Below are 115,343 nucleotides of genomic sequence, written 5' to 3' on the forward strand. Positions count from 1 at the left end.
CAGGCTTATCCCAGAGTCAAGGGCAGGTTACTCACGTGTTACTCACCCGTTCGCCACTAATCCACCCAGCAAGCTGGGCATCATCGTTCGACTTGCATGTGTTAAGCACGCCGCCAGCGTTCATCCTGAGCCAGGATCAAACTCTCCGTTGAAAAAAACAAATCAAACAGACACAACCACACCCACCGGAAATAACGGCGAACACGGCTGCACAAAATTCGAAACCAGCTGAAAACCAGACCACCACACACGGGGGTGCGCGACAATCCGGCCATAATTTCAACCAATCAAAAAACAATCGGTATCAACAAACTTGGCACACTATTGAGTTCTCAAACAACAGGTCACTATTCCGAAGCAGTACCACCAGCCTTCGCTGGATCGCTCCGGAGCAACTTTTCAAACTTACCGGCTAGCTTCCTTCGAGTCAAATCGGCATGCTTGACTTGATTTTTCCTTGCGGTATCTTGTCAGCTTGCGATCTCTACTCGTGGAGCAGCGCGGGTACTAACTATACCCCTACTTCCCCGGGATGGCAAAACCGGTGAACGACACACCCTCTACGCCGAGCAAAAACCCCGAAAACAAAGGGAAGAGGGCCTGAAGAGCAAGCCTTCAGACCCTCCTAACCCCGGCTGTTACTCAGCCGGCGCGAACCAGGAAGCTCCGAGCGGCGGAAGCGTTACGGTCAGGACGGCCGGCTGACCATCTGTCCCTGGAGCGGCAGCCTTCAAGGTTCCGGCGTTGACCACTCCCGAGCCGCCGTAGCTTTCTGAGTCGGTATTCAGCACCTCCACCCAGTCCCCCGCTGCCGGAACACCCAGGATGTAGTCCTTGTGGGGACCGCCGGAGAAGTTCACTGCGCACACCAACGGCTTGCCTTGGTGATCCCAGCGGATAAACGTGAGGACGTTGTGATCGGCGTCCCCGCCGTTGATCCATTGGAAACCACCGGCCTCGTTGTCGCGTTCATAGAGGGCCGGCGTGGACGAATACACCTGGTTCAGGTCCTTGATCAGCAACTGGAGTCCCCGGTGAGCAGGGATATCGGCAAGGAACCAGTCCAGTCCGTACTGTTCGGACCATTCCGCTTCCTGGCCGAATTCAGTGCCCATGAAGATGAGCTGCTTGCCCGGATGCGCCCACTGGTAGGCGAAGAAGGCACGCAGGTTGGCCAGTTGCTGCCACCGGTCACCGGGCATCTTCCGCAGCATGGAGCCTTTGCCGTGAACTACTTCGTCGTGGCTGATGGGCAGCAGGAAGTTCTCAGTGAAGGCGTAGACCAGGGAGAACGTAATGGTGCCGTGGTGCCACTTGCGGTTGATGGGATCCTCGGAGATGTACTTCAGGGAGTCATGCATCCAGCCCATGTTCCACTTCAGGCCGAAGCCGAGCCCGCCGTGGTTGGTGGGAGCCGTGACGCCAGGGAAAGCGGTGGATTCCTCGGCAATGATGATGGCACCCGGGTGGGACTTGTACACCGTGGCGTTGACTTCCTGCATGAAGGAAATGGCTTCGAGGTTCTCGCGGCCGCCGAACTTGTTGGGCCTCCACTGCCCTTCTTCACGGGAGTAGTCCAGGTAAATCATCGAGGCCACAGCGTCCACGCGCAGGCCATCGATGTGGAATTCCTCAAGCCAGTACAGTGCATTGGCCACCAGGAAGTTCCGGACCTCGCTGCGGCCGAAGTCGAAGATGAGGGTTCCCCAGTCCGGGTGTTCTCCCAGCGCGGGATCCGAGTGCTCGTACAGCGGCTGGCCATCAAACTGCGCCAGCGCCCAGGAATCCTTGGGGAAGTGTGCGGGTACCCAGTCCAGGAGGACGCCGATTCCGGCCTGGTGCAGCGAGTCCACCAGGAACCGGAACTCATCCGGGTGACCGAACCGCGACGTCGGCGCGAAGTAGGAGGTCACCTGGTAGCCCCATGACCCACCGAAGGGGTGCTCTGCAACCGGCATGAACTCCACGTGCGAGAAGCCAAGCCACTTGACGTACTCCACCAGTTCCTTGGCCAGCTCCTTGTAGCCAAGCCCCAGACGCCACGAGCCCAAGTGGACTTCGTAGACGCTCATGGGCGAGTTGTGCGGATCCCTTTGTGCACGGGCACTCATCCACTCCGCGTCCTTGAACCTGTAGCTGGGATCCACCACGCGTGAAGCCGTCAGCGGCGGTACCTCAGTACCGAAGGCCAGAGGATCAGCCTTCTCTACCCAGTGCCCGGCCTTGGTCAGGATCTCGTATTTGTAGCACGCCCCTGCTACAACGCCCGGAATGAACAGTTCCCAGACGCCGGAGGAACCCAGCGAGCGCATTCCGTGCGAGCGCCCGTCCCATCCATTGAAGTCGCCCTTGACGCGAACAGCCTGCGCGTTCGGCGCCCACACGGCGAACGAGACACCGTCCACGTCGCTCAGTGCGGAGCGGTAATGCTGGACGTGCGCCCCCAGCACATCCCAGAGACGCTCATGGCGACCCTCGCCGATCAGGTGCAGGTCCACTTCACCTACGGTAGGCAGGTAGTGGTAGGGGTCGTCGATGGTGACGGGTTCGGCGTCGTACACCACGTCCAAACGGTAGTCCGGCACGTGGCCGGCCTGCAGCGGTTCCAGGACCGCGGTCCAGACGCCATGCGACTCATGGGTCATGTCGGTGCGGCCGGCTTCGGTCACAACAACCACTGACTTCGCGAGGTGCTTCACAGTACGGATGGTGACGTGGCCATGGTCGTCCAGGTGTGCGCCGAGGACGGAGTGCGGCGCGTGGTAAGCGCCCGCTGCCACGCGTTCCAAGGTCTCGGAGTCCACGTGCAGGGGAACTCGGGGCCGTTCGGTGCGTGCAGAGCCAGTCATGTCATTACCTTCCGCTGTAGCTGCCGCATGCTTGCCGCGGCTTGTGTTGTCGAGGATTCTTCGCGATGCCATCACCGGAATCGCCAGCCAGTCAGGCCGGTTCCGCAGCTCGTAAACCACCTCGTATAAAGCCTTGTCCAGCCACAATGCCACAAAGAGCGGCGAGCGGCGGTCTATGGTTCCCGGGGTGACTTCGCTGTACCCCTCCAGGAACGCCGTCGCGCAATCGTCCACCCAGGTTTCAGGCACGGTGACGTCCGAATTCTCGCGCGTGGCAGCTCCGGCGGCGTAGTCAAAGGAACGGAGCATGCCCGTGACATCACGTAGGGGAAGGTCTGGTGTGTTGCGCTCATCAATGGTGCGGAGCGGCTCGCCCTCAAAGTCCAGGATGGCCCACCGCCCCGGCTGGCCGTCAGCACCCGGCACCCTGAGAATCTGTCCCAGATGGAGGTCGCCATGAACGCGCTGCAGCTGCCCAACGTCCAGGGGGTCCAGGGCCGCCAGCAGGTGGTCGAGGTTGGCGTCGTAAGGTCCGACGGCGGAGGCCGCCTCAGCCCACGACTGGCGCATGCGCCGGGCCACAGTCGCGATGATGTCCGGGCCCTGCGTTTGGCCGTCCAGAACCCCAAATGTTTCCGCGAGCCTGGCGTGCACTGTGGCAGTGGCGGCCCCGAGCCCGCGGGCCTCAGCGGTGAAGTCCTTGCCCGAAGCGGCCGCGTCAACAGCCAGGCGCCAGGCATCCAAGCCGCCCACGAGGAACTCGTGGGCCACCGTCAGTTCGCCGGTGGCGGCCGCGGAACCGTCCGACGCCGGTACGTCCCATGAGCCTGTGATCCAACCGAGCGTCGCGGGAACCTCGGTGGTCCCGGCAGCGGTCAGTGCCGCACCAAGCTCCACTTCGGGGTTCTTGCCCGGTGCCAGCACACGGAAAATCTTGACGATGGCTGCCGAATCACCGTCGTCGATGATGACCGATGTGTTGGACTGCTCGCCGGAAAGCACCTTCACGGAGGTAGGGTCTTCCGGGAGGGCGACGCGGCCACGCGTGAGGTGCCCTTGGGCGCCACCGACGGTACCTTCGCTGCGCATGAGCCCCAGCCAGGCGGTGATGAAGTCCGGATCGTAGGCGGCGTCGTACACCAGCTGCAGGCCCGAATCATCCGTCAGCTCGCCGACCAAAGCGCCGGGAGCCTCCACCAGCGGTTGGCTCCGGTAACTCAATGGAACCTGGACAACGTCAGTCCGGGGACCGCCGTCGGCCGTCCGGTAGGTGACCGCCAGCAACACCACCTCAAACGCGGGATCGCCACCGGAGACCGGGAGGCTGAAACCGCCCACCTGCTCCAACGCAAAGTCGGGGCTCTTGACCGGGAACCAGCGTTTGCCGGGAAGCCAGGTCCGGAGAAGTCCTTCAATGGAGGGGTTCAAGTTTTCCTTGCTCATCTCATCCTTTGGAGGTCACCACTGGAATCGCCTGGGTAAAAGGCGATGAGGGATTGGAAAATGCCGAACGCACCCGCAGCCAGTAGAAGCTGTGGCTGCCCAGCATCACGGTCAGGTGACCGTTGTCCCCGACGGCCGGGAAAGGCTGGCCGCCAAAAATATCGCGCAAGCCACGGCCAGCGAACTCAGGAAGGTCAAGGGTGGCGGCCACGGGATGCTGTGAGAGGTTGAAGACGCAGAGAATGGTTTCGCCGTCCTCCCCTTCCGGGTTCCCGGCCGGCAGTTCGCGGACGTATGCCAGCACCACTTCGTGGTCCGCTTCGATATGCCGGAAGCCGCCCAGGCCAAACACGGGGTGGTTCTTCCGGACACTGAGGATCTGCCGGGTCCACCGCAGCAGCGACCCTGAATGCGCGGCTTCGGCTTCAACGTTGGCCATGCTGTAGTTGTAAACCAGGGATTGGATCACCGGAAGGTACAGCTTGCCTGGATCCGCTCCGGAGAAACCCGCGTTGCGATCCGGGTTCCACTGCATGGGCGTGCGCACGGCATCACGGTCATCAAGCCAGATATTGTCTCCCATGCCGATCTCGTCCCCGTAATACAGGAACGGACTACCCGGCAGGGAAAGCAGCAGTGCGTTGATGAGCTCGATCTCGGAGCGGGAGTTGTCCAGTAAGGGAGCCAACCTGCGCCGTATCCCGATGTTGGCGCGCATGCGCGGGTCCGGGGCATACCAGCCGAGCATGGCAGCACGCTCCTCGGCAGGAACCATCTCAAGGGTGAGCTCATCATGGTTCCGCAGGAAAGTCCCCCACTGGGCACCCTTGGGAATCTCCGGGGTGTCCTTCAAGGTTTGGATGATTGGCGCGGCCTTCTGGTCCCTGAGGGCGTAGTAGAGCCGCGGCATGATCGGGAAGTGGAACGCCATATGGCATTCGGGGGCCTCTTCGGTGCCGAAGTACTCCACCACTTCATGGGGCGGCTGGTTTGCCTCGGCGATGATCACCCTGCCGGGATAGTTCGCGTCCACCATCCGGCGCAGGTCCTGCAGGAAGGTATGGGTTGCCGGCAGGTTCTCGCAGTTAGTGCCGTCTTCTTCGAACAGGTACGGAATGGCGTCAGCCCGGAAACCATCAATCCCCTGATCCAGCCAGAACCGGATGACGTCATAGAGGGCCTCAACGACCTTGGGATTCTCGAAGTTCAGGTCCGGCTGGTGGCTGAAGAAACGGTGCCAGAAGAACTGCCGGCGGATGGGATCGAAGGTCCAGTTGGATTCCTCGGTGTCCACGAAGATGATGCGGGCGTCCTGATACTTCTCATCCGTATCACTCCACACGTAGAAGTCCCCGTAAGGACCGGTGGGGTCCTTGCGGGACTCCTGGAACCAGGGATGCTGGTCCGAGGTGTGGTTCAACGGAAGGTCGATGATCACCCGGACACCGCGTGCGTGGGCCTCGGCAACCAGCCTTTTGAAGTCGCTGATGGTGCCGAATTCGTCCAGCACCGAGGTGTAGTCCGCGATGTCGTAACCGCCATCGCGCAACGGGGAATGGAAGAACGGCGGCAACCAAAGGCAGTCCACGCCCAGCCACTGCAGGTAGTCCAGTTTGTCGATCAACCCATGGAAGTCGCCGGAACCATCCCCGTTGGCATCCGCAAAGGCCCGCACCAGTACCTCATAGAAGACTGCCTTGCGGTACCAGTGCGGATCATGCTGGAGACCGGGGGCGTTCAACTCGAAGGTGTTCTTCGGAGTGAAGTACTGGCTGGGATTCTGCGGAGAAAAACTCACTAAGGCTGCCTCCGGATGCTCAGTATGTGTGCCGGTTCAACGTGGGCATCCAACCGGACGTAGTTGTGCTCGCCCCACTCCCAGCTCTGGCCGCTGATGAGGTCGTCCACCCGGAACCGGCCGTCCTCGTTGAAGTCCGAAGGATCCAGCTCCAAGGCCGCGAGGTCCAGGGACACTGTGCTTTCGCGGGTGCTGTGCGGATCCACGTTGACCACCATGATCAACGTGTCCTTGGTGCCGTCCGGCAAGGTCTTGTGCTTGGAATAGACGATCGTGGCGTCATCCGTGCTGTGGTGCACGGTGAGGTTCTGCAGGTCACCCAACGCCAGGTGGTTCCTGCGGATGGCGTTGAGCCTGGTGATGTACGGCGCCAAGGTCCGGCCAGACTCGGCTGCGCCCTCCCAGTCCCTCGCCTTGTACTCGTACTTCTCGTTGTCGATGTACTCCTCGGCACCCGGCCGGGCAACGTGTTCGTACAACTCAAATCCGGCATAGACGCCCCACAACGGGCTTGCCGTCGCGGCCAACGCGGCGCGGATCCGGAAAGCGGCCGGCCCACCGAACTGCAGGTATTCGGTGAGGATGTCCGGGGTGTTCACAAAGAAATTAGGCCGGAAGAACGCAGGGCTTTCGTGGCTGACTTCCAGGAAGTACTTCTCCAGTTCGGTCTTGGTATTCCGCCACGTGAAGTACGTGTACGACTGCTGGAATCCCGCCCGGCCAAGGGCGTGCATCATGGGCGGCCGGGTGAAGGCTTCCGCGAGGAAAACAACCTCGGGGTTCTTTTTGTTGATCTTGCCGATCAGCCATTCCCAGAACCACACAGGCTTGGTGTGGGGATTGTCCACGCGGAAAATCTTCACACCGTGACTGATCCACAGCTGCACGATCCGAAGAATTTCCTTGGAAAGGCCGGTCGGATCATTGTCAAAGTTCAGGGGATAAATGTCCTGGTACTTCTTCGGAGGGTTTTCCGCATAGGCGATGGAACCGTCCACGCGTGTGGTGAACCACTCGGGGTTCGAGGTCACCCAAGGATGGTCGGGCGCAGCCTGCAACGCGAGGTCCAGGGCAACCTCAAGGCCCAGCTCTCCGGCACGGGCAACAAAAGCATCGAAATCCTCGAACGTTCCCAGTTCCGGGTGGATGGCATCGTGGCCGCCGTCCTTGGAACCGATGGCCCACGGCGAACCCGGGTCCTGCGGCCCCGGCGTCAACGTGTTGTTGCGTCCCTTGCGGTGCTGGAACCCGATCGGATGGATGGGTGGCAAGTAGATGACGTCGAAGCCCATGTCCGCCACGGCGTCGAGCCTCTTGGCTGCGGTCCGGAAATTACCTGAAGTCCACACTCCTGTTGAGTGGTCCAGTACGGCGCCTTCGGAGCGCGGGAAGAATTCGTACCAGGAACCGCGTCCGGCGAGGTCCCGCTCCACCTGCAGTGGGAAGCGCTCGGAGACGGTCACCAACTCACGGATCGGGAAACGTTCGACGGCGGCAAGCACCTCGGGGCTGAAGCCGGCGCCAAGGCGCTCCTCGGCAGTCTTGCTTGTATCTGCCAGCACCACAGAAGCGGCACGCAAGGTGCGCTTGTCCGCACCTGTGCGGGCGGCGTCGTCGGCTGCTCCGGAGAGGAGCGCGGCGCCTTCGGCGAGCATCAATTCGACGTCAATACCAGCGGCCACCTTCACCTCGGCATTGTGGTGCCAGGTGCCGTAACGGTCGTGCCACGCTTCGATGACGAATGACCAGGCGCCCGTGCCGCCCGGCGTGATCAAGCCCTCCCAGCGGTCCAGGCCCTTCCACTGCTCACCCTCTGCAGGGGTAAGGCGGACACGCTGGCGCTCCCTGCCCCTCGGATCAAGCAGCACGGCGGAGACTCCGAGCTGGTCATGGCCTTCCCGGAAGACCGTGGCACCCACCACAAGGTCCTCCCCCGGCAGGGCCTTCGCCGGGAAACGGCCACCTTCAACCACGGGCTGGACGGCCGTGATCGGGAACCGGCCAAAGCGCAGTCCGTCGGTGATGTCCGTTTTCGTCTTGGATTTCAGGGCGGTGATGGTTCGCGCGGTATTCGTCACAAGCACGACGTTAGCGACAAAAATCACAGAATGCTAAGCACACGACCTTTCTCCTCGACGCAAGATGTCTTTTACCTAAAAGAAACCCAAAGCAGTTCCGACTGCCATGTCAGTCAGTTAGTGTGGCGCTCGTGAAGGCTATTCGAAGGTTTACAGTCCGTACCGTCCTCCCCGAGCCCATCCGGCCCTTGGCCCGTTTGGCGACCAATCTGCGCTGGTCCTGGCACCGGCCCACCCGGGAACTTTTTGCGAGCCTCAACCCGGCTCTCTGGGAGGAGTCGCAGCACGACCCCATAGCTCTTCTGGGCTCGATCAGCCGCGAGCAACTGCAGGATCTGGCCAACAACACCGATGTGGTGGAACGTGTGCAGCACGCCGCGGCAGATCTTGACCGGTACCTCAGCGAACCGCGCTGGTACCAGGGCCTCGGCGAAGACGCTCCGGCCTGCATTGCGTACTTCTCACCGGAATTCGGTATCACCGAAGTCCTCCCCCAGTACTCCGGCGGCCTTGGCATCCTGGCCGGCGACCACCTCAAGGCCGCTTCGGACCTTGGCGTCCCGCTGATCGGCGTCGGACTCCTGTACCAAGCCGGCTACTTCAAGCAATCCCTGTCCCGGGACGCCTGGCAGCAGGAAACCTATCCCGTGCTGGACCCCGACGGCCTGCCGCTGACCCTCCTCCGCCACCCGGCCAAAGACGGCGTGCCCGGCAAGCCCGTTCATATCTCCCTGCCGCTGCCCAACGGCCGCGAGCTTCACGCGCACGTGTGGCGTGCCGACGTCGGACGTGTTCCGCTGCTGCTGCTGGACTCCAACGTCCCCTCCAACGACGAAGCCGCGCGCGGCATCACCGACCGCCTGTACGGTGGCGGCGGCGACCACCGCCTCCAGCAGGAACTCCTCCTGGGCATGGGCGGCGTCAAGGCCCTGCGCGTCTACCAGGAACTCACCGGCACTCCAGCGCCTGAGGTCTTCCACACCAATGAGGGCCACGCCGGTTTCCTGGGGATTGAGCGCATCCAGGAAGCCATGTCCAATCCCGAGCACCCCCTCAGCTGGGACGAAGCCCTCGCCGCCGGTCGCGCCTCCACCGTCTTCACGACGCACACGCCCGTACCCGCCGGCATCGACCGCTTCGAGACCGTGCAGATCAAGCACTTCTTCGAATCGGGCCTGGCTCCCGCCGTGCCCACGGACCGGATTCTGGAACTCGGCCGCGAAAACTACGACGGCGGCAACCCTTCCGTTTTCAACATGGCAGTGATGGGCCTGCGCCTGGCGCAACGAGCCAACGGCGTGGCCAAACTGCACGGCGTAGTGTCCCGCGAAATGTTTGCCGGACTCTGGCCGGGATTCGACCACTCCGAAATCCCCATCACCTCCGTCACCAACGGCGTCCACGTACCCACGTGGGTTGACCCGCGCATCTCCTCCCTGGCACGGACCCAGTTCGGTGCAGAAGCCGAAGCACTCGGCCGCTGGGACCTCGCCTATAACGTCAGCGACGAAGACGTGTGGAGCCTCCGCCGGGAACTGCGCGCCCAGCTGATAGACGACGTTCGACGCCGGCTCCGGGCCTCCTGGAAGAAGCGCGGCGCAGCCGATGCCGAACTCGGTTGGACCGACTCCGTGCTGGACCCGGACGTGCTCACCATCGGCTTCGCCCGCCGTGTGCCCACCTACAAGCGGCTCACCCTGATGCTGCGCGACCCCGCCCGATTGAAGGCCTTGCTGCTGGATCCCAAGCACCCCATCCAGCTGGTCATCGCCGGCAAGTCACACCCCGCCGATGACGCAGGCAAGAAGATGATCCAGGACCTGGTCCGCTTCACCGACGACCCCGAAGTCCGGCACAGGATCGTCTTCCTGCCCAACTACGACATCGCGATGGCACGGACACTGTTCCCGGGCTGCGACGTCTGGCTCAACAACCCGCTCCGCCCCCTGGAAGCCTGCGGCACCTCCGGTATGAAGGCAGCCATCAACGGCTCGCTCAACCTGTCCGTCCTGGACGGCTGGTGGGACGAAATGTACGACGGCGAAAACGGCTGGGCCATCCCCACCGCCAACAACAACGCCTCCGCCGAGGAACGCGACGACATCGAAGCCGCAGCCCTCTACGAGCTGCTGGAAACCCAGGTGGCCCCGCGCTTCTACGGAACCACGGTGGCCCAGGGCGCCGGCGCTGCAGGACCCTCCGAGTCCAGCCGCGAGACCGTGCCCACCCACTGGGTCTCCATGATCAAGCACACCCTGGCCAACCTCGGCCCGGCAGTCTCCGCGGAACGCATGCTCCACGACTACGTCAACAACCTCTACTGCCCGGCAGCCGTTTCCGGACGCAGGGCAGTTGCCGAGTCGTTCAAGGAAGCCAAGGAACTCGCCGCCTGGACCACCAAGGTCCGGAACGCCTGGCCGCAGGTGGTGGTGGAGCACGTGGACTCCGTTGGAGTCTCCGAGGAACCCCAAGTGGGCGACAGCCTCCAAGTCAACGCCTACGTAGCGCTCAACAGCCTCACCCCGGACGACGTCTCCGTGGAGGTCGCCTTCGGCCGCGCCGAAGAATCGGACGAGCTTGAGGACATCGTGGTGGCGGAACTGGACTCCCTTGAGGACCTCGGCAACGGCCGTCATCTCTTCAACGGATCCTTGGTCATCAACCGATCCGGTTCGTTCGGCTACACAGTGCGCGTGTTCCCGAAGCACAGCGCGTTGGCGTCGAAGGCTGAACTTGGGTTGATCGCGAACGCCTAGTCCGTACAACGCTGCTGGCCCGCTTTTCCGTTATTGCTCAACGACGGGAAAGCGGGCCAGCGACGTTTAACTCGCGACGTGAAGGGGATTGCTAGCCGCGAATTGCGATTGCGGGGTCTTGACGACTGGCAACCCAGGCAGGGTATATGGCGCTGACGATGCCGGTGCTTGCCCCCAGCAGGAGACCCACCAGCCATAGCTCCGGGGGCAAAACGGGGGGCCAGGCCTGGATCCACGAGACACACAGCGTGGTGGCATTTCCGATGATGCCGCCCAGGGAACCTGCTGTGATTCCAACGATTAGACCCTCAAGAATGAAGGATCGGCAAATGAGCCATCGACTTGAGCCAATCGCTCGTCGAAGGGCTATCTCCGCCGATCTGTTCTGAACGGTCAAGTACATTGCGGAAGCCGCCGTGATGACGGCCAAGATCATCAAGACCAGCGACAGCAGCGCGATCAGTGACCCGAGATCGTTGGAGACCCCCTGCCTGATCGACTGAATATCGGCCGTGACATCCACCTTTGCCTTCCCTGGGTCGCTGGGCGAGTACGCCAGCGGAGCTACTCGCGCGATCGCTGCGGCGAAGCCCTTTTCGGTTCGGACTTGAATTTTTAGCTCGGACCTGGGGACAGCCCGCATGATGCCGGCGTCGACGAAAACGGAGTTAGCGTACTCAGGGAACTGTGGGCCGGGATCGAAGACGCCAACAACCGGGACCAGCCGGTCATCGATCCATATGCTCGACCCGTCCGGAGGCCCGTTGATCCTGCTGTACGGTATGTCGAGCGCAATTGCTGCCTTCGTTGAGATTACGGCGAGGGGACCCGCTCGTGAATCGTCGAGGGCACTGCGGCTGTTCTGGGGAATCAGCTGGATTTCGAAGTCTTCGAAATAACTCTTCGACGAGGAATGGAGTGACAATGGCGTTTCGGGCTCGGGATCGGACGGTCCGATTCGTGTGATGCGTACGTCTGCCGGGACCGCTGAGTACACATAGGATGCGCCGACCACATGAGGGAGGCGTGTCATCCGATCCACTCCGGAACGAAGCCCATCGAAATCGTCACGAACCACAGCAGGTCCGTCTCCGACGGATAAGGACAACCGGTCCTGTGACGCAATCGCCAACCGGTTGTTGATGGCATTCGAAGTTGTCGAACTAATTCCAAGGGCACCCGTCATGCCCCCAATGGCAATCGCAAAGGCGAGGATCAGAAGCATTGTTCGGAGGGTACGGGCGGAGAGTGCGGTAAGCGCATCGCCCCAGTCATCCAGCAGGGAACACGCGATGCGGGACCCCCACTTCTGCTGGCCTGACGCTTTGAAGGGCTCCGGGACTGCGGGGACTTCAAACTGCGGCCTTGGCGGGGACTTGGTTTTTACGTCACCCGTGATTCGACCGTCCCGGATCTCAATCCGGCGGTCGGTCTGGTTCGCCACGTCCACATCATGAGTGACGATTATGACTGTGACACCTTCGGAGTTGAGCTTCCGAAGGTAATCAATGACGCGGCTGCTGTTCTCGGAATCAAGATTGCCTGTAGGTTCGTCGGCGAGGATGATCCGCGGCTGCGTCGCAATGGCTCGTGCTATTGCCAGCCGTTGCCGTTCGCCGCCCGACAGAAATTTTGCTTGGACCCTGCGCTTATGTTCCAGCCCAACGAATTTCAGGGCGTCCAGGGCGGCCAACGCCCGCTGGTCCATAGGAACACCCTGAACCCTCAAGCCGATGGCCGCGTTGCTCATCACGCTGTAGTCACCAATGACGTTTGAGGACTGAAAGACAAACCCCATCAGGTGCAGGCGCACCGCGTCGAGGCTTCGCTCTGCTGCGGTCTCGACTGCCTGCCCACGAATGGCGAGACGCCCCGAGCTTGCTCTATCCAACAAGCCCATGATGTTCAAAAGAGTCGACTTACCTGAGCCTGAAGGGCCCACAATGGACACGAACTCACCCGACCCGATGGTCAAGGAGACGTCGGATAAGGCCGGAGACATGGCACCTGGATATGTGCGCCATACTCTCTCCAGGCTGATGGCCGACGTGTTACCGGTGGCTGTAGGTTCCGCCCTGCGCGCGAGGTGATCCGATCGCGGGATCGTCACGATATCCGGACCTCGTCGCCCTGGCTGAGTTCCCCAGAGACTGCGGCGAATCCGCCCCCTGACCGAAGGACGGTTATGGGGACACGCATTGCCTGGTCCCCTGAGTCTCCATCGCCTCCCCGGCGACTCAGAACGTAGGTTCCTTCGGCATCCTGTCGAATACCGGACAGCGGCACTGCGAGAGCCTGTGCCGTACTGCCCTGACCAGCTACGGTAACGCTTAGGTTGGGAGTCAATAGAGCAAGATCGGCTGTAGCTGTGGGCTCTACCGTCACGGGATTTCCCGCCCGTCGGCCATTCCCCGCATCCGTAAAGGGACCTACCTCAGTTATCCGTCCGGGCACTTGCTTCTCCGCGATCCTGACGGTGACATCCTGCCCAACCCTGAGAGACCCAGCCTGCTCCACGTCTGCGACAAACTCTACGAAGTTCTCTTGGGTCTGGACCGTGGCGAGGGGGCTTTGGTCCGTGACTTTCTGCCCTATGCCCAGCGCTGAGACGATGGTGGCGCGGGCGACAGGGAGGCCGATCAGTTGCCTGAACGGGATCGACACCGCAGGGGATATCGAGTCGCCCGTTTCCGGGGACTCCGGTGTGGCTCCGGGTTCGACTTGTTGAATTTGCCCGGAGGGGATTCTCCCGCTGCTCAAGGTGAATCCTTCGCTGGCAAAGAATGACGATGCAGCCTCCATGGTTGCGCCGTCCAGGTGACCGGATTCGTGGGAAAGGTATCCAATCTGCATCAGCGCGCGTTGCAGAGCCAGGACGTCGTCTCCCTCATCACCTCGGGCGAGATCGCGATACAAGGGAAGCGGGGCTGGCAGGACAAAATAGGGCTTGCCGGAAACTACACCGGCAAGGTCACCCCACTCCAACGTGTCCCCCGCCTTGAGCGTCTGACGAACCACCATCGGTTCTTGTCCCTCTTCATCAATCTGGATCGGCACAGTCGGGCCGGCCTTAATGACGCCGGAGTATGTAAGCCGGTCATCGACAGTACGATTTTCAACCGTTGCATAGACGGGGATTTCGGCCATGGAGTTCTCGGGCCGAATGATCTCAGATTGGTCAAAGACACGTCCGGCCAGCAGACCCACCCCCGCGGACAAGACCGCGGTAATTGCCAACAGGAAGACCAGCCAACGTCGCGAGAGTCGCGTCAACCCGACAGCTGTAGCCGTTCCCTGCCGGGGCCGGTCATCATTCACTGCGTCTCTTTCAGCAACTTCTCAGCAGCATCCACGTACTTCTGGCTCTTCTTCTTGAGCTCAGTAAGAACTGCCTCATTCTGCTTGATGAGTGGCAACTGGTAACTTGCTTGAATATCACCGAGAGTTTGGGTCAGCCGGACCGCCTGATTGCATTCGGCCTCAATCGTCGCGATTCGGATACCCTCCGCGGCGTCGGACGTCGACGGGTTTTGCTGATCTGTCCTCACCTGAAGGTCGAAAGACTGCTGGCTCGACCACTTGGCGTTGGCGGGGTCCAGTCCCGGCGTCAAACCTGCCGCTGAAATGCATGTGTCCCAGTCGTCTTTGGCGTTGTTCCAAGCTTCAGTTTCTGACGCCAGACTGAGGCTCTTCAAAGCGATCTCAGCTGCAGCGCCGCCGTTCATCAGCTCGTCAGGCGGAGTGATTTCATCGATCTTGCTCTTTTCGCTGGCAAGACACTCATACCTGGCCTCCCCCCACGCGCCCGCCTCATCATGTTTCTGGTTCGATTGAGCGTCTTCTCCAATGAGCCGGAAGCCGAACTTTCTCACTCGCTCGACGTTCCACACGCCAAAGTTCCGGTTTTCGGCCTTGGGATAAGCTGTCGTCGGATCATCCATGAAGCCAAATCTCTTCATGCACGTTGTCATGACGACTTCCCTCGCAAGGAGAATACGAGAGCGCTCAAGGGCAGAAATTCCGTACGCGTCAACCGGGAACACGATCATCGAGTTCTGGTAATCCAGATTCACTTTTCCGGATGGGTCCGGCGTCAGTGAATTCACCGCAGCTCCAGAACACGATGAAATAGCCAACGCTGCGCTTGCGGCAAGTGATGTCACGACGAACCTTGTCCAGCGCGACCCTCGTTCAGGAATTATTGTCGACACTTTCCGCGTCCAATCTCATTTCTTGCGCCTCATGTGAATACCAGGCGCCGCGCCAAAAGAAACTCTGACCTGCCGGTACTTGATCGGCAGATCAAAGTATCGTGGCGCTTAGCCTGCTTTTATCGAATAGGAGATTGGGCTTAGCCGCGATGGAAGCTACTGATGTTGTCATTCCATGATCCAAGGAAGGGCACATACCAGCCCAGAGCGCTGTAGTCGTTAGCGCTTCCAAAGCCGGCACCACCGTAATTGACGTCCTGCCACCAGGTTACGTAGTAGCCGAAGTTCTTGACCGAACTGGTCTTGTTGTCGAACGACCCCATCCAGGTCGAGTTGTCGGCTCCGTAGGATCCACCGCCGTAGTTATTGTTTTCGTACATAATGCTGGCGTTCGCTTCCTGGCTTGCGGCAAAGAGTGCTGCGGCAGACAATGCGACGACAGTAGCCGCCCGTGTGAGCTTTTTCATTTCTTGATCCTCATATTCGCTGATGCAATGAGGAGAGCAAATAACTCAGCACGCTCCCCAGTACGCAAGTAACGAGGCACACAAATGCCTCACCGAAAATGTATCGCTCGACACCCTTAATTTCAATATTTTGAAATAATCGGAATAGTCATAGAAATATACAATTTGTCGCGTCACGATTCGGGGCGATGCAACACTTAAGCATCTCGGGGGTAGTCCCGACTCACCTGGAACGAATACTGACTGAGCACTCCGCCAGACCTGTCAATGCAGATACCTGGTCTGGCCTTTGCCATCTGAGGACGAAGTCGGCGCGACTAGTTCTCGAAGACTGCGATGACTGCCAGGTCGCGGCCGGCGTAGCGCTCGGCGTCTTGCAGGATTTCGCACACCACGCCGAAAGAACGGTCTGTGCGGTAGGCAGCAGGCACTTGCCAGATCATGGTGACCGGGCTGCCGTCGTCCTCTGACAGAGCATCGGCGTAATCGTGGAGGGAATCGTTCAGGGCATCAAGGTTCACCCCGTAGTACTCCGGGAAATCGAGGACTTGTCCAAAAACTTCCAGGACTGCCTGCTTGGTGGTTGCCGGCGGGACCAGCACGGTCCGACGGCCGATATCGGACATCTGCTCCTGTAGTTCCTCCAGGGTCCAGGTGTCTGCGGAATAGATTTTCATGGGCTCCTACTTGTCTTCGACGATGAACATGAACGACTCGTAATGGTCCGGTGTGTAGTACTTTGCCGAATCCTTGCCAACGATGATCCGGCGGGCGCCGCGGTCCGACTCGCCAGGAGTTGGCACCGTGTATTCCTTGTAGAAACCGCCGGACTTCCTGGGCAGGAGACCCTCAAAATTGCCGAAGTTCACACCATCGCGATCATACGGATACGGGCCACCCTTAGCGATCAGCGCCAACGTTTGCCGGGCTTCCTTGGGCAGCTGGGCAGCGCTGATCGTGGGCAGGGTTGAAGGGTTCGCAACGGCGGCCGCCGGCGTCGAGACCGAGCCAGGCTCCGGCGTCGTGGTCTGGACGCTGGAGAACCCAGCGCCGGAAGACGCAACGCCGGAAGGAGGCGCGCTGGAGGGGGCTGTCAGCGAGCCGCCGCCCACCATGGCGATCACCAGCACGACGACGGCGATCACCAGCCCCGCGAAAGCCACCAGTTTGCTGCGGCTGCGGTTCATGCGGAAAGCTCCTGTGGGTTAATGCCTATGTGCGGTAAATGTTGACGGTGTTGGCCTGCAGGATATCCCGCTCGCCTGAGGCCACCAATGCGCCCTTTCGGCGTTCATGCAGCACTGACGTGGTGAAGCGGAGTTCAAACATGCGCTTGCCGATGCCCGTTTCGCTCAGGATCTCCGGGAGAACCATTTTCACGTCCTGGTTGCTGCCGTTCACCACAATCAGGCCACGGATCTCACTGTCCTCGTGGCCCATAAGCAGCTGCACTGAGCGCACATTGGGATCGTTCCAGCGGGCCGGGGTCATCCGCTTACCCTTGTCATCAAACCACTGCAGGCTGGCATCGTTCGCACTGCCGGGGAAGCTCTCGGGTTGGTGCCGCAGGAACCAACGGCGCAACCTGACAAGCTCACGCGTGGTCCTGAACATGGCGTTGGCTTCCTGGGTGCGGCTCCAGTCCAACCACGCCGTGGGGTTGTCCTGGCAGTAGGCGTTGTTGTTTCCCTGCTGCGTGCGGCCGAGTTCGTCACCCGCAGTGATCATGGGAACACCGAAGGACAGCAGCAAGGTAGCCATCAGGTTGCGGATGGACAGGGCACGGGCAGCCACAATGGCCTCGTTCTCGCTCCGGCCCTCCACGCCGTGGTTGTAGCTGCGGTTGTCTCCGTGGCCGTCGCGGTTCTGCTCACCGTTGGCCTCGTTGTGCTTCCTGTCGTAGCTGACCAGGTCCTTGAGGGTGAAGCCGTCGTGGGCTGTGATGAAGTTGACCGAGGCCAGCCGGGTGCGTCCCGAAGATGCGAAGAGGTTGGCGGAACCGGCCATAAGTTCAGCCAGCGATGCCACCGAGCCGCCTTGGCCTCCGGACTCGATGGCAGCACGGTCGGACAGCCAGAAACGCCGAACGCCGTCGCGGAAATGGTCATTCCAGTCAGACCAGCCGTGAGGGAACCGACCCGTTTGCCAACCGCCGTAGCCTACGTCCCATGGCTCTGCAATGAGTTTGACCGCGGACAACACAGGGTCCTCGGCAATGGCTTGGAGGAAGGGATGGCCCGGATCAAAGGTATTCCCGGCGTCCCGGCACAGAGTCACGGCCAGATCAAAGCGGAAGCCGTCCACATGGAAGTCATTCACCCAGTAGCGCAGGGAATCCAAGGCAAGGTCCACCACCACAGGATCGCTGAAGTCCAGGGTGTTGCCGCAGCCGGTGGTGTCCAAGTAGCGGCCGTGGGCGTCATGCCGGTAGTACCGCGACTCCCCCAGGCCACGGAAGCTGAGGGCGGGCCCATCGGGTCCAGCCTCCGCTGTGTGGTTGTACACCACATCCAGAATCACTTCGATGCCGGCTGCGTGCAGGAGCTTGATCATGCCCTTGAGCTCATCCTGCACCGCGTGGGGACCGGCGTTGCGCGCAGCCTCCGTGGCGTAATCGGCATGCGGGGCAAAGAACGCGGCCGTGTTGTAGCCCCAGTAGTTGGTCATGCCCAGATCCTGGAGGTGAGATTCGTCCAGGTGGAAATGAATGGGCAGCAACTGGACCGCGGTGATGCCAAGCTCTGTGAGGTGCTGGATCATCACCGGGTGAGCCATGCCCGCGTAGGTCCCCCGGAGGTGTTCCGGGATGTCCGGGTGAAGCATCGTCTGGCCACGGACGTGTGCCTCATAGATAACCGAGGTCCGCATCGGGGTCCGCGGCGCTTGGTCATCGCCCCAGTCAAAGCCGGTGTCCACGTGCACACTCGTCAGGAACTCGCCCCGCTGGTCCACAGCGCGACCGTACGGATCGAGCAACAGCCGTTGTTCGCCGTCGTCGTCCAAATCCAGCGCTGGAACAGGCATGGGAAGACCGCCCTCGGACGGCGCTTCGCGGAAACCGTACCGGGTGCCCGGCGGCATTCCGCCCACCAGCCCGAAGTGCACGCCGTCCTCAACGTTGGGAAGGATCTGGGCGCGCCACGGTTCGCCGGGCGCCTGGAAAGCAACCTCAACCTGTTCCAGGTCCGGTGCGAAGACGGCCACATTCACATCATGGTTCTGCGCTTTTCCGGCATCCGAAAGCCCGGGCTGGGGCGTGCTCAGTCCGAGAGGCCGGGGCCGGGAGGCGTCCACGGCAGCTGCTGTGTCAAAAATAGGCATAACCATTGCTTGCAAGTTTAGTTCCACGCCCAGTATGTGCCGCGCCAACCGCCCATGTGACGACGATCGGTGCAGTGATTTCGTTACTTGGCATACTGGAACAGAGACAACAGGAGGTTCTATGGTGCGCGTGGCACTCGCCCAAGTCATCACCGGCCGGGATCTGGCCGACAACCTGCGGCTCCTGGAGGAGTACGCCCGGAAGGCCAAGGACGGCGGCGCGGAGTTAGTAGTCTTCCCCGAGGCGATGATGCGTGCGTTCGGGAACTCCCTGTTGGACATTGCGGAGCCTTTGGATGGCCCGTGGGCCAGCCGGGTGCGATCCCTCGCCGAGGAACTTCAGCTGGTGATCGTGGCCGGCATATTTACTCCGGGCAGCCCCTCCGATTCCGGATCCCCGCGGGTGCGGAACACGCTTCTGGCCACGGGGCCTGGCGTGGAAACGAGCTACGACAAAATCCACCTCTTCGATGCGTTTGGCTTCGCGGAATCGGACACCGTTGAGGCGGGAACAGAACCAGTAACGTTCGACGCCGGTGGCGTCACCTTTGGTTTGGCCACCTGCTACGACATCCGCTTTCCCGCGCTCTTTACGGCCAACGCCCAACGTGGCGCTGTGGTGAACATCGTTTCTGCCTCCTGGGGATCAGGACCGGGCAAGGCCGAGCAATGGCAGCTCCTGGCCCGGGCACGTGCCGTGGATACCACCACGTTCGTGCTCGCATGCGGCCAAGGCGATCCGGCCACACAGGGGATCGAACCCAAAGGTGCCGCGCCCACGGGCGTGGGGTACTCCGCCGTCGTATCCCCGTTCGGCCAGGTCCTTGAAGCCCTGGAAGGCGAACCGGGCCTGATCTTCGCCGACATCGATCCCGCAGAGGTTGATGACGCCCGCCAAAAACTCCCCGTTCTGGCCAACCGCCGCGACTTCTAAAGCCGACCCTCTCTCACCGATCGGTTGTTTTGGAACAACCCTCTCTCACCGATCGCTTGTTTGGCACCAACCCTCTCTCACCGATCGCTTGTTTGGCACCAACCCTCTCTCACCGATCGCTTGTTTGGCACCAACCCTCTCTCACAGGGTAGGGCCGTCGTCATCTTCCAGGGTGGACCTGGCAGACACTTCCCCGGAAACGCCAAACGCCCTCCCACCCGGAGGGTGAGAGAGCGTCCTGGCCAAACACCCGATCGGTGAGAGAGCGTCCCCGTCAAACACCCGAAAGGTGAGAGAGCGTCCGGGCTACTTGGCGGCGCGCTGCCTTGAGACTTCGTACAGCGAAATACCAACGGCCATCGAAGCGTTCAATGACTCCATGGCCGAGTCGATCGGGATGGAGACGATCTGGTCGCAGTTTTCGCGGACCAAACGGCTGAGGCCCTTGCCTTCGGAGCCCACCACGATGCACACCGGTTCCGTAGCAACGGTGAGATCAGGCAGCGAGACATCGCCGTCGCCGTCCAGGCCGAGCACGTAGATGCCCATGTTCTTGAACTGCTTGAGGGCGTTGTTGAGGTTCGACGCGCGGGCGACAGGTACGCGGACAGCGGCGCCGGCACTGGTCTTCCAAGCGGACGCGGTCACGCCGACCGAGCGACGCTCGGGAACGATCACGCCGTGGCCGCTGAAAGCGGAGACGGAGCGGATGATCGCGCCGAGGTTGCGGGGGTCGGTGATGCCGTCCAGGGCTACAAAGATGGGAGCGTTGGAGATGTGCCCCTTCTTCCACTTGGCGAGGGTTTCCTCGGCGAGGTCGTAGGCGTCCTGGTACTCGTACGGCGGGATCTGGAGGACCAGGCCCTGGTGGACTGCTTCCTCGGTCATCCGGTCCAGTTCAGGCTTGCCGGTTTCCAGCAGCGGGATGCCGCGCTCTGCCGCGAGCTTCAGGGACTCCTTGACGCGATCGTCCATTTCGATGCGGATGGCGACGTGCAGGGCCTTGGCCGGGATGCCGGCTCGCAGTGCCTCAACGACGGAGTTACGGCCGGTGACCAGTTCTTCCGTTGCACGGCCCTTGGGACCGGAGCGGGCTCCGGCGCCACCGGGACGGGTGCCCGATCCGCGCTTGGCGGCCGAGCGTTCCGCCAGCTGCTTGTTCTTGTATGCCTTGTGGTAGGTGCGATCCTCCGCCTTGGGCGTAGGACCCTTGCCTTCCAGGGCCTTGCGGCCATGGCCACCGGTTCCGGTGGAGGGGCCCTTCTTCTGCTTGACCGACCGGCGACCGTTGTTGGCCATGAGATTCCATCCTTGATTTTGTGAGTAAGTCTGGAATCAAGTCTACTGACCCAATGCAATTCGGCCGCAGAGCCGGTTTGTCAGTCGCGTTTGAGGCTCCAGGTGGCGCCGTCCGCACCATCTTCGACCACCACTCCGGCAGCGGCCAGCGTGTCCCGGATGGCGTCGGACGCAGCCCAGTCCTTATTGGCCCGTGCAGTGGCCCGGGCTTCGAGTTGGGCTTCCACCAACACCTCCAGGGCAACATGTTCGCGGCCCTGGACAGCTTCCGGACGCTTGACGGAATCCAGGCCAAGGACCTCGGTCATGGAGAGGACGCTGTAGAGAGCGGCCTTCGCGGCATCCACATCCCCGGACGCCAGCGCGGTGTTGCCGGCACGGACGGTGTCGTGAAGAACGCCGAGTGCCTGTGGAACATTGAGGTCGTCGTCCATGGCCGCGATGAAAGCCGCGGGCATGTTGGCCTGCGGTGAAACGTCTGACGCGCCCGTGCCCACCTTGGAAGATGCTTTGTGGATGAAGCCATCAACGCGCTCGACGGCGGCCGCGGCCTCCTGCAGGGAGGTGGGCCGGTAATCCAGGATGGAGCGGTAATGTGCCTGGCCAAGGTAGTAGCGAACCACACGGGGCGAGGCGAGTTCCAGCATCTCTGCAGGGCTCACAGTGTTGCCGATGGATTTGGACATCTTTTCACCTTCGTAGGTGACCATGCCGTTGTGCATCCAGAAGTTGGCGAACCCGTCGCCAGCAGCCTGGGACTGGGCCATCTCGTTCTCGTGGTGCGGGAAGCGAAGGTCCAGTCCTCCACCGTGGATATCGAACCGCGGGCCAAGGTACTTGGTGACCATGGCCGAGCACTCGAGGTGCCATCCGGGACGTCCGGCACCCCAAGGGGATTCCCATTTGGCGGTGACGGGCTCACCGTCTTTGAAACCCTTCCACAGCGCGAAGTCGCGGGGATCGCGCTTGCCCCGGGGGTCGGCGTCGGGCGCTCCCTGCATGTCATCAATATTTTGCCGCGTCAGCGATCCGTACTTGTTCCAGGAGCGGACGTCGAAATAGACGTCCCCGGAGTCGTCAAGTGCGGGGTAGGCGTGGCCGCGGTCGATGAGGCGCTGGATGAGCGCATGCATTTCCGGGATATGGCCGGTGGCGCGGGGCTCGTAGGTGGGCCGCTGCACGCCGAGGGATTCGTAGGCGTTCTCGAATTCCTGCTCGTACCGGTAAGCGAGTGCCCACCATTCTTCGGCATGGCGCGCGGACGGTTCGGCATCCCAGTCGGGCCCGAACGACTGCGCGGACTTGGCCAGGATTTTGTCGTCGATGTCCGTGACGTTGCGCACCACTGTGACCCTGAGGCCCCGGAACTCGAGCCACCGGGTCAGTTGGTCGAAAACGATGGCAGACCTGACGTGGCCCACATGCGGCATCCCTTGGACGGTGGCCCCGCAGTAGTACACGCTGGCCTTGCCGTCTTCGAGGGGAACGAAGTCGCGGACTTCGGCGGAAGCGGTGTCATAGAAGCGCAGGGTCACCGCTCCAGATTAGCCGATGACGCGGCGTGACCTGCCTACTTGCAGTATTCGCCGATCTTGTTGAACTGGACCTTGAGCTTCTCCTGCTGCTCCTGGGTGGCGGCCCCGAGGGAGGAAGCGGCTGCTTGGTCCATGATGGCGGCCATCTCCTTGATGGGATCACCAATCTCCGGAGCCAGCTTATCCGCGATCTCGTGATAGTGCTGGGCGATCTGTTTGGACTGCTGTTGCTGGTTGCCGTCGGGCTTGAAGGTGTCGTCGTTCAGGAACCCGCAACTGGCGTTGACGTCCATCTTGGGCGTCCCTGCACAGCCACCCAGCAGGAGCGCGGCAGCCAGGGCCGCGGACAGCATCAGTGCGGAACTCACGACGCCGGTGCGCGCCTTACGCATGAGGGGCACCCTTTGCTGGACCCGGATCGGATGCGGCCACCTCGTGTCCGGAGACCGGGTACACCAGGGCCGTGGCCACTGCGGAGATACCCTCGCCACGGCCGGTGAATCCCAAGCCATCGCTGGTGGTGGCCGTAACGCTGACGGGTGCGCCGGCAGCTTCGCTCAGGACCCGCTGGGATTCCTCACGGCGCGGCCCGAACTTGGGACGGTTGGCCACAAACTGGACTGCCACGTTACCGATCTCAAAACCTGCCGCCCGGACAATGCGGGCGGCCTCGCTGAGCAGCGTCACACCCGAGGCGCCGGCATATTCGGGGCGGTCCGTACCAAAGTGTGTGCCCAGATCACCGACGCCGCAGGCGGAGAAAAGCGCATCCGCAGCCGCGTGGGCGACGCAATCGCCGTCGGAATGCCCCGACAGTCCCTGCTGCCCCTCCCACAGCAGCCCACCCAACCACAAGGGTTGTGGGTCGTCGTCCGGAGCGAAAGCGTGGACGTCGATGCCGATACCGGTGCGGGGCAGGATCATGGCGTGCGTCATCAGCCTTCCACCCAACGAATCCCCAGCGGGCCTTCCAACAGGCCCTCGGCGATGATCAAGTCCAGTGGGGTGGTGATCTTGAGCGACTGGCTTGCACCCCGCACGGCGTGGACGGGAACGTTGAGAAGTTCAACCAGCATGGCGTCATCGGTGACGGCGGCCGATTGCTTGTCATCGAAGAGGCCAGCAGCTTCATGGGCCCGGCGCAGGGTGGCCAACTCGAATCCCTGGGGGGTCTGTACGGCGCGGAGATGCTCCCTGGGCGCAGTGCCCGTGACGAGTTCGGGAGCTATGGCGGCGTCGTCCCCGCTTGTCTCCGCCACCGTCTTGATGGTGTCCACCACCGGCAAGGTGGGGATGACTGCCTTCGCGCCGGAGGCCAGGGCATCCGCTACCCGCTGGAAAACACGTTCAGGAGTCAACGCACGGGCGGCATCGTGGACGAGCACGAATTCGGTTCCGTCTTCCAAAGCAGCCAACGCGGCGCGGACCGAATCCGCGCGGGAGGAACCGCCGTCGACCACTGAGATTTCCGGGCCGCCGTCCACGAGTTCGATGGTGAACCCTGCGATCAGTTCGCGGAGCTCCGTGTCCCCCTTGGGCACGGCGATGCAGACCTGCCGCGCAACGTCCGACGCAACCACCCCGCGGAGGGCGCGCATCAGGATGGACTCGCCCCCTAGCGGAACCTGGGCTTTGGGCATGCCGTAGCCGAGTCGCTCACCGGAACCGGCAGCAACCACAATCACGGCCGTGACGGCGCGCTTGGAAGGAGTACTCATGCGCCCAAGATTACTGGGAAAGTACTTGAAGGCGCCCACCATCCCTGATTGCCAGGTATCTGCGGCCGTATTTGGGCAAAAAGAAACCCGGCGGCGCTTTCGCACCACCGGGGCTCAATTCTTAGGAAGCCAAGACCTCGTCAAGAACGCTTGCAGCCTTCTCTTCGTCTGTCTTTTCAGCCAGGGCCAGTTCTGAAATCAGAATCTGCCGCGCCTTGGCCAGCATGCGCTTCTCGCCTGCGGAAAGGCCGCGATCGTGATCACGACGCCAAAGATCGCGAACGACCTCCGCCACCTTGATGACATCGCCTGAAGCAAGCTTCTCCAGGTTCGCCTTGTAACGACGTGACCAGTTGGTAGGCTCTTCAGTGAACTCGGCGCGGAGAACGTCAAATACGTGCTCCAAGCCTTCTTTGCCCACTACGTCCCGGACCCCAACAAGGTCAACGTTCTCTGCTGGAACTTCAATGGTCAGATCACCCTGAGCCACCTTGAGCTTGAGATACATCTTCTCTTCGCCCTTGATGGTGCGCATCTTGATTTCCTCAATTTTTGCTGCACCGTGGTGAGGGTAAACTACTGTCTCGCCGACCTCAAAAACCATGTGGACTTTCCCCTTTCCCGCAGATTAGTCTATCACGGTTAAGGCATACGACTGGCATCGCGAGGGCTCTCCTGCCGCGCCAATAAAGGGAATAAGGCCTTAAACGACTTCCTCCAACCTCTTGACGAAACCGGGGAAAGATGCTTGGAGCAAGCAACTTGAGCGACGGATCCCGGCAGTTGACTGCGCCACAATGCCTTCCCGAATCCTTATTTTGGCGGGTTTGCCGATAGGCTATGGCTGAAAAGTGTTCCAATGACTCTTGAGGAGTAGGTGTCGTGCGCAATACTGCGATGAACCCTGTCCAGCGCGGCAAGCTGGCAATTGCGGCGGCTGCAATCGGCGTCGGTCTTCTGTCCGTCACCGGCTGTGGATTCGTCAACGCCCAGCAGACCACCCACCAGTACTCGGCATCGGACGGGATCAAAGCAGATCTCGGTTCCCTGCAGTTGCGCAACATCCTGATTGTTGCCTCGGGCGAGAACGAGCCCGGCCGCGTTATCGGCGCCGTCTTCAACACCTCCAGCACCGATGCCACCCTCACCATGAGTGGTGCGAACGGCGCCCAGACCGAGATCCCGGTCAAGGCCAACTCGGAGACGTACCTGAATGACACCACCGATGCCGCCATTCTCAGCACCGCAGGCGTTATCCCCGGTGGACTGACGCCCATCACCATCCGCAGCGGCTCCGACTCCGCCACGGTGAACGTACCCGTGGTTGACGGCACGCTCCCCGAGTACGCCAAGTACCTGCCCAGCACGCCGACTCCGACGCCAACCTCCACGTCGACGTCCTCTGCGACGCCCACGGAGTCCGCAGCAGCCGGTCACTAGCCGGCAGCACGCAACAAGCCATACAACAAAGGAAGGGTCCCGCCGACGCGGGACCCTTCCTTTGTTGCAGTTGCTTCAGCAGCCGTAGTTGCTGAGGTGCTTACGGCTCGAACTTGTAGCCCAGCCCGCGCACCGTCACCAGGTAACGCGGAGCAGAAGGATCAGGCTCGATCTTGCTGCGGAGCCGCTTCACGTGGACGTCCAGGGTCTTGGTGTCACCAACATAGTCCGAGCCCCACACGCGGTCGATCAGCTGCCCGCGCGTCAGTACCCGGCCCGAGTTGCGGAGCAGCATTTCCAGGAGTTCAAACTCCTTCAACGGAAGGGACACCTGTTCACCGTTGACACTCACCACGTGGCGCTCGATGTCCATGCGGACGGGACCCGCCTGCACGGTGGAGGTGATGAGTTCCTCCGGCTCGCCCTGGCGACGCAGCACAGCACGGACGCGGGCCACGAGTTCCCGGGATGAGTAGGGCTTGGTGACGTAGTCGTCAGCCCCCAGTTCCAAACCCACCACCTTGTCGATTTCCGAGTCCTTGGCAGTCAGCATGATCACCGGGACGCTGGAGCGCTGGCGAAGCTGGCGGCAGACTTCCGTGCCCGGCGTACCCGGCAACTGGAGGTCAAGGAGGACGAGGTCTGCACCGTTGCGGTCAAACTCCACCAAGGCATCACTGCCGTTGTCCACTACCTCGACATCAAACCCTTCCTTGCCCAGGAGATAGGACAGGGGGTCGCTGAAGGACTCTTCGTCCTCCACTATCAAAATCCGGCTCAAGCGCTGGCTCCTTGCTCTTGGGCGCCGCTGGCACCCGTTTTTTCACTCGCGTGTTGGCTCGTGTGATGCGATTCGACGACGGCAGGTACCGCCGGACGTTCGATGGAAGCAGCCGCCGTGGCAGCGGGAGCCGGCAGGCCGGCGTCGTCGTCCTGGCCTTCCATCTCCGGCAGGCGGATGGTGAACGTGGAACCTTGGCCGGGCTGGGACCAGACGGTCACCTCGCCGCCATGGTTGGAAACAACGTGCTTGACGATGCTCAGCCCAAGGCCGGTGCCGCCGGTGTGCCTGGAACGGGCAGCATCAACGCGGTAGAAGCGTTCAAACACGCGTTCCTGGTCCTCGGGGGTCAGGCCTTCTCCCTGGTCCGTGACGGAGATGGCCACCACGCCCTCCCGTGTCCGGACGCCGACACCTACCCGAGTGTTCTCAGGTGAGTATCGGATGGCGTTGTCTATGAGGTTGCGCAGGGCCGTCACGAGGAGGTCGCGGTCGCCGAACACCAGAGAGTCCGAATGCCCACCCACTACGATCTGGATGTTCTTGCTCTCCGCCGGCAGCTGCGAGCGGTCCACGGCCTCGGAGATGACGGTGTTGATGTCCACGGCGTGGCCCTGCTGGGCCACGTTGGCGCCCTGCAAGCGGGAAAGTTCAATGATGTCCTGGACCAAGGCAGCGAGCCTGCCGGACTCCTTGTGCATGCGCTTGGCGAACCGGCGCACGGCTTCTTCATCATCCGGCGAGGCCTCCAGGGCTTCGGCCAGGAGCGAGATGGCGCCCACGGGAGTCTTGAGCTCGTGGGATACGTTGGCCACGAAGTCGTTGCGGATCTCCTCGGTGCGGGTGATCTCGGTGCGGTCGTCAGCCAACAGCACGATGTATTCCCAGCCGAGCATGGCTGCCCGGACCTGGACAACAATGGTGCCCTTGCCCAGCGGCCCCCGTGGGAGTTCGTACTGTTCCTCCAGGATCACGCCATCGCGGCGGACCTTCGCGGTCATATCCAGGAGCTGCTTGTGCACCACTGTGTGGCCACGCACCAATCCGTAGGCATATGCCGCGGGACTTGCGCGGACCACGCCATCGATTGCGTCCACCACCACAAACGCACGCCCGACGACGGCAAGCACTTCCGCTGCACCTTCAGGAAGCAGGGGCTCGGTGACATCCAGGTCAACAATGCTGCGCTGCCGCTCGCTGATCCTGAATGCGAGCATGCCAAAGACGCCCAACGACAGGCCAACGAGGCCTGCGACGACACCTATGAGCAATGGATCCACGTGTCCAGCTTATGCTGTGGAAACACGGCAAAGTATTGATCCGGCACCAAACGCAGACGGTTCAACTAACGTTCATCTAAAGGTGCCGAACAGTTCACTGGGTCCTGACACAGTTACTGGTTGGACTGTCAATGGTTTTGAAATCCGACCCCCACCATGGGAACGGGATTTCCAAGGAAAGGACGCCTTAGTGCGCAAGGTTTTTCAGGAGGAGCTCACCCAGGTAGGTGACGACCTCATCGAGATCTCCAAGCTGGTCCACGAAGCAATCACGAAGGCCACGACGTCCTTCGAAGGCGCAGACGTGGATCTTGCCCAGGACGTCATCGCGGCAGATGCCCGGATCGACTTCCTGCAGAACAGCCTCGACGAGCGCGCCATCGACATCCTGGCGTTGCAGGGCCCCGTGGCCAGCGACCTCCGCATGATCGTGGGTTCGCTGCGCATGAGTGCCTCGCTGGAACGTATGGGTGACCTGGCCCGCCACGTGGCCCAGCTGGCGCGGCTGCGCTACCCGGCCACAGTTATCCCCGCCTCGCTGACCCAGACCTTCAAGGCCATGGCCCAGCACGACATTGAGATCACGGCCAAGGTGATCGAGCTCCTCGAAACCCGCGATCTTGAGGTTGCCCGCGACATCCTCAAGATCAACATTGCCGTGGACGACCTCCACCTCAGCGTCTTCAAGGCGATCGCCTCCCCGGAATGGAGCGAAACCCCGTCCACCACCGTGGACGTCGCCTTGGCCAGCCGCTACTTCGAGCGCTTCGCTGATCACGGCGTCTCGGTTGCCCGCAAGGTCACCTACCTGGTGACCGGCGAATGGCAGCCCGAGGGCTTCTAGCCTTCCCCGGATTAACGACGACGGCGGCCGGTCACCCATGGTGACCGGCCGCCTGCCTTTAACTGCGCCGCAGCTGGTGCCGCGGGCGAACTGCGTCCAAGGGAGGAACGACCGAGCAGTCGCCCCGGCAGCAGCGGAGGATTTATTTTTTGCCTTGGTTCGCTACCGCGAGGATGGCCTGCTCAGCTGCTGCAGGGTCCAGGTAGGTACCACCCGGATTGATGGGCTGGAAGTCCTCATCCAGTTCGTACACCAGCGGGATGCCCGTGGGGATGTTCAGCCCGGCAATGGCGTCGTCGCTGATGCCGTCCAGGTGCTTCACCAGGGCGCGCAGGGAGTTGCCGTGGGCAGTGACCAGAACGGTCTTGCCAGCCTTGAGGTCTTCCTTGATATCCGATTCCCAGTACGGGAGGAGCCGGACCAGGACGTCCTTGAGGCACTCCGTGCGGGGCAGGGCGTCACCAAGATCCTTGTAGCGGACGTCGTGTGCCTGCGAGAACTCGCTGTCATCGGACAGGGGCGGCGGCGGGGTGTCGTAGCTGCGGCGCCATTCCATGAACTGCTCTTCGCCGAACTCGGCGAGGGTCTGGGCCTTGTCCTTGCCCTGGAGAGCGCCGTAGTGGCGCTCGTTGAGGCGCCAGTCGCGCTTGACGGGGATCCAGCCGCGGTTGGCCTTGTCCAGCGCCATGTTGGCCGTGTTGATGGCACGCTTCAGGAGGGAGGTGTAGAGGACGTCCGGGAGGATGTTGTTCTCAACCAGGAGTTCCCCACCGCGCACTGCTTCTTCGCGGCCTTGGTCGTTCAGGTCAACGTCCACCCAACCGGTGAACAGGTTCTTGGCGTTCCAGTCGCTGTGGCCGTGGCGCAGCAGAATCAGCTTGTAAGTCATGGTTTTCATCCTAGCCGAGCAGTCCGGTGCGCTGCTGGGCGTTACGAAGAGCAACGCGGGTCACCTTCGGCCCTTTGAAGCCCGGTTTATGGGCCGTTGGTGACCCCTCGTTGCAGGATAAAGTGGTGGCCGTGGTGCAAAAAGCGGAACGGGTGGGCTCACCCCGGAGTCGGGGCGGCAAGCCCGTCGGCAACATCACCCGCGGCACCACCAACCCCAACCGCATGCGCCGCCTGGACCGGTGGCTTGCCGGTCCGCAGGCGTGGCGGCTGCGCGCCGCCGTCGACCCCCTGGTTGTGGACCTGGGCTATGGCGCCTCGCCGACCACCGCCGTCGAACTTTTCGAGCGTTTGCGAGCCGTGCGGCCCGATGTCCGGGTCTGTGGAATCGAGATTGAACCGGAGCGGGTGCGGACGGCCAAGGCGTTGGAACGGCCTGGGCTGAGCTTCCATGTGGGCGGATTTGAAGTTCCCGTGCCGGGCAACCCGGTACTGGTCCGGGCCTTCAACGTGCTGCGGCAATATGAGGAAGCGGACGTCGCCGGGATCTGGCGGCTGGTGCAGTCACGTCTGGCCCCAGGTGGACTCTTCATCGACGGAACGTGCGACGAGATCGGCAGACGGGTCACGTGGGTGGCGTTGGACCCCGAACGCCCTTTGAGCCTCAGTTTTTCGGTGCGGTTCGGAAGCTTCGAGCTGCCGTCGGAGGTGGCGGAGCGGTTGCCCAAGGCCCTTATTCACCGGAATGTGCCGGGCGAACCGATCCATGCGTTCCTGCAGGCCATGGACAAAGCCTGGCTGGAAGCTGCGCCGCTGGCATCGTTCGGGAACCGGCAGCGATGGACTGGTATGTGCCGTTCACTGCACGACGCCGGGTGGCCGCTTCAAGATGGTCCCGCCCGGTGGCGTCTGGGTGAAGTCACCGTGGCGTGGGAGGCTGTGGCGCCCCACTAAGGATGGCGCCGGAGGAGTGCTCTCTACCAGGGGCCGTACGGGCCGACGTTCCGGTTTCCGCCGCTGCCGGCTTCACGGACCGCCGGACGGACGTCGGCAAGGTAGACACAGGATGCCGTCACAGCGACAATGCCGAACAAGCCCAGGCCGTTGCCACCTGTGAGAACGGTCAAGGCTCCAATGGCCATGGCCACACCGGTGAGCGCTAGCCAGAAGGTCTTGGTCCTCTTTGAAGCCGCCACGAAAAGCGTCGGCTTGTGGCGCAGGCAGTCCGCAAAGGCCCACAGTTCCAAGGCAAGGGCCACCAAGCCAAGGATGAGGTAGACCCCGCTGGTGACATACGCGATCAAGATTTTTCCGTCCACGCCCTTTAGCCTAGCCGTCCAGCGACTTCAGCGCTTGCTCAAGGTCGGACCAGAGGTCTTCCACGTTCTCGATTCCAACGCTGAGGCGGACCAGGTTGTCCGGGACGCTCAGCGGCTCGGCGGTGTGCCGGCGTCGGCGTTCGATCAAGGACTCCACACCGCCCAATGATGTGGCGGGCAGCCAGAGCTGCAACGCGCGGACCAATTCGTCTGCAGCGTCGGCGCCACTGCGGTGGTCGTCTCCGGAGATCTGGATGCAGAGGATGGACCCGAAGCCCTTCATCTGGTCCATGGCGCGTTGGTGGCCCGGATCGGTAGGGAGACCCGGGAAGCGGATGGTTTCTACACGCGGGTGGACGCTGAGGCGTTCGGCAAGGGTTGCCGCCGAAGCCTGGGAACGTTCGATCCGCAGTGCGAGGGTGCGGAGGCCACGCAGCGCCAGCCAGGCTTCGAACGGTCCGGCGATTCCGCCATGGATGATCCGGTGATGCAGAAGGGTGGCGCGCAGTTCAGGGTTTGACGTCACCAAGGCGCCGAGCACAACGTCGGAATGGCCGGCCAGGTATTTGGTCACCGAGTGGAGAACGACGTCGGACCCCAGGCTGAGGGGCTGCTGCACCAGCGGCGTGGAGAAGGTGTTGTCCGTGACCACGATGGCGCCGGCTGCATGGGCGGCGTCGGTCAGCGCCCGGATATCGGCGATGCCGAGCATGGGGTTGGTGGGGCTTTCGAGCCACAGCAGGTCTGCCTTCTTGCCCTGTTCCGGGCTGATGAGGGACTTGACGGTGTCCGTGTCCGTGATGTCCACGGTTCGCAGTTCCAGGAAGCCCTTCTCTGCCAGTTCCGTCGCCATGACCAGCGAACCCGCGTAGCTGTGCGAGGGCATGACCACCACGCCGCCGGCGGGGACCAGGGAAAGTGCTGAACTGACTGCTGCGAGGCCGGAGGCGTACAGCAGGCCCGGAAGGGTGGCGCCCTCGAGCTTGGCCAAGGCGTCCTCAAACGGATCCCAGGTGGGGTTCGCGTAGCGCCCGTAGCCTCGGTCCCCGTCGCTCAGGGAGCCCGTACCGAAGTATGTGGAGGACAAGACGATGGGTGGATTCACCGGCTCATCGTGGGCGCGCTCAGGGCGGCCGGCAGCAACCACAACGGTTTCCGGCGACAATTCGGCAGCGTGCTGATCGGAAAGGCTCATGGTTTCAGGGTAGTCGGGGGCGTGGCTGTGGATGAAAGGCGTTACGCGCCTTTGATGTCAGGGAAGCTCGGTAGGCTAGACGCGTGAGTATTCAGAGCCCAGGTCTATTTATCGCCTTCGAAGGCGGAGACGGAGCGGGCAAGTCCACCCAGGCCGCCCGGCTCTCTGACGCCCTTGAGTCGCGGGGACTTTCCGTGCTGCGCACCCGCGAACCCGGCGGCACCCCCATTGGCGAGAAGCTCCGCTCCCTGGTGTTGGACCACGGGCACGGCACGATCGATGCCCGCACGGAAGCCCTCATGTTCGCCGCCGCCCGTGCCGCCCATGCCGCCCAGGTCATTCGTCCGGCCCTGGCTGAAGGAACAGTGGTCATCACTGACCGCTACGTCGACTCATCGGTTGCTTATCAAGGTGCCGGACGTGGGCTGGGCGCCGAGGGTGTTTTGAGCCTTAACGAATGGGCCACGGAAGGATTGCGTCCGGACCTGACAGTATTGCTGGACGTCGATCCTTCTGACGGCCGCCAGCGCCGTACGGCCGGAGATGCCGCTGAGGACAGGCTGGAGTCCGAGCCTGACGACTTCCATTCCGCCATCCGTCACGCTTTCCTTGACCTCGCTGCCGCAGCGCCGTCCAGTTACTTGGTGCTGACGGCAAACGCGGACATTGACTCGCTGGCCGCGCAGATTCTGGAGCGCGTGCAATCGCTGTTGGGTGACCGCGTTCCGGGCGTCCGTCCGTGAGTGTCTGGGACGACCTCCAGGGGCAGGCCCCCGTCGTCGCGCAACTGAAGCAGGCTGCGCAGGGCGACACAGGACTCACCCATGCCTGGCTCTTCACCGGCCCACCCGGATCCGGCCGTTCCAATGCAGCCAAAGCCTTCGCGGCAGCCCTGAACTGCGAGCAGGATGACATCACCCTGCGCGGCTGCGGAGAGTGCGCGGCATGCCACACGATCCTCGGCGAGACGCATTCCGACGTGACGTTCGTGCGGACCGAAAAAGTCACCATCACAATCGATGAAGCCCGCGAACTGGTGTCCAAGGCGGGCGACCGTCCCGCCACTGGCCGGTGGCGGATCATTGTGGTGGAAGACGCGGACCGCATGGCCGAGCGCACCACCAATGTGCTGCTCAAAGCCATCGAGGAACCCACGCCGCGCACCATCTGGATGCTGTGTGCCCCTTCGCCTGCGGACGTCCTGGTCACCATTCGTTCGCGCTGCCGTCCGGTGAGCCTGCGGCTTCCCCCGGCGTCCGACGTCGCTGACCTTTTGGTAAGGCGCGACGGCGTCGACCCCCACCTCGCGGAGACGGCAGCCCGTGCGGCGCAGAGCCACATCGGCATTGCCCGGCGACTCGCGCGGGACGCTGACGCACGGCAGCGTCGTTTGGATACCGTCCGCATTCCACTGGGCCTGCGGGGCGTCACGGCAGCGGTGATGATGGCCGAAAAGCTGGTCAGGATCGCCACCGAGGAAGCCAACAGTTCCAACGATGAACGGGATGCGGCGGAAAAGATCGCTCTGCTCGCCAGCCTCGGAGCCCCCGAGTCCGGCACGCTGCCGCCCTCCATGCGCAGCCAGGTAAAGCAGCTGGAGGACGATCAGAAGCGGCGTGCCAAGCGCTCCATCACGGACTCACTGGACCGCACCCTGACGGATCTCCTGTCCTTCTATCGGGACGTCCTGGTGATCCAGCTGGGGAACGCCGTGGAACTTGTCAACGTTGAGCTGACGGGCGACCTCGAAGAATACGCAGGCCGTTCAACCCCGGAAACCACCTTGGCCCGGATGGACGCCATCAACAAAGCCCGTGTCCGTATCACCACCACCAACGTTGCGCCACTGTTGGCGGTAGAGTCCATGGCCACAAGCCTCATCCAGCAATAGGAGAATGCATGAAGTCCGCACCCCGCCGGTCCGACGACACCCCTTCAAGGGACCGGTCTGCCCAGCCTGCTGCGGGCGGTGGTGCTGCCGGCAAAGGCTCTGCACGGCGTGGGACGCGCCCCGGGTTCCTAGCCGTGTGCCTTGCCCTGGCCTCAATGCTGGTCCTGAGCGCATGCACGGTTCCTTTCCTGCCGGCCCCTACGGCCAAGCCGTCCACCAGCACGGTGGATCCGTCCATCGCGGCGTCGGCTCCCAAGGGCCTGGAGAAGTTCTACTCGCAGTCCGTGGAGTGGAGCTCGTGCGAAAACGGCCTCCAGTGCGGCAAAGTCCAAGTGCCCATGAACTACGCCAAGCCCGATTCCGGGGACATCACGCTCTCGGTGATCAAGCTGCCCAGCACCGGAAACAAGAAGGGGTCAGTCCTGGTCAATCCGGGTGGTCCGGGTGGCTCTGGAGTGGACTTCGTCCGGGATGCCGGCAACACGCTGTTCACTGAAAAATTGAAGGCCAACTACGATGTTGTGGGCTTCGATCCGAGGGGCGTGGGCCGCTCCGCACCCGTGACCTGCATGACGGACGCCGAACGTGACGCTGCCCGCGAAAAGGTGTTCCGGAAGAACACTGATGATGGACTCGCGGCAGCCCTGGCGTTTAACAAATCCTTCGCGGACCAGTGCTCCCAGCAGACCGGTGAGGTGCTGGGCCTCATCGATACCGTCAGTGCGGCCAAGGACCTGGACGTCCTGCGCGCCGTGGTGAATGATGCCAAGCTGAACTACCTGGGCTTCTCCTACGGGACCTTCCTGGGCTCCACCTACGCCGCCCTTTTCCCGGACAACGTGGGCCGGCTGGTTCTGGACGGTGCCGTGGACCCTTCCATCAGCAACGAGGAACTGACCGCCGGCCAGGCCCGGGCGTTTGAACGTGCCATCCGCACCTACGTGGCCAGCTGCCAACAGCAGAACCAGTGTCCCCTGAGCGGCTCGGTGGACAACGGCGTGCAGGAAATCCGCGACCTCATCAACGCCGTGGACCAGAACCCCCAGACCGCCAAGGACGGCCGTTTGGTGACCAGCAATGACTTCGTCAACGGCCTGATCCTGCCGCTGTACAACGACCAAAGCTGGCCCGCCCTCACGCAGGCATTGGAGGGCGCATTTTCCGGCGATGTATCGCAAATGATGCGGCTTGCCGATCTGGGCGCCGACCGCGAGCCCAACGGCACGTACAGCTCCAACTCGGCCTTTGCGTTCCAGGCCATTAACTGCCTTGACTACCCGATGGTCACGGACACTGAGGGCATGCGGGCCGAGGAAGTCCGCCTCATCCAGGACTCCCCCACCTTCGGCTCGTTCTTCGCCTACGGCGGGGTCAACTGCAAGGACTGGCCGTACAAGAACACCCGCACCCCGGCCCCGGTGGAATACAACGGATCGGCTCCGATCGTGGTGGTGGGCACCACCGGCGATCCCGCGACACCCCTTGAGTGGTCCCAGTCGCTGCGCAAGCAACTCGAAAACGCCTCCCTCGTCACGTGGGAAGGCGAGGGGCACACAGCCTACGGCCGCTCGAATACCTGCGTCAGCACCGCCGTCGACGACTACTTTGTTGACGGAAAGCTGCCGCAGGACGGCCTGAAGTGCTAAAGATGCCGGGCTTCGCGTTTCTCCACCAGAAGCGGGAGCTGCTTGATGGAATCCACCACCACGGTGGCGCCGGCAGCGCGTAGCGTCGCCTCGGAATGCGATCCAGTCAGCACGCCGGCCACCAGGGAGGCACCGGACCGGACACCTGAGAGCATGTCCGAGCTGGTGTCACCGACCACCGCCACCTCCCGCACGTCGTCCAGGTCCAGTGCGAGCACTGCCGTCAGGATCATGTCCGGGTAGGGCCGGCCACGCCCTGCGTCGGCGGGGCACAGGCTAAGGTCCGCCAGGCCCATCCAGCCCAGCGATTCCAGCACCATGTTCTGCGTATGGCGGCCGAATCCGGTGGCCAGGCAGATCTGCATACCGGACTCACGCATCCACAAGATGGCGTCCTCCGCGCCCGGAATGGCGCGGACGCCGCCGTCGTCGATCATTTCGTCGTACGCCTTCTCGAAAACCTTGTTGGCGCTCGCGGCCACCGCGGCGTCGTCGAAAAGGTGGCTGAAGACGGTCATTTTCGAGAAGCCCATGGTGTCCCGGGCGTAGCCCAGCATGCTCTCGAACCGGCTGCTGCCGGGTTCTATGCCGTGTTCCGCAAGGGCCCGGGACATGGCCCGCTCGGTGCGGCCATCGTCAGTGATGGTGGTGCCCACCATGTCCACCACCGCCAGCCGCAACCGGCTGGAATCGTGGCTGGCGTCCCTGGTCAATGCGTCCCCGGTCATTGAGCGGCTCCTTCGGCTTGTTGCGTGCCGACATGCGCCGCCACGATTGATTCCTTAGCTTCCGGCGGCAGGGAAACGCCCGCCTGAACCCGGTCCGACCGGCGGGTGAACATCCCCGCAACGGCCGCCGCCGCGCTCGTTTTGACCCGGGTGCGGTGCCTCTATTACAGTTATGTCTTGCGTGATCGCCCGGGAAACCGGTGATGAACGCGGTGCTTCCTTAGCTCAGTCGGTAGAGCGTTTCACTCGTAATGAAAAGGTCATCAGTTCGATTCTGATAGGAAGCTCAGAGAAAAAGCCCCGCTGGTTCGTTGAACCAGCGGGGCTTTTGTTTGGGTGATGCCAGGTCAGTCCGAGGCGCTGGGACTCTTCCTCAGCGGCCAGGGTTTCCAGCCGTCGGGGACCGCGCCCAGACGCTGCGCTGCAGCTTCCAGTTCTCCTTCACCTGCCAGCGCTACCTGGCCCCTCCCGCTTTGGCTGCCCGATCCGTCGACGGCGGTCAGCGAGTACTCGGCCCAGCGTTCCCTGCCCACGGGATAGCGTTCGCCGTAGCCTCCTGCAGCAACACTGAGCACCAACATCTCCAGCCGTGTGGCTTCGCTGTCAACTGTCTCGTCGCACGCATCGCAACCGCAGATGGGAAAGGGAAAGTCATGCAGGAGCCCGGCATGGACCACCACGCCGGGGTAGGCGGTCCAGACAAATGTCAGCGGCGCCGCTGACGGATCCCGTGGCGTCACGCGGGCAACCTCCATCACCTCGCCGGCATTCACTGACAGGTCCGCAGCATGGGCGGGATCCACGCTCACATCAACGTCATACGTGCTGTTCATATACTCCACCAGCGCCTTGGCCACCTGATGAAGACCTTCGAAGCGCTCGCGGTGTGTGTCCACGCTGTACGAGTCCTCGGGCGGGCTGTCCGCGCCCCACCTGTCCCCGTAGTTGATGGGCCGCCCATCCTCGCCGTGGTACTCGCGTGACGGCAGATCCGGCCGCACAAAGTGTTGCTGGGCTTCCACGACAGGAACGGGCCGCAGTTCCGGGAACAGTGAATCGTCGGGCCCGTCACTGGACCATTCCGAAAGGCGCGTGACAAGCCCAGCCAGCATGGCGTCGTCTGCCTCCCCCAGCCCTTCGATCAAGCGGTCCACAGTGATTCGCAGGTCCATGTTCCCTGCTTCGCGGGAGCCATCCGGCATGACCGACCAGCATGCGTCCGGCCGAAGTGCGGCGATGACGTTCCCCACGAAGACCGTGGCGGCGTTGCTGAGTTCCGGATCTTCCGCGATCTGCTTGAGATGGGGCTTCAGGAAAGTGAAAAGCCGCTCAACGTTTGATGTCAGGTCCTGGGCAGGAACTCCCGAGGCATCGCAGAACGCAACGAAGGGCGCGTAACCGGCGAGGTGCTTGGCAGTTTTCCCGTCCGTCTGGTCCGTTGCATAGGCCACGGCGGTGCTGGACAGTGGTGCCGGCAATCCGGTCACTGGTCCGTCAAAAAGCGTTTCGATTTCCCCCATGGGGCCATCCTAGGATGCTCATTGCTCCCGCACGACCTCCCGCACACCCCAGGAACGGGCATCGCACAGCCCACCATGCCCGCCAGGGGTGGCAACGAGGTCCCGGTCGCCAGCCGTCACACACCCAACCGGTCCATCAGGACCGCGACGGCGGCAGAAACTCCGCCGGCCAGCGACCCTTCCAGCTCGGGAGCGAAGAGCGGCGAGTGGTTGACGGGCACGGGACCCGGGCCTTGATGGCCGGCCGCGGGCGTGCCGCCGAACATCCAGAACACGGACGGCACACCGATGGCCGTACCCAGGTGCCCGAAATCCTCGCTGCCCATCATGGGCGGGGTGATGTCAACGGCCTCGGACCCCAGCGCAAGCCGGAGGGCCTCCACAACGGGAGGGACGGCGTCGGGATCGTTGAAGCACTGCGGGAAGCGGTACATTTCCTCGATGTCCGGCTTCGGAGCACCGGAGGCGGCAGCTTCTGCCTCGATAATGCGGCGGATGGCGGCCAGAACCTGGCCGCGGACGTCCTCATCAAACGTGCGGATGTTGAGCGTGAACTCGGCGGATGCCGGGATGATGTTTTCCTTGAGACCGGCATGGAACGTCCCAACAGTCACGACGGCGGACTTCCGCGGGTCCAGCTCCCGGGACACGATTCCTTGCAGACGGGTGACCATGTGTGCAGCCATCACGATGGGATCGATGGAATCCTGTGGCTGTGAGCCATGGGACTGCCGGCCATGAACGGTGACTCTGAGCGAATCCGCCATGGCGGCCACCGGCCCGCTGGAAATCGCAACGGTACCCACCGGGCGCGGCATGACGTGCTGCCCGAAGACTATTTCGGGACGCGGCGCCTTGTCCCACAGTCCGTCGTCGAGCATGGCGAGCGCGCCGGCTGCCGTCTCTTCGCCGGGTTGGAAGATCAACACCAGGGTTCCGGCCCAAGCATCCGGGTTCCCTGCAAGCAGTTCCGCGGCCCCCAGCAGACTGGCCACGTGGGTGTCATGGCCGCATCCGTGCATGACGGGAACCACCGTGCCGTCGGGCAGTGTGCCGGTGTCCGTGCTGGCGTATTCCAGTCCGGTGGCCTCCTCAATGGGCAATCCATCCGAATCGGCGCGGAAGGCCACCACGGGCCCGTCGCCGTTCCGGAGGATACCCACCACGCCTGTTCCCCCGCAGCGGAAATGCTCAATGCCCAGGCCGTCCAGTTGCTCCTGGATCAACGTTGCCGTGGCGAACTCCTGCATGGAGAGTTCCGGATGTGCGTGAAGGTGCCGGTACAGGGAGTGGAGCTTGGTGGTCTGGTGGGAATCGAGCTGGAGGGCGGTGGTTGTTGACGTCATGGGTCCTGTCTTCCTGGTGGATACGGAGGCTGCGGCTTCTTCTGTGCTGCTATTCGATGTGGATGGGCTTCGCTTCGGTGATGGTGTTCTTGCCGCGGAAGAACCAGGCAAGCAGGATGGTCCCCAGCACGGCGATGGCAGTGGACACCATGGCGAGCGACGGCACCAACGGCAGCACAACGAAAACGACGACGGCCGAGACCAGCAGGGCGAACACCGTGGTGCGCGGTTGCTTCATGGACACGATGGCCTGCACCAGCACGGCGCCCAGAACCGTAGGCAGCACATAAAGGCGGGTGACCAGCAATACCGAGGGCGGAATGACACTGATCAACCAGCTCCCCAGGAGTCCGACGAAGATCGCCAGCGAGATCAGGTGGACCACTGCGGCGCCACAGATGGCAACGACGGCGGCAAGCTCGGCCCGCTTACTGCCCGGCTTCGCACCGATGTTGGTTTGGGCGATCAATGCCGCGGGCAGAAGTTTGTTGGAGATGTTGCCGATCATGAACGCCTGGTACATCGCGGCTGGTCCCAGGATTGGGTAGTACGTCAATGGTTCGACGATCCAGATGATGCCAAAGGTTGCAGCGACGGCAGCAAAAGCGATCCACAGCTGTGCCGGGCCAATATCCAAACCTGTGGCGAAGACGAGGTACAGCGGACCGGCCACGGAGATCAGCAGGCCGGCGATCATGGTGATCTGCCCCCAGCGGGAGGTGGTGCGGCTGAAGTCCGCCATGGCGTTGCTGTGGGTGGTGGTGGGAGCGGAAGTGATGGAAGACATGAGGGTGTTCCTTTCGTGCTCAAGGACTGTGATGCTCAGAGGATGACGACGGCGGCCGGCCCCCGGTCAGATGCGGATGCCTCAGGCGCGGATGTATCAGGCGCCGATGTATCAGGCGCCGATGGCGGGACCGACGGCCAGGTACGAGGCGCTCAAGCCGAGGACGATGGAAATGCCTAGGCCCCATTCGCGGAGCCAACTCTTGCCAAGCCTCTTTGCGAGCAGCAAACACAGCCCCATGACCGCCGCGGAGACAAGGAAGGACAGGATGTGGATGCCGGACTTGGGGAGTTCGGTAAGCCCGAGGCAGGAGAAGGCGCCGATCAGTGCAGCTGCCGGCACAATCGCCATGGCGGCCGGGTTCACGGAGCGGATCTTGGCATCGCCCTTTCGAAGCAGTGGCGTCAGGATCAGGGTGGCGAGCATCCACATTGCCCCGCCGATGCTCATGGCGAAGAACGCCACGGCGAAGACACTCTGCGTGTAGCTGGCATCGCCCAGCTTGGCGCCCATGGAACCTGCCGCGATACCCGCGGCGGACACGTCGTAGGCGGCCGAACCGATCAGTCCGATCCTGGAGAGGACCGCCGGGGCCCCGAAGAGGCCCAAGAGGGCAATGGCCACGAGCGATACCGCCAAGGACGGACCGATGGCCGAGACCGCGCCTGAGCGGAAGGAAGTCCTGATGTCCTGCGTGCTCATGTCCACGGCAGGAGCAGCGCGTCTGGCGGCTTTCATGAAGATGGCTGATTGGATGATGATGACGCCGAAGACGCCCGCCACGCAGATCCACAGGACGGGATTGTTGGCGATGGCCATGATGTCGGTTGAGCTGTTGGGGGCGAGTGGTTGAAGAGCCAGGGGTTGGTGCATAGGTACCTCCCAGATGTTGGCCCGGCAACTCCGCGTCCGAACCACGCTGTGCGGCATGTGGCGTCCCGGGGCAAATTCTTGTCCAACGACCAGATCGGCCAGTGGGTTACCAATACCCTCTGCTATGAGCCGGATCACACACAATAGCTGACGGAATCAGCCGCAGAGTTGGCCGATTCAGTCAAAGCTTGCCTTGGAGGGCGTTAAGGCTTCCGCGGCTTGATGTGACCCGGCACACTTTCAGGCAGTAGCAACCAGCAAAGGAGCACCATGCCTGACACCATTGGCGAGCTGTCCGCCGTCGAACTTTCCGCAGCGATCCGGGAGAAGAAGATCTCTGCGCGGGAGGCACTGGCCGATCACCTGGAGCGCATTTCCGAGGTAAACCCCGTGATCAACGCCGTGGTGACCCTGGACCCGGAGGGTGCCCAGGCCCTGGCCCACCGCGCCGACCAGCTCACAGCCGCCGGCGACGCACTGCCGCCCCTCCACGGCTTGCCCATGACCCACAAGGACACCAACAACACCGCCGGGATGCGCACCACCCAAGGTTCGCTTGCCCTGCGGGACTTCGTTCCCGACGCCGACGACCTCATCATTGCGCGGTTGAAGGCGGCCGGAGTAGTCAGCACCGGGAAGTCGAACGTTCCCGAGTTTGGCGCGGGATCGCACACCTTCAACGACCTCTTCGGAACCACCACCAACCCCTATGCGCCCACCCTGAGCGCCGGCGGCAGCAGCGGCGGGGTTGCCGCCGTCGTCGCCTCCCGTGTCCAAAGCATCGGCGACGGCAGTGACATGGGCGGTTCGCTCCGTATCCCGGCGTCCTTCTGCAACGTGGTGGGTTTCAGGCCGTCGACGGCGGTGATCCCCATGCCGTCCGACGTCAACGCCTACGCGTGGCTGGGGAGGACTGGTCCCATGGCCCGGACCGTGGAGGACATTGCCCTGTTCATGTCCGTCACTGCGGGCAGCGACCCCCGCGTTCCGCATCCGGCAGGCCTCGATCCGGAGGTTTTCCGGTCCAATCTGGAGACAGACATGCGAGGCGTCCGGATCGGCTGGTCCCGCGACTTTGGCATCGGCGTGCCCGTGGAAGCCGGGATCCTGGACCATCTGGAACGGCAGTTGGCGATCTTTGAGGATATGGGCGCGATCGTGGAGGAAGCCACTCCCGACTTCAGCGAAGCAGACCTGGTATTCGGCAACACCCGCGCCATGGATTTCGCCGCCGGGCTCGGACCGATCCTGAAGCGCGCCGGCGACGTCATCAAGCCGGAAGTTCACTGGAACGTCAACAAGGGGTTTGCCCTCACCGCCCGGGACCTCATTGAAACCGCTGCCGCGCGCAGCCGGCTGGAACGCAGCGTCCAGGAATTCTTCGGCCGCTACCACCTCTTCGCCAGTCCCTGCGCCCAGGTCCTGCCCTTCGATGCAACGCTGCGGTACCCCACGGACATTGCGGGCGTTCCCTCGGAGACGTACTTGGACTGGATGCGGTCTGCCTGCCTGCTGTCCGCCACCGGCCTGCCCGTACTTAGTATGCCGGCAGGGTTCAGCCCAACCGGACTGCCCATTGGCCTCCAACTCGCCGGCAACCATTACACCGACATGCAGCTGCTCCGCTACGGCCGCGCGTTCGAGCAGCAGACCGGATACGCCGCGGTCGCCCCTGTCCTCACGGCGACGCCGGCACCGCTTACGACGGTGAGCGCATGACCCGTCCGCCGCGCTTCCGGGCATCCAGCAGGATGGACACGTCCACGCCGGTGGCCTCTTGAGCCCACTCCGAGTCGGTGATGAAGCGGTAGAGGGACGCCATGTCCTCCACAGTGACATCGGCAACTATCTGGTAGTTCCCCGCTATCGCCGCGGCATAACGGACCGTGGGAAGCTCGGCAAGGCTCCTTCCCACGCGCTCAACGTGGTGCGGCGATGCGCGGATCCAGAGCAGGGCCTCAACTCCCAGGCCAAAGGACGCTGGCTCAACAATTGCCCGCAGATGGACTTGGTTGTTGGTCAGGAGCCATTCGCTGCGCCGCCGGGCGGTAGCTTCTGAAACGCCAACCCGGCGCCCCAGGGCTTCGAAGCTCATCCGCCCATCGGCGCACAGAGCGTCAACCAGCTCGTTGTCCTGGCGGCTCAAATCCTGCCGCGGCACCAGGATGCCTGAGTCCTGCGTCAACGTTGAACGGAGCGCTTCGGCTTTCTCAGCGGTGAGTATCTCCGGCCGCCACCCACGGATGGTCCTGAAGTATCTGAGCACGGGATAGCTGGTGGAATCGCGCAAGCCGATGGTGGATGGCAATTCATCGGAGAGCACATCGCCCATCCGTGACGGTTCGGTGAGTATTTCTGCCACGCAGTCCCCGGTGCCGGTGGTGGTGTAAACAAACGTGGTGTCGGCACGTTGTGCCAGCGCGTGGGAAGCAGCACGAACAGTGCCGGGCAGGCAACGCATCTCCACCAGGACCACTGCCGGCCTCGGCCGGATGCCCACCACAGCTACCGCGCCGGACTCCAGCAGCTGGGAACCCCGGCGGGCAACAGTCCGCTCGGCCTCGCCGAGTACTGCTGCCATCTTGCGCCAAGGACAGCGCGGGTCCAGTTGGAGCGCGGCCACGATCTGCCGCTCCAGCGCGTCAAACACCACCATGCCAACTCCGTCCGTTTGGGTCGATCAATTTCACCACGGACTCAGGTGCGCCGCGGCACGGAGGCAAGTGCCGGCGTCGGGCCTTGGGTTTCAGGCTTTAGGAGCCGGGCCTTAGGCGTCGGGCTTTAGGCGTCGGGCTTTAACGGCAGGTGCCCCGCACCCAAGGTGGGTACGGGGCACCGTGGCCACGCTTTCGGGATCAGGCGAAGTCGGAGACTGCCGGGTCCGGGCCGATGCGGCCTTCAGCGCCGCGGTCCAGGCCGTTGATGGCCTCGATGTCCGTGGCGTCCAGAGTGACGTTCAGGGCAGCAAAGTTCTCCTGAATGCGGGACTCGGTGACGGACTTGGGGATCACGACGTTACCGATGGCGAGGTGCCAGGCAATGACCACCTGGGCCGGCGTAGCACCGTGCTTGGCCGCGATCTCAGCCACGGTGGCGCTCTCCAGGAGCTCGCCGCCCTGGCCCAGCGGGGACCACGCCTGGGTCAGGATGCCCTTGGAGGCGTTGAACTCGCGCAACTCGGCCTGGTTGAAGAACGGGTGCAGTTCAACCTGGTTGATGGCCGGAACAACACCGGTCTCATCGATGATGTGCTGCAGGCCTTCCTTGGTGAAGTTGGAGACGCCGATGGACTTGACCCGGCCGCGCTTCTTGAGCTCGATGAGGGCCTTCCAGGTGTCCACGTACTTTTCCTGCTTGGGCTGCTGCCAGTGGATCAGGTACAGGTCCAGGGTCTCCACGCCAAGGTGGTCCAAGGACTTCTCGAAGGCTTCCAGAGTGGACTCGTAGCCCTGATCGGCATTCCACAGCTTGGTGGTGATGAAGATTTCCTCAGCGGACAGGCCGGAGGAGGCAATGGCTCGGCCTACGCCGGCCTCGTTGCCATAGATCTTGGCAGTATCGATGTGGCGGAACCCGGCTTCGAATGCCTGGCGCACCACCTTTTCGGCTACATCGTCTTCAACTTGCCACACCCCGTAGCCGAGCTGGGGGATGGTGTTGCCGTCGTTGAAAGTAAGTGTTGGTGACGAAGTCATGTCTGCCATCCTGCCAGCACAAACCCAGCAAAAGCGCGGAATGTTACGCAGATCAGCTATGCGCTTAACTTATTGCCCCTGAGGAATAAAGGCGCACGCCTGTAGTTGCGCACGCCTTGCATTGATGACTGCGTCCTAGCCGTTGAGCTGCCGCTCCGCGTCTTCAACCTGTTCGAAAACACCTTCCGCCCGGCGGCGGACAGACAACGCGCCCACTGGGACCGGCCCCACGGCAAGCCGCAACATGGCCGCAGCTTCCGCCGTGGTGGCAAGAGAGTTTCCTGCTTTGGACAACGCCCTGTGCACCCCGGCAAGCGCCCCTGGAACATCCAGGCCATCGCTTGGGGAACGCTTTTGCGCCTCGACGCAGATGGTTCTGACCCGTGGCGACAGCTCGGCGAGTTCGTTGGCGATCTGCACCAGCTCGTTGTAGAGCTGGTCATCGTCAACGCCTTCAAGGACCTGGTGGTACCGGTCCAGCCCCCGGTGGAAACGGTCGTGGGCGCGACGCCACAGACCCTTGCCAAGTTCCAGATCGTCCCTGCGCCCCTGCCGGACGGCACCAAAGAAACCCACGTGCGGACTCAGAGGTACTGGCCCGGGCCGTGGTCGGGATCTTCCGTGCGGCCTTGCTGAGGCGCGCCTGGAGCGCCCGGCGCAGCTGCTCGCTGCGGCTGGCCGTTCTCACCAATGACGATCCCGGGCGCGATGACAGTTCCCGGCGGAAGCTGACGAAGTTGGAGCTGCGCGGCGGCATGTTCCTTGGCGGCCTGCTGGGCGGCGATTGCAGCCTGGATGCCGTGGAACAAGCCCTCCAGCCATCCCACCAACTGCGCCTGCGCAATGCGAAGCTCCGCATCGGAAGGCGCCTTGTCCTCAGGCAGGGGCAGGCTGATCCGTTCCAGCTCTTCAATGAGCTCCGGGGCCAAGCCGTCCTCAAGTTCCTTGATGGAACGCTCATGGATCTCGGCGAGACGTCCGCGGGCGGCGTCATCCAACGGCGCGGCCTTAACTTCTTCCAGCAACTGACGGATCATGGTGCCGATCCGCATCACCTTGGCGGGCTCATCCACCAGCTCATGAAGGTTTGCTGCCTTGGGTTTGGAGTCCTTGCCGGACTTCCCCGGCCCGGAAGACTGGTCTGCAGCCGCCGGCCCCTCGTTCAGCGCAGCGCCGTCCAGCGCGGCGCCGGTCAGCGCGGCGCCGTTCAGCGTTGTGCCATCCAGCGTGGTGCCGTCCACAGTTGTGCCGTCCAGGGCGGCACCGTCCAGCGTGGTGCCCTCCACAGGGGTGTCGTCCGAAGCCTCATCCGTGGGCTGAATGTTGTTCAGATCGCTCATTCGTTCATACTCTCATGTGGTGTGCGCGAACCCCCGTCCGGAACCGGAATTTGGACTTCGTTCGTAGCGAAACTACACGTCAGCAGCATCGTCCCTGGGGGTTGTTGTCCTGCCGGTCCATCCGGTCCCGCCAGAACTCGCGTTCAGTCATGGCAGGACCGGCATGGCCCGTAGAAGTGAAGTGCTCCAGGTACCTCTGGTATGCATCAGCGCCCATCAGCGAGCGCATGTAGGCACCGAACCCGCGAAGCCCCTGCGCTACGGTCTTCATGAGTGATGGCCGGCCTTTTGGGTGCGTTTCTCCGCGGGCAGCGCCTTCCACTCTGCGAGCAGGGCCTTCTCGTCCGCCGTGGGGAACAGTCCGGCCGGCGCGAAGACCTTGGAGGCCACGGCCGGATCCTCGTTGTTCCTTCCGCCACCGGCACGGATCGCCTTCATGGTTGCCACCACAGCCGTGATGATCACGATGATGCTCAGCGTTACGAAGATGACGGAGAGCACGCCCTGGATGGCGGTATTGCGGACTACCGCTTCCATGGCCGCCACCGTCTTGGCCGTCCCGAACTCCGTCTTGCCGTCAGCCAACGCCTGGGAGAACGCCTGGTTGTTGGCGAAGTAGCCCACTGCCGGGACTGGCGAGAAGATCTTGTGGAAGCTGGCGGTGATGGTCACCACTGCTACAAAAGCCAGCGGGAGTGCCACGATCCACAACCACTTGAACACTCCGCGCTTGGCGCAGATGGCCAGGCAAACGGCCAAGGCAATCGCCGCCAGGAGTTGGTTGGCAATGCCGAACAGCGGGAAGAGCGTGTTGATGCCACCCAGGGGATCGGTGACGCCCATCAGCAGCACCGCACCCCAGGCGCCCACCATGATGGCCGTACACAACCATGCTCCCGGCCGCCATGAGGCCTCCTTGAACTTGGGAACGAAGTTGCCGATGGAGTCCTGCAACATGAAACGGGCAACGCGTGTTCCTGCGTCCACGGCGGTGAGGATGAAAAGGGCTTCGAACATGATGGCGAAGTGGTACCAAAACGCCATCATGCCGGGCCCGCCGATGAACTGCTGCATGATGTGCGCCAAGCCAACTGCCAGTGTTGGGGCACCTCCGGAGCGGGAGATGATGCTTTCCTCGCCCACGTCCTTGGCGGTCTGGGCCAACACGTCAGGGGTGATGTTCACGTTGGCCAGGCCAAGGCTGTTCACCCATTGCGCCGCGGACTCCACAGTTCCGCCGGTGAGGGCCAGTGGCGCGTTCATGGCGAAGTAGATGCCGCGATCGATCGAGATGGCCGCCACGAGTGCCATGATGGCCACGAAGGATTCCATCAGCATTCCGCCGTAGCCAATGAAGCGGGTCTGCCTCTCCTTCTCGATCAGTTTGGGCGTGGTCCCCGATGAAATCAGCGCGTGGAATCCGGACAAGGCGCCACAGGCAATAGTCACGAACAGGAAGGGGAACAGCGCACCGGAGAAGACCGGACCGTTCTCCCGGCCGGCGAACTCGCTGAAAGCAGGGACGTTGATCTCCGGACGCACCACGATGATGGCCAGGGCCAGCATCACGATCACGCCGATCTTCATGAACGTGGACAGGTAGTCGCGGGGCGCCAGGAGCAGCCACACGGGCAGGATTGCGGCGATGAAACCGTAGATGATGAGGCCCCAGGCGATAGTGACCTTGTCCAGGTGGAAGAACGCTGCACCCCACTCGGTTCCAGCAACGGCACCGCCACCAATGATGGCCGCCATGAGCAGCACGAAGCCGATGATGGACACTTCCATCACCTTGCCCGGCCGGATGAAGCGCAGATACACGCCCATGAACAAGGCGATGGGAATGGTCATCCCCACAGAGAACACACCCCACGGGCTTTCGCCGAGCGCGTTGACCACCACCAGCGCCAGGATGGCCACGATGATGATCATGATCAGCAGGGTGGCTACCTGGGCCGCCGTGCCGCCAATGACACCGAGTTCCTCGCGCGCCATTTGGCCCAACGAACGCCCGCCGCGGCGCATGGAGAAGAACATGACCAGATAGTCCTGCACCGCACCGGCAAGAACGACGCCGATAATGATCCAGATGGTGCCGGGCAGGTACCCCATCTGGGCCGCGATGACCGGTCCCACCAGCGGACCCGCGCCTGCAATCGCTGCGAAGTGGTGGCCGAACAGCACGTTGCGGTCCGTGCGGACATAGTCCTTGCCGTCCGCTTTGTATTCAGCAGGAGTAGCGCGGCGGTCGTCCGGTTTGAGCAGATAACGCTCAATCACCTTGGAATAGAACCGGTAGCCAATCAGGTACGTGCACACTGCGGCGAAGACGAACCAGATCGCGTTCACGGTTTCACCACGAACCAAGGCGAGCATGAACCATGCCACGGCTCCCAACAGCGAGATTCCCACCCAAAGGCCGATCTTCGCCGGTGTCCACCTGCGTTCTCCGGCTTCGCGAACGGAGTCCTTCACCGCCGCTGCGGGCAGCGTGGAATCAAGCCTTTCCGCTGATTGCTCGGGGTCAAGATCTTGTTGATCAAGATCCAGTTGGTCAAGTTCTTCCTGGTCAAGTTCTTCTTGGTCAGGGGCTCTGCCCATGTCTCCTCCTTGAGAACTGCTGCCCTTGGGGCACTGAACATTCAGGGAGGACGCTACAAGGAGGTCAAAAAACAGTGGCGCGGACCACGCCGGATGCCCGGGTCCGTGCGGTAAGCGGTGGCTCTGGTGCGGTGGGCGCGGTTAGCCCACTCCCCCGTTGCCTTGTCCTTGCACCATGCGCGCTTCGCAAAGATCCAGCCAACGCACTTCCGCCTCGGCTTGGAAAATCAGTGAATCCAGCACCAGAAGCCAGGCTGTGTCGGCAGAACGCTGGTTGGCAGAGACGGCCTTTCGAGCCTGTGTGTGCTCCTGCAGGGCCTTGACTGACACCTCTCGCTGGGACTGGATCACGGCTGAGGTATCCACGCCCGGAAGCGTCACGGCGAGCGCCAGCTTGATGGCAATCTCGTTCCGTGGCGGGTTGCCACGGTCCACCGCCCCCGTGAACCAGGCCACCACTTCCTGGGCCCCGGCGTCTGTGATGCTGTAGATGACGTGCCCACCGCCGTCGTCGCCGTCTTTGCTGACCAGGCCGTCGCGCTCCAGACGGTCCAGCGTGGTGTAGACCTGCCCGATGTTAAGCGGCCACGCGGCACCCGTGCGGTCCTCGAATTCAACGCGCAACTCATAGCCGTACCGCGGCTGGTCCTGAAGCAAGGCCAGCAGGCTGTGCCGTATGGACATATGGCTCCTCGCTGCGGTTGGTCGGACGGATCAGAGGAGCAGCAGGACCTTGCCCACGTGCTCACCGGAATCAAAGTACTGGTGCGCTTCCCGGACCTGGTCCAGCGGGAAGGACTTGGCCACCAACGGCCTGATCCTTCCGTCGGTAATCATGGGCCACACCGACTCGCGCACGGCGGACATGATGATGCCTTTCTCGGAGACCGGGCGCGGCCTCAGGGCGGTGCCGATGACTGCAGCGCGTTTGCTGAGGAGCTGGCCAAGGTTGATCTCAGCCTTGGTGCCGCCCTGCAGGCCGATGATGATCAGCCGGCCGTAGTCGGCAAGGGCGTCAACGTTCTGTTCAAGATACTTGGCACCCACGACGTCGAGGATCACGTCCGCGCCTTTGCCTCCGTTGTGGGCTTTGAGGCTTTCGACGAAGTCCTCGTCGGTGTAGTTGATGGCGATGTCGGCGCCGAGGAAGGCCTTGGCGGTACCGACTTTTTCGTCAGTACCGGCTGTGGTGGCCACTGTGGCGCCGTACGCCTTGGCCAACTGGATGGCCATGGTGCCGATGCCGCCGGTTGCCCCGTGAATGAGCACCGTCTCTCCGGGTTGCAGCTGCGCCGTCATGATGAGGTTTGAGTACACCGTGGCCGCAACTTCGGGCAGGGAAGCAGCTGTGATCAGGTCCACGCCGTCGGGAACCCTCAGTACTTGCTCCGCGGGGACTGCCACCTGCTGGGCGTAGCCACCGCCGGACAACAATGCCACCACTTTGTCTCCCACGGAGAAGGCTTTGGTGACGCCTGGACCAAAGGCCGCAATGCGGCCGGAAACCTCCAGGCCTGGTACTTCCGATGCGCCCGGGGGTGGCGGGTAGAACCCTCTCCGCTGCTGGACGTCCGCACGGTTCAACCCCGCAGCCACGACGTCGATCAGCACCTCGCCTTCGCCGGGCACTGGAGAAGCGACCTCGCGGATTTCGAGGACTTCGGGCCCGCCTGGCTCTGAAATGTAGACGGCTTTCATGACGAACTCCCGGTTTCTTGCTTGTCTTCCAGACCCGGGGCAGGGGCTGGAAGACGTGATGTTTTGGAACAGCCAACTCCCTATGAAACACTACTAGGCGAGGAAGGTTGTCCGAGCGGCCTAAGGAGCTGGTCTTGAAAACCAGTGTGCGGTAACCCCGTACCAAGGGTTCAAATCCCTTACCTTCCGCCAAAGAGATGCCCCGGGTTCCAGGACCCGGGGCATTTTTGTGTCCGCAGACCGCGCCCCTCCGCGGAACTGAGAACTGACACCCGGAAGATCATTGAAAGTGTCAGACCCCCCGCATAGTGTTCTGTCTGTCTCCACACCACTGACATCAGCCGTGGCTTTCACCGCGGAACAACCACAGGAGCCTGACCTATGCCCACGCCTGAAATCACCCTTGGCGCACCGTGCTGGATTGATCTGATGACGTCCGATACTGAGAAGGCCAAGGCTTTCTACACTGCCCTATTCGGGTGGACGTACCAGACCGGGGACGAGGAAAAGTACGGCGGTTACATCACCGCCTCCAAGGATGGCCGGATGGTTGCCGGCATCATGGCGAAGCAGGCTGACATGGGTGCCATGCCGGATATCTGGTCCACCTACCTGCGCACGGACGATATCCAGGCGACCACTGCGGCAGCTGCCGCCAACGGCGGCCAGGTTTACCTGGAGCCCATGGAGGTTCCCGAGCAAGGCAGCATGGCAATGTACGGCGACTCCTCCGGGGCCTCCATCGGCGCCTGGCAGTTTGGTGACATGAAGGGCTTCGAAGTCGCCGCTGAACCCGGTGCACCCGCGTGGCACGAACTTCTTTCCAAGGACTATGAGTCTGCCGTCGGCTTTTATCAGAAGGTCTTCGGCTGGAACACGGACGTCATGAGCGACACTCCGGAATTCCGCTACACCACTCTGGGCGCGGGCGACGACGCCAAAGCCGGCATTATGGATGCCTCCGGTTTCCTGCCCGAGCAAGTGCCATCCATGTGGAGCGTCTACTTCGCGGTAGAGGACACGGACGCAACCGTGGAGCAAGCCACAGCGTTGGGCGCAACTGTCATGCAGCCAGCAGAGGACACACCGTTCGGGCGCCTGGCCACTCTGTCGGATCCCACTGGCGCAGTCTTCAAGGTGATCCAGGACTTGGGCCAGACGGCTTAGACTTTCACGAATCCGGGTCACGTCCGGCCGCCTCCCACCCAGGGGCGGCCGCACGGATCCGCTCGTTGCCGGCGTTGGGGGATCTGCCGGCGGCGACTCCTGTCCGGTCCCTCGTTGTTGATCGCAGGACCGGCTCTTCGTCCGGCTTACTGTGGTCCTTCTGGGAATGAGGACCAGAATGCTCCACCTTTCAAAAAGCTTGAGGGCTGCCGCTGCGCTGTGCTGTGTGTCCATTGCTCTGGCGGGTTGCTCCCTCATCAGCAGTGGCGATGCCAAACGTGACGAATCCGGCAAGCCCACAGAGTCTTCAGTGGCGGACGTCTTCAAGGTGAAAATCGGCGACTGCATTGCGCAACCGAAGGGTGAGCAATTCCGCAACGTGTCCGTCATTCCGTGCGATCAGGGCCACGATCTCGAAGCATTTGCCACCAAGGACCTGGAGGATTCGTCGTACCCCGGCGACTCCGCCCTGGTGACCCGATCCGAGGAATACTGTGTGGCCGAGTTCGCCACGTTCGTGGGCAAAGCCTTCGATGAATCCGTGCTGGAAATGATGTATTTCCATCCCTCCCGGGAAACGTGGTCGGCCGGGGACCGCGAGATCGTTTGCCTTGCGGGAGGGACTTCCGGCGCCTCCATCACCGGAACACTTAAGGGCGCGGCCAGGTAGCCCCGGCCTTGCCGGAACCCTGCGGCCACCACCGGTCCACCTCCCATTCATTCCATCGTGTTCAGCTATGCCCCAGCTACAGGTTTACCCCGGAGTAACTTCCGGAACAGCGTCCATTTCACAAGAGAGTGGGCGTCGTCCACAGGGCCCCACAGGGCTCCCTAATGAAAGTTAGAGCGGATGCACCAACAACACTGGAAATTATTAGCGGGAACAGTCCTGTCAGCTGGGTTGCTCGCAGCCCCGCTGACAGCTGTTCCGGCCATGGCGGCGGACCAGCCCGCCACGCTGGCAGGCACCTCGCCGGTGGTGATCAACGAGGCCTACCTCAGCGGTGGCAGCAGCGGCGCCGCCTTCAAGAACAAGTTCGTGGAGCTGTACAACTCCTCGGACGCGCCGGTCAGCCTGGCCGGATGGTCTTTGCAGTACCGCTCCGGTACGGCTACCGCGGCCCCCACCGGCATCACGCCCCTGAACGGAAGCATCCCCGCCAAGGGCTACTTCCTTGTTCAAGGGGCCACCAACAGCGGAACCTCCACCGCGCCGGCGCTGCCGACACCCGATGTCCAGGCAACCGGCACACTGAACCCCAGCGGCACCACCGGCACCCTCATCCTGGCCAAACAGGGCACGGCGGTTTCGCCGCTCCCTGCAGGCTCAGTAACGGCCAACGCTGCCATCGCCGACCTCCTGGGATACGGCACCTCCAACACGTTTGAGACGGCCGTTGCCACGGCACCGACGGGCAACGCGGACGTGAAAAGCCTCAACCGCACCAACGGCGCAGACACAGACTCCAACGCCGCCGACTTCAGTCTCAGCGCCACCATCACCCCCACACCGTCCGGCGGCGTAACCCCGCCCATCGATCCTGAGCCGGAGCCCGGCGTCAAGGCCATCGCCGAAATCCAGGGAACCGGTACGGCCAGCCCGTTCGTCGGAAGTACCGTGACAACACGCGGCAAGGTCACTGCCGTCTACGCAACCGGCGGCTTCAACGGTTATTACATCCAGACCCCCGGAAGCGGCGGCGATACCGCCGGGGCAGCCAGGACGGCGTCGGACGCTGTGTTCGTCTATTCACCCACCACGTCGGGAACGGTCCAGCCAGGCGACTATGTGGAACTCACCGGTGCTGTCAGCGAGTTCGCCAACCAAACGCAGCTCACTGTCGAGGCTGCCGGGTTCAAGAAGCTCACCGAGGCCGCGCCCGAGGTCAAGTCCACCCCGTTCAGTTTGCCGGCCAACGAGGCCGCCCGTGAAAGCCTCGAAGGCATGCTCGTGTCGCCTCAGGGTGACTTCACGGTCACGGACAACTACTCCCTGAACCAGTACGGTGAGATCGGTCTGGCGGCCGGTACCTCGCCTTTGGTTCAGCCGACGGCGGTAGCCTCCTACGGCTCGCCGGAGTACGCCGCGGTGGTTGCCGACAACGCGCTGCGCGGGATCAAGCTCGACGACGGCGCCTCCACGAACTTCCTCAAGGACGCCACCACCAAAGCCCAGCAGCTGCCCTATCTGACACAGTCGGACCCCGTTCGCGTGGGCTCGCCCGCGACGTTCCGGACCGATGTCATCCTGGGCTACGGCAACAACTCGTGGAAGTTTCAGCCCCTCACGGCGCTGAGCCCCAGCAACGCTGAAACTGTCCAGCCCGCACGCTTCACCGCTTCCCGGCCAGAGGGTCCCGCTGACGTTGGGGGCAGCCTCAAGCTGGCTTCCTTCAACGTGCTGAATTACTTCCCCACCACCGGCGACCAACTGGCCGGGTGCGTCTTCTACACCGACCGCGACGGCAACCCGATTACGGTCAAGGAGGGCTGCAACGCCCGCGGCGCTGCCAACGCAGAGAATTTTGAGCGCCAGCAGAGCAAGATCGTGGCCGCCATCACCAAGTCCGGCGCCGACGTCGTTTCCCTTGAGGAGATCGAGAACTCGGCCCAGTTCGGGAAGAACCGCGACGACGCCTTGTCCAAGCTGGTGGAAGCACTCAACGTCAAGACACCAGGTGTTTGGGACTACGTGCGGACCCCCGCAAACGCTCCCCCGTTGAGCGATGAAGACATGATCCGTACGGCGTTCATCTACAAGAAGGCTGTGGCCGAGCCCGTGGGCGAGTCCATCATCCACAACGACACCGTGGCTTTCGCAAGTGCCCGCAAGCCGCTGGCCCAGGTTTTCAAGCCGGTGGGCGGGAACGATGACAAGAAGTTCATCGCGATCGTGAACCACTTCAAGTCCAAGGGCTCCGCTGCAACACCGGATGACACGGACAAGGGTCAGGGCGCCTCGAACATTGCCCGCACCAAGCAGGCCGAATCGCTGCTGGCCTTCTCCAAGGACCTTCAAGCTTCGAAGGGAACGGACAAGGTCTTCCTGATCGGTGATTTCAACGCCTACTCCAAGGAAGATCCCATCAACGTCCTCACGGGCGCCGGCTACACGGACCTGGAAGTGGGTACCGGCAAGCACTCCTACCTGTTTGGTGGCATGGTGGGTTCCCTGGACCACATCCTGGCCTCACCCGCAGCCCACAAAGTGGTGACCGGAACCGACATCTGGAACATCAACTCCGTGGAGTCCGTGGCGCTGGAATACAGCAGGTATAACAACAATGTGACCAACTACTATGCCGCGGACGAGTTCCGTGCCAGCGACCACGATCCCGTGGTGGTGGGCCTGAACCTGACTGCCGACGAAGCTGCCACAGTTGACCTGCAGTTCCTGGGTATCAACGACTTCCACGGCCGCATCGACTCGAACACGGTCCTCTTCGCCGGAACAGTTGAGAAGCTCCGCGCGGCAGCTGCCCCCGGCGCTACGGCCTTCATTTCCGCCGGTGACAACATCGGCGCTTCCCTCTTCGCTTCCTCCGTAGCGAAGGACCAGCCCACCATCGATGTCCTGAATGCCCTTGACCTGCAGGCCTCCGCCGTAGGCAACCACGAGTTCGACGGCGGCTGGGCGGACCTGCGGGATCGCGTTGTTGCCGGCGGGAGCAACGCGAAGTTCGCCTACCTGGGTGCCAACGTTTACCAGAAGGGCACCACCACTCCTGTCCTGCCGGAGTACAAGGTCCTGGACATGAACGGCATGCGGGTAGCCGTGATCGGTACCGTCACCCAGGAAGTTCCGTCATTGGTAACCCCGGCCGGAATTACCGACCTTGAGTTCGGCGATCCTGTGGAGGCCATCAACCGGGTGGCCGTGAAGATCAAAGCTGAAAACCTGGCCGACCTCATCATCGTGGAAAACCACGACGGCGCCGCTTCCGGCACCCCCGAGGGTGCCACGTTGGAGCAGGAAGTCGCTGCAGGTGGACCGTTCGCCAAGCTCGTCAACCAAACCACTCCTGACGTCGCCGCGATCTTCACCGGGCACACCCATAAGGAGTACGCCTGGGACGCCCCGATCCTCGATGCCAACGGCCAGCCCACCGGCAAGACCCGGCCCATCGTCCAGACCGGCAACTATGGCGAGAACGTGGGCAGCGTGACCCTTACGGTGGACACGGCAAGCAAAACAGTGACTGCCTACAAGGCCGCCGTGGTGGACCGGACCACCGAGACCGCCGAAAGCCTTGTTGCTGCCTACCCGCGGGTGGCGGCAGTGAAGACGATCGTGGACAAGGCCCTCGCCCAGGCTGCAGAGATCGGCAACCAGCCGGTGGGTGCAATGACGGCTGATATCACTACCGCCTTCACCCCGGACCCCGCCGGCGGCGCCCCCAAGCGGGACGACCGCGCGAGCGAGTCCACCCTGGGCAACCTCGTGGCGGACTCTCTGGTTGACACGCTCAAGGCGCCTGAACTGGGAGCGGCGGAGATCGGCGTCGTCAACCCCGGCGGCCTGCGCAACGAGCTCTACTACGCACCGGACGGGACCATCACGTACGCCGAGGCCAACGCGGTCCTGCCGTTCGTGAACAACCTCTGGACCACGTCCCTGACGGGCGCGCAGGTCAAGACGCTCTTGGAGCAGCAGTGGCAGACCAACCCGGACGGCACCGTTCCCAGCCGCCCGTACCAGCAACTGGGGCTATCCAAGAACGTCAACTACACCTACGACGCCGCACGCCCGGCGGGTGACCGGATCACCGGCATCTGGGTCAACGGTGCAGTGATTGATCCAGCCAGGCAGTACAGGATCGGCACCTTCAGCTTCCTTGCTACCGGCGGTGACAACTTCCGGGTCTTCAAAGAAGGCAGCAACACCAAGGACACCGGCCTGGTGGACCGCGACGCGTGGATCAAGTACCTGCAGGCGCACAAGCCCGTGTCCCCGGACTTCGCGCGCCGTTCCGTTGCCGTGGCCAACTCCACGGCGGCTGAGGTCAAGCCCGGAGAGTCCATCACGCTGGCCGTCTCCAAGCTCAACCTGACCTCCATCGGAAGCCCGGCAAACGCATCGCTCAATGCCGTCTTCGTAGACAGCAAGGGCGCGGCTGTTGCACTGGGTTCCGTCCCGGTCACAGCTGGTGCGGCCACGGTGAACCTCAAGGTTCCCGCAGCGGCCTCTGCAGGCACGGGCACCCTGGTGCTGACCGCCGTCGAATCCGGGACGGTGGTGAAGGCCCTGGTGAAGGTGGCTGAAAGCGGCCCGAACCCGCCGCAGTGTACTCCCCCGGTGAAGCCGTCCAAGTGGTACGACATCGTGGGCTGGCTGCGGTACGCCTTCGCATGGTTGGAGTACCAGAAATGCTTGAGGGGCTAATAGCCTCACTGTGACATAACAGGGCAGGGCCCCTCACGATGTTCCTTCGTGAGGGGCCCTGCTTGTGCTGTGGGGAACAGTTACTTGTTCGCGGGTTCCGGCTCCCGGACCCTGTCGGCGTCACGCTGGAGCTCCGCTTGGAAGGCGGCGTACCGCGCCAGGTGCGCCGGACGGCGGCGGAGGATCAGCCAGGCGACTCCAAGGATCACGAACCACACTGGCGTAGCCAGGAGCGCCGTCAACGTGTCCGGTTGGGTGGTCAGCGCCCAGAGCACGAAGGCAAAGAACGCGAACACCACCCACACCATCACCACGCCACCGGGCATCTTGAACGCCGAAGAATCATGCAGGTGCGGGCGACGCTTCCGGAAAGCCAGATAGCTGGCCAGGATGATCGACCACACGAAGACGAAGCACACAGCAGACACCGTGGTCACCATGTCGAAGGCCTTGCCGACGTCCTGGCCGGCATACATGAGGACGACGCCGGACAGCAACAGCACGCAGGACAGGAACAGGGCATTGCGGGGTACTTTGCGTCCGGAGAGGGCGCCGAACACCTTGGGAGCGTCGCCTTCCTGGGCGAGTCCGAACACCATGCGGGACGTGGAGTAAATCCCCGAGTTGGCCGACGACATGGCGGACGTCAGCACCACCAGGTTGACGATGGTTGCTGCCGCCCCCAGGCCGGCCAGCGAGAACATGGCAATGAAGGGGCTGTGTCCGGCAGCGAACTGGGTCCAAGGGGTGACCGACATCAGGATGATGAGGGCACCTACGTAGAAGAGGAGCACGCGGATGGGAATCGAGTTGATGGCCTTGGGCAGGTTCTTCTCCGGATCCTTGGCCTCGGCAGCGGTGGTGCCCACCAGTTCGATGCCCACGAAGGCGAAGACGGCAATCTGGAAGCCGGCAACAAAGCCCATGAACTCGTTGGGGAAGAAACCGCCATGGCTCCACAGGTTGGTGAAGCTGGCCGGTCCGGCCTCGGACTGGAAGCCGCTGAAAATCATGAACAGGCCAACGATGATGAGCGCCGCGATGGCCACGATCTTGATGAGGGCAAACCAGAACTCGGTCTCCCCGAATGCTTTCACCGTGGCCAGGTTCAGGAGCAGAAGGATGCCGATGGTGATCAGGCCCGGCACCCACAGCGGCAGCGAGGGCCACAGTTCCTGCGAGTAGCCGGCGATCGCAATGACGTCCGCGATGCCAGTAATCACCCAGCAGAACCAATACGTCCAGCCGGTGAAGAAGCCGGCCCAAGGACCCAGGAGGTCTGCCGCGAAGTCGCTGAAGGACTTGTAGTTCAGGTTGGACAACAGCAGTTCGCCCATGGCACGCATGACGAAGAACAGCATGAAGCCGATGATCATGTACACGAAAATGACTGAGGGTCCGGCCGCGGAAATGGTCTTGCCGGAACCCATGAAGAGGCCTGTTCCAATTGCTCCGCCGATGGCGATGAGCTGGATGTGGCGGTTGCTGAGCTGACGCTCAAGATGCGGTGAATCGTTACCAGTGGAAGGTGGGCGCTGAATCGTCAAAGGAACTCCATCGTTCAGGCGGCACAGGGTGCCACAAGATTCGGGTTCCTCCCCGCTCTGTAGATGGACCTGAGAGTTTCCGCAGGCATGGACCTGCTTGCACCTTCGGTGAGCCCGGCGTTCCGGGCTGCTTTCCAGAGTTGCCTCGTCGCGGCGGTACATGGGCCTGAGAGATTCCTGGGGAGGATTTGCTCCTACGGCGCCTGAAGGGATGTACCGGCAGGACTCTCCCGCCGCGGATCAAAAGCGCGCACCACCTACGGGGTGATGCAGCTCACACAGTAACGAAGGCGGGGCAGGTCCGCAACCCCGTGGAGCTACCGCGCCAGAATGCTACGGGCAATCTCATCAGCATCGCGGAGGGTCCGCTGTCCGCTGGCGTAGGCTGGCCCGGTGCGGGGTTTCGCTTCCGCAGCAATGGCTGTTCCCCACTGCGAGGCGGACAACTGAAGACCCAGAACGTACATTCTTTCGGTGACCGATCCGTTGGCCGCCAAGGGCCGGTACGGGTGCGGTTCAACATCCAGACCAGTGGTCTGCATCGGCGTGCCCTCGGCACCCATCATGATCTTGGTTCGCACCAGCCCGTCCGCCATGAGCTGCTCCAGCAACGGCGAGAGGTTGATGCCCACGCGGTTGGCGGGAGACATCGCCTCAATCAAAGTCCGGGCTTCAACGGGCGCATCATCCACCCACGGCGAAACGGCCCGGAACACCTTGGCGCCCCGGTCCACACTGAATTTCGGGTCCGGTCCAACAAAACTTACGACGCCGGCACGAGCCAAAGCGGCCAGCTGTTCCGAACGCAGCGCAGGCGCCCCGCTGGCCAGACCTTCGACGAAGGATTCGAACCAGCCGCGCAGCCCTGCCAGCCACGATTCGTCGGTGATACCACCGTCAGCCACCACGGATTTGAGGATTGCCCGGCCGGTATGGAGGGCACCAATGGCCATCTTGACGGGGTCCGCTTCGCCCAAAGCCGATCGCCGCGCATCATCATCCAGGTACGCCGTGATGGCCGCATCCAGCTCACGCCGGGATGCGAAGGACCGGCCGGCCAGCGGCGCGGCAAGGCCACGGAGATTCAGCCGGCGGGAGGCGACGACGTGCTTTTCAACAAGGTCTCCCACATCGCTTTCCCATTTCGCGGTGGTATGCGCATGTGGTTGGAGGGCGTCCTCCAGATCCGCAAGGAACTGCGCCGGGTCCTTGATGGCCGCGGGTTGGGACCGGGCCAGGGTGGAATAGTAGGCCCACAGCGCGTCGCGGTGCAGGAGGGGCCAGAGGTCGTGATCGAAGCCGGGTTGGATTCCGGCCGCCCGGAACCGGTCCACGGCGTCCTCGGTCAAGTAACGCATGGTGATGCTGCTGGGGTAGTAGCCTGCCAGCCCTGCCTTGGCCCGGTAGGGCGTGCCACGGCGGGAGGCAGCGATAATCCTGGGCTCCCGACCCGACGCCCGGTACTCCAGGACACCTGCCCCCGGCGAGCCTGCCTCAACGAACTTTCCGCCGCGACCTTCCGTGAGTTGGCCCATGACGTCGAAGAAATTCAAACCCATGCCCCGGACCAGCACGGGCTCATTGTCCGGCACACCCTGCCAGTTCACGTCCGCCGGTGGCGCCGGAGGGAAATACAGCAAACCCTGCTCATCGGCCGCCCTCTTAAAGGACCGCTGCTCGGGATTCAACCGCGACTCGATGTGGCCCAGCGCCAGGACCACGGAACCGACGGTGAGCGTCGCGCCGCTGGCGAGTTCGACGTCGAACCCCTCCGCAACGGGACGCGCAGCAACGGCGAGCGTCCGGTGGAAGGCGACCTCGACGCCGTCGGGCAGCCGTTCCAGCAACCCTTCCAGGGTTTGGCGCAAGTAGCGCCCGTAGAGCGCACGGCTGGGGAAGTTAACTGACTCGAGCGTCGCCAGCTCCGCCTTTTCGGCGTCGTTGAGTCCCACGCCATCACGACGCCGGGCCTCGCGCCATTGATCGAACGAACCACCCGCCAGCGGCGGTGCGAGCCTGGGGTCCTCGGGGATAAGCGTCGGGTAAAACGACTGAGTGTTCATCAAATAGAGGCGTGACTGCTCCGGCTGCCACACGTGGCCTGAACCCGCCGGGTAAGGGTCCACGACGTCAATACGCAGCGTGCTGCCTTCAACGCGCTCCGCCGCCCAATTCGCGAGCAACCGCTCAAGGACGCTGGTGCCCCGAGGGCCTGCCCCCAGCAGGGCAACACGGTTGGTTTGGGATGTAGCCACGCTCAAGCCTAACTTCTGCGTGACTTGCTTACCGTTGAACACTGTTGCTTGGATGGGGCCATGACCACCACAGAAGCTGATCAGACGCCCCTTCGCCGGAATGACACCGCGACGGCCTCCGGGCCGCGCCACGCAGCGGATGTCGCGCCCGAACCCACGGATGAAAACGTATGGCTCGAAGACATCCACGGCGAGGAACAGCTGGCGTGGGTCCGCGAGCAGAACGCGCGCACCGAGGATTTGCTGCAGGATGCCGAGTACGAGGCCGTCGAGGCCGGCATCCTGGAGGTCCTCGATTCCACTGACCGCATCGCCATGGTCAACAAGCGCGGAGACTACTACTACAACTTCTGGAAGGACCAGGACCACCCCAAAGGGCTCTGGCGCCGGACTTCGTGGGACAGCTATCTCTCCGACGAACCCGTCTGGGACGTGCTGCTGGACATCGATGAACTCGCCGCCGCCGAAGGTGTTGAATGGGTTTTCCACGGCGCAGGATTCCTCCGCCCTTCTGACGGCAACGAATACCGCCTCGCCATGGTTTCGCTCTCCCCCGACGGCGGCGACGCTGACCGCCACCGCGAGTTCGACGTCGAGTCCCGCACCTTTGTGGACGGCGGCTTCGACCTTCCCACCGCAAAGGGCAACGTCAGCTGGCTCGACGCCGACACCCTGCTGGTGTCCAGCACTGCCGAAGGTCTGCCCGCCACCAGCTCCTCCTACGCACGGACGGGCGTGAAGCTTCGCCGCGGCCAATCCCTTGCCGACGCTGAACGGCTCTTCGAAATCCCCGAGGACCACATGCTGGCCATGGTGGCCCACGATTCGACGCCCGGATTCGAGCGTACTTTCGCTGTTGATTACATCGACTTCTACAACCGGAGCACCTGGCTGCTGCGCGAGGATTCGTGGGTGGCCATCGACGTTCCCACGGACGTGAACATCAGCGCCCACCGTGACTGGCTGCTGTTCCGTCCGCAGAAGGACTGGGAAGTTGACGGCGTTGTCCACCCTGCAGGCTCCTTGCTGGCCGCCGGCTTCGACTCTTACCTGGCCGGGACCAGGTCATTGCTGGTGCTGTTTGCCCCCGATGCCCACACCTCCCTGCAGTCCTGGAGCTGGACCAAGGACTACCTGCTGCTGAACCTCCTCCGGGATGTGTCCTCCGAGATCCGGGTGCTGGATCCGTCCGTTCCCGATCCTGACGGCGGATGGGCATCCACTGTGCTGGACGCCTGCCCTCCCTTGCACGACGTCAATGCTTACGCCGTGGACGACGAGGACCTGGGCCCTGCCGGCAACGACTTCTGGCTGGTCGCAACCGGTTTCACCACGCCCACCACCCTGACACGGGGAACGTTGGGCCGCGATCCGGATGAGCAGTCCAGCGGCGTGGCCAGCCAGCACGCAGTGGTGAAGCGATCGCCGTCGTTCTTCAACGAAGCCGGGTACGAGGTCCAACAGCACTTCGCCGTCTCTGCTGACGGCACCAAGGTTCCGTACTTCCAAGTGGCATCCAAGGATCTGGTTCTTGACGGCCAGAACCCCACCCAGCTCTCCGGATACGGGGGCTGCGAGATTTCCCGCACGCCCGCTTACAGCGGGTCGGTAGGACGGGCCTGGCTGGAACGCCGCACTCTGGGCGCCGCGTCCGACGACGGCACAGAGTCACACTCACGTGGTGGCGTCTACGTTGTGGCCAACATCCGCGGCGGCGGCGAATACGGCCCGGCCTGGCACCGCGCCGCCCTGCAGGAAAACCGGCACCGCGCCTACGAGGACTTCGCTGCGGTGGCCAAGGATCTAATCTCCCGTGGAGTGACCAGCCGACGCCGGTTGGGCTGCGTAGGCGGCTCCAACGGCGGCCTCCTGGTGGGCAACATGCTCACCCAGTACCCCGAGCTCTTCGGCGCTGTTTCCTGCGGGGTACCCCTCCTGGACATGCGCCGCTACACCAGGCTTTCCGCAGGGTATTCGTGGATTGCCGAATACGGTGACCCCGATGTTCCTTCCCAGTGGGAGTTCATCAGCACCTTCTCGCCGTACCACCTGCTCCACGACGGCGTGGATTATCCGGAGACCTTCATCTGGACTGCCACGTCCGATGACCGTGTGGGACCCGTTCAGGCACGCAAGATGGCGGCCCGCATGCAGGCCATGGGAATCCGCAACGTCTGGTTCCACGAGGCCCTTGAGGGCGGACATGCCGGAGCATCGGACAACAGGCAGGCCGCCGCACTGCAGGCCAGGAGCAACCACTTCCTGTGGCGTTCACTGGCCGGGAGCAACTGACAGGTTCTGCTGGGCCCCGAATTCTCCCGGGCTCCGATTCGATGGTTCCCTGCGTGGACGCCCGTGCGAACGGCTCATCCCGCAGCGAAGCATCGAAATGGGCGGGAGAATAACTGCGTTTTGCGCTGGGCCGTAGGTTCTGCGTATCCTTGGTGGGCTAGCAATAGCAATTGGAGACGTGCCAGAGCGGCCGAATGGGCTTCACTGCTAATGAAGTGTGGGGCACAACTCCACCGGGGGTTCAAATCCCCCCGTCTCCGCGAATTGGTCCCGGTTTTCGAACCGGGACCTTTTGCGTTTAAGTGCGCTTCACTCCACCGCTGACTTCAGCTCCGGCGTGCCGGTGAAGCATCAGGCTGTCCACAGTGCTGATCAGCATGAGCACAGCCATGGCGATGAACGCCCCCTTGTAGGCCGCCACCTGGTCCGCCCCCAAGAGATGGGTGCTCTCAAACAGGCGCAGGAACAGGGCACCCACCGCGATCCCCGCCGCGGCCGCCAACTGAACAAGTGTTGCCGAGATCGCGTTGGCCGAGGGCAACTGTGCCGGGACGATGTCTGCGTATTGCACGGAGGCATAGGCGGAGAATCCGATGGATCGGAAAGCACCGCTGAACAGCAGCAAGGCAAAGATCAGAGGCTCGGGTGTTTGGGCGTCGAGGAAGGCGCACAACCCGAACGTCACGGCCGACGCGAACGAGGCAAAGACAAGTACGGGCTTGAATCCAAAACGCCTGATCAGGGGCGTGGTGGCCGGCTTGATCCCGATGTTGCCCACAAAGACCGCTGCGACCATCACACCAGCCTTCAGAGGATCCCAGCCAAAGCCATCCTGGAACATCAGGGGCAGCAGGAAGGGGACTGAACTGATGGTCAGCCGGTAAATGAAACCGCCGGTGGACGTCGCCCGGAACGTTCTGGTCCCGAAGACACTGAGGTTGAACAGCGGCACTCTTGCCTTACTCATCCACCAGACAGCGCCGGCCAGGGACAGCACGCCGGCACTCACCACCACAACGGCAAGCACGTTGGAGGCATGGCCACCCAGGGTTTCCAATCCCACCACCAACGCGCCCACACCGAGAGTGGTCAGCAGGAGCCCGAACCAGTCAAGGCGGCGCTTGGAATCGAACTGCGTCCGCGGAACCAGCCTCAGCGCGGCAATGAACGCAGCCAGGCCCAAGGGTACGTTGATGAGGAAGATCCAATGCCAGGACAGGAAGGTGGTGAGGGCTCCGCCCACCATTGGGGCCAGGACCGGCGCCAGCAAGCCAGGCCACACCAGATACGCGGTGGCCCGGAGAAGCTCGGACTTCGGGGTGCCTCGCAACACCACCAGCGTGCCCACGGGAACCATCATGGCGCCGCCCATACCCTGAGCTACCCGGCTGAGCGTCAGCATCGTCAGGTCGGTGCTCACTGCGCACAGCAGGGAAGCGATGGTGAACACTGAAATGGCAAGACAGAAGATCCTGCGAGCGCCGAACCGCTCAGCCAGCCAACTGCTGAGCGGGATGCCCATGGCGACCGTCACCAGATAGGCAGTCATGGTGATGTTGATGTCCGCCGGAGCCACCCGGAAATCGGAAGCGATGCTGGGAATGGCTGTGGTGAGGATGGTCCCGTCCAGGAACTCCATGAAGAATGTTGCGGCCACCAGCAGTGCCAGGCGCGGACGCCAGCTGGATTCGTTGGCCGCATCGACGTCCGTGGTGCTGGGGTTTGTGCTCATGGCTCCGGTCCAAGTTCTGGCTGGTGGCCCGCGGCATGCAGCAGGCGTGTTTGCTCGATCCTATAGACGACGCGTGGGAGCGATCACAACATGACGTGGTTCTGCCCAGTCTCCTACCCTGCGTTGTTGTGCCCGGCGTACCCCGCTTCTACCCTGCTTGGGCCAGCGCGAGGGGCAGAACGGCCCCCACTCCTGCCTGACGCAAGGCCAGCGAAGAGATGGTCATGGTCCACCGGCTGTCAACGAGGTCGTCCACCAGCAGCACCGGCTGGCCGCCGATACCCGCCAGCGCCTGGGCAAGTTCCGGAGCCACTACAAGCCTGTCCCAGACGCCGGCAAGCCTGTAGGCACTGTTTCCCCCGCGGGCACCCGTCGGTCCTCCGTGTTGGGGCTGCAGCTGCCCCAGGTATGGCATGCGTCCAATTCCGGCAATCCCCTGTGCCAACGACTCCACCAGCTGCGGTTTACTCCTCGAGGGAATGCTGACAACTGCTGCCGGACGGCCAACTCCGCTCCACGGAGTTCCACCGTCGGCACCGGACCATTCGCGCAGGACTTGAACACAGGCCTGCAACATTGCCGGGTCTACCGCTTGGTCCGGCGCCCCCGCAGCGAACAGCTCGCGGAGCGCACCGCCCCACCCCAAGTCCGTGAGCCTGGCAAGGACCCGGCCTTCGGAAACACTTTGGTCCGGCTTGATCTTTCCCTTGACCGCTACCCCGAGCCGGTCCATGCCACTGGGCCATTGGAGGCGCGGTTCCACGGCTATTCCCGCGCGCCGGAGAGTCTGGCCCGCTGCGTCGGCGGCCGCGGCAGCCACGTCCACGGGGAACCATCGGCCGGCGCAGTTGTCGCAGCGTCCACAGGCTGCTGCGGTTTCGTCGTCCAGGACCGAGGTGATGTACTCCATGCGGCAGCCGGCAGTGTCCTGGTAGATGACCATGGAGTCCTGCTCATCCACCCGGGCTTCGGCGATGCGGGCGTAGCGCTCGGCGTCGTAGATCCATGGCCGCCCTGTTGATCGCCACCCGCCACCAACCCGCTCTACTGCTCCGTCAACGGCCAAGACCTTAAGAAGAAGCTCCAAGGGGGTGCGCCGGAGGTCTACCCTGGCTTCCAGGGCCACGGTAGACAATGCTGCACCGGCCTCCCCGAGGACGCTCAGAACGGCATCGGCCTTCTCGGCCGAAGGCATGGAAGCGGTGGCGAAGTACTGCCAGATCTCACGGTCCTCGGAGCCGGGAAGCAGCAAAACGTCTGCGTTCGCTGCTCCTCGTCCTGCGCGGCCAACCTGCTGGTAATAGGCCACGGGCGAAGACGGCGCGCCCAGATGGATGACGAATCCCAGGTCCGGCTTGTCGAATCCCATCCCCAAGGCTGAGGTGGCCACGAGGGCCTTCACTTCGTTGTCCTTCAAAAGTTGTTCAGCGCGTTCCCGGTCTGCGGGGTCTGTCCGCCCCGTGTAGGACAGGACGTTGTGACCGGCTTCTGCCAGGAGCCGCGCGGTGTCCTCGGCCGCGGAAACGGTCAGCGTGTAGATAATGCCGCTGCCGGGCATGTCCGCCAAGTGGGTCAGCAGCCATCCCAGGCGGTCGCGTGAATCGGGCAGTGTCAGGACGCCCAAACGCAAGGATTCCCGTCCCAGTGCTCCACGGATGGTGAGCACTCCGGCACCGAGTTGTTCCTCGATGTCATGGACCACACGGGAATTGGCGGTGGCCGTGGTGGCCAGGACGGGTACCGATGCCGGCAGTTGGGCAATGAGGTCAGCGATGCGCCGGTAGTCGGGCCGGAAGTCATGTCCCCAGTCAGAAATGCAGTGGGCCTCGTCAATAACAAGGAGCCCTGTCCGACGGATGAGCTCCGGAAGCTGGTTCTCCCGGAAGGACGGGTTGGTGAGCCGCTCGGGTGACACCAGGAGGACATCAACCTCGTCTGCGGCCAGTTGGGCCAGGACGGTGTCCCATTCGAGGGCATTGGCCGAGTTGATGGCTACTGCCCGTACGCCTGCCCGGGCGGCCGCAGCCACCTGGTCCCGCATGAGCGCGAGCAGCGGAGAAACGATGAGAGTGGGCCCGGCTCCCCGCCGGCGCAACAGCAACGACGCCACGAAGTAGACTGCAGACTTTCCCCAGCCCGTGCGCTGGACCACCAACGCCCTGCGGCCCGCATCCACCAACGCCTCAATGGCCTCATATTGTCCGTCGTGGAACCGGGCTTCGGGGTGCCCCACCAACTCACGCAGGCACGCCAGGGCCTGCTCTTCGGTAGGCGATTGCACGGAAACGGCAAAGTTCGGGGAGTTGTTGGCCATCACCCCAGTATTCCAGCCGCCCCTGACAGCCATAACCCGCAGACCCTGCTATGTGGACAGCGATTATCCACATAACCCATAGCCCGGTTCATGCCCAATTGCGTTGCCACAGTAGGATTGAGCGCGTGACTAGCGAGCAGAACAAGACATTCGACCTCTCGGCATCCTTCAAGGCGTATGACGTCAGGGGCATCGTGGGTGAATCCATCACGGCTGAAATCGTCGAGGCCGTGGGGGCTGCCTTCATCGACGTCCTGGGCCTCGAAGGCGAGACGGTCCTTGTTGGCGGGGACATGCGTCCCTCATCGCCGGAGTTCAGCCAGGCCTTTGCCAACGGTGCAGCTACCCGCGGGGCCAACGTCCAACTGCTGGACCTGATCTCCACCGATGAGCTCTACTACGCCTGCGGCGCCCTGAATGCCGCCGGTGCAACGTTCACCGCAAGCCACAACCCGGCCGAATACAACGGCATCAAGATGGCCAAGGCCGGCGCCCAGCCCATCTCCTCGGAGTCCGGCCTCAAAGAAATCCAGGCCCTCGCCGAGCAGTACCTGAACTCAGGCACCATCCCGGCAGCGGCCACCCGCGGCGAGATCGGCGTCCATGACGTCTTGAAGGACTACTCCGAGTACCTGCGCAAGCTGGTGGATCTGTCCGGCTCCCGTCCGTTGAAGATCGTCGTTGACGCCGGCAATGGCATGGCCGGCCTGACCACCCCCGCGGTCCTCGGCGACAAGCTGCTCCCAGCGCTGCCGTTCAATATCATTCCTCTCTACTTTGAACTGGACGGCTCGTTCCCCAACCACCCGGCCAACCCCTTGGAGCCGGAAAACCTGCGGGACCTGCAGGCTGCTGTCATCAAGCACGGCGCGGACATCGGACTGGCGTTCGACGGCGACGCTGACCGCTGCTTCGTCATTGACGAAAAAGGCCAGCCCGTTTCCCCTTCCGCCATCACGGGAATGGTGGCCCGCCGGGAGATCGCCCGCGCACAGGCCGCAGGTGAAGCAACGCCTGTGATCATCCACAACCTCCTGACCTCCAAGGCAGTGCCGGAGCTCGTAGCGAAGGACGGCGGCCGTGCCGTGCGGACCCGCGTGGGCCATTCCTTCATCAAGGCTGTTATGGCCGAAGAAGGCGCCGTCTTCGGCGGTGAGCACTCCGCCCACTTCTACTTCCGCGATTTCTGGAACGCCGACACCGGAATGCTCGCTGCCATGCACGTCCTTGCCGCCCTTGGCGAGCAGGACGGACCGCTCTCCGAACTGGGCCTCCAGTACGAGCCCTACGTCTCCTCCGGTGAGATTAACTCCGAGATCGAGGACAAAGTTGGCGCCGTCGAGCGGGTGCGCGTGGACTTCGAAAACGAAGACATCGACATCGACCACATGGACGGCAGCACCTTCACCGCCAAGGACGGCAGCTGGTGGTTCAATCTGCGCCCCTCCAACACCGAGCCCTTCCTGCGCCTGAACGCAGAAGCCAAGGACCAGCCCACCATGGAAAAGATCCGCGACCGCGTCCTCGCACTGGTCCGGGCATAGGGCTGGCAGGTATGACGGATCCGACAGCCGCGGAGACAATCCCGGGCGAATCAGTTGAAGACCGTGAGCTCCGCGAAACGTTGGGGACCGGCCTGGGGACAGCGCAGGAGCACATCCAACAGAATGGTGGCTTCTTTCCTTTCGGCATCACCCTGTCCAACGACGGCGAGCTCCGGATAGTGATGGTTACTCCAGGCGAACCAGACGAAGACGGTCAGGTAGATGCGGGGCAGATGCTGGCTGACCTCCACGAACTGATTCGCCAAGGCCGTGACGATTTCCGAGCCATAGCAATCGTCAGCGACGTCACGCTGCCGGAACACGGCTCAGACGGCATTCACGGCGCAGCGGAGCATCGCGATGGCGGTGTCAGGGCTGCAATCATCCCCTACGTTCCAGCAGCCGATGGTTTGACCTTCGCTGCCATGGAACCCGATACCCACGAGCCATCCATCTGGGTGGACTAGACCCCTACTCCGTGAGCTGATCCCATGAAGATAAACGCGTTCGCAGACGTTAGCCTCCGCGCCATCATGGTGTTGGCTGCGGCTCCTGAGGGCACGTTGCTGACCACCCAGGCGGTGGCCGATGCCGTGGGGACACCGTACAACCATGTCAGCAAGGCGATGGTTCGCCTGCGCGCGTTGGGCTACATCGACGTTGAACGTGGGCGGCTGGGCGGTTCGCGGCTCAATGATTCCGGGCGACGCGCCACTGTGGGCGAGGTGCTGCGCCACTTGGACAGCCGGCAGGATCCAGCCGAGTGCCAGTCTCCCACCAAGGATTGCCCGCTCATCACTGAATGCGGGCTGCGCCACGCAATGAACCGCGCCAGGGAAGCCTTCTACCGCGAGCTGGATTCCGTGGTCATCTCCTCCCTCCCCCATGCCCGCCAGATGAACCCAGTGTTCCAATCCATCGGGCTCCGGCCGGAATTCAGGGCATCGGCGCGGCTGGCTTAGCCGGCCTTCCTCCAGTTTGCACAACTCTTCTACAGGGTGTAGAAATTGGGATGTAAATACATGCATTTCAAATGCTTATATTTAGCGAGCAGATCATTGCCGTTGATTTCCCGGCCAAGCAGGTCCGGCACCTACACCCAGGAGAACCATGCTCTCGGAAAAGTCCCGCCCCATTATCGAAGCCACCCTCCCCCTGGTCGGTTCGCGGATCGGCGCCATCACCGCCGATTTCTACAGCCGGCTCTTCGCCGCTCACCCGGAGTTACTCGACGGACTCTTCAGCCGCTCCAACCAGCGTTCAGGTGATCAGCAGCGCGCACTTGCCGGAAGCATCGCCGCTTTCGCCACACACTTGGTGAATAATCCGGACACGCTCCCGGAAAAGGTCCTGTCCCGCATTGCGCACAAGCACGCTTCCCTGGGAATCACGGAGGAGCAGTACGGCGTGGTCCATGAGCATCTCTTTGCCGCCATTACAGCTGACCTCGCTGAAGTCATCACCCCGGAAATCGCCGAAGCGTGGACTGAGGTCTACTGGCTCATGGCCGATGCCCTGATCAAGCTCGAAAAGGACTTGTACGCCTCGCAGGTGAACAGCAAATTGTGGATGCCGTGGCGTGTCACCGCCAAGCAACCAGCAGGCACGGACGCCATGACCTTCACTTTGGAGCCCGCGGACCAAACCCCCGTCACAGACGCAAAGCCCGGTCAGTACGTGAGCGTCAAAGTCCAACTTCCGGACGGCCTCCGCCAGGTTCGCCAGTATTCGCTCTCGAGCACCGCCGGCAACAGCCGCGTGTTCACCACCAAGCTCAACGACGGCGGTGAGGTGTCCACCGCCCTGCACGCCGGCGTCGAACCTGGCGACATTCTGGAGATCTCGAACCCTTACGGCGAGATCACCCTCAGGGAAGGGGATGGTCCCGTCATCCTGGCTTCCGCGGGTATTGGCTGCACGCCCACGGCGTCGATCCTGCGCTCCCTCGCGGAATCCGGCACGCGCCGCAAAGTTCTGGTCCTTCATGCTGACAAGGCCATGGAGAACTGGGCACTGAGCGACCAGATGACAGCCGACGCCGTGAAAATCAACGCCGAGCTGCAGTTGTGGCTGGAAAATCCCCAGCATGGCTCCAAGGAAGGCTTCATGTCACTGCGCGAAGTGGACCTGCCCGCACATGCCTCGCTGTACCTGTGCGGGCCGCTCCCCTTCATGAAGAAGATCCGGGACGAAGCCATCAGCGCCGGGATTCCAGCCACTCGAATCCACTACGAAGTTTTCGGTCCTGACGTTTGGCTCGCCAACTAAGGCAAGGAACGACGGCGGCCCGCCACCTTTTCATCGAAAGGTGACGGGCCGTCGTCGTTCACTTAAGAACGCCGTTGTTCCTAAGGGGTCTAGCCCAGACGGGTCTTGAGACCGTCCAGCTCGGACTGCAGTGCCGCCGGGAGGGACTCGCCGAAGTTGGCGAACCATTCCTCGATGGACGCCAGCTCGGTTGCCCATTCTTCGGGGTCGACGCGAACAGCCGACTCAACCTCAGCCGGAGTCATGTCCAGGCCTTCGAGGTCGATGGACTCACCGGTCGGAACAAAGCCGATCGGAGTTTCCACAGCGTCAGCCTTGCCCTCGAGGCGCTCGATAGCCCACTTGAGGACGCGGGCATTGTCGCCGAAGCCAGGCCAGGCGAATCCGCCCTCAGCCGTGCGACGGAACCAGTTGACCAGGAAGATCTTGGGCAGACGCTCCGGGTTGGCCTTGGCGGACAGGTTCACCCAGTGGTTCAGGTAGTCACCCGCGTCGTAGCCGATGAACGGAAGCATCGCCATGGGATCGCGGCGGACTACGCCAACGGCACCGGCGGCAGCAGCCGTGGTTTCCGAGGACAACGTGGAACCCATGAAGATGCCGTTGGACCAGTCGCGGGCCTCGGTGACCAGCGGGATGGTTGTCTTGCGGCGGCCGCCGAAAAGGATCGCGGACAGTTCCACGCCTTCGGGGCTGAAGTATTCCTCGGCCAGCATGTCGATCTGGTCGATCGGCGTGCAGAATCGGGAGTTCGGGTGCGCGGCCGGGGCGTCGGAGTCCGGAGTCCAGGACTCACCGCGCCAGTCGGTCAGGTGTGCCGGAGTCTCCTCGGTCATGCCTTCCCACCAGACGCCACCGTCATCGGTCAAGGCGACGTTGGTGAAGATGCTGTTGCCCTTGGCGATGGCGCGCATGGCGTTGGGGTTGGTGCCCCAGCCGGTTCCCGGTGCGACGCCGAAGAGTCCTGCCTCGGGGTTGACGGCGCGGAGTTCGCCTTCCTTGCCGAAGCGCATCCACGTGATGTCGTCGCCCAGGGTCTCAACTTTCCAGCCCTTGATGGTGGGGTCCAGCAACGCGAGGTTGGTCTTACCGCAAGCGGACGGGAAGGCAGCGGAGACGTAGTAGGTCTTCTGCTCGGGGGAGGTCAGCTTGAGAATGAGCATGTGCTCGGCAAGCCAGCCCTCGTCGCGTGCCATCACCGAAGCGATGCGCAGCGCGTAGCACTTCTTGCCCAGGAGGGCGTTTCCACCGTAGCCGGAGCCGAAAGACCAGATGGAGCGCTCTTCAGGGAAGTGCACAATCCACTTGTCGGTGTTGCACGGCCATGCGACGTCGGCCTGGCCGGCTTCCAACGGTGCGCCCAATGAGTGGAGGGCGGGCACGAAGAAGGCGTCGGTCTGGGTGATGCGGTCCAGGACGTCCGTGCCGATACGGGCCATGATGCGCATGGAGGCAACAACGTAGGCGGAGTCGGTGATCTCGACGCCAAACTTCGGATCCTCAGCATCCAGGTGACCCATGACGAAGGGAATGACGTACATGGTGCGGCCGCGCATGGAGCCGGCGAAGAGTCCGCGCAGCTTCTGCTTCATCTCGGCCGGAGCCATCCAGTTGTTGGTGAAGCCTGCATCGCGCTCGTTCTCGGAGCAGATGAAGGTCTGCTCTTCCACGCGGGCAACGTCAGCGGGGTCGGAGAACGCCGCGAAGGAATTCGGGAACGTTTCCGGGTTCAGCCGCTGAAGCGTGCCGGCCTCAACGAGTTCGTCGGTGAGTTTCTTGTTTTCTGCTTCGCTGCCATCAACCCAGTGGATGCGGTCCGGCTGAGTCAGCTCGGCAACTTCCTCAACCCAGGCCAGCAGGCGTGCATGCGTAGTAGGTGCCTTCTCAAGCAGCGGCAGTCGCGCCAGATCGCCCATTGCGGTTCCCTTCCTCGGGTTCAGTGGTGTGTCCTAAACGATAGGGGCCGCGGACCAGACCAATCCGCTGTCAGACATCGGACATCCGCGTGGTCTAAAAGCAAAAACCGCTAGAAATCAAGGGGAAGGGTTGCTAAAAGGTCGATTTAAGTGACTAAGGTCACGTAGACCGGTCTAGTTGCGCAGATTACAGCTTTTCGATTTGGAACTTCTCATGAACTTCTGTAAAGTTTATTGAGGTTCGAGGGGGTCAGAGAAACAGACCGCCAAGAATCACGCGAAATGCGCCCATAGCTCAGCTGGATAGAGCGTCTGTCTACGGAACAGAAGGTCAGGGGTTCGAATCCCTTTGGGCGCACAAATGAAGACCCGCACCGGTTCGCCGGTGCGGGTCTTTTTTATGCCGATTTTTATGCCCGGATCCGCCTAGGCAGGTGAGCCGCTCCGGGAACGCGAAGGGCCGTCGTCGTACTTTTCACAAAGTACGACGACGGCCCCTTGCGTTAGGCGCGGAAGCTTAGTCCCCCACGGCCTCGCTGATGCGGCGACGAATGCCATCGAAGTGGCGGTTGAGCAGTTCAGAGGCCGAGACCTTGTCCCCGGCGGCAACTGCGGCGTAGATGCTGCGGTGCATGGCGGCGGTCTTGACCAGATCCTCGTTGCCGGGGCCAATCTCCACGTGAATCTTCCGGTAGACCTTCCAGAACACGCCCATGAGGTTGATCAGGAGCTCGTTGTTGAGGGGTTCGAAAAGGCGGCGGTGGAACTCGGCGTCCGCTGCTACAAAATTTTCGCCGGCGGCAGCCAGTTCTTCCATCTGCTTCACAGCTTCTTCAATGGAGGCGAGTTGCTCTGTGGTCATGACGTCAATGGACGAGCCAATCAGACCGGATTCCAGCGCCTGGCGCACGTCCACCAACTGCAAAGCCTCGAGGCCCTGGTGCCGGAGGGAAAGCCGGCCACGGAACGTGAGTCCGTCCGCAAGGGCGTCGAAATTACTGGGCGCCACAAACATCCCGAAGCCGTGGCGAATTTCGATCACACCGAGGGCTTGGAGCACCTTGAGGGACTCGCGAAGCGTATTGCGCCCGACGCCAAGAGCCACGGAGAGCTCACTTTCGGTGGGCAACGGATCGCCTGCCTCGAGCTCGCGCTCCAGGATCAATTCCATAATGTCCGACTGCAGGGCACGCAGCCGGGCCTGTGCACTGAACCGCGCCTGCGGAACCACACCGGAAGTTGTCATGGCTTTCTCCTTGCCGATGCACCTGCCCACGAGGTTGCGGGACGATGCGGTGTTAATATTGAGGCGAGCTTAGTGCCCACCACAGCTTGAGTGACTCGCAACATACAATATCGGATGTCCCACCTCCTTGATAGGTATGTCAGGGGATTTCGCTGAGATTTCCCCCACGGACCGGCCGCAGCCGGCAAACTGCCAGGCGCGTGGCAGAGACCCAGGCGCCGCTACTCACTTGACGTTCCGTTGTGACCGCCCTTACAGTTTCACTACGAGCATCGGACGTCCTACATCCGATAACCCACGAAACGCGAATGGTGAGGCACCCTATGAGCAAGACGATCCACAGCCTGCCGCTGGTCAACGACGCCAGCCGCCGGAATTTCCTGAAGCTAAGCGGCGCAGTTGGTGCAGCAGCCGCCTTCACGGCAACCCTTTCTGCGTGCGGCGGCGCTGCCAGCACCACCACCGGAACAGCCACCAACACCGCGGCTGTCAACAAGGACCTCATCATCGAGGCAGGCATCTCCTACGCTCTGTCCACCGGCTTCGATCCTCTGAGCTCCTCCGGCGCGACACCGATGGCAGCCAACCTGCACATCTTTGAAGGCCTCATTGAGCTCCACCCCGCCACCCGCCAGCCGTACAACGCCCTCGCAGCGTCGGACCCCAAGAAGGTCAACGACACCACCTACCAGGTGACCATCCGCGACGGTGCCAAGTTCCACAACGGCTCCCCCGTCACCACCGAAGACGTCGCCTTCTCCTTTACCCGCGTGATGGACCCGGCCAACAAGTCCCTGTTCTCGCAGTTCATCCCCTTTATCCAGGACGTCAAGCCGCTGGACGCGAAGACCGTGGAGTTCACCCTCAAGTACGCCTTCCCCGGCTTCGGCCCCCGCATCTCGGTGGTCAAGATCGTCCCCAAGGCACTCGCCACCGATCTGAAGGCCTTCGACGCTTCACCCGTGGGATCCGGTCCGTACAAGCTCATCTCGGCAGTCAAGGACGACAAAATCGTCTTCGAAGCCTTCGCTGACTACAACGGACCCAAGCCGGCACTCGCCAAGGGCATGACCTGGCTGTTGCTCTCCGACGCCGCTGCCCGTGTCACCGCAGTGCAGTCCGGCCGCGTTCAGGCAATTGAAGACGTTCCTTACCTCGACGTCGACGGCTTGAAGTCCAAGGTCAAGGTTGAATCCGTCCAGTCCTTCGGCCTGCTGTTCCTTATGTTCAACTGCGCCAAGGCCCCGTTCGACAACAAACTTGTCCGCCAGGCCCTGCACTACGGCATGGACAAGGAAGCCATCATCAAGAAGGCGCTGTTCGGCAACGCAAAGGCTGCCAGCTCCTACTTCCAGGAAGGCCACCCGGACTACGTCAAGGCCAAGAACGTCTACGGCTTCGATACGTCCAAGGCCGAAGAGCTGCTCAAGCAGGCCGGCGTCACCAACCTGGAGTTCGAACTCCTCACCACGGACACCGCCTGGGTCAAGGACGTTGCGCCACTGATCCTCGAATCCTGGAACAAGATCCCCGGCGTCAAGGTCACCGTGAAGAGCCTGCAGTCCGGTGCGTTGTACAGCGACCGAGTGGGCAAGGGCGACTTCTCCGTGGTGGCAGCCCCGGGCGACCCCTCCGTCTTCGGTAACGACGCCGACCTGCTGCTGAGCTGGTTCTACTCGGGCGCAACCTGGATGGACAAGCGCGCCTTCTGGACCACTCCCGAGCGCACAAAGCTGCAGGAACTCATGAACAAGGGCTCGCAGGCCTCCGGCGATGAAGCCAAGAAGATCGTGGGCGAAATCGTGGACATGGTTTCCGAGGAAGTCCCCCTCTACCCGATCTTCCACCGTCAGCTTCCCAGCGCCTGGGACGAGAAGAAGCTCAACGGCTTCCAGCCCCTGCCCACCACCGGCTTGTCATTCGTCGACGTCGGACGAACTGCCTAAAGCCCCCTTCACGTTGTGGGGCCCGCTCTGCGGCTCAAATCCCCCAAGTAGCCCGCAGAGCAGGCCCCACAACAAGCAGCACCCAACCAACCGGAGAACAAATTGGTCACGATATTGCGTTTGCTTGGCCGCAGACTCGCAGCATTGCCATTGATGATCCTGGGCATTACGTTGCTCGTCTTCCTCGTCCTGCAGGCCGCTCCCGGCGACCAGGCAAGCTCCGCCCTCGGTGACGGCGCCAGCGAAGAAGCCAAGCAGCAGTACCGCCAGGACAACGGCCTCAACGACCCCCTGGTCCTGCAGTACTTCCGATTCCTCGGCAAGCTCCTGCAGTTCGACCTCGGCGTCACCACCCCACCGGCCAAGTCGGTGGCATCCATGATCGGCTCGGCGTTCCCCCTGACGCTCCAGCTCACCTTCCTCGGCGTCCTCATTGCGATCGTCCTCTCCCTGGCGTTCGGCATCCTCGGAGCCCTGTATCGCGATAAGTGGCAGGACCAGTTGGTCCGTGTCTTCTCCATCGCCGCGATCGCCACGCCGTCGTTCTGGCTCGGCATCCTGCTCATCCAGTGGTTCGCCCTCGGTGAGAACCCGATGTTCCCCTCAGGCGGAATTGCGACGCCGGAATCCGGCTTTGGCGGTTGGCTCAACTCGATGGCCCTCCCGGCACTCGCCCTCGGCATCCCCGTCTCAGCGTCCCTGATCCGCGTGGTCCGCACCTCCATGGTGGAAGAACTGGACCGCGACTACGTCCGCACCGCCATCGGCAACGGCGTCCCCTACCGCGAGGTGGTCTCCAAGAACGTTCTCCGCAACGCGCTCGTCACCCCGGTGACCGTGCTGGGACTTCGCGTCGGCTACCTGCTGGGTGGCGCCGTCGTGATTGAAATGATTTTCGCCCTGCCCGGCATGGGCCAGCTGATCCTCAACGGCATCACCAACCTGGACGTCAACCTGGTCCAAGGCGTGGTGCTCACCATCTCGGTCACCTTTGTTCTGGTGAACATCGTGGTGGACCTCCTCTACCTGCTCATCAACCCCCGAATCAGGACGGTATAGCTCATGCGCAGCAAGCTCGCAGAACGGCTAAGTGCCCCGGGCATCCGCTTCAAGGCCCTGCCCTGGGGCTCCCGCATCGCCCTGCTCTTCCTCATCGTTATTGTCCTGGCCGCCATCTTCGCGCCGGTCATCGCACCGCACGATCCTCTGGAGACGTTCATTCCAGCCACGCCGCCCGGCGCCGAGCACTTCTTCGGCACCGACCGCCTGGGCCGTGACATCTTCTCCCGCCTTCTCTTCGGCGCACAGTCGTCGCTGATGATCGGTCTTGGCGCGGTTGCCCTGGCCATCCTTGCCGGCGCGCTGCTCGGTTCCTTCGCGGCCACGTCCAGCAAGTCCGTGAACGAGATCATCATGCGGCTCATGGACATCCTCATGGCGTTCCCCGGCATCGCCCTGGCCGCCGTGCTGTTGGCGGCATTCGGCAACTCGGTCCCCACCATCATCATCGCGATCGCCATCATCTACACCCCGCAGCTGGCCCGCGTGGTCCGCGCCAACGTGCTGGCCCAGTACGGCGAAGACTACGTCCGTGCCGAGCGCGTGATCGGCGCTGGCCGTTTCTACATCCTGGTCAAGCACATCGTCCGCAACACTGCCGCTCCCGTGCTGGTGTTCGCCACCGTCATGGTGGCCGACGCCATCATTCTGGAAGCCTCGCTGTCCTTCCTGGGCGCCGGCGTTCAGGACCCAGCACCGTCCTGGGGCAACGTTATTTCCTACGGCCGCAACCTGGTCCTGTCCGGCGGCTGGTGGGCCACCACCTTTGCCGGTGTGACCATCCTGCTGACAGTACTGTCACTGAACATCCTGGCCGAAGGCCTCACCGACGCCATGGTGAACCCGAAACTGCGCCGCGCGCCTGTGGTGAAGGACGACGACGGCTCCACCGCTGCCGTGGCCGTGGACACCGAGGTCGCAACCTCCGTTGCCCAACCTTCCGTTGTTGAGGCACACGAGCTCGACGGCGTCCGTGCAGCTTCCGCTGACGGCGTCGCTTCAGAGGCGGGAACCTCAGCCGTCCTCACCGACGTGAAGCTGGCCGCCGCCAACCCGCACCTCCTCCTGGACCGCGAACTGGAACTGCTCGCAGCCATCGAAGCCAAGCGAACCGACCGCCTCCCGCAGGTCTCCCCCGGTGCCCGCAATATCCTTGAAGTGAAGAACCTGTCCATCCGATTCCCGGGCCGCTTCGGCGACATCGCGATCGTGGACAACGTCTCCTTCAGCGTCCGCGAGGGCGAAACCATGGGCCTGGTGGGCGAATCCGGTTGTGGCAAGTCCATCACCTCCCTGGCCGTGATGGGGCTGCTGCCCAAGACCGCCCAGGTGACCGGCTCCATCACGTTCGACGGCAAGGAACTCCTTGATCCGAACACCAAGCACAGCAACGTCAAGGCCTATGAGGGCCTCCGCGGAGAACAGATCGCCATGGTTTACCAGGACGCCCTGAGCTCCCTGAACCCGTCCATGAAAATCAAGGACCAGCTGGAGCAGCTCACCAAGCGCGGTGGCCGCAAGACCCCAGCCGAGCTGCTGGAAATGGTGAAACTGGATCCCGTCCGGACACTTGCCAGCTACCCGCACGAGCTCTCCGGCGGCCAGCGCCAGCGCGTCCTGATTGCCATGGCCCTGTCCCGTTCGCCCAAGATCGTCGTTGCCGACGAGCCCACCACCGCCCTGGACGTTACTGTCCAGAAGCAGGTTGTGGACCTGCTCAACGAGCTGCGTGAACAACTCGGCTTCGCCATGGTTTTCGTCAGCCACGACCTCGCCCTGGTGGCCTCCCTGGCCCACCGCATCACGGTGATGTACGCCGGCCAGGTGGTGGAATCCGCACAGGCTTCCGAACTCCTGCAGAACCCCAAGCACGAGTACACCCGCGGCCTCCTCGGCGCGGTGCTCTCCATCGAAGCCGACGCCGTCCGCCTCCACCAGATCCCCGGCACTGTTCCGTCCCCGCGGGACTTCGCCACGGGCGACCGCTTCGCGGCCCGCTCCCTGCGACCCGACGCCGATCCCCACCAGAAACTGGTCCTCACCGCGGTTTCTTCGGTTTCCTCGGCGAACGGTGACGATGCCGACCACTACTGGGCGAGCCACCTGAAGGAGGACGCGAAATGAGTGCATCAACCGGCAAGCCGGTCATCGAGCTCAAGGACGTCAAGGTCTACCACCATGCACGTACCGGTGGCCTGTTCCGTCCGAACATCGTCAAAGCCGTGGACGGCGTGGACTTCACCATCAGCCGCGGCGAAACCGTGGGCATCGTGGGTGAGTCCGGCTGCGGCAAGTCCACGCTCGCTTCGGTGCTCGTGGGACTCCAGCCGCCGACGTCGGGCAAGGTTTTGTTCCACGGAAAGCCGGCCATCAAGCGGAACGCGGCCATGCGCAAGCAGTTTGGCCGCTCCGTCTCCGTGGTCTTCCAGGACCCGGCGACTGCCTTGAACCCGCGCATGACCATCCAGGACATCCTCACTGATCCGCTGCAGATCCATGGGATCGGCAGCGCTGCTTCCCGCGCCGCCAAGGTCAAGGAACTGTTGGCGCTGGTGGGCTTGCCGCAATCGGCAGCCGAGGTGACGCCGTCGCAGGTTTCCGGCGGCCAGCGCCAGCGCGTTGCCATCGCCCGCGCGTTGGCTTTGGACCCGGACATCATCGTGGCGGACGAGCCGACGTCGGCCCTGGACGTTTCGGTCCGCGCGCAGGTCCTGAACCTGCTCTCGGACCTGAAGACCCAGTTGAACCTGGGCATGGTATTCATCTCGCACGACATCCAAACCGTCCGGTACGTCTCTGACCGTATCTGCGTCATGTACTTCGGCAAGATCGTCGAGCAAGGCTCAGCCGCGCAGGTCTTCGACAACCCGAGCAACGACTACACCAAGAAGCTGCTGGGCGCCGCGCCCAGCCTGCTTCACATCTAGTTTTTCCCTTCACAAGCTACAAACAACGGAGAATTCTGTGTCCACTCAGTTCCAGGGCGTCATCCCCCCGGTCATCACCCCCCGCCACGCAGACGGCAGCATCGACACCGCGTCGCTGAAGAACGTCACCAAGCACCTGATCGACGGCGGTGTCTCCGGCCTTTTCGTCCTGGGCTCCTCCGGCGAAGTCCCCTACCTCACCAACGATGAGCGTGAACTGGTGGTCTCCACCATCGCCGACGCCAACGCCGGAGCGGTCCCGCTGATCGTGGGCGCCAACGAGCAGACAACCACCCGCGTCATCGAGGAAGCGCGCAAGGTGGTGGATCTCGGCGCCGACGCGATCGTGGTCACCTCCATGTACTACGCCATCGGCAACGCCGCGGAGACCGAAACGCACTTCCGCAGCATCCACGCCGCCATCGAGAAGCCGATCTTCGCCTACGACGTTCCGGTCCGCACGCACTTCAAACTGCCTACCGATTTGTTGGTCCGCCTCGGCCGCGACGGTGTCATTGCCGGCGTCAAGGACTCCTCCGGCGACGACGTTTCCTTCCGCCAGCTGCTCCTCGCAGCCAAGGACATCCCCAACTTCGACATCTTCACCGGTCACGAAGTTGTGGTGGACGGCGCGCTCCTGGGCGGCGCGCAGGGCGTTGTGCCAGGCCTCGGCAACGTTGATCCGGCCGGCTACCGCCGCCTGTTCGACGCCGCACAGGCCGGCGACTGGGCTCTCGCGGCAAGGGAGCAGGACCGCCTCGCCGACGTCTTCGAGATCGTCTACACCCCCAACGGACGCGTCTCCGGCGGCGCCGCGGGCTTGGGTGCGTTCAAGACCGCGCTGCAGGTGATGGGCGTCATCGAGTCCAACACCATGAGCTCACCGATGTTGTCCCTGAACTCCGAAGAGACGGCGTTGATCCGCGAAATTCTGGAGCGGAACGGGCTGGTCTAGGTTTTATGACAGCTTCCAAGACCCACGTGATCGGCGTTGACCTCGGCGGCACCAAAACCGCCGCCGGGGTTGTTGCCCACTCTGGTGAAGTGCTCATGTCGGAGACCATTCCGACGTTGAACCGGGCCGGTGGCGAAGCGATCCTCGACGCCACCGCTGCGCTGATCACGGGCTTGGTGGAGCGCGCTGCCGACGCCGGAATGTCAGTTTCCTGCGTCGGCATCGGCTCCGCCGGGGTCATTGATGCTGTTGCCGGGACCGTCGTCTCTGCGACCGACGCGATTCGTGGCTGGGCCGGGACTTCGCTTGTTGCTGGGCTGTCTGCCCGTCTTTCGCTCGCTGCCCCGTCCGTACAGACCGTGCGCGCCGTCAATGATGTTCACGCCCACGCCCTCGGCGAGGCCTGGCTGGGCGCGGCCGCCGGATCCTCGAGTTCGCTCATGGTGGCGTTCGGAACCGGCGTGGGCGGGAGCTTCGTGCTGGACGGTTCGCCTGTTCTGGGGCACCGCTTTGTGGGTGGTCACGTGGGGCACTTTGCTTCACCGTTGGCAGCCGTTGATGGGGTCCCGTTGCCGTGCGTCTGCGGTGGATCCGGACACGTCGAGGCGATCGCTTCGGGGCCTGCCCTTTACGAGGCTTTCCTGCGCTTTGGTGGTTCTGCCGTGGAGGCGGTGGATACGCGGGGCGTCTTTGCGCTGGCTTCTGCTGCTGAAGGGCTCGACGCCGGTGCTGGCGCAGGTCCCGCGAACAGTCGCACCGCCGCGTTGCGTGCTATCAATGTCGGCGCGGCCGCCGCCGGGCAAGCCGTGGGCGGACTCATCAACATTCTTGACCCCGAAACCGTGGTGGTTTCCGGTGGTTTGGCCGACGCCGGCGAGCTCTGGTGGAAGCCCATGGAGTTCGCCTTGCGCCAGGAACTGCTGGCGCCCTTGGTTTCCGTACCCGTCGTCCGGGCAACCCTTGGCAATACCGCGGCCATTGTTGGCGCCGCGAAACTCGTCCTGAAGTAGTCCGTGAGTAGTCCGCAAGTAAAGGGAGACATCATGATCCTCACCCCCGAAGGCCTCGAAGCCCTCCGCTCCCAACTGATCGTCTCCTGCCAGGCGTACCCCGGCGAACCCATGCGCGATCCCCGGACCACCGGCCAGGTAGCGGCATCGGCCGTCATCGGGGGCGCCGCGGCGATCCGCGTCCAGGGGTTGGCCGATGTGCAGTTCACACGTACCGCCGTCGAAGTTCCTGTCATTGGCCTCTGGAAAGACGGGCACGACGGCGTCTTCATCACCCCCACGCTGCGGCACGCCCTGGCCGTGGCGAATGCGGGCGCGCATGTTGTGGCGATTGATGGAACACGTCGTTCACGGCCCGATGGGCTTTCCCTTGCCGACACTGTTGCCGGTATCCACTCGGAGTCCCATGCACTGGTCATGGCTGACTGCGGCTCGTTTGGGGATGCCGTTGCTGCTGTGGAAGCGGGGGCAGACCTGATCGGCACCACGTTGTCCGGTTATACCGGCGAACGCCCCAAGACGGATGGCCCGGACTTGGAGCTATTGGAGCAGATCGCCGCGGCCGGCCTGGGCAAACCACTCATCGCGGAGGGCCGCATCCATACCCCTGCCCACGCCCGGCAAGCTCTGGACGCCGGCGCGTTTGCTGTCGTGGTTGGCACCGCGATCACCCATCCGGCCAGCATTACGGGCTGGTTCAAGGGCGCCATGCACGCGTAGGCCCTGCGTTGCGGGGCCTACTCTGCGCCCCAAAACCCCCCGCAAGCCCGCAGAGCAGGCCTCACAAGCGGCCATCCGGCTGGATTTTCGTCTCCACGGGCCTGTCCGTCGCATGGCCATACTGGGACCATCCACCCACAAAGAGCCTGCCGTTGCCCATTCCCAACTGCTCCATCACCAACAGGTTGTGGCACGCGGTCACTCCGGATCCACAGTACGCAATGGTGTTCTGCGCGGTCAGCACTCCGGCGTGCTCGAAGTTCCCGCGAATCTGCAGCTCCGGGAGCAAATGACCTCCGGCGTCCAGATTCCCGCGGCATGGAACGTTCACGGCGCCGGATATGTGTCCGGGACGGGGATCGATAGGGTCTTGGCGGCCGTCAAAGCGATCACGGTTTCTTGCATCCACGGTGAGGAACGCGTCAGACGAAGCTTCGGAAATGTCTGCCAGCAGGTCGGCAGGCCAGGCTTTAGGAGTGAAGCTCCCGGTTCGCCGTAGCGCTATTTCTCTTGCGAGTTTCCCAGGATAGCTGCCGATACCCCCGTCCAGAACCGCTGCCTTGTGGCCTGTGGATCGGAGCATCCAGACCAGTCGGGCCGCGATAACTCCTCCGGCGTCGTCGTAGGCGATCACGGTGTCCGAATCGCTGATTCCTGCTTCACGCATTCCTTGGGCAAACACTTCCGGATCGGGCAACGGGTTCCGCCCCTTCTCAGGTGATGCCGGCCCGGAAAGCCATCTATCCATGTCCACAAAGACTGCGTCCGGGAGATGTCCGGCCTGGTACGCGTCCGCACCCGACGAGCCATCCAAGTACCAGCGTGTATCCACCAGGACAATCCGCCCGAGGTTGCGGGCACACCAACTCCAGTCGACAAAAGGTTTCAGTTCATCTCCCATGCATCGAAGCCTAGAGACTTATTCCATATTTTGAGATATGTATCTCAAAATATGGACAGGGCATGGGGTTGCGGGGCCTACTCTGCGCCCCAAAACCCACGCGAAGCCCGCAAAGTGGGCCTCACAACGCGCAGGCAGCGGTTGTAGGCTTCTCACATGACTGCCGAGAGCTCGCGGGAATTCGACGTAATCGTGATCGGCGCCGGCGCCGTGGGAGAAAACGTGGCGGACCGGGTGGTTCGCGGCGGCCTCACGGCGGTGATTATCGAAAGCGAATTGGTGGGCGGCGAGTGCTCTTATTGGGCTTGCATTCCTTCCAAGGCTCTCCTCCGGCCAGGGGACGTGCTGCACGCGGCTCAAGTGATCCCGGGTGCCTCCGAGGCTGTCACTGGAGTACTGGATGCCGAGGCTGCCCTGAAGCACCGGGATTGGTTCACCAACAACTGGGAAGACAGCAGCCAGGTTGAATGGCTGGACAGCGCGGGCATCGAACTGATCCGCGGACGTGGACGAATCACCGGCCCACGCGAGGTCCAGGTGGATGGCCTCGATGGCAACAGTTATGCACTCAAGGCACACCATGCCGTGGTGGTCGCGACAGGCTCCACCCCCACCATCCCGGGCATAGAGGGCCTGAAAGACGTACCGTTCTGGACAACCCGCGGAGCCACGGCGGCCAAGGAAATCCCCAAGCGGCTTGTGGTCCTGGGCGGCGGGGTGGCCGGCGTCGAAATGGCCCAGGCGTTTGCCCGCCTTGGTTCCGACGTCGCCGTTGTTGCCCGGGGCCGCCTCTTGAGCAGCTATCCCGATGAAGCGGCCAAGCTGGTGCTGGCAGGGCTCCGCGCAGACGGAATCGACGTCCACGTTCACACGGACGTGGAGGCAGTGAAAACGAACGACGACGGCTCGGTAACGGTAACGCTGGACGGCACGACCCTCCAGGCTGACCAACTCCTGGTCGCCTCTGGACGGCACCCCGCCCTGGCCAACCTCGGCCTGGAGAACGTTGGAGTGGAGGCGCAGAACGGCAAGCCCCTGCGGCTCACAACGGACGCCAGCGGCCTGGTGGAAGGCCCGGCCAGCGATGGCACCAGCGGACTGTGGCTGTACGCCGCCGGAGATGCCGCAGGCAAAGTGCTCCTGACGCATCAGGGCAAGTACGAGGCCCGGGCCACCGGCGACGCGATTGTGGCAAGGGCCAACGGCAAGCTGAGTGGCTCCCCAAAACCGTGGAGCCCTTATGCCCACACGGCCAATGACCACGCTGTTCCCAGCGTCGTTTTCACTGATCCCGAAGTCGCGTCGGTGGGCCTGAGCCTGGAACAGGCCCTCCTTCAGGGCAAGAACGTGACGGGCGTCGAACTGCCCATCAACGTCTCCGGCTCCCAGCTCCACTCTCCCGACTACAAGGGCTGGGCGCAGATGGTGGTTGATGAGGACCGGAAGGTGATCCTCGGGGCCACCTTCGTGGGCCCGGGCGTGGCCGAACTTCTCCACTCAGCAACCATCGCCATTGTTGGCGAGGTCCGCTTGGACCGCCTTTGGCATGCAGTTCCGTCGTACCCCACCATCAGCGAGGTGTGGCTGCGCCTGCTGGAAAAGTACGGTCTCTAATACTCCTATTTGAACTGACCAGTCAGTTCAGTTAGACTTTTCGCAGACACCATTTCTGCGAAAGGCTTCATTGTGCTGTCCGTACAGCAACTCCAGATCAACGGCCGCCGGGACGATCTCCTTCCGGCCACGTCACTCCAGGTCCGTCGCGGCGAACTCCTGCTTGTTGCCGGAGAGGGCCAGGACCAGCGGACCGCATTGGCGTTGGCCCTGAGTGGTCGCATGAAGCCCAGCAACGGCGTCCTCAGCTGGGACAACACCACCAAAACCAAGAAGATCCGCCTCGCGAGCGCCCTGGTGGACTCCCCCGGCGTCAATGAGCCTGAGCAACACCTCAGCGTCCGGGACCTCGTCACCGAGGACCTTTCCCTGATCCCGCGCCGCTACCGTGGCGCGCTGCTGAGCAAGCCGTGGTTGAAGGTCAACAGCTTCGAGGACATCGCCGGACTTTGGATCGAACAGCTTCCTGCCGGCCGTCGCCTGGAACTCCTCACCGCGCTTGCCCTGGCAGATCCCGCCACGGACCTCCTGGTGGTCGATTCCCCGGACCGCCACAGCGCAGATCCCGCCGCTTGGTTGCCCCGACTGCAGGCATTGGCGTCCGACGCCGGACGGCCGCTTGCCGTCGTCGCGGTGGTAGGTGCGCTCCCGGACGACTGGACCGGAGCCGCCGCGGTGATCGGCAACTCAGTCGCGCACCCTCCCGAACCTTCGCCCTCCGAACCCGCGCCAGCCGAACTTCGGGCCGCCCAGCCCAAGCCGGCCGCCGCCGTCGAGCCCCAAGCAGCCGCCGTCGAGCCCCAAACGGCCGATGCTGAGCCCAAAGCCAGGCACGCCGCACAGCCGGCCCCCGGAACAGCCGAAGCGCCCATTGAACCCGAAGCATCCGCAGCGGTCAAAGCCGCTGCCCACCCTGAATCCGAAAACCTCCAAAGGACTGCAAAGTGACTGTTCTGCGGCTTGCCCGCTCCGAACTCAAGCGCATGACCGGCGGGCTCCTGCCCAAGCTGACCATCCTCGCCCTCACCATGGTGCCGTTGCTGTACGGCGCCGTGTACCTTTACGCGAACTGGGATCCGTACGGCAACCTGAACCAGATCGATGCTGCCCTGGTGGTGGAGGATACGGGCGCAACGTCGTCGGACGGCACGGAGTTGCAGGCCGGCAAGAAGGTGGCCGACAGCCTGGTTGAGGGCCATGTCTTCAACTGGAAGCAGGTCTCCAGCGCGGAGGATGCAGACGCCGGTGTCCGCACGGGCGAGTACGCTTTCGCGCTCCGCATCCCCAAGGATTTCTCCTCCAACCTGGTCTCCCCCGGAAGTTTCGACGCCGCCAACCAGGCGATGCTGCACGTCACCACCAACGACGCCAACAACTACCTCCTGAGCACCATCGTGGACAAACTCACCACCGCAGTGCACTCCACTGTCGCCAAGGAGGTGGGCGAGGAAACCGCCAACCAACTCCTCACCGGCTTCGGCACCATTCACGCGTCCATCGTGAAGGCGGCTGATGGCGCCTCGGAACTCGCTACAGGCGTCGGGAAACTCAGTGACGGCGCAGCTACCCTCCACGATGGCACCACCCAACTGGTGACCGGCGCTGACCAACTCGTGGCCGGGCAGACCAAACTGCGCGACGGCGCGGTGCAGCTCAACACCGGCGCCAGCCAGTTGAGCTCCGGCCTCACCGAACTGAAGAACAAGACCTCCACCCTGCCTGCTGACTCCCAGAAGCTTGCCGATGGCGCCGCCCAAGTAGCCGCCGGAAACGCCGAGCTGAACGCGAAAGTGCAGGACGTCGTCGGGCAGCTTGAAGCCGCAGACAAGGGCCTCCGGAACCGTGTGGTGGAGTCCAACGCCCGGCTGGTCACTGCAGGTGTGCTGACGCAGGAGCAGGCAGATAAGGTGCTGGCCGACTTCGACGCGGCTGCTTCATCAAGCCCAGTCACCGACGCCAAGGCAAAGATTTCCGGCGACGCCGCCAAGATCCAACAGCTTTCGGACGGTTCCGCCGCCGTGAGCGCCGGGGCCTCGAAGCTTGCCGCCGCTACGCCGACCCTCACGGATGCCATCTCCAAGGCGGCCGCTGGCGCCGGCCAGCTGAACACGGGCGCGTCCACTCTGGCCGCCGGGCAACAGGCTGCCCTGGACGGCGCAGTGAAGCTCGACGACGGTGCCCACCAACTGGACGACGGCGCGGGCCAGCTCGCCTCAGGTGCCGTGACCGCAGCCGACGGTTCCCACACCTTGGCCACGGAACTTGCCAAGGGCGCAGGGGACATCCCCAACCCCAACGATGAGCAGAAGAACAGTGTGTCCAAGGTGATCGCCGATCCTGTGGCCGTGGACAACGTCTCCCAGGCCAAGGCAGGTTCCTACGGTGCCGGCTTGGCGCCCTTCTTCCTCACTCTGGCCCTCTGGATTGGCGTGTTCATGCTGGTCCAGGCCATGCGACCCATCACCCAACGGGCCTTGGCGTCGAACGCCCCCGCCTGGAAAATCGCCGTCGGAGGCTGGCTGCCGTTCTTCGTGGTCTCGGTCCTGCAGGCCACCATCCTCACCTTGGTGGTGAACCTTGGCCTCGGCTTGAACCCCGCACATCCCATCGGCATGTGGCTGTTTATGTTGGCCGCAGTGATGGCATTCAGCGCGATCATCCAAGGCATTGTGGCGCTCATGGGCACGCCCGGCAAGTTCGTGGTGCTGATCCTGCTGGTCCTGCAGCTCGTTTCCTCTGGCGGTACGTTCCCGTGGCAGACCACGCCCATGCCGCTGCATGTGGTGCACGAGGTCCTGCCCATGGGCTACGTGGTGACCGGTATGAGGCACCTGATCTACGGCGGTGAGCTCAGCATGATCTGGCCCACGGTCCTTGGCCTGCTTGGATACACTTTGCTGGGAATGGCGCTGTCCACGCTCGCCGTCCGCAAGCACAAGGTGTGGACCCTCAAGACCCTGAAGCCGGAGATCGCAGTATGAGCACCACCGAGCCCGCCGGTCCGGGCCAAGCAGAGAAGAAGCGCCGACCGGAACGCACCAACGCCACCAAGCAGCGCCTGTTTGAAGCGTCCATGGAACTGATCGGCGAACGTGGTGCTGCGGGCGTGACCGTGGACGAAATCGCGGCCGCCGCAGGCGTGTCCAAAGGGACCGTTTATTACAACTTCGGCAGCAAATCGGACCTGATCGCCCAGTTGCTGCGGCACGGCGTGGACATCATGCTGGGCCGACTCCAGGACATTCAGGGACAGAGCAGCGATCCGCTGGAGTCCATGAAAAACATGGTGGGCCAGGCCATGGAGTTCATGGACGATTACCCGTCCTTCGCCCGCTTGTGGGTCAGCGAAAACTGGCGTACGCCCGGTGAATGGAGTGCCGTGTTCGCCGAACTCCGCGCTGAACTCCTGGCGGTCATCGGATCCGCGGTGAAACGCGTCGCGGACGGGTACAAGGTTGATGAGTCCATTGCCCGCGGCAGCCTTGAGGCGGCCATTTTTGGAGCAATCTTTGTGGTGGGCCTCGATCGGCAGACGTACAACCCGGAGCGGACCCGCGAACAAAGCGTCGCGGCCGTGATGACCATCATGCACGGGTACGTCATCAAGTAGCCCGCGCCCGGCGTTGCGGGGCCCGCTCTACGCGTTCCCCCCGACCCTGGGGCCGCAAAGCAGGCCCCACAACCAAGGGATCGGCGTTGCGAGGCCTGCTCAACGCGTCCCCCCCCGACTTTCGGCGCGCAAAACAGGCCCAACAACCAAGGGATAGGCGTTGCGGGGCCCGCTCAACACGTTCCCCCCGACCCTGGGCACGCAAAACAGGCCCCACAACCAAGGGAAAGGCGTTGCGGGGCCCGCTCAACGCGCTTCCCCGGGCCCAGGGCGCGCAAAACAGGCCCCACAAACGAGGGATAGGCGTTGCGGGGCCCGCTCTACGCGTTCCCCCCGACATTTGGGCACGCAAAACAGGCCCCACAACGGTACGCAACTGCAATGTACGACGGCGTGGCGCGGCCACTTGGTCGGCGATGATTAACCTCATGCGTCACATGGGGAACAGTGGAAAACTTGCGGTGGTGGCCGCCTTCGTATCGTTGGGGCTGTTGGTGCTCGCCGCTGTGGTGCTCGAAGAACTAGTCCTTTACCTGTTTCTGGGTGCTGTTCTGGTCTGCTATTTGGCCTCCTTGGTCCAGGTCTTCAACCGGCGGCGCTACCTCGTAGTGCTTCTGGGCGCAGCGGGAACGAGCCTCTTCATCGGGTGCAGTATCGCGTTCCTGCGGATGTGGGGCATCGCGTTCAACCAGGACGCCAACGCTTTGGGCAGTGCCACCAGCACCCAGGACTCGGACATCTACTTCTACCTGGCCGTGGTGGCAGGTGTCGGCACGCTGGCAGTGATGTTCCTCGGTGCCGTGGTGCCATCGTTTGGTGCAAAGGCACCGGCGCCTGCAAAGAGGCCCGCGTCGGCTGTGAAGCGAACCCCGTCGGCACGCAAACCGGCAACACCGCGCCCGGTTACAGCGGCCAAGCGTCCAGCCACATCACAGCGTGCTTCAAGCACGGCCAAGGCGCCCATAGCAGCGAAGGCCCCCGTCGCGAAGCGTCCCGCGGCACCCCGCACCCCTGGAGCGGCAGCCAAGAGGCCGACGTCGAACGCTTCCTCCCAACGCAAGCCGGCCCCCAGGCGCTAACAACCGCCACGTTGCGAGGCCCGCTCTGCGCCCCAACCCCACACCCACACACGCACAACAGGCCCCACAACGGGTGGGGGTCAGGAGTCGAAACCCAAGCCCACGGCGTCGAGCGCTTTGAGGATGAGGTTCCGCTTCCCCTGGTTGTGGTCCGCCCGGTCCATGGACCAGCGCGTCAGGTTGATACCCAGGGAGGCAAGCGGCTCGGGAGGGAAGGGCAACGGCCGTTTCCGGACCATTTCCACCCGGGTGCGCTCCGTGTCCAGACCGGACAAGAGATCGAGGAGCACATCGGCAGCAAAGGCGGTGGCCCCCACGCCCAGACCTGTGAAACCTGCCGCGTACGCCACCCGTCCCTTCCGCGCCGTTCCGAAGAAGGCACAGAATTGCGTGCTCGAATCAATGGGTCCGGCCCACTTATGGGTGAACTTCAGCCCTTCGAGCTGCGGGAATGTGGTGAAGAAGTGCGAGGCGATCTTCTCCCAAGTCGCCGGCTGGTGCTCGTGCTTTTGGTCCACGCGGCGCCCCCAGAAGTAGAGGGCATCGTAGCCTCCGAACAGGATCCGATGGTCCTTGGTGATCCGGTAATAGTGGAACTGGTTGGCTACGTCCCCAATGCCCTGCCTTTTGCCCCAGCCGATGGAGTCCAACTGCTCTGCGGTGAGGGGCTCGGTCATGAGCGCGTAGTCGTACACCGGCACCGTCATGAGCTGGTTCCGCTTGAGCAGCGACGGAAAAACGTTGGTGCCAAGGACCACGTGTCCGGCCTCCACAGTGCCGCGTTCAGTGACGATGGTGACGCCCTGCTCGTGATCCTTCAGCTCACGAACCCGTGTCCCCTCAAAGATGCGTACGCCCAGCTCTGTGACCACCCGGGCCAGTTCAAGGCCAAGTTTGTACGGGTGGACCATGGCCACGGAATCCTGGTGCCAACGGCCCGCGAGGTAGGTAGGCGAGTTGACTTCGGCACGGACGGCGTCCTGGTCCAGAAAGACACTGCCAGGGCTGTCGTCCTCCTGGAGCCAGGCCACTTGGTGCGGTTCCACTGCAACGTTGAGCTCGCCGGTGCGTTCCCATTCGCAGTCCATGCCGTACTTCTCCACGGCCTCCTGCATGCGGTCCAGGTTCTCCATGCCCAGCCGATCCAACACTTCCAACTCGTCCGGCCAACGGTTCTTGCCGTTCTCATGGCCGTGGGTGAGGCTGGCCTCGCAGAAGCCGCCGTTGCGGCCCGAGGCTGCCCAGGCCACCCGCTCCGCTTCCAGCAGGATGACTGTCCGGCGGGGGTCGCGTTCCTTGGCCCGCAGGGCTGTCCAGAGTCCGGTGTAGCCCCCGCCGACGATCACGAGGTCGGCGGCATCGTCGCCGTCGAGTTGCGGGTAGCGCGTTGCCGAGCCCTTGAGGTCGTCGATCCAGAAGGGCCGGTGGGCGGCACCTTCCAAGGCCTTCTCGACGACGGCAGGTTGCGGGACGTTCCGTTCGAAAACGGTGGTATTCACGGGAAATTCTCCTGTTTCTGAGGTCTTGTCCGGTCAGGCAGTGACCGGCTCGGCGTCCCACAAAGGCCGGGGACGGGAGGCGATGAGGTTCCTGGTGTACTCGTCCCCGGGGTCTTCCAGGATCCGCGCCGTGGGGCCTTGTTCAACGATCCCTCCTTGATGCATCACCAGGATCTGGGAGCACAGGCGCGAGACCACGGCGAGGTCATGGGTGACGAAAAGAATGGTCAGCCCCAACTGCTCCCGCAATTCCTCCACGAGTTCCAGCACCTGAGCCTGCACCGAGACATCAAGGGCACTGGTGGCTTCGTCCAAAACCAGGAGCCGTGGACGGGCGGCCAGCGCCTTGGCCAACGCCACACGTTGACGCTGCCCGCCCGAAAGCGCGCGCGGCCTCGCGTCGAAGCGTTCCGGTCCGATTCCTACCCTGCCCAGGAGTTCGGCCGCGCTCACCTTGGCTTGCTTGCGTCCTTGACGCTGGTGGAGCCGGAACACATCGGCTACGGCGTTGCCCACCGGGATTCGCGGGTCCAGGGACAGGTAGGGGTCCTGAAAAACGATCTGGACGTCTTTGGCCAGGACCTTGCGCTCGGAGGCTTTCAATGCCCGGCGCGGCCGGGGAACTCCTCGCAGGGTGAGCTCGCCTTCGGTGGCCGTTTCCAGCGCCACCACCAGCCGGGCCAGGGTGGATTTACCCGAGCCCGACTCGCCCACCACGCCCAAGGAACCGCCCTCCGGGAGGGTGAAAGCTGCATTGTCCAACGCTGTGATGACGTCGCCGCGAGGCAGTTGGTACGTTTTGGACAGACCGGCAACCTCCAACAGGGGCACACCCGCGGCCGCTGGTGCCTCCAAACCGGCCACATCGATGACGGGGGTGGCCTCCACCAGCTGCCGGGTGTAGTCCTGCTGGGGCGTTAGGAACACGTTCTGTGTACCACCCTGCTCCACCACCCTGCCGCGACGGAGCACATAGACGCGTTCGCACAGGCTTGCAGCGAGATTGAGGTCGTGCGTGATGAACAGCATGCCCATGCCCCGCGACTGCTGTTCTTCGCGGAGAAGCTTCACAATCCCGGCCTGGGTGGTGACATCCAGGGCTGTGGTGGGCTCGTCGCAGAGCAGCAGGTCCGGCGAATTGAGCAACGCAGCGGCAATCATCACCCGCTGGAGCATGCCGCCGGAAAGCTGGTGCGGGTGCTGGTCCATGAGTTCCTTGGCCCGGCGCAGCCCCACTTGCTCGAGTTGCTTCACAGCGCGCTCGGTGGCTTCGGCACGGGACAACCCGTCAAATCTCAACAGCGTCTCCGTGAGGAAGTCCCCCACAGTCCGGACCGGGTTGATGCCGGCGCGGGGGTCCTGGAAGATCATTGACGCGTGGCCGCGCCGCAGCTCCATGAGCCGTTGTTTGCTCGCAGTCAGGGTATCGAGGCCCTGCACCGCCACCGTTCCGGAGAACTCTGAGCCACCAGGGAACAACCCCAGTGCGGCCCGGGTGGTCAGGGACTTGCCTGAGCCGGACTCCCCCACCAAGGCCACCGCTTCGCCGTCGTTCACGTGAAGCGAGACGCTGTCCAGCAGCGGCGGCCTGTCCCGAAAACCGAGCGTAAAATCTTCAATCGTCAGGAGCTGGGTCATGACAGTTTTCCTCCGATGCGGTCAGAAAGTTCCTCGCCGATGACGTTGACGGCCACCACCACCAGGACCACCACCAATGCGGGCCAAAAAGCGGGCAGGATGTAGCCGCCCAGGAGCGCGCCCCGGGATTCCTCGATCATGGCTCCCCAGTCGCTGGTAGGCGGCTGAACCCCGAGTCCGATGAAGGACAGCGCCGCGAGATCAGCCAGCACGTAACCGAAGTTCAGTGTTGATTGCGCACCAACTGTGGGGATGAGGTTGGGCAGCACCCTGCCCAGCACCACCCACGGCGTCCGGAATCCAAGCACCCGGTACGCCTGGACATAGGGCCGGCTGCGCTCGGCAACCACCAAGGACTGCGCCAGCCGGGCCACGTACGGGACGTAGGCGATAGTCATGGCGAGGATGGGCGCCAAGAGGCCTTTGCCAAACAAAGCGATGGCGAGCATGGCCATGAGCAGCGCGGGAAAAGCAAAGAGAAGGTCGAAAACCCGGCCAAGAACCTTGCCAAGCCAGCCTTCGGACCAGCCTGCAACCAGGCCCAGCAGCAGGCCCAACACCGTCGATCCGATCACCACGATGGTGGGTCCCAGGAGCGAAGTCCGCCCGCCGTACATGAGCCGGCTGAGAAGGTCACGGCCCAGCGCGTCGGTCCCCAGCAGGTGTTGCGCGCCTGGACCGGCCAAGACGTTGTTGAGGTCCACATAGTCGGGGTCGTAGGGCGCCAGGATCGGGGCGAACACTGAGAGAAGTACGACGGCGGCGGCTACGGCTAGCGCTGACCACGCCATGGGTGACAGGAGGCTGCCGTAGCGGCGAAGGCCAGCCTGCGGCAGTTGGACGGCTAACGTCATCGGGACTCCGTTCCGGCCGCAATACGCGGATCAATGAGGGGCTGGATAAGGTCAACCACGGTGTTGACCAGGACGAAGGCAGCCACCACCACCATGACGATTGCCTGGACCACGGCGAAGTCCAGCCTGTCGATGGATTGCACCAGGAGCTGCCCGATTCCGGAGAGGCCGAAGGTCCGCTCGATGATGGCGCTGGAGACCAGGAGCCCGGCCACCAGCACGCCGCTCACCGTGAGGATGGGTCCCAGGGCGTTGCGGAGGACGTGACGCGCCACGACGGATCCGCGGGTCAACCCACGGCTGGTGGCCACTTCCACGTGTTCTCGGAGGAGTTGTTCGTTCATGGATGATCGCGTCACCCGCGCCACCATGGCGATGTACGTAATGCCCAAGGCGAGCGCCGGGAGGGTGAGGTGCCAGATCCGGTCCCAGCCGCCGTCGCCGCTTCCAAAGGAAGGGAACCATCCCAGTCCTACGGAGAAGAGTGCTACCAATGCGATGGCTGCCACGAAGGGCGGCACGGCGCCCGCGGCGGTCAGGGTGATGAGGATGAAGCGGTCGCTGAAGCCCTTGTTCAGGCTGGCCAGTATGCCGGCAAACAGGCCCAGGACGGTGATGAACACTGCGGCGAGCGCCACGAGTTGCAGGGTGGTGGGCAGCCTGCCGAGGAGCACGTCGGAGACGTCTTGGCGGTAGGTGAGCGAGCGTCCCCAATCTCCGTGCAGGATGCCGCCGAGCCAGTTCAGGTACTGTTCCCAGGCCGGCTTATCCAGGCCGAATTGCCGGGTGATCTCTTCCAGTGCTTCGGGTTTGGGGCTGCGTCCCCTCAGCAGGAAGCGTGCGGGGTCGCCGGGGACCAGGAACCGGGAGAAGAACACCGCCAGTGATGCGACCAGCAGGGTCACTATCAGGGCGAGCACCTTCTTTGCGATGAACGCGGCTGCCCTGTTGGCAGCTCGTTTGCCCGGACCCCGTGGGGGTGCGGGAGCCTGTGCTTGATCCATAACGACCATGTCAGCGACCTCCTATCTGGGCTGCCCACGGGAAGTACATATAGTTGATGGACGGGTCCGCACCGGTGATGCGTTTGCCCAGCCACATGGACGTGACGGTCTCATAGAGTGGCCCCCACACCACGTCATCGGCGGCCAGCTTGGCGGCCCGGCCAGTCAGCTTGCCCCGGGCGTCGGGGTCCTGCACGGTGTACGCAGTGTTGACCAGATCATCGAATTCCGGGTTGCTCCAGCCGCCGTAGTTGCTGAAATCGCCGGTGCGCAGCACGCTGTACATTTCCAAGGGCTCGGTGCTGGAGAGGTACCAGGACGTCACCATGAGATCCACGTTCTTGCGGGCCTCGGGGTCGGAGAAGAGAGTGGTGTATTTGTCGTTGGACATGGTCTGGATTTCAGGGTCCAGGCCGATCTCCTTGGCCGCGGACGCGATGGCCCGGGCCGTGATGTCGAAAGCTGCGTTCAGCGAGGCAGTGGCGAAGACGAACTTGCTGCCCTCCGCCCCTGCTTCCTTGACGAGCTTCCTGGCTTCTTCCACGTCATAGGGCGTGGAGAGCAACCCGTCGAAAGCCTCGTCCGCAGTTTCCGTGGAGACGTCCTTCCAGACGCTCCGGGTGGTGAGGGCGTCAGTGCCGGAGGCGTAGCCCTGTTCGGCCGCCTTGATTAAGGCTTCACGATTGATGGCCATCATCAGCGCCTTGCGGACCCTGACGTCCTGGAACGTGCCGCCAAGGTTGGTGAACACCATGCTCTGGACGGAGGTGTCCTTGCCGAAGTACAGCGACCCGGCGTCTTTGTTGGCCTTCAGGATGTCCATGGCGTTGGACGGAATCGCGAAGCCGCCGTCTATTTCGCCGGTCTGGAAGGCGTTGATGCGGGACGTGGCGTCCGGGAGCATCTTGAAGGTGACCTGTTGCGACTTGGCCTTGAGGTCCGGATCCCAGTAGTCCTCGAACCGTTTGAGGGTGATGCTTTCCCCGGCCTCCCATTGCTCGAATGTGAAAGGTCCGGTGCAGTTCACGCCGGTGCTTGAGTTGCCGTAATCCTTGCCCGCCGCTTCCAGGGTTTTGGCGGATTCCACCACCCCGGTAGCTCCCACCAGGGACGCGTTGAACACGTAGTCCGGCTTGGTGGTGGTCACCGTGACCTGGTAGTCGCCGGTCTTCTCTATTGACTCGACGTTTTGGTAGGCGGAGGCCCAGAAGGACCCGACTTCCGGGTCCACGTGCCGGCTCAGGGATGCCACGACATCCTCCGCTGTCATCTCGGTGCCATCGTGGAATTTCACGCCCTGCCGGATGGTGTAGATCCAGGTCAGCGGGTCCGGGTTCTCCACTCCGGTTGCCAGTCCGGGAGACGTGGACAGGTCCGCGTTCCAGCGGAACAGCGACTCGCAGACGTTGGACAGGACAGTGTTGTCCGGGTAGTCAAAGGCATAGGCGTAGTCCAGCGAGAACGGCTCCGCGTACATGGCCCAGTTGAAGTTGTCGATCTCCTTGGTGGGTGCCGGCGTTGAGTCGGACAACGTGAACTTGGCTCCCCCGGCGGCGTCAGTCACGCTGGCGGGCCGGACGCCGCAGCCGCCCAGGACCAAGCCGGCCACGACGGCGGCCACCGTTACCGCTGTGATGCGCGACGGCGTCGTCCGCTGTTTGGGCGGTACGGCACCGCGCGCTGCCTGCGGCTTCACTGCATCACCGGGGAGGGCTGGCTCTGACGTGCTGTTGCGCGGTCATAGACGCACTCGCCCCCGATCCACGTTTGCATCACCACCGCCCGGTGCAGTTCTTCCGGCGAAAGCTCGAAGAGGTTGACGTCCAGCACCGCGAGGTCGGCAAGTTTGCCGGGTTCCAAGGTCCCCGTCTCCGCGTCCAGGTGGTTGATCCACGCTGTTCCCTGCGTGTACGCGTTCAGGATCTGTTGGAGGCTGAGCTTCTGTGATCCCGGGCCGAGAGGCGGCAGGTCCTCCCCGGGTGCTGTGCGGTTGACGGCAACGTGGATGGCGGCGATCGGATCGGCCGTGGAGACGGGCCAGTCGCTGCCGGCCACCAAGCGTGCCCCCGCCGCAGCAAGTTCACCAAAGGGATAGTGCCGCGCCTCGGCGCCCGGTTCCAGGAACGGCAGGGTCAGGGTGTCCAGTTGATCCTCGTGGCAGGCCCAGAGGGCCTGCACGTTGGCTGCTGCTCCGAGCTCTGCAAAGCGGGCAGCGTCCTCGCTGCGGACTACTTGGAGATGCGCCAGGTGGTGGCGGTGATCGTTGACTCCGTTGCTGTCCCGGGCAGTTTGGAGGGCGTCCAAGGCGTCGGTCACGGCGCGGTCGCCCAGGGCGTGGAAGTGGAGCTGCATCCCGGAGGCGTCGATGGCGGTGACGAATTCCTTGAGCTCTGCGGGCTCGAAGAACTCGATGCCGCGGTTGTCAGTGTGGTGTCCATGGTGGTCCAAGTAGACGTGGTGCATGGCGGCTGTGAAGTTCTCAGCGACTCCATCAACCATCACCTTGACCGTGTTGGCATTGAGGACCAGGGGGTCGAACGACTCCCGGACGGTGTTCCGTCGTTCCAGGATCGCCTCCAGCTGGGACATGCCCGCCGTCCGGTCCCACCATTGGCATGCGGTGACCCGGACTTTGAGATCCCCCGCGTTGGCGGCATCCATGTAGACCTTGAGGTTGTCGGCATGGCCGCCCTCGGGAATCGGCACCCAGGCGTCCTGCCATGCCGTGATGCCTTGGGAAAGCAGCAATTCCTGTGATGCGAGCAATCCTTGGTAGGCGAGGTTGTACGGCAAAGCAGGCTTGGCGTCGTTGAAGAGATCCATGGCACCTTCATGGACGGTGCCGGCGGGAGTACCGTCCGGCTCCCGCTCAAAGCGTCCACCGGCGGGATCCGGGGTGTCCCTGCTGATGGCCGCCGCTGCGAACGCGGCAGTATTGGCCCAGGCTCCGTGATGGTCGCGGTTCTGGAGATACACGGGCCGGTCCTGCACCACAGCATCCAACAAGCGCCGGGTAGGTGTTCCGCCCGGGAAAAGATCCATGGACCATCCCGCGCCGAGGATCCACGGTTGGTCCGGGTTTTCCGCTGCGTAGCGGCCAACCAGCGCCACGGCATCCTCAGCGGTGCTGGCCTCCGTCAGATCGCATTGCAACATCTCCACGCCGGCGAAGATGGGGTGGATATGGGCGTCCTGGAAACCCGGGACCACCAGTTGACCTTGGAGATCTACCCGGCGGGTGTCCGGCGTTGTAGTGGATTCGACGTCATCGGGGCTTCCGACGGCGACGATCCTCCCGCCTGCCACGGCCACATTTGCCCGGACGGGACCGGCGTCATTGCCGGTGTAGACCCATCCGTTCTCAAACAAAATCTCTGCGTGCACGTTCGAGTCCTTTCGAGGGGAAATTCAACTCTGCGAGACACACTATGAGCCGGATCACACTTAAGTCAACAGTGTTGACATCATCGCTGACAAAGTCTTTGACTTGTCCTCGAGAGGAGGAAACCATGAATCATGTACGGTGATAAAGATCCCGGGATCCCATGGAAGGTGGACAACAGATGGTGCAGCCAGCCCAGTCAACGGACCGGCGCACCCGATTGGACCCAGCCACCATCATTGATGCCGTCCTCCGGATCTCCAGCCAGGAGCCCGGCGAACGGTTGACTGTCCGAAGGCTGGGCCAGGAACTCGACGTCGATGCCACCGCCGTGTATCGCCATTTCCGTAACAGGGACGCCGTTGTACGGGCAGCCTTGGACCAGTTGTTCATGATGTCCGTGGAACGCACCCTGGCCACGGCGCGCGACCACGACTGGCGCGCCCGACTGGAGGCCTACCTCGATGAACTCCTCAGGGTCTTTATGCAACACCCTTCCCTGGGCAGCGAGTCCTTTGCCACGGACACCTACGGCCCCGGCGAGCTGAAGGCAATCGAGTTCGTCCTGCAATGCCTCACCGATGCCGGACTGGCAGAGGACCGCGTGGTGCACTACTACGCAGCCCTGGAAAGCTACACTCTGGCTCTCGGTGCCGGAATTGCGGTGGAGATCCAGCGGCTCCCGGACTCCGAAGGCCACGATCCCTGGCTCAACCCCCGGGTCTTCACGCGCATTTCCGGGCATCCGCTCCTCGAAAAACACCACGCAGCCCTGCAGACCCTCGATTCACTCAAGGCGTTCCATGCCGGCCTGGCAGCCATCCTGGACAGCGCCGAACGCGAAAGCAAGCACTCCTGACCGTCCGCATCTGACGGACTGCAAGCCCAGCGCAACCTGCCCCACCCGCACAACGGCACCTCCGGCGTCGTTCATTCAGCACTGCCCGGGCACCGACGCCCAGCAGGGAAAGCATGGCACCATGCACCAGTTCATCAACGGAAAACTACAGTCCGGGACGTCCGGACAAAACCTCGACGTCATCAATCCAGCCACCTCCGAGGTAGTGGAAACGGTAGGTTTGGCGTCATTGGCGGACCTTGAATTGGCCGTGGAAGCGGCACGAAGCGCCTTCCCGGCCTGGTCCCGCGCCGCGCCCGGCGAGCGCGCAGGCATCCTGCAGAAGTTCGCCCGCATCATGGAGGAACGCGCCGGGCAATTCTCCCGCGTGGAAAGTTCGCAGACAGGCAAACCGCTCCGGTTGACCCGGGAATTCGACGTTCCCGGAACCATCGACAACATCGACTTCTTTGCCGGTGCCGCCCGTCATCTGGAGGGCAAAGCGACCGCCGAGTACTCCCCCCAGCACACCTCATCCATCCGGCGGGAACCGATCGGCGTGGTGGGGTCCATTGCGCCATGGAACTATCCGTTGCAGATGGCAGCATGGAAGATCCTTCCCGCTATCGCCGCTGGCAACACCATTGTCCTCAAGCCCGCCGAGATCACGCCCCTCACGTCGCTGATGTTCGCGCAGGCGCTCACCGATGCGGGACTGCCCGACGGCGTGGTGAACGTGGTGGTGGGCGACGGCGCCACCGTGGGAGCCGCCCTCATGCGGCATCCCGACGTGGACATGGTCTCCTTCACGGGATCCACCGCCATTGGACGCACCGTCCTGGAGGCGGCGGCCGTCAACGCCAAGCGCGTGCATCTTGAGCTGGGCGGCAAGGCACCCTTCGTGGTGTTCGACGACGCCAACCTGGACGCCGCGGTGCACGGCGCCGTGGCGGGTTCGCTCATCAACACAGGCCAGGATTGCACGGCCGCCACGCGGGCCATTGTGCACAGGAGCGTGTATGAGGAATTCGTGGCGAAGCTCGCTGCCCGCTTCGAGGGGATCGTCCTGGGCACCCCCACGGACACTGGCGCCGACCTGGGCCCGCTGGTTTCCTTCAAACAACGGGACCACGTGGCAGGAATGGTGGAGCGCGCCCGCGGATACAGCAAGATTGTGGCTGGGGGCTACGCTCCTGCCGAGGGTGGCCTTGAAAAGGGCGCCTTCTACCGGCCCACGGTGGTAGTCGACGCGGCACCGGACTCGGAGATCGTGCGGGATGAGGTCTTCGGCCCGGTGCTGGTGGTCCTCCCCTTTGACACCGACGATCAAGCCATCCAGCTGGCCAACGACACCGTCTATGGCCTGGCAGCCTCAGCCTGGACCAACAACCTGCAGCGGGCACTGCGTGCCACCCGTGAGATCAGGGCCGGCTGCGTCTGGGTCAACGACCACGTTCCCATCATTTCCGAAATGCCCCACGGCGGCTTCAAGCAGTCAGGCTCCGGCAAGGACATGTCCGCGTACTCCTTTGACGAATACACCCAGGTGAAACACGTGATGTTTGAGCTGGATGGCGTCACCGAAAAGGACTGGCACCGGACCATCTTCTCGCTGCGCTGAACTTCGCGTTGCGGGGCCCGCTCTGCCCACGTTGCGGGGCCCGCTCTGCGTGCCTCCGGGGACTTCAGAGCCGCAGAGCGGGCCCTGCAACGGTCACTTCCGAACGCTTCCGTCCGGCCCCCAGCACCGCCGTGGCCACACCAAGCAGCAGAATCAGCCCGCCCATCACTTCTGTCAGCGTGGGAACCTCGTTCAAGACCAGCCAGGCCGCCGTCATGCCAACCACCGGGACCAGCAACGTAAAAGGCACGACGTCGGAACTCGGGTACAGCGACAGCAGCCGGTTCCAGATGCCGTAGCCAATCAGCGAGGCGAACACAGCCGTGTAAACCGCACTCAGGATGGTGGCTGGCTGAAGGTCGGAGAGCGTAGCCCACACCATGTCCGGGCCGTCCACCGCCAGCGACAATCCCGCCAAGGGAAGCGGCACTACCGCCCCGGACCACACCACCAGGCCAAGACCGGATGCAGCTTTCGAATGCCTGGCCACCACATTGCCAATGGCCCAGGACAATGCTGCGGCCAGGACAATCATGAGCGGCAGCACGGGCGCCACGGCACTGCGTCCCAGTGCCACCACCCCCAGGCCGGCGATGCCCAGCACCACGCCGGCCAACTGACGGTGGCTGGGCCTCTCACCGAGGAACCTTGCGGCCAGCAGGATGGTGAACAGCACCTGGGCTTGCAGCACCAGCGACGCCAGTCCAGCCGGCATCCCCAGCGCCATGCCCAGGTACAGGAGCCCGAACTGGCCGGCACTCATGAAGAGTCCGACGCCCAGAATCGCCCTCCAGCCCACATCCGGTTTGCGGATGAACAGGATGAAGGGAAAAACGACCAACAGGAAACGCATGGCCACGAAGAGCAGCGGAGGCACCTCCCGGCCATTGGTGTGAAGGCCCAGGTCGATCGCGACAAAGTTGATGCCCCAGAGGACGGCGACAAGGACGGCAAGGGCAGAGTGGCGAAGGTTCACAAGTACACTCTGGACTTCTTCACCTTGAAGCACCAGCGTTGATTTCAGCATGGAACCGCGTAGATTTACTTCATGATCGACATTTCAGCTTTGAGGGCACTCGTCGCCGTGGAACAGCACGGATCCGTGGTGGCCGCGTCGGATGTGATGGGGTATAGCCCGTCCGCCGTATCGCAGCAGATCAAGAAGCTTGAGAAGCAGACCGGGGTCGCTGTTCTGGAGCGGAACGGCCGTGGGGTGCTCTTGACGGAACGGGGCCTTGCGCTGGCAGGCTACGGGCGGCGCATCATGGGTGAACTCGAGGAACTGCAGGCAACCTTGCTTGCCGATCCGGCCAAGCCTTCAGGACTGCTGAGGTTGGTTGCTTTCTCCACCGCATGCCGTGGCCTGGTGGGGCCGCTGCTCGGCCGATTGGCGGCGTCACACCCGGCCTTGGACATTACGGTGCTGGCAGAGGATCCCCGCGAAGCCGTGCAGAGAGTGGCCTCCGGCGAGGCCGAGCTCGCTGTGGTGCACAACTGGAACTCCGTGCCGCTGGTGATTCCGGAGAACCTGGTGCATGAGGACCTCTGTATCGACCAAGCCGATGTCCTGGTCAACAGCACGCACGCACTGGCGACACGGGCCGTCGTCGAACGTGAAGATTTACTGGACCAGACCTGGATCAGCACGCCGGCGGGAGCTATCTGCAACGAAGCCCTGCTGCAGATCTTCGCGGGACTGGGCCGCGTACCGGATATCCGCGTGTACGATCCCGACTTTTCCACGCACATCGCCATGGTGGAGCAGGGCGTGGCCGTGGCGCTGGTTCCGCGGCTGGGCAGGCCGCCGCTTACCGCGGGGGTGGTTGCGATCCCCGTCATCAATCCCGCGCAACAGCGCTCCGTGGGAGTGGTCTACCGCAAGACCATGACGGCAAGCCCCAACATCCGGCTGGCCGTGCGCCTGTTGCGGGACATCGCCGCCCACGAGCTTCCCACCCAGGAACTTCCCACCCAGCGAGGTTGATCTACGTCTGGGGTTGATCAACGTCACACAGGGGAACATTCGACGCCCGGCAGGCTGTTAGCTTAGGCTAACCTTACCTAGCTACCTGCGCCGCCCGGAGCGCAGTCGTCGAAACTCTGAAGGGGCCCAACAGTGGAAGCAATCCTCTTTCCCACGGACATGAACCACCACCACACCTATGGCCTGGTGAGTTACATCATGATCGACGACGGCCTGTATCCGAGCGCCCACAACCGGCGCGACCCCTACGCACTTCCGGCCTTCGACATCCGGGGTCAGTGGGTCTACCCCAGCCGGTACAACGAGTACATGGCCCCGCAGCTGCCGGTGTACATGTTCGACGGCGAATACCTGATCGCAACAGGGCATGGCGAGGAAGCCGCGGGCCTGCCCGTCTTCGAAATCCGCTGCATGTGCATGCCGCAGCTAACTCCCGGGCACGGCTCAGCATCAGGCGCCAGCGAGTACTGAACGGCCCCTGCAGCCCAGACCGGTCAGGCGCTGATTATGGCCGGGGCACTTTGAAGTGCGTCAACCGGGCATCCTGCCCGTCAAGCTCGGCCCAGGATTTCTCCGTCTCCATTACCGTCAACGCACTCGTTGGGTAACGGGTGGCGGCGTCCATGTAAGCGTCGTGGTCCGAGTCGCGGGAAGCCAAATGCATGGCAAGATCCTGTACTCCAGGCAGGTGAGAAATGATCATTAGCGTGGTGACGGTGTCCGGAACGTGGTTGATGACCGTCAGCATGCGGTTTGCGGAGGCGGCATACAAGCCATCTTCGAGCTTGGGCGTCGGAGCCTTGTCCCCCAACTCGTCGCAGACCCAGGTGCACGTTTGGCGGGTCCTGAGCGCGGACGAGCACAGGATAAAGTCCGGCACCACGCCGTGCTTGAGCAACCACTTGCCGGCAAGTGGCGCCTCACGGTGACCCCGTTCCTCCAAGGGCCGCTCGTGGTCCGGCACGCCCATGGGCCAATCGGCCTTGGCGTGGCGCATGATCACCAAACGCTTGATGTGATGGTCGCTCATACCCCAACCCTATCCGCCCTGCCCACCATGGCAGGGTCCCGCAGGGAATGCGAAAGCGCCCGCCTCTTGACCGGAGACGGGCGCTTTTCTGCTGCTGTTGCTAGATCGAGTATTCGGGAGCGGCCCAGACGATAACTTCGGGGTGCTCGTAGAAACGGTAACCCTGGCCGCGAACCGTACGCACGGTGTTGGCGAGGCGGCCGAGCTTGGAGCGGAGGCGACGGATGTGGACGTCGATGGTGCGCTCGTTGGGCACCTCTTCGGCGTTGCGCCACAGGCCCTCGAGCAGTTCGTCGCGGCCCACGGTGCGGGTGCCGTTTTCCACGAGGTAGTTGAGGAGTTCGAACTCCTTGAACGTCAGGTTCAGCGACTCGCCGTCCAGGTGAACTTCGCGGCGGGCCAGATCGATCAGGACGCCGGAGGGACGGGATTCCTGCTGCGGCGCGGGGCGGGCAGCCTCGGTGCGCTGACGTGAGGCAACCGTGGGGTCACCGAACGTGGAACGCACGACGTCGAGGGCGGACCCGGGTGCCCCGGCAGGCGCGACGGCGACGGCGGCATAGCTCTCAGCGCCGGTCACGAGGGACTGCGCGTAGGCCCGGATTTCCTGGGCGAGCTTGGCAATGGAGGTTCCGGCCGCAGCGGCGGTTTCTTCGTCAATGCCCATGTAGAGCACGAAGCCGCGGGCTACGTTGTCATTGGCAACGGGACGCAGCCTGTCCGACTGGGCAATCACCGGGGTGGGTGCCGTCATGGGGGCAGGCTCGGCGGTGGGTACTGCGCGCAACTGGCCATAGGAGTTGGGGTTATAGCCCTGCGGAACGTAGCCGGGAGCCTGCTGGCCTGCACCCTGCTGGGCGGGGGCGTAGCCGGGGCGGTTGCCGAATCCGGGGCGCAGCCCTGCGTTCGACGCTGCCTTGTTGGCGTTACGGACGGAGATGTGGACGTATCCAGATGCAACTGACATGGAGTGCTTACCTCAAAAGTGAATAGCCGTCATCGCGGCTTCGAATGCTGGTTGTCCCCGCAATGAGTTTGGGGAGGGGCGCCCAACGCTGGGCTAGGGGGCGAATGCCTGAAACTTCTTGGGGTGGAAAGTTAGGCTTGCATTCGACAACAGCGGTCATCATGGCCAGCGGGTGTGCTGGGCCAGGTTGCTGCGGCTGCAGGTGCTGTTGAGTTCTTGTTCACATTGGAAGTGTGCAACGTAACAATGGCAACACGCAAGTAACAAAGCGCCGAACCGTCCACATTTTGAGACGTAGAGGTCTATTGTGTCGCAAATCACAATTCCACGCACGTACTAAATGAACGCCATTTCATTCGGCGACGGCAAGAAATATTTGCAATTCAGTGAATAATCTTCGGCCGATGGGGCATGATGCGCACCTCACTTCCCGCGAACACCGCCCACGCGGAATCTCACGATCTGAAACAGTTGTTGTCCAATCGCAGGTAGTCTCCCTCGCTAATTTTCTGCCGAAAATCTGCTACAAGCTGTAGAAACAGCCGTTGCTTGTCAGGACGAGGTGCCCAAACCAGAGGTGGAGCCCAACCCGGACGATGAGGAGCCCTGCCCGGACGTGGTGGACGTAGTCAGCCTGATGGACGCCGCGGTGTAGTTATCCCCGTCCTTGATGGCCGTCACCCGAACCAAGGAGCCAGCCGTCACGTCAGCCATTGTGAGGGTGCTGGCGGTGCTGCCCCGTTGTCTGGCACCCTGAGCCACGGTGGTGTCGTCGTCTAAGGCGTAGCTCCGGGTGAAGCCATCCTCGCTCTTCACAGTAAGGGAATTCGACGAGACATCGCTGACCGTCCCCAACTGATCCGCCATGGTCACGTACGCCCCGTTGCGGAGCACCACGTATTCCGAATGGACCGCTGCGTTGAGCCCTCCTGCCATGCCCAGACCATCGGGCGCCTGGTTCCCGCCCATCTGCCCCGGTCCGGCTTGGCCCAGGCCACCCTGGCCCGGTACCGTTTGGCCTTGCTGTCCGCCGAGCCCACCGGCGTCCGTCTGTCCCAGAGGAACATTGGCGGCGTCCGCAGATCCGGCGCTTCCCAACGCGTAGAAGCCGGCCGCCGTTCCGGCAACCACCACCACGGCCACCCCGGCTACCACCAGCGTCCGTTTGACGGGCCAGCGCCCTTGAACACCGGCTTTCGACCGGCCGGGCTGCCGTTGAGTCCACCCTTGAGGGCCCGACGGCGGCGCTCCCCAACCAGCCGACTGCGCGGTGTCAGGAAAATGAGGGGTGTCAGGAGAATGCGCGGTGTCAGGAGACGGCGCGGTCTCAGGAGAATGCGCAGCGCCAGCCATCGTTTCACCAGCGAGAGGTTGGGTCCCTCCATCCTGCGGCTCAGACCAAGCCCACGACGATCCCGCGCCGGCCATGGATTGCTGCGCCGAGGAGTCCGGTGCCCGCTCGGGAACCGGGTTGCCCTGGGGCGTGGAGGGGCGGTTGTGTTCGTTCATGAGTTTCTCCGTTGACGCGTTCTTGTCTGTGTACGCCCCTCAGCGTCGGACCCGTTGCTGTGGGGAGCCTGTGTTGAGGAGAAGTCGCTCCTGTGACCTGTGGATACGCGTGTTTCCCGACTCCCACCTCGCTAGTGTTGACTTCACAGCGTCCTCACAGGACGGGCAAAGCGCTGGCAAACCAGCAGAACGGAGAGTTGTCCCATGGCCTCCTCGCACTCCATGACCAACAACCTTCCCCAGCTCTCCCACCCGGACGGCTCACCTATCCGTGCCCTGGTGGTGGATGACGAACCCAGCCTCGCTGAACTGATGAGCATGGGCCTTCGCATGGCGGGGTGGTCGGTGGCGGTAGCTGGAGACGGCCCGGAGGCAGTGAAACTGGCCAAGGATTTCCGGCCGGATGTTCTGGTCCTCGACGTCATGCTGCCCGGATTCGACGGCGTGGAGGTGCTCAACCGCATCCGCGCGTTCGCTCCTGAGGTTCCCGCATTGTTCCTCACTGCCAAGGACGCTGTGCAGGACAGGATCGTGGGCCTGGCTGCCGGCGGCGATGACTATGTCACCAAGCCTTTCAGCATGGAAGAAGTGCTCCTTCGCCTGCACCGGCTGGTTCAGCGTTCGGGCGTGGCAGCCATGGACACTGCGGAGTTGGTGGTGGGAGACCTGACCCTGAACGTGGACACCCGTGAAGTAACGCGTGCCGGGGAGGATATCCCGCTCACCGCTACCCAGTTCGAGCTCCTGCGCTACCTCATGGAGAACCCCAAACGAGTGGTCAGCAAGGCCCAGATCCTGGACCGCGTGTGGGACTACGACTTTGGCGGCCAAGCCAACATCGTGGAACTCTACATTTCCTACCTCCGCAAGAAGATCGAGGCGAACCACCCGCCCATGATCCACACCATCCGGGGTGCCGGTTACGTCATCAAGCCTGCGGACTAGGCGTTGAGCACACTTTCGGGCGTGGCCAAAACCTCCCAACGCAGTTGGCTCAATCCTTCAACATGGCATTTGCGCACCCGTTTGGTCCTGGTGGCCATGGCCCTGTTGGTAGCGATTTGCGGCGCAGTAGGGGCGGTCAGTTACGCGTCCATGGACATGGTCTTCAACAAACAGCTCGACAGGCAATTGGAGCAGGCGTCCAGCCGCGCGACGGAGTTCGGCAGGCCGCCGTCGAACTTTCCCAGCAACCCTTCCGGACGTCCGGATCCTCTGGAGGCGCGCGGCCAGGCTGCGGGAACGCTGAACGCGAGGATCGACGGGTCAACCGTGAGGAGCTCTGGGCTCATCGACGCCCAAGGAAATCGTGTTTCCCTCTCCGCGGCGGATGAACAGGTCTTGTTGTCCCTCCCCAAGGGCGACCTCCCCGTGGATCGGTCCCTGTCCAACGGCGACTACAGACTGGTGGCAGTGGACCCCGGCTACGGCGACGTGATTGTCACCGGGTTGCCGCTGGCGGACAAACAGAGCGCCGAGGCATCACTGGTGTGGACCATGGTGCTGGTGTCACTGGGTGGCTTGGTGCTGATTGGTCTGGCCGGCACCGTCATTATCCGGCGGACCATGCGGCCTTTGGAGCAGCTCTCCGAAGTGGCCACCAAAGTTTCGCGCCTGCCCCTCGACGCCGGTGAGGTGGCACTCGCGGTGCGGGTACCGCCGTCGGCCGCCCATCCGGGAACGGAAGTTGGCAGTGTGGGCCATGCCTTGAACCAAATGCTGAACAATGTCTCCAGTGCTCTGGAGGCCAGGCAGGAAAGCGAAACCAAGGTCCGGCAGTTCGTGGCGGATGCGTCGCACGAACTCAGGACGCCGTTGACCGCCATCCGCGGCTACACGGAACTGTTGCGGATGACGGAAAACTTCACCGAAGACGGCAGGAAATCCTTGGCGCGGGTCCAAAGCCAATCCGAACGCATGACCACGCTGGTGGAGGACCTTCTGCTGTTGGCAAGGCTCGATGAGGGTCAACCAGTGAAGGTCACGGATGTGGACCTGACCCAGCTGGTGATCGAAACCGTCAGTGACGAGAAAGTCATGGCGCCGGACCACATTTGGCAGCTCCAGCTTCCGGATGAACCCATCACCGTTCGTGGCGATGCAACGCAACTCCACCAGGTGCTGGCCAATCTGCTGTCCAATGCGCGCAAACACACCGACGCCGGCACCACTGTGGTCACCGGAGTCATGCTCTCAGCCGACGGCAGTGCAGTGGTGACCGTGACGGACAACGGACCCGGCATTCCGGAGGATTTCCAGGGCCGGATCTTCTCCCGGTTTGCCAGGGCCGACGCCGCGAGATCAGGGTCTGAGGGGACGTCTGGTTTAGGCCTGTCCATTGTGGAATCCATCGTGGAGGCGCACGGCGGCAACGTGGAGGTAACGTCCCGGCCAGGGCGCACCGAGTTCGCCCTTCGACTCCCCGCAGTCAGTACCGAACGCGTATAAGGAATCCGGCAAGACGACTCACCGGCATCGTGATCTCTGTTACCTAAATGTGACTTCCGCGGAATCCTCCTGTACCGTCGAAAGGGTGGGTCTCCCCTAACGGGCCCACACCCGGGATGCGCCGAGCTCTGCCACTTCCCGGAGTTCCGTTCTCATTCGAGGCAGAGACGGGGGACCCAGAGTCTCCGGGCCAAGGCATTTTTTGCCGGCCCTTGGGGTGAAGCCGCAGCTTGATGCGCGGCCGGATGACCTCATCCGAACCCGACAGCTAACTCCGCAGGCGCTGAGAGGTAACCACACATGTCTGAATTTAACGATCAGACGCGCCCTTCCGCGCGTCACCGCGATGAACACAACGCACCGCTGACCAAGTCGCAGGCCATCCTCAAGAACGCCGCCCGCCAGGGTAAGTCCGGCCACCGCATGTCGGTCGTCGCCGGTGTTGTTGCCGCCGCACTGGGTGTTGCATCGCTGGGAACGGCCGCCAACGCCGCTTTGAACCTCCCCGAAGCCAGCCGGGTCGCTGAGACCCAGGCGGCCGCGCAGGTCAGCAACACCCGCTCCGCTGCCACGGATGCTGCCGCCGAAAAGAGCGCAGCTGACCGGGCTGCAGCCGCGAAGGCTACGGCCGACAAGGCTGCCGCTGAGAAGGCCGCTGCAGACAAAGCCGCAGCTGAGAAGGCTGCCGCTGACCAGGCCGCCGCCGAAAAGGCTGCTGCCGAAAAGGCCGCCGCGGATCAGGCTGCTGCAGAGAAGGCTGCCGCTGACGCTGCTGCCAAGCAAGCCGCCGACGCCGCTGCTGCCGCCGCCGCTGCGGAAGCTGCAGCTGCTGCCGCCGCCCCCAAAGCCGTTGACGATCCCGCCGCTGCCAAGGCTTACGCCGCCAGCATCCTGGGCAACTACGGCTGGAGCGCGGCCGAAATGACCGCGCTGAACACGCTGTGGGAGAAGGAATCCAACTGGAAGACCACTGCCACGAACGCTTCCAGCGGTGCGTACGGCATTGTCCAGTCCCTGCCTGCTTCGAAGATGGCCACGGCCGGTGCTGACTGGCAGACCAACTACCAGACCCAGATCAAGTGGGGCCTGAACTACATCAAGGAACGCTACGGATCCCCGTCGGCCGCCCTGGCCTTCCACTTGGCCAACAACTGGTACTAAGCCAGACTGTTTGATTGCCGCGCCGGATTCCGCCGTTCGCACCAGTGTTTACTGGAGCGGATCGTGGGAACCGGCGCGGCTTTCACGTGTTTCACAGGCGCTCCCCCGGGTTCACAGTGGGGTCACAGCTTCCGCCTAAAGCACTCATATTCGGCGGCGCCATTCTGGAAGCATGACGCTCACAGATCCAACCACCAGCGCTTTGCCACGAAAGACCCATTCGGCGCGCTTGCGAGGCTCGGCGTTGCCCACTCCCCAGCTGGAACACCTGCACGATGGGCCGGCTGTGCACCGGCAGACCCGGCGGCTGCCCATTGACACCAAGGGCGTGGTTCCGGTTCTTGACGTCACTGTTCCCGTTTACAACGACGAAGTCTCTTTGGAACGCAACCTGCGCCGGCTGCACGGTTATCTGACGGACACCTTCCCGCACACTTTCCGGATCACAGTGGCGGACAACGCCAGCACCGACAGCACACTGAGGATCGCAGAACGCCTGGCCCGCGAGTTTCCCGAGCTGGTGGTGGTTCGGTTCCAGGCAAGCGGACGCGGGAACGCCCTCCGCCACGTCTGGGAGTCCTCGCCCTCACCGGTGCTTGCCTACATGGAATCGGACCTGTCCACAGATCTCGCGGCTTTGGCACCGCTCCTGGCACCATTGATTTCCGGCCATTCGGACCTGGCCATCGGCACGCGCCTGGCACGGACTTCGCGCGTAAGCCGCAGTCCTCTGCGCGGTTTCGTGTCACGCAGCTTCAACTTCCTGCTGCGGGCTGTCACGGGAGCACGCTTCTCCGATGCCCAATGCGGCTTTAAGGCCATCCGCGCGGACGTTGCCCAGCGCATCCTGCCCTACACGAAGGATGACGGCTGGTTTTTCGACACCGAACTCCTGGTGATCGCGGAACGCTGTGGTCTGCGCGTCCACGAGGTTCCCGTCGACTGGACCGACAACCCTGACTCAGGCGTCGACGTCGTACGAACCGCGCTTGCCGACCTGCGCGGCATGGCTCGCCTGACCCGCCACCTTGGCCGTGTTCCCATCGCTGAGCTGCGCGGAGAACTCGCGGTGGAAGCTCCTGCCCGGCGAGGCGGACTGGGCCGGCGTCTCTCCCAGGCTCTGGCGTGGACGTTGGCCTACGCCGTGGTCTTCCTGCTGGCCCGCACCGTGGTGGATCCTCTCCTGGCGAACCTCGTTGCCCTGGGGTTCACCACCTGGGCGGTAGGACTCCGCCGCGTTGGACCCCACCGCGCAGGATTCCTCACGTTCTTCACCACGCTTTTGCTCAGCTCCGGGGCGCTGATCCTCCTGCCGTTCATCACGACGCCGGACCGCTGGCTTGAGGGGTCCGCGGTGGTTGGCGCTTCACTCGCCGCCCACTTGCTGGGATACCTGGCGTTTCGAAGGACTCTTGCACCTGACGCCACGTGAGGATCTAGCGTTGTGCCCATGGGATCAACCAGGAGCGGGCTGTGGAGTGTTGGCGAACTCGCACGAGCCTGCGGGGTCAGCGTACGGACGCTTCATCATTACGACGACATCGGCTTGCTGTCAGCAAGCGGGCGGACGCCTTCCGGCCATCGGAGGTATGGCGAGGCCGACGTCCGGCGCCTCTACCGGATCAGGGCACTGCAGATGTTGGGGATTCCCCTTGCCGGGATTGGGGAAGCGTTGGGAGGGTCCGGGGACGACGACCTTGCATCAATGCGCAGCTTGTTGGACCGGCAGCTGCGTCACGTTCAACAGCACGCCCAACAAATCCAAGCCCTGCAAGATCGCTTGGACGATCTCCTGGAGCGTCTGGACGCTCCAGTTATGCCAACCCCTGAACAATTCATGTCGACCTTGGAGATGATCACCGTGTTCGAGAAGCACTTCACCACCGAACAACGCCAACAACTGGCCCACAAGCGCGAGGAACTGGGCGTTGAGAGAATTGAGGAAGCAAAAAGGCAATGGGAAGCCTTGGTGAATGAAGGTCTTTTACTCGTCGGCGCCGGCACTCCCGTGAGCGATCCGGCGGTGCAGGAATGGGTACGTTCCTGGGAGGAAACAGGCTCAATGTTCCATTCCGGAGAAGACACCAAGGTGGCCGCCCGGGCAGCCTGGCAGGAGAACCAGCCGACTATCAGCTCCGACCTGCCCTGGAGTTCTGAAGACTTGGCTGGTCTGATGGCGTACTTGCAGAAGGCAAGAGCGCAGTAGCCCTCCCGACGGCGTACGGCTATGCCTCCGGCTCTGCCTCGAACGCCCGCCGGACTGCAGCAATGGACGCGGCAACGTCCCCGGCGTCCGTGGTCCAGTTGCTCACCGAGATCCGGAGGATTTCCCGGCCGCGCCAGGACGAGCCTGACATCCACACAGCGCCTTCGGCCATCAGCCGTTGCGTGACGCGGTGGGTCCGGTCGTCACTGCCAAAGCTCACGGAAACCTGTGTGAACACGACGTCATTAAGAACCTCGACGCCGGGAATCGCGGCGAGTCCCTCCGCCAGTGCCCTGGCATTTGCAGCGAGCCGCTCCACCATGGCAATCACTCCGTTGCGGCCCAACTGCCGGAGGGCCGCCCAGACGGGAATGCCGCGGGCACGGCGGGACAATTCAGGAACCTTCTCAAAGGGGTCCCCGGGCCCGGCATCCGTTGCAATGAAGTAACTGGTGTGAATGCTGAAGGCCCTTCTGAGTGCCTCAGGGCTTGAGACGATGGCCAGACCGCAGTCGTAGGGGACGTTCAGGGTTTTGTGGGCATCCGTGGCCCAGGAGTCAGCTTCCTCCACTCCTGCCAACCGCTCCCTGAGTGTCGGGCTGACGGCGGCCCACAAGCCAAAAGCGCCGTCCACGTGGACCCAGGCGCCGCGCTGGTGGGCCACATCAATGGCTTCCGTCATGGGATCAAACGCTCCGGAGTGCAGGTTGCCCGCTTGCAGGCACACCAACGATGGCCCGGGCTGCTGCTCCATGGCTTCGGCCAGTGCGTCGGGAATAATCCGGCCTTCGTCGTCGGCAGCCACGGGTACGCAGGCCCCGAGACCCAGATACCGGAGCGCCAGATCCACGGCCGCGTGCCGTTCCCGCCCCGCGAAAGTGGTGATTCTGGGAGCACCGGAGAGCCCCATGGCCTGCAGGTCCCAACCCGCCTCATCCATCAAGTACTGTCGTCCCGCTGCGAGGCCTACGAAATTGGCCGTGGTGGCACCCGTGGTGAATCCAACGTCCGCGGTTGCCGGAAGGTGCAGAAGGTCCAGCAGCCAGGAGGCGGCAGATTCCTCGATGGCAGCCGCCGCCGGAGTGGCGAAGCGGAGCCCGGTGTTCTGGTCCCAGGCGGAGACCAGCCAATCGGCGGCCATGGCGGCAGGCAAGGTTCCGCCCATGACCCAGCCAAAGAAGCGCCCCGACTGGATCGCCATGAGGCCGGGCTCGGCCAGCGCAGCGAGCTGGTCAACTACTTCGGCGGCATCAGTGGCTTCGTCAGGGAGCTTCGGCGGCATGCTCCTGGCCACCTGATCGGCGTCGGAAGAAGGACGGACTGAACGAGTAGGCACCGACGCCAGCCAATCACCGGCGTGCACCATGGCCCGCCCCAATGCAGCACCGTACGCCTCCGGCATCGCAGACATGCGCACAGCCTACTCCCGGTTCACCGCATGGAACAGTACGGAACGGTACAGCCGGACAGCAGCTGTGATGCCGGACGGTGCCCGCCGGAATGCGTTACAGGGTGAGCGTCAGGAGGTGACCGCCGTCGTCGTCTTTAACAGCGGCAACCGTGACTGCCGAGTAGTCCGGGATCCGCCACATGCCGTCCTCGAGGTGGCCGGCGTTGCCAACCACCACGGTCCGCATTCCGGCGGCGCGCGCCGCAGCGATACCGGCGGGGGCATCTTCGAAAACCACGACGTCGGACGCGTCAACTCCCAGCATCGCGGCCGCCTTGAGGTACCCCTCCGGGTGGGGTTTGCCAAGGGTAACGGCCTCGGAGGTGACTGCCGTGGCAGGCATGGGAAGTCCAGCGGCCTGCATACGGATGCCGGCGAGTACGCGGTCGGCAGAGGTGACCAATGCGATGGCGTCATCCGGCAGCGCGGTCAGCAGCGCTGCCGCGCCGGGAATCGCTATCACGCCGTCTGTCCGCGTGCGTTCCATGGCATCCAGCTCAGCAGTCAAAGCAACGACGTCGGCCCCCACCGGAGCGTAACGGCGCACCGTGTCGCCGGAACGGACGCCGTGCGAGGTCCGGAGAATCTCCTGGATGTCCAAGCCGTACCGGTCAGCGAACTCGGACCAAACCTGCTCCACGACCGCAGTGGAATCAACCAGTGTGCCGTCCATGTCGAAGAGGATGGCGCGGGCGGTCAGCGTCGGCGTCTCTGTCGGGAGGGTGTGTTCGGCGTGGTCGGCAGGATGGCTCATGGTTCCATCCTGCCGCACGCTGTCAGGGTAACGGCTAAGTGTTACTCAGCCATTGGGGCGCTGCGGCAGGTACTGGACCGCCCATTTGTTGCCGTCAGGGTCCGCGAAGTACACAAAGTGGCCCCAGTCCTGGACATCGACGTCGCTGACGTCCACGCCGTTGGCCTTGAGCTGCTCATGTGCCTTGTTGATGTCTGCCACCACCACTTGGAGGCTTGGGGCGGAGCCCGGAGGGGCATCCGACAAGCCCTCGCCAATGGCGATGGAGCAGGCTGAACCCGGCGGAGTCAACTGCACAAAGCGGATGCCGTCCATGGGACGTTCATCGAAATCGGCGTTGAAACCAACCTTGTTGACGTAGAAGTCCTTCGCGCGATCGACGTCGGACACAGGGACAAACACCAGTTCAAGTTTCCAGTCCATGCGCCACAGGCTAGCGGCGCGCGGCAGAAACCGGTAGGGGTCTCCCTTTAGCCTGCCACGCCGTAGAGGCGGTCCCCGGCATCGCCCAACCCGGGCACGATGTACGACTTCTCGTTGAGCTTCTCGTCAATGGAAGCCAGGACAACCTTCACGTTGGCGTCCGCGAGCTCCTCTTCCAGCTTGGCCAGTCCTTCCGGAGCAGCCAGCAAGCAGATGCAGGTGACATCCGACGCGCCGCGCTTGAAGAGGAACTTGATGGCTTCGCGCAGGGTGCCGCCTGTGGCGAGCATGGGGTCCAGGACAAAGATCTGGCGGCCGGTGAGGTCCTCGGGGAGGCGTTCGGCGTAGGTGATGATGTCCAGGGTTTCCTCGTCGCGGGCCATGCCCAGGAAACCGACCTCTGCGGTGGGTACCAGTTTGGTCATGCCCTCAAGCATGCCCAGCCCGGCGCGCAGGATGGGGACTACCAGCGGCGTGGGCTTGGTGAAGGCCGTACCGATGGTCTTGGTGACAGGGGTCTCGATCTCAACTGGCTGCGTCTTGACCTCGCGGGTGGCTTCATAAGCCAGGAGGGTGACGAGTTCTTCAGTAAGTTGCCGGAAGACCGGTGAAGGGGTGTTCTTATCCCGCAGAACGGTGAGCTTGTGAGCGACCAGCGGGTGGTCCACGACGAGTGTGCGCATCCCCCAAAACTATCATTGAGACATGAGCGCCACCGAGCCGTATCACGCAGACCACATGGCCTGGATGGGCCTTGCCCTGGACGAGGCCCGGTTGGCGCTGAAAACGGACGACGTACCGATCGGCGC

Annotated in this window: 94 protein-coding genes, 4 tRNA genes, 1 rRNA gene and 2 riboswitches (1 of these 101 running past the window's edge); of the genes, 43 read left to right on the forward strand and 56 right to left on the reverse strand. The window is 63.2% G+C overall.

Annotated elements, in window-relative coordinates; translation table 11 throughout:
* From BLW08_RS14730 to BLW08_RS14745, 4 genes are all read right to left on the reverse strand, one after another.
* Positions 1–152: ribosomal RNA gene (locus tag BLW08_RS14730) — 16S ribosomal RNA — on the reverse strand; the annotation flags it as partial.
* Between the two features lie 486 nt (positions 153–638).
* Positions 639–4,292: a 1,4-alpha-glucan branching enzyme gene (locus tag BLW08_RS14735; protein WP_091326030.1), complete on the reverse strand. Its 3,654-nt coding sequence runs from the start codon at positions 4,290–4,292 to the stop codon at positions 639–641.
* 1 nt (position 4,293) lies between these two features.
* Positions 4,294–6,090, reverse strand: a complete 1,797-nt coding sequence (gene treS / locus BLW08_RS14740; protein ID WP_091326032.1) for a maltose alpha-D-glucosyltransferase — start codon at positions 6,088–6,090, stop codon at positions 4,294–4,296.
* Complete coding sequence (locus BLW08_RS14745) at positions 6,090–8,174, reverse strand: alpha-1,4-glucan--maltose-1-phosphate maltosyltransferase (RefSeq protein WP_175538718.1); 2,085 nt, start codon at positions 8,172–8,174, stop codon at positions 6,090–6,092. The genes treS and BLW08_RS14745 overlap by 1 nt, the downstream gene beginning before the upstream one ends.
* Positions 8,175–8,299: 125 nt before the next feature.
* Between BLW08_RS14745 and glgP the strand changes: the two genes are divergently transcribed.
* Complete coding sequence (gene glgP / locus BLW08_RS14750; protein WP_175538719.1) at positions 8,300–10,924, forward strand: alpha-glucan family phosphorylase; 2,625 nt, start codon at positions 8,300–8,302, stop codon at positions 10,922–10,924.
* Positions 10,925–11,015: 91 nt separating this feature from the next.
* Here the strand turns inward: glgP and BLW08_RS14755 are convergent, their stop codons facing one another.
* From BLW08_RS14755 to glgX, 7 genes are all read right to left on the reverse strand, one after another.
* Positions 11,016–12,926 (reverse strand): ABC transporter ATP-binding protein/permease, encoded by a 1,911-nt coding sequence (locus tag BLW08_RS14755; RefSeq protein WP_091326035.1) that lies wholly within the window; start codon positions 12,924–12,926, stop codon positions 11,016–11,018.
* 104 nt (positions 12,927–13,030) lie between these two features.
* Positions 13,031–14,242 carry an efflux RND transporter periplasmic adaptor subunit gene (locus tag BLW08_RS14760; RefSeq protein ID WP_091326037.1) on the reverse strand — a complete coding sequence of 404 codons (1,212 nt, stop codon included), beginning with the start codon at positions 14,240–14,242 and terminating at the stop codon, positions 13,031–13,033.
* Entirely contained in the window at positions 14,239–15,087 is an 849-nt protein-coding gene (locus tag BLW08_RS14765; RefSeq protein WP_139244907.1) for a hypothetical protein, read from the reverse strand. Before BLW08_RS14765 ends, BLW08_RS14760 begins: the two co-directional genes overlap by 4 nt.
* Before the next feature lie 188 nt (positions 15,088–15,275).
* Positions 15,276–15,602, reverse strand: a complete 327-nt coding sequence (locus BLW08_RS14770; protein WP_090824923.1) for a hypothetical protein — start codon at positions 15,600–15,602, stop codon at positions 15,276–15,278.
* 317 nt (positions 15,603–15,919) lie between these two features.
* On the reverse strand, positions 15,920–16,279 hold the full coding sequence (locus BLW08_RS14775; protein ID WP_091326041.1) for a barstar family protein: 360 nt from the start codon (positions 16,277–16,279) through the stop codon (positions 15,920–15,922).
* 6 nt (positions 16,280–16,285) lie between these two features.
* Positions 16,286–16,789, reverse strand: coding sequence for a guanyl-specific ribonuclease (locus tag BLW08_RS14780; RefSeq protein WP_091326042.1), 504 nt, complete (start codon positions 16,787–16,789; stop codon positions 16,286–16,288).
* Between the two features lie 25 nt (positions 16,790–16,814).
* Complete coding sequence (gene glgX, locus BLW08_RS14785) at positions 16,815–18,929, reverse strand: glycogen debranching protein GlgX (RefSeq protein WP_091326044.1); 2,115 nt, start codon at positions 18,927–18,929, stop codon at positions 16,815–16,817.
* 118 nt (positions 18,930–19,047) lie between these two features.
* Between glgX and BLW08_RS14790 the strand changes: the two genes are divergently transcribed.
* On the forward strand, positions 19,048–19,857 hold the full coding sequence (locus BLW08_RS14790) for a carbon-nitrogen hydrolase family protein (RefSeq protein ID WP_091326357.1): 810 nt from the start codon (positions 19,048–19,050) through the stop codon (positions 19,855–19,857).
* A 306-nt stretch (positions 19,858–20,163) separates the two neighbouring features.
* Here the strand turns inward: BLW08_RS14790 and rlmB are convergent, their stop codons facing one another.
* The 6 genes from rlmB to BLW08_RS14820 all read right to left on the reverse strand — a co-directional run bounded on the left by rlmB (position 20,164) and on the right by BLW08_RS14820 (position 25,013).
* On the reverse strand, positions 20,164–21,156 hold the full coding sequence (gene rlmB, locus BLW08_RS14795; RefSeq protein ID WP_090824931.1) for a 23S rRNA (guanosine(2251)-2'-O)-methyltransferase RlmB: 993 nt from the start codon (positions 21,154–21,156) through the stop codon (positions 20,164–20,166).
* 80 nt (positions 21,157–21,236) lie between these two features.
* The gene (gene cysS, locus BLW08_RS14800) at positions 21,237–22,691 is read right to left on the reverse strand and encodes a cysteine--tRNA ligase (RefSeq protein WP_090824933.1); all 1,455 of its coding nucleotides are present in this window, start codon (positions 22,689–22,691) and stop codon (positions 21,237–21,239) included.
* Positions 22,692–22,726: 35 nt separating this feature from the next.
* Positions 22,727–23,083: a hypothetical protein gene (locus tag BLW08_RS14805; protein ID WP_091326046.1), complete on the reverse strand. Its 357-nt coding sequence runs from the start codon at positions 23,081–23,083 to the stop codon at positions 22,727–22,729.
* Positions 23,076–23,627: a 2-C-methyl-D-erythritol 2,4-cyclodiphosphate synthase gene (gene ispF, locus BLW08_RS14810; RefSeq protein ID WP_254779886.1), complete on the reverse strand. Its 552-nt coding sequence runs from the start codon at positions 23,625–23,627 to the stop codon at positions 23,076–23,078. The genes BLW08_RS14805 and ispF overlap by 8 nt, the downstream gene beginning before the upstream one ends.
* Positions 23,627–24,409 (reverse strand): 2-C-methyl-D-erythritol 4-phosphate cytidylyltransferase, encoded by a 783-nt coding sequence (ispD, locus tag BLW08_RS14815; protein ID WP_091326359.1) that lies wholly within the window; start codon positions 24,407–24,409, stop codon positions 23,627–23,629. Before ispD ends, ispF begins: the two co-directional genes overlap by 1 nt.
* Positions 24,410–24,530: 121 nt before the next feature.
* Positions 24,531–25,013 (reverse strand): CarD family transcriptional regulator, encoded by a 483-nt coding sequence (locus BLW08_RS14820; RefSeq protein WP_011690592.1) that lies wholly within the window; start codon positions 25,011–25,013, stop codon positions 24,531–24,533.
* 293 nt (positions 25,014–25,306) lie between these two features.
* Here BLW08_RS14820 and BLW08_RS14825 point away from each other — a divergent pair, with 293 nt between their 5' ends.
* Positions 25,307–25,849: a hypothetical protein gene (locus tag BLW08_RS14825; protein ID WP_090824936.1), complete on the forward strand. Its 543-nt coding sequence runs from the start codon at positions 25,307–25,309 to the stop codon at positions 25,847–25,849.
* A 100-nt stretch (positions 25,850–25,949) separates the two neighbouring features.
* Here the strand turns inward: BLW08_RS14825 and BLW08_RS14830 are convergent, their stop codons facing one another.
* Together BLW08_RS14830 and BLW08_RS14835 are read right to left on the reverse strand one after the other, a co-directional pair.
* A complete protein-coding gene (locus tag BLW08_RS14830) occupies positions 25,950–26,630 on the reverse strand; it encodes a response regulator transcription factor (RefSeq protein WP_020608526.1) in 681 nt (226 codons plus the stop codon).
* Positions 26,627–27,901, reverse strand: a complete 1,275-nt coding sequence (locus tag BLW08_RS14835) for a sensor histidine kinase (protein ID WP_175538728.1) — start codon at positions 27,899–27,901, stop codon at positions 26,627–26,629. Before BLW08_RS14835 ends, BLW08_RS14830 begins: the two co-directional genes overlap by 4 nt.
* A 199-nt stretch (positions 27,902–28,100) precedes the next feature.
* On the opposite strand from BLW08_RS14835, the gene phoU reads away from it, so the two are divergent.
* Positions 28,101–28,754, forward strand: a complete 654-nt coding sequence (gene phoU, locus BLW08_RS14840) for a phosphate signaling complex protein PhoU (RefSeq protein ID WP_090824938.1) — start codon at positions 28,101–28,103, stop codon at positions 28,752–28,754.
* A 142-nt stretch (positions 28,755–28,896) separates the two neighbouring features.
* Here phoU and BLW08_RS14845 read toward each other — a convergent pair whose 3' ends face one another.
* Positions 28,897–29,643, reverse strand: coding sequence for a phosphoglyceromutase (locus tag BLW08_RS14845; protein ID WP_090824940.1), 747 nt, complete (start codon positions 29,641–29,643; stop codon positions 28,897–28,899).
* A gap of 131 nt (positions 29,644–29,774) precedes the next feature.
* Between BLW08_RS14845 and BLW08_RS14850 the strand changes: the two genes are divergently transcribed.
* Positions 29,775–30,596 (forward strand): class I SAM-dependent methyltransferase, encoded by an 822-nt coding sequence (locus BLW08_RS14850; protein WP_175538720.1) that lies wholly within the window; start codon positions 29,775–29,777, stop codon positions 30,594–30,596.
* A gap of 23 nt (positions 30,597–30,619) precedes the next feature.
* On the opposite strand, the gene BLW08_RS14855 is transcribed toward BLW08_RS14850, so the two are convergent.
* Both BLW08_RS14855 and BLW08_RS14860 read right to left on the reverse strand, forming a co-directional pair.
* Positions 30,620–30,961, reverse strand: a complete 342-nt coding sequence (locus BLW08_RS14855) for a DUF2516 family protein (RefSeq protein ID WP_090824942.1) — start codon at positions 30,959–30,961, stop codon at positions 30,620–30,622.
* A 10-nt stretch (positions 30,962–30,971) separates the two neighbouring features.
* Positions 30,972–32,156: a trans-sulfuration enzyme family protein gene (locus tag BLW08_RS14860; RefSeq protein ID WP_091326049.1), complete on the reverse strand. Its 1,185-nt coding sequence runs from the start codon at positions 32,154–32,156 to the stop codon at positions 30,972–30,974.
* Positions 32,157–32,239: 83 nt separating this feature from the next.
* On the opposite strand from BLW08_RS14860, the gene tmk reads away from it, so the two are divergent.
* From tmk to BLW08_RS14875, 3 genes are read left to right on the forward strand one after another with little or no spacing between them, the layout of a single operon-like run.
* Positions 32,240–32,899: a dTMP kinase gene (gene tmk / locus BLW08_RS14865; RefSeq protein ID WP_091326051.1), complete on the forward strand. Its 660-nt coding sequence runs from the start codon at positions 32,240–32,242 to the stop codon at positions 32,897–32,899.
* The gene (locus BLW08_RS14870; RefSeq protein WP_090824948.1) at positions 32,896–34,047 is read left to right on the forward strand and encodes a DNA polymerase III subunit delta'; all 1,152 of its coding nucleotides are present in this window, start codon (positions 32,896–32,898) and stop codon (positions 34,045–34,047) included. Before tmk ends, BLW08_RS14870 begins: the two co-directional genes overlap by 4 nt.
* An 8-nt stretch (positions 34,048–34,055) precedes the next feature.
* Positions 34,056–35,693: an alpha/beta hydrolase gene (locus BLW08_RS14875; RefSeq protein WP_091326053.1), complete on the forward strand. Its 1,638-nt coding sequence runs from the start codon at positions 34,056–34,058 to the stop codon at positions 35,691–35,693.
* Here BLW08_RS14875 and BLW08_RS14880 read toward each other — a convergent pair.
* Complete coding sequence (locus tag BLW08_RS14880; RefSeq protein WP_091326055.1) at positions 35,690–36,421, reverse strand: HAD family hydrolase; 732 nt, start codon at positions 36,419–36,421, stop codon at positions 35,690–35,692. The genes BLW08_RS14875 and BLW08_RS14880 overlap by 4 nt on opposite strands.
* Before the next feature lie 214 nt (positions 36,422–36,635).
* Here BLW08_RS14880 and BLW08_RS14885 point away from each other — a divergent pair.
* Positions 36,636–36,708 (forward strand) — tRNA-Thr (locus BLW08_RS14885).
* Positions 36,709–36,768: 60 nt separating this feature from the next.
* Here the strand turns inward: BLW08_RS14885 and BLW08_RS24155 are convergent.
* The 4 genes from BLW08_RS24155 to BLW08_RS14905 all read right to left on the reverse strand — a co-directional run bounded on the left by BLW08_RS24155 (position 36,769) and on the right by BLW08_RS14905 (position 40,947).
* Positions 36,769–37,941: a DUF6226 family protein gene (locus BLW08_RS24155; RefSeq protein WP_254779887.1), complete on the reverse strand. Its 1,173-nt coding sequence runs from the start codon at positions 37,939–37,941 to the stop codon at positions 36,769–36,771.
* A gap of 116 nt (positions 37,942–38,057) precedes the next feature.
* On the reverse strand, positions 38,058–39,287 hold the full coding sequence (locus BLW08_RS14895; protein WP_091326057.1) for an amidohydrolase: 1,230 nt from the start codon (positions 39,285–39,287) through the stop codon (positions 38,058–38,060).
* A gap of 49 nt (positions 39,288–39,336) precedes the next feature.
* The gene (locus tag BLW08_RS14900; protein ID WP_090824955.1) at positions 39,337–40,074 is read right to left on the reverse strand and encodes a hypothetical protein; all 738 of its coding nucleotides are present in this window, start codon (positions 40,072–40,074) and stop codon (positions 39,337–39,339) included.
* Positions 40,075–40,185: 111 nt separating this feature from the next.
* On the reverse strand, positions 40,186–40,947 hold the full coding sequence (locus BLW08_RS14905; RefSeq protein ID WP_091326060.1) for a DUF5058 family protein: 762 nt from the start codon (positions 40,945–40,947) through the stop codon (positions 40,186–40,188).
* A gap of 270 nt (positions 40,948–41,217) precedes the next feature.
* Between BLW08_RS14905 and BLW08_RS14910 the strand changes: the two genes are divergently transcribed.
* Positions 41,218–42,666, forward strand: coding sequence for an amidase (locus tag BLW08_RS14910; RefSeq protein ID WP_091326061.1), 1,449 nt, complete (start codon positions 41,218–41,220; stop codon positions 42,664–42,666).
* Here BLW08_RS14910 and BLW08_RS14915 read toward each other — a convergent pair.
* The 8 genes from BLW08_RS14915 to BLW08_RS14950 all read right to left on the reverse strand — a co-directional run bounded on the left by BLW08_RS14915 (position 42,647) and on the right by BLW08_RS14950 (position 50,281).
* Positions 42,647–43,603 (reverse strand): Lrp/AsnC family transcriptional regulator, encoded by a 957-nt coding sequence (locus BLW08_RS14915; RefSeq protein ID WP_091326062.1) that lies wholly within the window; start codon positions 43,601–43,603, stop codon positions 42,647–42,649. The two genes, BLW08_RS14910 and BLW08_RS14915, sit on opposite strands and share 20 nt — an antisense overlap.
* Positions 43,604–43,802: 199 nt before the next feature.
* Positions 43,803–44,642: an aldo/keto reductase gene (locus BLW08_RS14920; protein WP_090824963.1), complete on the reverse strand. Its 840-nt coding sequence runs from the start codon at positions 44,640–44,642 to the stop codon at positions 43,803–43,805.
* Positions 44,643–44,777: 135 nt separating this feature from the next.
* A complete protein-coding gene (locus tag BLW08_RS14925; RefSeq protein WP_091326063.1) occupies positions 44,778–45,218 on the reverse strand; it encodes a hypothetical protein in 441 nt (146 codons plus the stop codon).
* A gap of 8 nt (positions 45,219–45,226) precedes the next feature.
* Entirely contained in the window at positions 45,227–45,982 is a 756-nt protein-coding gene (locus BLW08_RS14930; RefSeq protein ID WP_091326064.1) for a bacterial proteasome activator family protein, read from the reverse strand.
* 79 nt (positions 45,983–46,061) lie between these two features.
* Complete coding sequence (locus BLW08_RS14935) at positions 46,062–46,253, reverse strand: YbdD/YjiX family protein (RefSeq protein WP_091326066.1); 192 nt, start codon at positions 46,251–46,253, stop codon at positions 46,062–46,064.
* Entirely contained in the window at positions 46,250–48,583 is a 2,334-nt protein-coding gene (locus tag BLW08_RS14940) for a carbon starvation CstA family protein (protein WP_254779888.1), read from the reverse strand. The genes BLW08_RS14935 and BLW08_RS14940 overlap by 4 nt, the downstream gene beginning before the upstream one ends.
* 141 nt (positions 48,584–48,724) lie before the next feature.
* Positions 48,725–49,267, reverse strand: coding sequence for a PadR family transcriptional regulator (locus tag BLW08_RS14945; RefSeq protein WP_090824971.1), 543 nt, complete (start codon positions 49,265–49,267; stop codon positions 48,725–48,727).
* Positions 49,268–49,297: 30 nt separating this feature from the next.
* On the reverse strand, positions 49,298–50,281 hold the full coding sequence (locus BLW08_RS14950; RefSeq protein WP_091326067.1) for an NAD(P)H-quinone oxidoreductase: 984 nt from the start codon (positions 50,279–50,281) through the stop codon (positions 49,298–49,300).
* Positions 50,282–50,382: 101 nt separating this feature from the next.
* On the opposite strand from BLW08_RS14950, the gene BLW08_RS14955 reads away from it, so the two are divergent.
* From BLW08_RS14955 to BLW08_RS14970, 4 genes are all read left to right on the forward strand, one after another.
* A tRNA-Ser gene (locus BLW08_RS14955) sits at positions 50,383–50,473 on the forward strand.
* A 189-nt stretch (positions 50,474–50,662) separates the two neighbouring features.
* Positions 50,663–51,448, forward strand: coding sequence for a VOC family protein (locus tag BLW08_RS14960; protein WP_091326069.1), 786 nt, complete (start codon positions 50,663–50,665; stop codon positions 51,446–51,448).
* A 178-nt stretch (positions 51,449–51,626) separates the two neighbouring features.
* On the forward strand, positions 51,627–52,118 hold the full coding sequence (locus BLW08_RS14965; RefSeq protein WP_175538721.1) for a septum formation family protein: 492 nt from the start codon (positions 51,627–51,629) through the stop codon (positions 52,116–52,118).
* 180 nt (positions 52,119–52,298) lie between these two features.
* The gene (locus tag BLW08_RS14970; protein WP_091326071.1) at positions 52,299–56,831 is read left to right on the forward strand and encodes an ExeM/NucH family extracellular endonuclease; all 4,533 of its coding nucleotides are present in this window, start codon (positions 52,299–52,301) and stop codon (positions 56,829–56,831) included.
* 80 nt (positions 56,832–56,911) lie between these two features.
* On the opposite strand, the gene cycA is transcribed toward BLW08_RS14970, so the two are convergent.
* Together cycA and BLW08_RS14980 are read right to left on the reverse strand one after the other, a co-directional pair.
* Positions 56,912–58,378, reverse strand: coding sequence for a D-serine/D-alanine/glycine transporter (cycA, locus tag BLW08_RS14975; protein WP_091326072.1), 1,467 nt, complete (start codon positions 58,376–58,378; stop codon positions 56,912–56,914).
* Positions 58,379–58,522: 144 nt separating this feature from the next.
* Positions 58,523–58,621, reverse strand: a riboswitch (glycine riboswitch).
* Between the two features lie 74 nt (positions 58,622–58,695).
* Positions 58,696–60,633, reverse strand: coding sequence for an FAD/NAD(P)-binding protein (locus BLW08_RS14980; protein WP_091326366.1), 1,938 nt, complete (start codon positions 60,631–60,633; stop codon positions 58,696–58,698).
* 60 nt (positions 60,634–60,693) lie between these two features.
* On the opposite strand from BLW08_RS14980, the gene BLW08_RS14985 reads away from it, so the two are divergent.
* Together BLW08_RS14985 and BLW08_RS14990 are read left to right on the forward strand one after the other, a co-directional pair.
* The gene (locus BLW08_RS14985; RefSeq protein WP_091326075.1) at positions 60,694–62,925 is read left to right on the forward strand and encodes a prolyl oligopeptidase family serine peptidase; all 2,232 of its coding nucleotides are present in this window, start codon (positions 60,694–60,696) and stop codon (positions 62,923–62,925) included.
* Positions 62,926–63,097: 172 nt separating this feature from the next.
* A tRNA-Ser gene (locus tag BLW08_RS14990) sits at positions 63,098–63,185 on the forward strand.
* A 38-nt stretch (positions 63,186–63,223) separates the two neighbouring features.
* Here the strand turns inward: BLW08_RS14990 and BLW08_RS14995 are convergent.
* Both BLW08_RS14995 and BLW08_RS15000 read right to left on the reverse strand, forming a co-directional pair.
* Positions 63,224–64,657, reverse strand: a complete 1,434-nt coding sequence (locus BLW08_RS14995; RefSeq protein ID WP_091326077.1) for an MFS transporter — start codon at positions 64,655–64,657, stop codon at positions 63,224–63,226.
* Between the two features lie 148 nt (positions 64,658–64,805).
* On the reverse strand, positions 64,806–66,971 hold the full coding sequence (locus tag BLW08_RS15000) for a RecQ family ATP-dependent DNA helicase (protein ID WP_091326079.1): 2,166 nt from the start codon (positions 66,969–66,971) through the stop codon (positions 64,806–64,808).
* Between the two features lie 125 nt (positions 66,972–67,096).
* Between BLW08_RS15000 and BLW08_RS15005 the strand changes: the two genes are divergently transcribed.
* From BLW08_RS15005 to BLW08_RS15020, 4 genes are all read left to right on the forward strand, one after another.
* Positions 67,097–68,515, forward strand: coding sequence for a phosphomannomutase/phosphoglucomutase (locus tag BLW08_RS15005; RefSeq protein ID WP_090824988.1), 1,419 nt, complete (start codon positions 67,097–67,099; stop codon positions 68,513–68,515).
* 11 nt (positions 68,516–68,526) lie between these two features.
* On the forward strand, positions 68,527–68,982 hold the full coding sequence (locus BLW08_RS15010) for a hypothetical protein (RefSeq protein ID WP_091326082.1): 456 nt from the start codon (positions 68,527–68,529) through the stop codon (positions 68,980–68,982).
* 24 nt (positions 68,983–69,006) lie between these two features.
* Positions 69,007–69,477 carry an RrF2 family transcriptional regulator gene (locus tag BLW08_RS15015; RefSeq protein ID WP_091326084.1) on the forward strand — a complete coding sequence of 157 codons (471 nt, stop codon included), beginning with the start codon at positions 69,007–69,009 and terminating at the stop codon, positions 69,475–69,477.
* Positions 69,478–69,625: 148 nt separating this feature from the next.
* Positions 69,626–70,783 (forward strand): globin domain-containing protein, encoded by a 1,158-nt coding sequence (locus tag BLW08_RS15020; protein ID WP_091326086.1) that lies wholly within the window; start codon positions 69,626–69,628, stop codon positions 70,781–70,783.
* An 89-nt stretch (positions 70,784–70,872) separates the two neighbouring features.
* On the opposite strand, the gene BLW08_RS15025 is transcribed toward BLW08_RS15020, so the two are convergent.
* Positions 70,873–72,699 carry a phosphoenolpyruvate carboxykinase (GTP) gene (locus tag BLW08_RS15025; protein WP_090824994.1) on the reverse strand — a complete coding sequence of 609 codons (1,827 nt, stop codon included), beginning with the start codon at positions 72,697–72,699 and terminating at the stop codon, positions 70,873–70,875.
* Between the two features lie 284 nt (positions 72,700–72,983).
* Between BLW08_RS15025 and BLW08_RS15030 the strand changes: the two genes are divergently transcribed.
* A tRNA-Arg gene (locus BLW08_RS15030) sits at positions 72,984–73,057 on the forward strand.
* 159 nt (positions 73,058–73,216) lie between these two features.
* Here the strand turns inward: BLW08_RS15030 and BLW08_RS15035 are convergent.
* Positions 73,217–73,945, reverse strand: coding sequence for a FadR/GntR family transcriptional regulator (locus tag BLW08_RS15035; RefSeq protein ID WP_091326088.1), 729 nt, complete (start codon positions 73,943–73,945; stop codon positions 73,217–73,219).
* Positions 73,946–74,253: 308 nt separating this feature from the next.
* Between BLW08_RS15035 and BLW08_RS15040 the strand changes: the two genes are divergently transcribed.
* From BLW08_RS15040 to BLW08_RS15070, 7 genes are all read left to right on the forward strand, one after another.
* Positions 74,254–75,891 (forward strand): ABC transporter substrate-binding protein, encoded by a 1,638-nt coding sequence (locus BLW08_RS15040; protein WP_091326089.1) that lies wholly within the window; start codon positions 74,254–74,256, stop codon positions 75,889–75,891.
* Positions 75,892–75,993: 102 nt separating this feature from the next.
* The gene (locus BLW08_RS15045; protein ID WP_024819607.1) at positions 75,994–76,950 is read left to right on the forward strand and encodes an ABC transporter permease; all 957 of its coding nucleotides are present in this window, start codon (positions 75,994–75,996) and stop codon (positions 76,948–76,950) included.
* Between the two features lie 3 nt (positions 76,951–76,953).
* Positions 76,954–79,074, forward strand: coding sequence for a dipeptide/oligopeptide/nickel ABC transporter permease/ATP-binding protein (locus BLW08_RS15050; RefSeq protein ID WP_091326091.1), 2,121 nt, complete (start codon positions 76,954–76,956; stop codon positions 79,072–79,074).
* Complete coding sequence (locus BLW08_RS15055; protein ID WP_091326092.1) at positions 79,071–79,877, forward strand: ATP-binding cassette domain-containing protein; 807 nt, start codon at positions 79,071–79,073, stop codon at positions 79,875–79,877. Before BLW08_RS15050 ends, BLW08_RS15055 begins: the two co-directional genes overlap by 4 nt.
* A gap of 37 nt (positions 79,878–79,914) precedes the next feature.
* Positions 79,915–80,832 (forward strand): dihydrodipicolinate synthase family protein, encoded by a 918-nt coding sequence (locus tag BLW08_RS15060; protein ID WP_091326094.1) that lies wholly within the window; start codon positions 79,915–79,917, stop codon positions 80,830–80,832.
* Between the two features lie 5 nt (positions 80,833–80,837).
* Positions 80,838–81,842: an ROK family protein gene (locus BLW08_RS15065; RefSeq protein ID WP_091326096.1), complete on the forward strand. Its 1,005-nt coding sequence runs from the start codon at positions 80,838–80,840 to the stop codon at positions 81,840–81,842.
* Positions 81,843–81,875: 33 nt separating this feature from the next.
* Positions 81,876–82,562 carry an N-acetylmannosamine-6-phosphate 2-epimerase gene (locus BLW08_RS15070; protein ID WP_091326098.1) on the forward strand — a complete coding sequence of 229 codons (687 nt, stop codon included), beginning with the start codon at positions 81,876–81,878 and terminating at the stop codon, positions 82,560–82,562.
* A gap of 61 nt (positions 82,563–82,623) precedes the next feature.
* Here the strand turns inward: BLW08_RS15070 and BLW08_RS15075 are convergent, their stop codons facing one another.
* Complete coding sequence (locus BLW08_RS15075) at positions 82,624–83,463, reverse strand: sulfurtransferase (RefSeq protein ID WP_091326101.1); 840 nt, start codon at positions 83,461–83,463, stop codon at positions 82,624–82,626.
* Positions 83,464–83,619: 156 nt separating this feature from the next.
* On the opposite strand from BLW08_RS15075, the gene BLW08_RS15080 reads away from it, so the two are divergent.
* From BLW08_RS15080 to BLW08_RS15100, 5 genes are all read left to right on the forward strand, one after another.
* Positions 83,620–85,077: a dihydrolipoyl dehydrogenase family protein gene (locus tag BLW08_RS15080; protein WP_091326103.1), complete on the forward strand. Its 1,458-nt coding sequence runs from the start codon at positions 83,620–83,622 to the stop codon at positions 85,075–85,077.
* Between the two features lie 72 nt (positions 85,078–85,149).
* Entirely contained in the window at positions 85,150–86,025 is an 876-nt protein-coding gene (locus tag BLW08_RS15085) for a P-loop NTPase family protein (protein ID WP_091326105.1), read from the forward strand.
* Positions 86,022–88,058 carry a YhgE/Pip domain-containing protein gene (locus tag BLW08_RS15090; protein ID WP_090825017.1) on the forward strand — a complete coding sequence of 679 codons (2,037 nt, stop codon included), beginning with the start codon at positions 86,022–86,024 and terminating at the stop codon, positions 88,056–88,058. Before BLW08_RS15085 ends, BLW08_RS15090 begins: the two co-directional genes overlap by 4 nt.
* Positions 88,055–88,687, forward strand: coding sequence for a TetR/AcrR family transcriptional regulator (locus BLW08_RS15095; RefSeq protein ID WP_091326107.1), 633 nt, complete (start codon positions 88,055–88,057; stop codon positions 88,685–88,687). The genes BLW08_RS15090 and BLW08_RS15095 overlap by 4 nt, the downstream gene beginning before the upstream one ends.
* Positions 88,688–89,124: 437 nt before the next feature.
* Positions 89,125–89,766, forward strand: a complete 642-nt coding sequence (locus tag BLW08_RS15100; RefSeq protein WP_254779889.1) for a hypothetical protein — start codon at positions 89,125–89,127, stop codon at positions 89,764–89,766.
* A gap of 80 nt (positions 89,767–89,846) precedes the next feature.
* On the opposite strand, the gene BLW08_RS15105 is transcribed toward BLW08_RS15100, so the two are convergent.
* From BLW08_RS15105 to BLW08_RS15130, 6 genes are read right to left on the reverse strand one after another with little or no spacing between them, the layout of a single operon-like run.
* Positions 89,847–91,265, reverse strand: coding sequence for an NAD(P)/FAD-dependent oxidoreductase (locus BLW08_RS15105; protein WP_091326110.1), 1,419 nt, complete (start codon positions 91,263–91,265; stop codon positions 89,847–89,849).
* Between the two features lie 33 nt (positions 91,266–91,298).
* Entirely contained in the window at positions 91,299–92,903 is a 1,605-nt protein-coding gene (locus tag BLW08_RS15110) for a dipeptide ABC transporter ATP-binding protein (RefSeq protein WP_091326112.1), read from the reverse strand.
* Positions 92,900–93,757 (reverse strand): ABC transporter permease, encoded by an 858-nt coding sequence (locus BLW08_RS15115; protein WP_090825026.1) that lies wholly within the window; start codon positions 93,755–93,757, stop codon positions 92,900–92,902. The genes BLW08_RS15110 and BLW08_RS15115 overlap by 4 nt, the downstream gene beginning before the upstream one ends.
* Positions 93,754–94,770, reverse strand: a complete 1,017-nt coding sequence (locus BLW08_RS15120) for an ABC transporter permease (protein ID WP_091326113.1) — start codon at positions 94,768–94,770, stop codon at positions 93,754–93,756. Before BLW08_RS15120 ends, BLW08_RS15115 begins: the two co-directional genes overlap by 4 nt.
* A gap of 1 nt (position 94,771) precedes the next feature.
* Positions 94,772–96,457 (reverse strand): ABC transporter substrate-binding protein, encoded by a 1,686-nt coding sequence (locus BLW08_RS15125; protein WP_091326115.1) that lies wholly within the window; start codon positions 96,455–96,457, stop codon positions 94,772–94,774.
* Positions 96,454–98,145: an amidohydrolase gene (locus BLW08_RS15130; RefSeq protein WP_091326117.1), complete on the reverse strand. Its 1,692-nt coding sequence runs from the start codon at positions 98,143–98,145 to the stop codon at positions 96,454–96,456. The genes BLW08_RS15125 and BLW08_RS15130 overlap by 4 nt, the downstream gene beginning before the upstream one ends.
* A gap of 179 nt (positions 98,146–98,324) precedes the next feature.
* Here BLW08_RS15130 and BLW08_RS15135 point away from each other — a divergent pair, with 179 nt between their 5' ends.
* Positions 98,325–99,002, forward strand: a complete 678-nt coding sequence (locus BLW08_RS15135; RefSeq protein WP_254779890.1) for a TetR/AcrR family transcriptional regulator — start codon at positions 98,325–98,327, stop codon at positions 99,000–99,002.
* A gap of 121 nt (positions 99,003–99,123) precedes the next feature.
* Positions 99,124–100,602 (forward strand): gamma-aminobutyraldehyde dehydrogenase, encoded by a 1,479-nt coding sequence (locus BLW08_RS15140; protein ID WP_091326368.1) that lies wholly within the window; start codon positions 99,124–99,126, stop codon positions 100,600–100,602.
* Positions 100,603–100,666: 64 nt separating this feature from the next.
* Here the strand turns inward: BLW08_RS15140 and BLW08_RS15145 are convergent, their stop codons facing one another.
* Positions 100,667–101,578, reverse strand: coding sequence for an EamA family transporter (locus BLW08_RS15145; RefSeq protein WP_254779891.1), 912 nt, complete (start codon positions 101,576–101,578; stop codon positions 100,667–100,669).
* A gap of 72 nt (positions 101,579–101,650) precedes the next feature.
* Here BLW08_RS15145 and BLW08_RS15150 point away from each other — a divergent pair, with 72 nt between their 5' ends.
* Complete coding sequence (locus tag BLW08_RS15150) at positions 101,651–102,586, forward strand: LysR family transcriptional regulator (RefSeq protein WP_091326120.1); 936 nt, start codon at positions 101,651–101,653, stop codon at positions 102,584–102,586.
* A 132-nt stretch (positions 102,587–102,718) separates the two neighbouring features.
* Positions 102,719–103,057, forward strand: coding sequence for a hypothetical protein (locus BLW08_RS15155; protein ID WP_254779892.1), 339 nt, complete (start codon positions 102,719–102,721; stop codon positions 103,055–103,057).
* A 34-nt stretch (positions 103,058–103,091) separates the two neighbouring features.
* Here BLW08_RS15155 and BLW08_RS15160 read toward each other — a convergent pair whose 3' ends face one another.
* The 3 genes from BLW08_RS15160 to BLW08_RS15170 all read right to left on the reverse strand — a co-directional run bounded on the left by BLW08_RS15160 (position 103,092) and on the right by BLW08_RS15170 (position 106,092).
* A complete protein-coding gene (locus tag BLW08_RS15160; protein WP_091326122.1) occupies positions 103,092–103,616 on the reverse strand; it encodes a SixA phosphatase family protein in 525 nt (174 codons plus the stop codon).
* Between the two features lie 100 nt (positions 103,617–103,716).
* Positions 103,717–104,583, reverse strand: coding sequence for a winged helix-turn-helix domain-containing protein (locus BLW08_RS15165; RefSeq protein WP_090825043.1), 867 nt, complete (start codon positions 104,581–104,583; stop codon positions 103,717–103,719).
* Positions 104,584–105,135: 552 nt separating this feature from the next.
* Positions 105,136–106,092, reverse strand: a complete 957-nt coding sequence (locus tag BLW08_RS15170; protein WP_175538722.1) for a hypothetical protein — start codon at positions 106,090–106,092, stop codon at positions 105,136–105,138.
* A 204-nt stretch (positions 106,093–106,296) separates the two neighbouring features.
* On the opposite strand from BLW08_RS15170, the gene BLW08_RS15175 reads away from it, so the two are divergent.
* The 5 genes from BLW08_RS15175 (at position 106,297) to BLW08_RS15195 (ending at position 111,907) form a co-directional block, all read left to right on the forward strand.
* Positions 106,297–107,037, forward strand: coding sequence for a response regulator transcription factor (locus BLW08_RS15175; RefSeq protein WP_090825045.1), 741 nt, complete (start codon positions 106,297–106,299; stop codon positions 107,035–107,037).
* 3 nt (positions 107,038–107,040) lie between these two features.
* Positions 107,041–108,540 (forward strand): sensor histidine kinase, encoded by a 1,500-nt coding sequence (locus BLW08_RS15180; RefSeq protein WP_091326126.1) that lies wholly within the window; start codon positions 107,041–107,043, stop codon positions 108,538–108,540.
* Between the two features lie 109 nt (positions 108,541–108,649).
* Positions 108,650–108,837, forward strand: a riboswitch (cyclic di-AMP (ydaO/yuaA leader).
* A gap of 3 nt (positions 108,838–108,840) precedes the next feature.
* Positions 108,841–109,701: an aggregation-promoting factor C-terminal-like domain-containing protein gene (locus tag BLW08_RS15185; RefSeq protein WP_090825049.1), complete on the forward strand. Its 861-nt coding sequence runs from the start codon at positions 108,841–108,843 to the stop codon at positions 109,699–109,701.
* Positions 109,702–109,873: 172 nt separating this feature from the next.
* The gene (locus BLW08_RS15190; RefSeq protein WP_090825051.1) at positions 109,874–111,133 is read left to right on the forward strand and encodes a glycosyltransferase; all 1,260 of its coding nucleotides are present in this window, start codon (positions 109,874–109,876) and stop codon (positions 111,131–111,133) included.
* Positions 111,134–111,151: 18 nt separating this feature from the next.
* Positions 111,152–111,907 (forward strand): MerR family transcriptional regulator, encoded by a 756-nt coding sequence (locus tag BLW08_RS15195; protein ID WP_091326129.1) that lies wholly within the window; start codon positions 111,152–111,154, stop codon positions 111,905–111,907.
* A gap of 19 nt (positions 111,908–111,926) precedes the next feature.
* On the opposite strand, the gene BLW08_RS15200 is transcribed toward BLW08_RS15195, so the two are convergent.
* From BLW08_RS15200 to upp, 4 genes are all read right to left on the reverse strand, one after another.
* Positions 111,927–113,318 (reverse strand): pyridoxal phosphate-dependent decarboxylase family protein, encoded by a 1,392-nt coding sequence (locus BLW08_RS15200; protein WP_091326131.1) that lies wholly within the window; start codon positions 113,316–113,318, stop codon positions 111,927–111,929.
* Positions 113,319–113,412: 94 nt separating this feature from the next.
* Positions 113,413–114,111, reverse strand: a complete 699-nt coding sequence (locus BLW08_RS15205) for an HAD-IA family hydrolase (RefSeq protein WP_091326132.1) — start codon at positions 114,109–114,111, stop codon at positions 113,413–113,415.
* A 45-nt stretch (positions 114,112–114,156) separates the two neighbouring features.
* A complete protein-coding gene (locus BLW08_RS15210; RefSeq protein WP_090825059.1) occupies positions 114,157–114,534 on the reverse strand; it encodes a glyoxalase superfamily protein in 378 nt (125 codons plus the stop codon).
* Between the two features lie 47 nt (positions 114,535–114,581).
* On the reverse strand, positions 114,582–115,217 hold the full coding sequence (gene upp, locus BLW08_RS15215; protein ID WP_090825061.1) for a uracil phosphoribosyltransferase: 636 nt from the start codon (positions 115,215–115,217) through the stop codon (positions 114,582–114,584).
* 22 nt (positions 115,218–115,239) lie between these two features.
* On the opposite strand from upp, the gene BLW08_RS15220 reads away from it, so the two are divergent.
* Positions 115,240–115,343 carry the 5' end (the start) of a nucleoside deaminase gene (locus BLW08_RS15220; protein WP_090825063.1) on the forward strand. 430 nt of this gene lie beyond the right edge of the window, so the window shows 104 of its 534 coding nt (coding positions 1–104); its start codon is at positions 115,240–115,242; its stop codon lies off the right edge, out of view.

Source organism: Arthrobacter sp. cf158 (genome assembly GCF_900106835.1).
GTDB lineage: Bacteria > Actinomycetota > Actinomycetes > Actinomycetales > Micrococcaceae > Arthrobacter.

Bases quoted from the DNA above. Each gene is read 5' to 3' on its own strand.
- BLW08_RS15185 (WP_090825049.1), top strand. From the start codon at position 108,841: ATGTCTGAATTTAACGATCAGACGCGCCCTTCCGCGCGTCACCGCGAT.
- BLW08_RS15120 (WP_091326113.1), bottom strand. From the start codon at position 94,770: ATGGTCGTTATGGATCAAGCACAGGCTCCCGCACCCCCACGGGGTCCG.
- BLW08_RS14930 (WP_091326064.1), bottom strand. From the start codon at position 45,982: ATGAGCGATCTGAACAACATTCAGCCCACGGATGAGGCTTCGGACGAC.
- BLW08_RS15160 (WP_091326122.1), bottom strand. From the start codon at position 103,616: ATGAGCGACCATCACATCAAGCGTTTGGTGATCATGCGCCACGCCAAG.
- BLW08_RS15115 (WP_090825026.1), bottom strand. From the start codon at position 93,757: ATGACGTTAGCCGTCCAACTGCCGCAGGCTGGCCTTCGCCGCTACGGC.
- BLW08_RS15020 (WP_091326086.1), top strand. From the start codon at position 69,626: ATGCTCTCGGAAAAGTCCCGCCCCATTATCGAAGCCACCCTCCCCCTG.
- BLW08_RS14755 (WP_091326035.1), bottom strand. From the start codon at position 12,926: ATGTCTCCGGCCTTATCCGACGTCTCCTTGACCATCGGGTCGGGTGAG.
- BLW08_RS14995 (WP_091326077.1), bottom strand. From the start codon at position 64,657: ATGAGCACAAACCCCAGCACCACGGACGTCGATGCGGCCAACGAATCC.
- BLW08_RS14910 (WP_091326061.1), top strand. From the start codon at position 41,218: ATGCCTGACACCATTGGCGAGCTGTCCGCCGTCGAACTTTCCGCAGCG.
- BLW08_RS14860 (WP_091326049.1), bottom strand. From the start codon at position 32,156: ATGAGCCTTTCCGATCAGCACGCTGCCGAATTGTCGCCGGAAACCGTT.
- BLW08_RS14940 (WP_254779888.1), bottom strand. From the start codon at position 48,583: ATGGGCAGAGCCCCTGACCAAGAAGAACTTGACCAGGAAGAACTTGAC.
- BLW08_RS14775 (WP_091326041.1), bottom strand. From the start codon at position 16,279: ATGAAAATCTATTCCGCAGACACCTGGACCCTGGAGGAACTACAGGAG.
- BLW08_RS15050 (WP_091326091.1), top strand. From the start codon at position 76,954: ATGCGCAGCAAGCTCGCAGAACGGCTAAGTGCCCCGGGCATCCGCTTC.
- BLW08_RS14825 (WP_090824936.1), top strand. From the start codon at position 25,307: ATGAACCCTGTCCAGCGCGGCAAGCTGGCAATTGCGGCGGCTGCAATC.
- upp (WP_090825061.1), bottom strand. From the start codon at position 115,217: ATGCGCACACTCGTCGTGGACCACCCGCTGGTCGCTCACAAGCTCACC.
- BLW08_RS15190 (WP_090825051.1), top strand. From the start codon at position 109,874: ATGACGCTCACAGATCCAACCACCAGCGCTTTGCCACGAAAGACCCAT.
- rlmB (WP_090824931.1), bottom strand. From the start codon at position 21,156: ATGGCCAACAACGGTCGCCGGTCGGTCAAGCAGAAGAAGGGCCCCTCC.
- BLW08_RS14970 (WP_091326071.1), top strand. From the start codon at position 52,299: ATGCACCAACAACACTGGAAATTATTAGCGGGAACAGTCCTGTCAGCT.
- BLW08_RS15080 (WP_091326103.1), top strand. From the start codon at position 83,620: ATGACTGCCGAGAGCTCGCGGGAATTCGACGTAATCGTGATCGGCGCC.
- BLW08_RS15055 (WP_091326092.1), top strand. From the start codon at position 79,071: ATGAGTGCATCAACCGGCAAGCCGGTCATCGAGCTCAAGGACGTCAAG.
- ispF (WP_254779886.1), bottom strand. From the start codon at position 23,627: ATGACGCACGCCATGATCCTGCCCCGCACCGGTATCGGCATCGACGTC.
- BLW08_RS14820 (WP_011690592.1), bottom strand. From the start codon at position 25,013: ATGGTTTTTGAGGTCGGCGAGACAGTAGTTTACCCTCACCACGGTGCA.
- BLW08_RS15195 (WP_091326129.1), top strand. From the start codon at position 111,152: ATGGGATCAACCAGGAGCGGGCTGTGGAGTGTTGGCGAACTCGCACGA.
- BLW08_RS15200 (WP_091326131.1), bottom strand. From the start codon at position 113,318: ATGTCTGCGATGCCGGAGGCGTACGGTGCTGCATTGGGGCGGGCCATG.
- BLW08_RS14935 (WP_091326066.1), bottom strand. From the start codon at position 46,253: ATGAAGACCGTAGCGCAGGGGCTTCGCGGGTTCGGTGCCTACATGCGC.
- BLW08_RS15075 (WP_091326101.1), bottom strand. From the start codon at position 83,463: ATGGGAGATGAACTGAAACCTTTTGTCGACTGGAGTTGGTGTGCCCGC.
- BLW08_RS15100 (WP_254779889.1), top strand. From the start codon at position 89,125: ATGGGGAACAGTGGAAAACTTGCGGTGGTGGCCGCCTTCGTATCGTTG.
- ispD (WP_091326359.1), bottom strand. From the start codon at position 24,409: ATGAGTACTCCTTCCAAGCGCGCCGTCACGGCCGTGATTGTGGTTGCT.
- BLW08_RS15150 (WP_091326120.1), top strand. From the start codon at position 101,651: ATGATCGACATTTCAGCTTTGAGGGCACTCGTCGCCGTGGAACAGCAC.
- BLW08_RS14895 (WP_091326057.1), bottom strand. From the start codon at position 39,287: ATGACGTCAACAACCACCGCCCTCCAGCTCGATTCCCACCAGACCACC.
- BLW08_RS15095 (WP_091326107.1), top strand. From the start codon at position 88,055: ATGAGCACCACCGAGCCCGCCGGTCCGGGCCAAGCAGAGAAGAAGCGC.
- glgX (WP_091326044.1), bottom strand. From the start codon at position 18,929: ATGGTTATGCCTATTTTTGACACAGCAGCTGCCGTGGACGCCTCCCGG.
- BLW08_RS15000 (WP_091326079.1), bottom strand. From the start codon at position 66,971: ATGGCCAACAACTCCCCGAACTTTGCCGTTTCCGTGCAATCGCCTACC.
- BLW08_RS15065 (WP_091326096.1), top strand. From the start codon at position 80,838: ATGACAGCTTCCAAGACCCACGTGATCGGCGTTGACCTCGGCGGCACC.
- BLW08_RS14965 (WP_175538721.1), top strand. From the start codon at position 51,627: ATGCTCCACCTTTCAAAAAGCTTGAGGGCTGCCGCTGCGCTGTGCTGT.
- BLW08_RS15110 (WP_091326112.1), bottom strand. From the start codon at position 92,903: ATGACCCAGCTCCTGACGATTGAAGATTTTACGCTCGGTTTTCGGGAC.
- BLW08_RS15205 (WP_091326132.1), bottom strand. From the start codon at position 114,111: ATGAGCCATCCTGCCGACCACGCCGAACACACCCTCCCGACAGAGACG.
- BLW08_RS14780 (WP_091326042.1), bottom strand. From the start codon at position 16,789: ATGAACCGCAGCCGCAGCAAACTGGTGGCTTTCGCGGGGCTGGTGATC.
- BLW08_RS14845 (WP_090824940.1), bottom strand. From the start codon at position 29,643: ATGACTTACAAGCTGATTCTGCTGCGCCACGGCCACAGCGACTGGAAC.
- BLW08_RS15015 (WP_091326084.1), top strand. From the start codon at position 69,007: ATGAAGATAAACGCGTTCGCAGACGTTAGCCTCCGCGCCATCATGGTG.
- BLW08_RS14985 (WP_091326075.1), top strand. From the start codon at position 60,694: ATGACCACCACAGAAGCTGATCAGACGCCCCTTCGCCGGAATGACACC.
- BLW08_RS15025 (WP_090824994.1), bottom strand. From the start codon at position 72,699: ATGGGCGATCTGGCGCGACTGCCGCTGCTTGAGAAGGCACCTACTACG.
- BLW08_RS14960 (WP_091326069.1), top strand. From the start codon at position 50,663: ATGCCCACGCCTGAAATCACCCTTGGCGCACCGTGCTGGATTGATCTG.
- BLW08_RS15040 (WP_091326089.1), top strand. From the start codon at position 74,254: ATGGTGAGGCACCCTATGAGCAAGACGATCCACAGCCTGCCGCTGGTC.
- BLW08_RS14735 (WP_091326030.1), bottom strand. From the start codon at position 4,292: ATGAGCAAGGAAAACTTGAACCCCTCCATTGAAGGACTTCTCCGGACC.
- BLW08_RS14915 (WP_091326062.1), bottom strand. From the start codon at position 43,603: ATGGTGGTGTTTGACGCGCTGGAGCGGCAGATCGTGGCCGCGCTCCAA.
- BLW08_RS14905 (WP_091326060.1), bottom strand. From the start codon at position 40,947: ATGCACCAACCCCTGGCTCTTCAACCACTCGCCCCCAACAGCTCAACC.
- BLW08_RS15135 (WP_254779890.1), top strand. From the start codon at position 98,325: ATGGTGCAGCCAGCCCAGTCAACGGACCGGCGCACCCGATTGGACCCA.
- BLW08_RS24155 (WP_254779887.1), bottom strand. From the start codon at position 37,941: ATGGGGGAAATCGAAACGCTTTTTGACGGACCAGTGACCGGATTGCCG.
- BLW08_RS15140 (WP_091326368.1), top strand. From the start codon at position 99,124: ATGCACCAGTTCATCAACGGAAAACTACAGTCCGGGACGTCCGGACAA.
- BLW08_RS15210 (WP_090825059.1), bottom strand. From the start codon at position 114,534: ATGGACTGGAAACTTGAACTGGTGTTTGTCCCTGTGTCCGACGTCGAT.
- BLW08_RS15070 (WP_091326098.1), top strand. From the start codon at position 81,876: ATGATCCTCACCCCCGAAGGCCTCGAAGCCCTCCGCTCCCAACTGATC.
- BLW08_RS14920 (WP_090824963.1), bottom strand. From the start codon at position 44,642: ATGACTTCGTCACCAACACTTACTTTCAACGACGGCAACACCATCCCC.
- BLW08_RS14875 (WP_091326053.1), top strand. From the start codon at position 34,056: ATGAAGTCCGCACCCCGCCGGTCCGACGACACCCCTTCAAGGGACCGG.
- BLW08_RS14805 (WP_091326046.1), bottom strand. From the start codon at position 23,083: ATGCGTAAGGCGCGCACCGGCGTCGTGAGTTCCGCACTGATGCTGTCC.
- BLW08_RS15035 (WP_091326088.1), bottom strand. From the start codon at position 73,945: ATGACAACTTCCGGTGTGGTTCCGCAGGCGCGGTTCAGTGCACAGGCC.
- BLW08_RS14880 (WP_091326055.1), bottom strand. From the start codon at position 36,421: ATGACCGGGGACGCATTGACCAGGGACGCCAGCCACGATTCCAGCCGG.
- BLW08_RS14900 (WP_090824955.1), bottom strand. From the start codon at position 40,074: ATGTCTTCCATCACTTCCGCTCCCACCACCACCCACAGCAACGCCATG.
- BLW08_RS14950 (WP_091326067.1), bottom strand. From the start codon at position 50,281: ATGAAAGCCGTCTACATTTCAGAGCCAGGCGGGCCCGAAGTCCTCGAA.
- BLW08_RS15175 (WP_090825045.1), top strand. From the start codon at position 106,297: ATGGCCTCCTCGCACTCCATGACCAACAACCTTCCCCAGCTCTCCCAC.
- BLW08_RS14945 (WP_090824971.1), bottom strand. From the start codon at position 49,267: ATGTCCATACGGCACAGCCTGCTGGCCTTGCTTCAGGACCAGCCGCGG.
- BLW08_RS15165 (WP_090825043.1), bottom strand. From the start codon at position 104,583: ATGTCAGTTGCATCTGGATACGTCCACATCTCCGTCCGTAACGCCAAC.
- BLW08_RS15170 (WP_175538722.1), bottom strand. From the start codon at position 106,092: ATGAACGAACACAACCGCCCCTCCACGCCCCAGGGCAACCCGGTTCCC.
- BLW08_RS14770 (WP_090824923.1), bottom strand. From the start codon at position 15,602: ATGAAAAAGCTCACACGGGCGGCTACTGTCGTCGCATTGTCTGCCGCA.
- BLW08_RS15010 (WP_091326082.1), top strand. From the start codon at position 68,527: ATGACGGATCCGACAGCCGCGGAGACAATCCCGGGCGAATCAGTTGAA.